This window comes from Stenotrophomonas maltophilia (assembly GCF_039555535.1).
GTDB lineage: Bacteria > Pseudomonadota > Gammaproteobacteria > Xanthomonadales > Xanthomonadaceae > Stenotrophomonas > Stenotrophomonas maltophilia_Q.
Window position 1 is genome coordinate 1,283,916 of record NZ_CP154630.1, and the last position, 112,496, is coordinate 1,396,411.

The 112,496-nt window shown below is 67.2% G+C and carries 106 protein-coding genes (2 of these 106 cut by a window edge); 52 read left to right on the forward strand and 54 right to left on the reverse strand.

Features of this window, described 5'->3' with window-relative positions:
* The 5 genes from AASM09_RS05960 to AASM09_RS05980 all read left to right on the forward strand — a co-directional run.
* Positions 1–446, forward strand: partial view of a redoxin family protein gene (locus tag AASM09_RS05960; RefSeq protein WP_049430005.1) — the 3' portion only. The gene continues 100 nt to the left of window position 1, outside the view; only the last 446 of its 546 coding nucleotides appear in the window; the start codon falls outside the window, past its left edge; the stop codon is at positions 444–446.
* A gap of 57 nt (positions 447–503) precedes the next feature.
* Positions 504–1,244 (forward strand): response regulator, encoded by a 741-nt coding sequence (locus tag AASM09_RS05965; protein WP_049430004.1) that lies wholly within the window; start codon positions 504–506, stop codon positions 1,242–1,244.
* The gene (locus tag AASM09_RS05970) at positions 1,241–2,554 is read left to right on the forward strand and encodes a sensor histidine kinase (RefSeq protein ID WP_049430003.1); all 1,314 of its coding nucleotides are present in this window, start codon (positions 1,241–1,243) and stop codon (positions 2,552–2,554) included. The genes AASM09_RS05965 and AASM09_RS05970 overlap by 4 nt, the downstream gene beginning before the upstream one ends.
* A gap of 105 nt (positions 2,555–2,659) precedes the next feature.
* On the forward strand, positions 2,660–3,673 hold the full coding sequence (locus AASM09_RS05975) for a hypothetical protein (RefSeq protein WP_049430002.1): 1,014 nt from the start codon (positions 2,660–2,662) through the stop codon (positions 3,671–3,673).
* 78 nt (positions 3,674–3,751) lie between these two features.
* Positions 3,752–5,011, forward strand: coding sequence for an MFS transporter (locus AASM09_RS05980; protein ID WP_049430001.1), 1,260 nt, complete (start codon positions 3,752–3,754; stop codon positions 5,009–5,011).
* 4 nt (positions 5,012–5,015) lie between these two features.
* Here the strand turns inward: AASM09_RS05980 and AASM09_RS05985 are convergent, their stop codons facing one another.
* Positions 5,016–5,963 carry a nucleoside hydrolase gene (locus AASM09_RS05985; protein WP_049430000.1) on the reverse strand — a complete coding sequence of 316 codons (948 nt, stop codon included), beginning with the start codon at positions 5,961–5,963 and terminating at the stop codon, positions 5,016–5,018.
* Positions 5,964–6,115: 152 nt separating this feature from the next.
* On the opposite strand from AASM09_RS05985, the gene AASM09_RS05990 reads away from it, so the two are divergent.
* Complete coding sequence (locus AASM09_RS05990; protein WP_049429999.1) at positions 6,116–6,436, forward strand: hypothetical protein; 321 nt, start codon at positions 6,116–6,118, stop codon at positions 6,434–6,436.
* Between the two features lie 97 nt (positions 6,437–6,533).
* Here the strand turns inward: AASM09_RS05990 and AASM09_RS05995 are convergent, their stop codons facing one another.
* The 13 genes from AASM09_RS05995 to AASM09_RS06055 form a co-directional block, all read right to left on the reverse strand.
* Positions 6,534–7,253: a GntR family transcriptional regulator gene (locus AASM09_RS05995; protein ID WP_049429998.1), complete on the reverse strand. Its 720-nt coding sequence runs from the start codon at positions 7,251–7,253 to the stop codon at positions 6,534–6,536.
* Positions 7,254–7,309: 56 nt separating this feature from the next.
* Positions 7,310–8,677, reverse strand: coding sequence for an SLC13 family permease (locus tag AASM09_RS06000; protein WP_049429997.1), 1,368 nt, complete (start codon positions 8,675–8,677; stop codon positions 7,310–7,312).
* A gap of 104 nt (positions 8,678–8,781) precedes the next feature.
* Positions 8,782–9,702 (reverse strand): malonate decarboxylase subunit epsilon, encoded by a 921-nt coding sequence (gene mdcH, locus AASM09_RS06005; protein ID WP_049429996.1) that lies wholly within the window; start codon positions 9,700–9,702, stop codon positions 8,782–8,784.
* Positions 9,699–10,556 (reverse strand): triphosphoribosyl-dephospho-CoA synthase MdcB, encoded by an 858-nt coding sequence (gene mdcB, locus AASM09_RS06010; RefSeq protein WP_049429995.1) that lies wholly within the window; start codon positions 10,554–10,556, stop codon positions 9,699–9,701. The genes mdcH and mdcB overlap by 4 nt, the downstream gene beginning before the upstream one ends.
* Positions 10,553–11,194, reverse strand: coding sequence for a malonate decarboxylase holo-[acyl-carrier-protein] synthase (mdcG, locus tag AASM09_RS06015; RefSeq protein ID WP_049430052.1), 642 nt, complete (start codon positions 11,192–11,194; stop codon positions 10,553–10,555). Before mdcG ends, mdcB begins: the two co-directional genes overlap by 4 nt.
* Positions 11,187–11,897, reverse strand: coding sequence for a biotin-independent malonate decarboxylase subunit gamma (mdcE, locus tag AASM09_RS06020; RefSeq protein WP_049429994.1), 711 nt, complete (start codon positions 11,895–11,897; stop codon positions 11,187–11,189). Before mdcE ends, mdcG begins: the two co-directional genes overlap by 8 nt.
* A complete protein-coding gene (locus AASM09_RS06025) occupies positions 11,894–12,802 on the reverse strand; it encodes a biotin-independent malonate decarboxylase subunit beta (protein ID WP_049429993.1) in 909 nt (302 codons plus the stop codon). The genes mdcE and AASM09_RS06025 overlap by 4 nt, the downstream gene beginning before the upstream one ends.
* The gene (mdcC, locus tag AASM09_RS06030; protein WP_049429992.1) at positions 12,799–13,119 is read right to left on the reverse strand and encodes a malonate decarboxylase acyl carrier protein; all 321 of its coding nucleotides are present in this window, start codon (positions 13,117–13,119) and stop codon (positions 12,799–12,801) included. The genes AASM09_RS06025 and mdcC overlap by 4 nt, the downstream gene beginning before the upstream one ends.
* A gap of 10 nt (positions 13,120–13,129) precedes the next feature.
* Entirely contained in the window at positions 13,130–14,773 is a 1,644-nt protein-coding gene (mdcA, locus tag AASM09_RS06035) for a malonate decarboxylase subunit alpha (RefSeq protein ID WP_049429991.1), read from the reverse strand.
* Positions 14,774–14,956: 183 nt separating this feature from the next.
* Positions 14,957–17,149, reverse strand: coding sequence for a TonB-dependent siderophore receptor (locus AASM09_RS06040; RefSeq protein ID WP_049429990.1), 2,193 nt, complete (start codon positions 17,147–17,149; stop codon positions 14,957–14,959).
* 325 nt (positions 17,150–17,474) lie between these two features.
* A complete protein-coding gene (gene mqo, locus AASM09_RS06045; RefSeq protein ID WP_100443782.1) occupies positions 17,475–19,175 on the reverse strand; it encodes a malate dehydrogenase (quinone) in 1,701 nt (566 codons plus the stop codon).
* A 194-nt stretch (positions 19,176–19,369) separates the two neighbouring features.
* Positions 19,370–19,816, reverse strand: coding sequence for a GNAT family N-acetyltransferase (locus tag AASM09_RS06050; RefSeq protein ID WP_049429988.1), 447 nt, complete (start codon positions 19,814–19,816; stop codon positions 19,370–19,372).
* Between the two features lie 171 nt (positions 19,817–19,987).
* A complete protein-coding gene (locus tag AASM09_RS06055; RefSeq protein ID WP_005412604.1) occupies positions 19,988–20,893 on the reverse strand; it encodes a LysR family transcriptional regulator ArgP in 906 nt (301 codons plus the stop codon).
* Between the two features lie 140 nt (positions 20,894–21,033).
* On the opposite strand from AASM09_RS06055, the gene AASM09_RS06060 reads away from it, so the two are divergent.
* Together AASM09_RS06060 and AASM09_RS06065 are read left to right on the forward strand one after the other, a co-directional pair.
* Complete coding sequence (locus AASM09_RS06060) at positions 21,034–21,669, forward strand: LysE/ArgO family amino acid transporter (protein WP_025873889.1); 636 nt, start codon at positions 21,034–21,036, stop codon at positions 21,667–21,669.
* Between the two features lie 165 nt (positions 21,670–21,834).
* Positions 21,835–23,802: an alpha/beta hydrolase family protein gene (locus AASM09_RS06065; protein ID WP_049429987.1), complete on the forward strand. Its 1,968-nt coding sequence runs from the start codon at positions 21,835–21,837 to the stop codon at positions 23,800–23,802.
* Between the two features lie 55 nt (positions 23,803–23,857).
* Here AASM09_RS06065 and AASM09_RS06070 read toward each other — a convergent pair whose 3' ends face one another.
* The 3 genes from AASM09_RS06070 to AASM09_RS06080 form a co-directional block, all read right to left on the reverse strand.
* Positions 23,858–25,612 carry a peptide MFS transporter gene (locus AASM09_RS06070; RefSeq protein WP_343368866.1) on the reverse strand — a complete coding sequence of 585 codons (1,755 nt, stop codon included), beginning with the start codon at positions 25,610–25,612 and terminating at the stop codon, positions 23,858–23,860.
* A gap of 79 nt (positions 25,613–25,691) precedes the next feature.
* A complete protein-coding gene (locus AASM09_RS06075; protein WP_049429985.1) occupies positions 25,692–26,840 on the reverse strand; it encodes a DUF1624 domain-containing protein in 1,149 nt (382 codons plus the stop codon).
* A 56-nt stretch (positions 26,841–26,896) separates the two neighbouring features.
* Positions 26,897–27,412, reverse strand: a complete 516-nt coding sequence (locus AASM09_RS06080) for a hypothetical protein (protein ID WP_049429984.1) — start codon at positions 27,410–27,412, stop codon at positions 26,897–26,899.
* A 327-nt stretch (positions 27,413–27,739) separates the two neighbouring features.
* Between AASM09_RS06080 and AASM09_RS06085 the strand changes: the two genes are divergently transcribed.
* The 3 genes from AASM09_RS06085 to AASM09_RS06095 all read left to right on the forward strand — a co-directional run bounded on the left by AASM09_RS06085 (position 27,740) and on the right by AASM09_RS06095 (position 33,387).
* Positions 27,740–29,704 (forward strand): OPT family oligopeptide transporter, encoded by a 1,965-nt coding sequence (locus tag AASM09_RS06085; protein WP_100443783.1) that lies wholly within the window; start codon positions 27,740–27,742, stop codon positions 29,702–29,704.
* Positions 29,705–29,936: 232 nt separating this feature from the next.
* On the forward strand, positions 29,937–32,015 hold the full coding sequence (locus AASM09_RS06090; protein ID WP_049429983.1) for an alpha/beta hydrolase family protein: 2,079 nt from the start codon (positions 29,937–29,939) through the stop codon (positions 32,013–32,015).
* Between the two features lie 127 nt (positions 32,016–32,142).
* A complete protein-coding gene (locus AASM09_RS06095) occupies positions 32,143–33,387 on the forward strand; it encodes a DUF819 domain-containing protein (RefSeq protein WP_100443784.1) in 1,245 nt (414 codons plus the stop codon).
* Positions 33,388–33,530: 143 nt separating this feature from the next.
* On the opposite strand, the gene AASM09_RS06100 is transcribed toward AASM09_RS06095, so the two are convergent.
* Genes AASM09_RS06100 through AASM09_RS06120 form a run of 5 tightly spaced genes read right to left on the reverse strand, consistent with a single transcriptional unit; the run spans position 33,531 to position 36,554 of the window.
* Complete coding sequence (locus tag AASM09_RS06100) at positions 33,531–34,013, reverse strand: hypothetical protein (RefSeq protein WP_049429981.1); 483 nt, start codon at positions 34,011–34,013, stop codon at positions 33,531–33,533.
* Between the two features lie 46 nt (positions 34,014–34,059).
* Positions 34,060–34,320 (reverse strand): cell division topological specificity factor MinE, encoded by a 261-nt coding sequence (minE, locus tag AASM09_RS06105; protein ID WP_005408532.1) that lies wholly within the window; start codon positions 34,318–34,320, stop codon positions 34,060–34,062.
* A gap of 2 nt (positions 34,321–34,322) precedes the next feature.
* The gene (minD, locus tag AASM09_RS06110; protein ID WP_005408533.1) at positions 34,323–35,132 is read right to left on the reverse strand and encodes a septum site-determining protein MinD; all 810 of its coding nucleotides are present in this window, start codon (positions 35,130–35,132) and stop codon (positions 34,323–34,325) included.
* 37 nt (positions 35,133–35,169) lie between these two features.
* On the reverse strand, positions 35,170–36,012 hold the full coding sequence (gene minC, locus AASM09_RS06115; protein ID WP_049429980.1) for a septum site-determining protein MinC: 843 nt from the start codon (positions 36,010–36,012) through the stop codon (positions 35,170–35,172).
* Positions 35,958–36,554 carry a GNAT family N-acetyltransferase gene (locus AASM09_RS06120; RefSeq protein WP_049429979.1) on the reverse strand — a complete coding sequence of 199 codons (597 nt, stop codon included), beginning with the start codon at positions 36,552–36,554 and terminating at the stop codon, positions 35,958–35,960. The genes minC and AASM09_RS06120 overlap by 55 nt, the downstream gene beginning before the upstream one ends.
* A 151-nt stretch (positions 36,555–36,705) precedes the next feature.
* Between AASM09_RS06120 and AASM09_RS06125 the strand changes: the two genes are divergently transcribed.
* The 4 genes from AASM09_RS06125 to AASM09_RS06140 all read left to right on the forward strand — a co-directional run bounded on the left by AASM09_RS06125 (position 36,706) and on the right by AASM09_RS06140 (position 40,327).
* Positions 36,706–37,902, forward strand: a complete 1,197-nt coding sequence (locus AASM09_RS06125; protein ID WP_100443785.1) for a sensor histidine kinase — start codon at positions 36,706–36,708, stop codon at positions 37,900–37,902.
* A complete protein-coding gene (locus AASM09_RS06130; protein ID WP_005408537.1) occupies positions 37,902–38,543 on the forward strand; it encodes a response regulator in 642 nt (213 codons plus the stop codon). Before AASM09_RS06125 ends, AASM09_RS06130 begins: the two co-directional genes overlap by 1 nt.
* 234 nt (positions 38,544–38,777) lie before the next feature.
* Positions 38,778–39,851: an SRPBCC family protein gene (locus AASM09_RS06135; protein WP_049429977.1), complete on the forward strand. Its 1,074-nt coding sequence runs from the start codon at positions 38,778–38,780 to the stop codon at positions 39,849–39,851.
* Between the two features lie 104 nt (positions 39,852–39,955).
* Positions 39,956–40,327, forward strand: coding sequence for a DUF423 domain-containing protein (locus AASM09_RS06140; protein WP_019659313.1), 372 nt, complete (start codon positions 39,956–39,958; stop codon positions 40,325–40,327).
* 559 nt (positions 40,328–40,886) lie between these two features.
* Here AASM09_RS06140 and AASM09_RS06145 read toward each other — a convergent pair.
* From AASM09_RS06145 to AASM09_RS06155, 3 genes are all read right to left on the reverse strand, one after another.
* Entirely contained in the window at positions 40,887–42,536 is a 1,650-nt protein-coding gene (locus AASM09_RS06145) for a phosphoethanolamine transferase (RefSeq protein ID WP_049429976.1), read from the reverse strand.
* Positions 42,533–43,285, reverse strand: a complete 753-nt coding sequence (locus tag AASM09_RS06150) for a phosphatase PAP2 family protein (protein WP_049429975.1) — start codon at positions 43,283–43,285, stop codon at positions 42,533–42,535. Before AASM09_RS06150 ends, AASM09_RS06145 begins: the two co-directional genes overlap by 4 nt.
* Positions 43,286–43,396: 111 nt before the next feature.
* Positions 43,397–45,100, reverse strand: coding sequence for an ArnT family glycosyltransferase (locus tag AASM09_RS06155; protein ID WP_049429974.1), 1,704 nt, complete (start codon positions 45,098–45,100; stop codon positions 43,397–43,399).
* Positions 45,101–45,231: 131 nt separating this feature from the next.
* On the opposite strand from AASM09_RS06155, the gene AASM09_RS06160 reads away from it, so the two are divergent.
* Together AASM09_RS06160 and AASM09_RS06165 are read left to right on the forward strand one after the other, a co-directional pair.
* On the forward strand, positions 45,232–45,945 hold the full coding sequence (locus AASM09_RS06160; RefSeq protein ID WP_049429973.1) for a response regulator transcription factor: 714 nt from the start codon (positions 45,232–45,234) through the stop codon (positions 45,943–45,945).
* Positions 45,932–47,218 (forward strand): sensor histidine kinase, encoded by a 1,287-nt coding sequence (locus tag AASM09_RS06165; RefSeq protein WP_049429972.1) that lies wholly within the window; start codon positions 45,932–45,934, stop codon positions 47,216–47,218. The genes AASM09_RS06160 and AASM09_RS06165 overlap by 14 nt, the downstream gene beginning before the upstream one ends.
* Before the next feature lie 86 nt (positions 47,219–47,304).
* Here the strand turns inward: AASM09_RS06165 and AASM09_RS06170 are convergent, their stop codons facing one another.
* Positions 47,305–47,694 carry a VOC family protein gene (locus tag AASM09_RS06170; RefSeq protein ID WP_049429971.1) on the reverse strand — a complete coding sequence of 130 codons (390 nt, stop codon included), beginning with the start codon at positions 47,692–47,694 and terminating at the stop codon, positions 47,305–47,307.
* A 127-nt stretch (positions 47,695–47,821) separates the two neighbouring features.
* On the opposite strand from AASM09_RS06170, the gene AASM09_RS06175 reads away from it, so the two are divergent.
* Together AASM09_RS06175 and AASM09_RS06180 are read left to right on the forward strand one after the other, a co-directional pair.
* Positions 47,822–49,072, forward strand: coding sequence for a DUF819 domain-containing protein (locus AASM09_RS06175; protein ID WP_049429970.1), 1,251 nt, complete (start codon positions 47,822–47,824; stop codon positions 49,070–49,072).
* A gap of 184 nt (positions 49,073–49,256) precedes the next feature.
* Positions 49,257–50,387, forward strand: a complete 1,131-nt coding sequence (locus AASM09_RS06180; RefSeq protein ID WP_049429969.1) for a DUF3103 family protein — start codon at positions 49,257–49,259, stop codon at positions 50,385–50,387.
* A gap of 715 nt (positions 50,388–51,102) precedes the next feature.
* On the opposite strand, the gene AASM09_RS06185 is transcribed toward AASM09_RS06180, so the two are convergent.
* Positions 51,103–51,327, reverse strand: a complete 225-nt coding sequence (locus AASM09_RS06185) for a YbdD/YjiX family protein (protein WP_005410613.1) — start codon at positions 51,325–51,327, stop codon at positions 51,103–51,105.
* On the reverse strand, positions 51,327–53,408 hold the full coding sequence (locus AASM09_RS06190; RefSeq protein ID WP_049427667.1) for a carbon starvation CstA family protein: 2,082 nt from the start codon (positions 53,406–53,408) through the stop codon (positions 51,327–51,329). Before AASM09_RS06190 ends, AASM09_RS06185 begins: the two co-directional genes overlap by 1 nt.
* Positions 53,409–53,623: 215 nt before the next feature.
* Here AASM09_RS06190 and AASM09_RS06195 point away from each other — a divergent pair, with 215 nt between their 5' ends.
* A complete protein-coding gene (locus tag AASM09_RS06195) occupies positions 53,624–54,475 on the forward strand; it encodes a pirin family protein (protein WP_049427670.1) in 852 nt (283 codons plus the stop codon).
* 119 nt (positions 54,476–54,594) lie between these two features.
* Here the strand turns inward: AASM09_RS06195 and AASM09_RS06200 are convergent, their stop codons facing one another.
* The 4 genes from AASM09_RS06200 to AASM09_RS06215 form a co-directional block, all read right to left on the reverse strand.
* A complete protein-coding gene (locus AASM09_RS06200; RefSeq protein WP_343368873.1) occupies positions 54,595–55,053 on the reverse strand; it encodes a hypothetical protein in 459 nt (152 codons plus the stop codon).
* A 196-nt stretch (positions 55,054–55,249) separates the two neighbouring features.
* Positions 55,250–55,969: an aquaporin Z gene (gene aqpZ / locus AASM09_RS06205; protein ID WP_006462519.1), complete on the reverse strand. Its 720-nt coding sequence runs from the start codon at positions 55,967–55,969 to the stop codon at positions 55,250–55,252.
* Positions 55,970–56,089: 120 nt separating this feature from the next.
* Complete coding sequence (locus AASM09_RS06210) at positions 56,090–56,953, reverse strand: pirin family protein (RefSeq protein WP_049427674.1); 864 nt, start codon at positions 56,951–56,953, stop codon at positions 56,090–56,092.
* A 640-nt stretch (positions 56,954–57,593) separates the two neighbouring features.
* Positions 57,594–59,657, reverse strand: coding sequence for a 3-hydroxyacyl-CoA dehydrogenase NAD-binding domain-containing protein (locus AASM09_RS06215; protein WP_049429927.1), 2,064 nt, complete (start codon positions 59,655–59,657; stop codon positions 57,594–57,596).
* A 235-nt stretch (positions 59,658–59,892) separates the two neighbouring features.
* On the opposite strand from AASM09_RS06215, the gene rpoE reads away from it, so the two are divergent.
* From rpoE to recO, 9 genes are all read left to right on the forward strand, one after another.
* The gene (gene rpoE / locus AASM09_RS06220) at positions 59,893–60,513 is read left to right on the forward strand and encodes an RNA polymerase sigma factor RpoE (RefSeq protein ID WP_005410606.1); all 621 of its coding nucleotides are present in this window, start codon (positions 59,893–59,895) and stop codon (positions 60,511–60,513) included.
* On the forward strand, positions 60,510–61,391 hold the full coding sequence (locus AASM09_RS06225; protein ID WP_049429926.1) for an RseA family anti-sigma factor: 882 nt from the start codon (positions 60,510–60,512) through the stop codon (positions 61,389–61,391). Before rpoE ends, AASM09_RS06225 begins: the two co-directional genes overlap by 4 nt.
* Positions 61,392–61,465: 74 nt before the next feature.
* Positions 61,466–63,001 (forward strand): DegQ family serine endoprotease, encoded by a 1,536-nt coding sequence (locus tag AASM09_RS06230; RefSeq protein WP_049429925.1) that lies wholly within the window; start codon positions 61,466–61,468, stop codon positions 62,999–63,001.
* A gap of 181 nt (positions 63,002–63,182) precedes the next feature.
* A complete protein-coding gene (gene lepA, locus AASM09_RS06235) occupies positions 63,183–64,976 on the forward strand; it encodes a translation elongation factor 4 (RefSeq protein ID WP_005410603.1) in 1,794 nt (597 codons plus the stop codon).
* A 54-nt stretch (positions 64,977–65,030) separates the two neighbouring features.
* Complete coding sequence (lepB, locus tag AASM09_RS06240; protein ID WP_049429924.1) at positions 65,031–65,825, forward strand: signal peptidase I; 795 nt, start codon at positions 65,031–65,033, stop codon at positions 65,823–65,825.
* Between the two features lie 52 nt (positions 65,826–65,877).
* Positions 65,878–66,261, forward strand: a complete 384-nt coding sequence (locus tag AASM09_RS06245; RefSeq protein WP_005410601.1) for a DUF4845 domain-containing protein — start codon at positions 65,878–65,880, stop codon at positions 66,259–66,261.
* Positions 66,251–66,931: a ribonuclease III gene (gene rnc, locus AASM09_RS06250; protein WP_049429923.1), complete on the forward strand. Its 681-nt coding sequence runs from the start codon at positions 66,251–66,253 to the stop codon at positions 66,929–66,931. The genes AASM09_RS06245 and rnc overlap by 11 nt, the downstream gene beginning before the upstream one ends.
* On the forward strand, positions 66,928–67,824 hold the full coding sequence (gene era, locus AASM09_RS06255; RefSeq protein WP_005410599.1) for a GTPase Era: 897 nt from the start codon (positions 66,928–66,930) through the stop codon (positions 67,822–67,824). The genes rnc and era overlap by 4 nt, the downstream gene beginning before the upstream one ends.
* Before the next feature lie 18 nt (positions 67,825–67,842).
* On the forward strand, positions 67,843–68,562 hold the full coding sequence (gene recO, locus AASM09_RS06260) for a DNA repair protein RecO (protein WP_049429921.1): 720 nt from the start codon (positions 67,843–67,845) through the stop codon (positions 68,560–68,562).
* 543 nt (positions 68,563–69,105) lie between these two features.
* Here recO and AASM09_RS06265 read toward each other — a convergent pair.
* Positions 69,106–69,834, reverse strand: coding sequence for a response regulator (locus AASM09_RS06265; RefSeq protein WP_049430541.1), 729 nt, complete (start codon positions 69,832–69,834; stop codon positions 69,106–69,108).
* Between the two features lie 127 nt (positions 69,835–69,961).
* Between AASM09_RS06265 and rlmD the strand changes: the two genes are divergently transcribed.
* The 9 genes from rlmD to AASM09_RS06310 all read left to right on the forward strand — a co-directional run bounded on the left by rlmD (position 69,962) and on the right by AASM09_RS06310 (position 77,287).
* Entirely contained in the window at positions 69,962–71,296 is a 1,335-nt protein-coding gene (gene rlmD / locus AASM09_RS06270) for a 23S rRNA (uracil(1939)-C(5))-methyltransferase RlmD (RefSeq protein WP_049430536.1), read from the forward strand.
* Between the two features lie 33 nt (positions 71,297–71,329).
* Positions 71,330–71,815, forward strand: coding sequence for a CYTH domain-containing protein (locus AASM09_RS06275; RefSeq protein ID WP_049430540.1), 486 nt, complete (start codon positions 71,330–71,332; stop codon positions 71,813–71,815).
* Positions 71,816–71,927: 112 nt separating this feature from the next.
* Positions 71,928–72,623 (forward strand): DsbA family oxidoreductase, encoded by a 696-nt coding sequence (locus AASM09_RS06280; RefSeq protein WP_049430534.1) that lies wholly within the window; start codon positions 71,928–71,930, stop codon positions 72,621–72,623.
* A 160-nt stretch (positions 72,624–72,783) separates the two neighbouring features.
* Complete coding sequence (gene nagZ, locus AASM09_RS06285) at positions 72,784–73,791, forward strand: beta-N-acetylhexosaminidase (RefSeq protein WP_049430531.1); 1,008 nt, start codon at positions 72,784–72,786, stop codon at positions 73,789–73,791.
* Positions 73,791–74,345: a hypoxanthine-guanine phosphoribosyltransferase gene (locus AASM09_RS06290; RefSeq protein ID WP_005410592.1), complete on the forward strand. Its 555-nt coding sequence runs from the start codon at positions 73,791–73,793 to the stop codon at positions 74,343–74,345. Before nagZ ends, AASM09_RS06290 begins: the two co-directional genes overlap by 1 nt.
* A gap of 81 nt (positions 74,346–74,426) precedes the next feature.
* A complete protein-coding gene (locus AASM09_RS06295) occupies positions 74,427–75,173 on the forward strand; it encodes an S-methyl-5'-thioinosine phosphorylase (protein ID WP_049430529.1) in 747 nt (248 codons plus the stop codon).
* Between the two features lie 88 nt (positions 75,174–75,261).
* On the forward strand, positions 75,262–75,468 hold the full coding sequence (locus tag AASM09_RS06300; protein ID WP_005410590.1) for a cold-shock protein: 207 nt from the start codon (positions 75,262–75,264) through the stop codon (positions 75,466–75,468).
* A 103-nt stretch (positions 75,469–75,571) separates the two neighbouring features.
* Positions 75,572–76,837, forward strand: coding sequence for an FAD-dependent oxidoreductase (locus AASM09_RS06305; RefSeq protein ID WP_049430527.1), 1,266 nt, complete (start codon positions 75,572–75,574; stop codon positions 76,835–76,837).
* A gap of 180 nt (positions 76,838–77,017) precedes the next feature.
* A complete protein-coding gene (locus AASM09_RS06310) occupies positions 77,018–77,287 on the forward strand; it encodes a hypothetical protein (RefSeq protein ID WP_049430539.1) in 270 nt (89 codons plus the stop codon).
* 1 nt (position 77,288) lies between these two features.
* Here AASM09_RS06310 and pdeM read toward each other — a convergent pair whose 3' ends face one another.
* Genes pdeM through AASM09_RS06330 form a run of 4 tightly spaced genes read right to left on the reverse strand, consistent with a single transcriptional unit; the run spans position 77,289 to position 82,978 of the window.
* On the reverse strand, positions 77,289–77,930 hold the full coding sequence (pdeM, locus tag AASM09_RS06315; RefSeq protein ID WP_049430526.1) for a ligase-associated DNA damage response endonuclease PdeM: 642 nt from the start codon (positions 77,928–77,930) through the stop codon (positions 77,289–77,291).
* On the reverse strand, positions 77,920–80,379 hold the full coding sequence (locus AASM09_RS06320) for a ligase-associated DNA damage response DEXH box helicase (RefSeq protein ID WP_049430523.1): 2,460 nt from the start codon (positions 80,377–80,379) through the stop codon (positions 77,920–77,922). The genes pdeM and AASM09_RS06320 overlap by 11 nt, the downstream gene beginning before the upstream one ends.
* Entirely contained in the window at positions 80,376–81,983 is a 1,608-nt protein-coding gene (locus tag AASM09_RS06325) for an ATP-dependent DNA ligase (RefSeq protein WP_049430521.1), read from the reverse strand. Before AASM09_RS06325 ends, AASM09_RS06320 begins: the two co-directional genes overlap by 4 nt.
* Positions 81,980–82,978 (reverse strand): ligase-associated DNA damage response exonuclease, encoded by a 999-nt coding sequence (locus AASM09_RS06330; RefSeq protein ID WP_343368878.1) that lies wholly within the window; start codon positions 82,976–82,978, stop codon positions 81,980–81,982. The genes AASM09_RS06325 and AASM09_RS06330 overlap by 4 nt, the downstream gene beginning before the upstream one ends.
* A 113-nt stretch (positions 82,979–83,091) precedes the next feature.
* Here AASM09_RS06330 and AASM09_RS06335 point away from each other — a divergent pair, with 113 nt between their 5' ends.
* Positions 83,092–84,729: an acyl-CoA dehydrogenase family protein gene (locus tag AASM09_RS06335; RefSeq protein ID WP_049430517.1), complete on the forward strand. Its 1,638-nt coding sequence runs from the start codon at positions 83,092–83,094 to the stop codon at positions 84,727–84,729.
* A gap of 311 nt (positions 84,730–85,040) precedes the next feature.
* Here the strand turns inward: AASM09_RS06335 and AASM09_RS06340 are convergent, their stop codons facing one another.
* The 3 genes from AASM09_RS06340 to AASM09_RS06350 all read right to left on the reverse strand — a co-directional run bounded on the left by AASM09_RS06340 (position 85,041) and on the right by AASM09_RS06350 (position 87,250).
* Positions 85,041–85,451 (reverse strand): hypothetical protein, encoded by a 411-nt coding sequence (locus AASM09_RS06340; RefSeq protein ID WP_006461120.1) that lies wholly within the window; start codon positions 85,449–85,451, stop codon positions 85,041–85,043.
* A gap of 157 nt (positions 85,452–85,608) precedes the next feature.
* Positions 85,609–85,950: a hypothetical protein gene (locus AASM09_RS06345; RefSeq protein WP_005410581.1), complete on the reverse strand. Its 342-nt coding sequence runs from the start codon at positions 85,948–85,950 to the stop codon at positions 85,609–85,611.
* A 124-nt stretch (positions 85,951–86,074) separates the two neighbouring features.
* Complete coding sequence (locus AASM09_RS06350) at positions 86,075–87,250, reverse strand: thiolase family protein (protein ID WP_049430515.1); 1,176 nt, start codon at positions 87,248–87,250, stop codon at positions 86,075–86,077.
* A 183-nt stretch (positions 87,251–87,433) separates the two neighbouring features.
* On the opposite strand from AASM09_RS06350, the gene AASM09_RS06355 reads away from it, so the two are divergent.
* Positions 87,434–90,280, forward strand: a complete 2,847-nt coding sequence (locus AASM09_RS06355) for an autotransporter serine protease (protein ID WP_049430513.1) — start codon at positions 87,434–87,436, stop codon at positions 90,278–90,280.
* 45 nt (positions 90,281–90,325) lie between these two features.
* Here AASM09_RS06355 and AASM09_RS06360 read toward each other — a convergent pair whose 3' ends face one another.
* Positions 90,326–91,423 (reverse strand): Glu/Leu/Phe/Val dehydrogenase dimerization domain-containing protein, encoded by a 1,098-nt coding sequence (locus AASM09_RS06360; RefSeq protein WP_049430511.1) that lies wholly within the window; start codon positions 91,421–91,423, stop codon positions 90,326–90,328.
* A gap of 277 nt (positions 91,424–91,700) precedes the next feature.
* Here AASM09_RS06360 and AASM09_RS06365 point away from each other — a divergent pair, with 277 nt between their 5' ends.
* Complete coding sequence (locus tag AASM09_RS06365) at positions 91,701–92,777, forward strand: HDOD domain-containing protein (protein WP_049430509.1); 1,077 nt, start codon at positions 91,701–91,703, stop codon at positions 92,775–92,777.
* A 3-nt stretch (positions 92,778–92,780) separates the two neighbouring features.
* Here the strand turns inward: AASM09_RS06365 and AASM09_RS06370 are convergent, their stop codons facing one another.
* The 3 genes from AASM09_RS06370 to AASM09_RS06380 all read right to left on the reverse strand — a co-directional run bounded on the left by AASM09_RS06370 (position 92,781) and on the right by AASM09_RS06380 (position 95,745).
* Complete coding sequence (locus AASM09_RS06370; RefSeq protein WP_049430507.1) at positions 92,781–94,370, reverse strand: phospholipase D family protein; 1,590 nt, start codon at positions 94,368–94,370, stop codon at positions 92,781–92,783.
* 128 nt (positions 94,371–94,498) lie between these two features.
* Positions 94,499–95,197 carry an RNA pseudouridine synthase gene (locus tag AASM09_RS06375; protein ID WP_049430505.1) on the reverse strand — a complete coding sequence of 233 codons (699 nt, stop codon included), beginning with the start codon at positions 95,195–95,197 and terminating at the stop codon, positions 94,499–94,501.
* Positions 95,198–95,244: 47 nt separating this feature from the next.
* Positions 95,245–95,745 (reverse strand): M48 metallopeptidase family protein, encoded by a 501-nt coding sequence (locus tag AASM09_RS06380; protein WP_049430504.1) that lies wholly within the window; start codon positions 95,743–95,745, stop codon positions 95,245–95,247.
* 62 nt (positions 95,746–95,807) lie between these two features.
* Between AASM09_RS06380 and AASM09_RS06385 the strand changes: the two genes are divergently transcribed.
* Positions 95,808–96,365 (forward strand): DUF2058 domain-containing protein, encoded by a 558-nt coding sequence (locus AASM09_RS06385; protein ID WP_049430503.1) that lies wholly within the window; start codon positions 95,808–95,810, stop codon positions 96,363–96,365.
* Between the two features lie 171 nt (positions 96,366–96,536).
* Positions 96,537–96,803: a DksA/TraR family C4-type zinc finger protein gene (locus tag AASM09_RS06390; RefSeq protein ID WP_049430538.1), complete on the forward strand. Its 267-nt coding sequence runs from the start codon at positions 96,537–96,539 to the stop codon at positions 96,801–96,803.
* Between the two features lie 519 nt (positions 96,804–97,322).
* Here AASM09_RS06390 and AASM09_RS06395 read toward each other — a convergent pair.
* Both AASM09_RS06395 and AASM09_RS06400 read right to left on the reverse strand, forming a co-directional pair.
* Positions 97,323–97,916, reverse strand: coding sequence for a mechanosensitive ion channel domain-containing protein (locus tag AASM09_RS06395; protein WP_100443786.1), 594 nt, complete (start codon positions 97,914–97,916; stop codon positions 97,323–97,325).
* Positions 97,917–97,952: 36 nt separating this feature from the next.
* Positions 97,953–98,132 carry a hypothetical protein gene (locus AASM09_RS06400; protein WP_049426785.1) on the reverse strand — a complete coding sequence of 60 codons (180 nt, stop codon included), beginning with the start codon at positions 98,130–98,132 and terminating at the stop codon, positions 97,953–97,955.
* A gap of 126 nt (positions 98,133–98,258) precedes the next feature.
* Between AASM09_RS06400 and AASM09_RS06405 the strand changes: the two genes are divergently transcribed.
* From AASM09_RS06405 to AASM09_RS06415, 3 genes are read left to right on the forward strand one after another with little or no spacing between them, the layout of a single operon-like run.
* Complete coding sequence (locus AASM09_RS06405) at positions 98,259–98,837, forward strand: RNA polymerase sigma factor (RefSeq protein ID WP_012511790.1); 579 nt, start codon at positions 98,259–98,261, stop codon at positions 98,835–98,837.
* A complete protein-coding gene (locus AASM09_RS06410) occupies positions 98,834–99,367 on the forward strand; it encodes a hypothetical protein (protein WP_049426786.1) in 534 nt (177 codons plus the stop codon). The genes AASM09_RS06405 and AASM09_RS06410 overlap by 4 nt, the downstream gene beginning before the upstream one ends.
* A 10-nt stretch (positions 99,368–99,377) precedes the next feature.
* Positions 99,378–100,259 carry a DUF4097 family beta strand repeat-containing protein gene (locus tag AASM09_RS06415; protein WP_049426787.1) on the forward strand — a complete coding sequence of 294 codons (882 nt, stop codon included), beginning with the start codon at positions 99,378–99,380 and terminating at the stop codon, positions 100,257–100,259.
* 49 nt (positions 100,260–100,308) lie between these two features.
* On the opposite strand, the gene AASM09_RS06420 is transcribed toward AASM09_RS06415, so the two are convergent.
* The 3 genes from AASM09_RS06420 to AASM09_RS06430 form a co-directional block, all read right to left on the reverse strand.
* Complete coding sequence (locus AASM09_RS06420; RefSeq protein ID WP_005410566.1) at positions 100,309–100,491, reverse strand: hypothetical protein; 183 nt, start codon at positions 100,489–100,491, stop codon at positions 100,309–100,311.
* Positions 100,492–100,502: 11 nt separating this feature from the next.
* The gene (locus AASM09_RS06425; RefSeq protein WP_008268341.1) at positions 100,503–100,754 is read right to left on the reverse strand and encodes a YkgJ family cysteine cluster protein; all 252 of its coding nucleotides are present in this window, start codon (positions 100,752–100,754) and stop codon (positions 100,503–100,505) included.
* A 271-nt stretch (positions 100,755–101,025) separates the two neighbouring features.
* Entirely contained in the window at positions 101,026–102,387 is a 1,362-nt protein-coding gene (locus AASM09_RS06430) for an Hsp70 family protein (protein WP_049426788.1), read from the reverse strand.
* A gap of 182 nt (positions 102,388–102,569) precedes the next feature.
* On the opposite strand from AASM09_RS06430, the gene AASM09_RS06435 reads away from it, so the two are divergent.
* Complete coding sequence (locus AASM09_RS06435) at positions 102,570–102,905, forward strand: zinc ribbon domain-containing protein YjdM (RefSeq protein WP_049426789.1); 336 nt, start codon at positions 102,570–102,572, stop codon at positions 102,903–102,905.
* 6 nt (positions 102,906–102,911) lie between these two features.
* On the opposite strand, the gene AASM09_RS06440 is transcribed toward AASM09_RS06435, so the two are convergent.
* Complete coding sequence (locus AASM09_RS06440) at positions 102,912–104,063, reverse strand: transglutaminase-like domain-containing protein (RefSeq protein ID WP_049426790.1); 1,152 nt, start codon at positions 104,061–104,063, stop codon at positions 102,912–102,914.
* A 240-nt stretch (positions 104,064–104,303) separates the two neighbouring features.
* On the opposite strand from AASM09_RS06440, the gene AASM09_RS06445 reads away from it, so the two are divergent.
* The 4 genes from AASM09_RS06445 (at position 104,304) to AASM09_RS06460 (ending at position 107,168) form a co-directional block, all read left to right on the forward strand.
* Positions 104,304–104,906 (forward strand): HD domain-containing protein, encoded by a 603-nt coding sequence (locus AASM09_RS06445; RefSeq protein ID WP_049426791.1) that lies wholly within the window; start codon positions 104,304–104,306, stop codon positions 104,904–104,906.
* Positions 104,907–104,955: 49 nt separating this feature from the next.
* Positions 104,956–105,129: an oxidoreductase-like domain-containing protein gene (locus tag AASM09_RS06450; RefSeq protein WP_049402330.1), complete on the forward strand. Its 174-nt coding sequence runs from the start codon at positions 104,956–104,958 to the stop codon at positions 105,127–105,129.
* Positions 105,126–105,743 carry a DUF998 domain-containing protein gene (locus tag AASM09_RS06455; RefSeq protein ID WP_049426793.1) on the forward strand — a complete coding sequence of 206 codons (618 nt, stop codon included), beginning with the start codon at positions 105,126–105,128 and terminating at the stop codon, positions 105,741–105,743. Before AASM09_RS06450 ends, AASM09_RS06455 begins: the two co-directional genes overlap by 4 nt.
* Positions 105,744–105,821: 78 nt before the next feature.
* The gene (locus tag AASM09_RS06460) at positions 105,822–107,168 is read left to right on the forward strand and encodes a virulence factor family protein (protein ID WP_275539616.1); all 1,347 of its coding nucleotides are present in this window, start codon (positions 105,822–105,824) and stop codon (positions 107,166–107,168) included.
* Positions 107,169–107,248: 80 nt separating this feature from the next.
* Here AASM09_RS06460 and mprF read toward each other — a convergent pair whose 3' ends face one another.
* Entirely contained in the window at positions 107,249–109,813 is a 2,565-nt protein-coding gene (gene mprF / locus AASM09_RS06465) for a bifunctional lysylphosphatidylglycerol flippase/synthetase MprF (protein WP_049426795.1), read from the reverse strand.
* 192 nt (positions 109,814–110,005) lie between these two features.
* Here mprF and AASM09_RS06470 point away from each other — a divergent pair, with 192 nt between their 5' ends.
* Positions 110,006–110,353 (forward strand): RidA family protein, encoded by a 348-nt coding sequence (locus tag AASM09_RS06470; RefSeq protein WP_049426796.1) that lies wholly within the window; start codon positions 110,006–110,008, stop codon positions 110,351–110,353.
* A gap of 157 nt (positions 110,354–110,510) precedes the next feature.
* Here the strand turns inward: AASM09_RS06470 and rnfB are convergent, their stop codons facing one another.
* From rnfB to metG, 3 genes are all read right to left on the reverse strand, one after another.
* A complete protein-coding gene (gene rnfB, locus AASM09_RS06475; protein ID WP_053091925.1) occupies positions 110,511–110,924 on the reverse strand; it encodes an Rnf electron transport complex subunit RnfB in 414 nt (137 codons plus the stop codon).
* A gap of 24 nt (positions 110,925–110,948) precedes the next feature.
* A complete protein-coding gene (locus AASM09_RS06480) occupies positions 110,949–111,539 on the reverse strand; it encodes an HAD family hydrolase (protein WP_049426797.1) in 591 nt (196 codons plus the stop codon).
* Between the two features lie 76 nt (positions 111,540–111,615).
* A protein-coding gene (gene metG, locus AASM09_RS06485; RefSeq protein WP_049426798.1) for a methionine--tRNA ligase crosses the window boundary here: on the reverse strand, positions 111,616–112,496 show its 3' end. It continues 1,201 nt past the right edge of the window; only the last 881 of its 2,082 coding nucleotides appear in the window; its start codon lies beyond the right edge, outside the window; it ends in the stop codon at positions 111,616–111,618.

Here is a 112,496-nt window from a genome sequence, read left to right on the forward strand (position 1 = left end):
CGCTCGCTGCAGCACCGATGGCGGGGTTCGACGGTGGCGGACCCTGGCACAACAGCCCACCGCTCACACTGAAGCAGTTGCAGGGGCAGGTGGTGCTGGTCGAGTTCTGGACCTACACCTGCAGCAACTGCCTCAACGTGGCGCCCTACGTCCACCAGTGGCATACGCGATACGCGCCGCAGGGCCTGAAGGTGATCGGCGTGCACACGCCGGAATTTGCCTATGAAGGGCTGCCCAGCAACGTGCGCAGGGCCATCACACGGTTGGATATCACCTGGCCGGTGGTGCAGGACAACCAGTACCGGATCTGGAATGCCTGGGGCAACCGCTTCTGGCCGGCGCTGTACCTGCTCGACCGGCAGGGGCGGGTGGTCTACCGCCATTACGGCGAGGGCGACTACGCACGTACCGAAAGCGAGATCCAGCGCCTGCTGCCCAGCCCCTGAGCCGCGCTACCATGGCCGCGCAGCGCGGCCCTGACCGCCGTCTTCATCGAGAACGCAATGAACCACGTACCGCACATCCTGGTCGTCGACGATGACAGCGAGATCCGCCAGATGCTGGCCGACTACCTGCAACGCAGCGGCCTGCGTGTCAGCCAGGCCGATGGCGGCCGTGCGATGCGCGCGCTGATGGATACCCACGCGGTGGATCTGGTGGTGCTGGACGTGATGATGCCCGGCGAGGACGGGCTGAGCCTGTGCCGCAACCTGCGTGCCGGCAAGCATCGCGCGGTGCCGGTGGTGCTGCTGACCGCCCGCGACGATGAAACCGACCGCATCATCGGCCTTGAAATGGGCGCCGATGACTACGTGACCAAGCCGTTCTCCTCACGCGAACTACTGGCGCGCATCAATGCGGTGATCCGACGCACGCAGATGCTGCCGCCGAACCTGCAGGTGAGCGAAGCCGGCCGCCAGTTGGCCTTCGGCGACTGGCGCCTGGATACCACCGCCCGCCACCTGCTGGATGCGCAGGACACCGCCTATCCGCTCAGCGGTGCGGAATTCCGCCTGCTGCGCGTGTTTCTCGACCACGCCAACCGCGTGCTCAGCCGCGACCAGCTGCTCAGCCTTACCCAGGGCCGTGATGCAGAACTGTTCGATCGTTCCATCGATCTGCTGGTCAGCCGCGTGCGCCAGCGCCTGGGCGATGACGCGCGTGAGCCCACCTACATCAAGACCGTGCGCAGCGAAGGCTACGTGTTCAGCGTGCCGGTGCAGTTGCTGGGGCCGGACGAATGAATATCACCGCACGCCGCCCACGCTGGCCGCGCACGCTGTCGGCGCGGCTGCTGCTGGTGCTGCTGGGCGGACTGGCGCTGGCCCACGCACTGTCGTTCGGCCTGCTGTTCTTCGAACGCGACCAGTCCACCCGCAGCATGATGCTGCGCAACCTCGACGAGGATGTGGCCGTGAGCGTCGCGTTGCTGGAACACCTGCCCGCAGACCAGCGCGCGGCCTGGGTGCCGCGGCTGGAGCGGCGCACCTACCGTTACCTGCTGCGCCCGGTTGCGGCCGGACCCGGGCTGCAGACCGATCGCGCACGCCAGGTCACCACGGTCATCGATGACAGCCTGCAGCACCGCTATCCGTTGCAGGCGCGCCAGGTGGCTCGCCTGCCGGAGCGGTTCGAGGTGGAACTGCGCCTGCACGACGGCACCCCCGTGACCATTGAAGTCACGCCGTCGGGGCTGCCGCTGGCGCGTTGGTTGCCCGCCGTGCTGCTGGTGCAGCTGGCGCTGCTGCTGGTGTGCGCGTGGCTGGCGGTGCGCCTGGCCATGCGGCCGCTGCAGCAGCTCTCGCATGCGGTGGAGCATCTGCAGCCGGGCAAGGACGGGCCGGCACTGCCTGAAGATGGCCCTGCGGAAGTGGGCGGCGCGGCGGCCGCGCTCAACGCACTGCAGGCACGCATTCGTGGCCATGTCAGTGAGCGCCTGCAGATCCTGGCCGCGATCTCGCATGACCTGCAGACCCCCATCACGCGCATGAAGCTGCGGGTGGAGGCCCTGCCTGAAGACAGCACCCAGCAGCGGCTGCTGGCCGACCTCGACCACCTGGGGCAACTGGTGCGTGAGGGCGTGGCCTATGCGCGCAGCAGCCACGTCGCCAGTGGCGAGCCAGTGGCGATGGACCTGGGCGCATTCCTGGCCAGTGTGGTCGGCGACTACGAGGACATGGGCAAGCCGGTCAGTGGCGGTGCGCCCGCTGGACTGGTCGTGCAGACCTGGCCGCAGCCGCTGCGACGGGTGGTCGGCAATCTGGTCGACAACGCACTCCGCTACGCCGGTGCCGCCGAGATCGAGGCCGGCCGTGATGACGCCGGCAGAGTGTGGATCTGCATTTCCGACCGTGGCCCTGGCATTCCCGAGGACCAGCTGCAGGCAGTGCTGGCGCCGTTCCACCGGCTGGAAAGCTCACGCAATCGCGATACCGGCGGCACTGGCTTGGGCCTGGCCATCGCGGTGCAGCTGGCGCAGTCGCTGGGCGGCTCGCTGCGGTTGCACAACCGCGAGGGTGGCGGCCTGCGGGCGGAGCTGCAGCTGCCGGGGTAACTGGCGGGACCAGAGCATCCACACATAACGCGGATCCATGGCAATCCTGCACGGCTCCGGGATCGGCGATCATCTGCAGGGAGTGTCGAAATCAGGAAACACGCAATGCAGGGAACGCAGCATTCAATCCGGCGTCCGCGCCACGTCGCGCTGCTGGCAGGTCTACTCGTGCTGGCGGCCTGCCAGCGCACACCGGATGCACCAATCGAGGCACCCGTAGCGGGCACAACCCTTGCCGCCCCGGCCACCGCAACAGACCTCTCTCCGTTGCTGGATGCGCTGCCGACCTGTGCGCTGGACGGCTGGTATATCGACCCTCAGGCCGATCGCCCGGTCCATCCCTGGCTGGCCGCGAACGCGCCGAAACCCTGCAAGGTGGACGAGGAAAACGAGATCGCCACGTTCTGCATGCGTGGGCAATGGAAGGGATTGCCGGTGGAGGAGGTGATCCTGCCGACGATGACGCTCGTTTCGTTCCGCGGGGCGAAGATCGGCCTGCCGTTGGAGACCGCGCGCGTGATCGTTCACCAGCGCTTCGGCCGGGACTTTCCGGGTGGTACGGCTTACGAGCAGGGCCGGGAGCCGAAGCTGATGGCCGATCCCGAGGATGCACAGCGCTCGTGGCTGCTGTGCAGCACACCGGAACCGGGAGACGACCTGGGCAGCCAGGCAGGCGTGAGCTATTCGGGCATGAACCTGCCCTACGACCACAACGGGTGCAGCTATCGCTACAGCCCGGTCGATTTCTGCGATGCGCAGCACGTGGCGCGCATCGAGGAAGCCCTCAGGAACGAGACACCCAACTTCAACCAGCACTACCTGCTGGTGCAGGTCGATGATCGCCCCGAGTTCTTCCAGCGCTCGGTGGTACTGATCGACACCCGTACCGGACGCGCCACGCCATTGCCGATCGATGCTTTCACCGGGCCGGCGGGGAAGGGCGGAGACGCTACCCGCTATGGGACCCTGGACACGGGCGTGGACCAGCAGCAGTTCTGCCTGGATGGCGCGTTGCTTGTCTATCGCGCGTTTGAGGAGGGGCGGTTCTGCTTCGGCTTTGACGGTGAGCGCTTCACCGGGCATGAAACCCAGTACATGCAGCCGATGGATGGCCGATGACCGGCATTTCACCCCGGCCGTGACACCCTGCCTGGCACCTGCACCCACGGGAACGAGGCTGTTGAAGGCGAACACGCAATGACCGCGGCGCGGCAGCGCTCGATGTGGGTGGCCGGCCTGTCCACGGTAGTGGAGTGGTACGACTTCACCCTGTACCTGTACTTCGCCACGGTGCTGTCGCGGGTGTTCTTCGGCGGTGGCGAGCAGGCGCTGCTGGTGACACTGGCCGGCTTTGCGGTGTCCTACCTGATGCGCCCGCTGGGCGCGCTGTGTTTTGGCCATCTGGGCGATCGGCTCGGCCGGCGCTGGATGCTGCTGGCGTCGATGGCGTTGATGGCAGCGGCGATGCTGGCTACCGCGCTGCTGCCGACCGCCGCCACCGCCGGCGCCACCGCCGGCGTGCTGCTGCTGGTGCTGCGCTGCGTGATGGCGTTTTCGGTGGGCGGCGAATACACCGGCGTGGTGGCCTACCTGCTGGAAAGCGCACCCGTGCGGCGACGAGGCCTGGTGACCTCGCTGGCATCGGCCGCCAGTGAAGTGGGCGCGCTGCTGGCGGTGGCGATTTCCGCGCTCACGGTCGCGCTGCTGCCCGCCGCGCAGCTGGACAGCTGGGGGTGGCGCATTCCGTTCTTCGTCGGTGCCGCGCTGGCGCTGGTGATCCTGGTCGCGCGCTCGGGCATGCACGAATCGCCCGAGTTCGAGCGCCAGCGGCGCGAGGGCAGCATTCCCGCCACGCCGTTGCGGCATGTGCTGCGCAACCATCCGGCAGCAGTGGCGCGCACCTTCGCGATCTCGGCGCTGGGTTCGATCACCTACTACGTGGGCATCACCTACGTGCCGGCATTCCTGCATGCGCAGGGCCACGACGAAGGCGACGCGCTCTGGTTGTCGACGATTGCGGCGGTGGCGGTGATTGCGATCACCCCGCTGTGCGGCGCCTTGTCCGACCGCGTGGGGCGCCGGCCGATGCTGCTGGGCCTGACGTTGCTGGCGGCGCTGCTGCCGCTGTCGCTGTTTGCGTGGATGGCGCAGGCTTCGGTGTGGGGCATCGCGCTGGCCGCGGTGCTGCTGGCCTGCGTGGCCGGTGGTGTAAGTGCGGTCGCGGCCCCGGCCACGGCCGAGCAGTTCCCGGGCGAAGGCCGGGTCAGCGGGTTGGCACTGGGCGTGACCATGGCCACCGCGGTGTTCGGCGGCGCGACACCGTGGCTGGCGCAATGGTGGGTGGAACGCAGCGGCTGGGCGGCGGCGCCGGGCGCGATGATCGCGCTGGTGGCGGTGCTGGTGCTGCCGGTGCTGTGGACCCTGCCCGAGACCGTCCCGGGCAGGGCCAGACGCTAGCCGATCAGACCTTCAGGGTCTGCTCGATGTCGGCCAGTACCGCGGCCGCATCCACGCCGATGGCGACGGACTGCAGCACGTGGCCATCCCACACGCTGGGGCCGAAGCCCATGCCTTCCGGCTTCGGAATGGTCATGCCACGGGCAACGCCGTCGGTGGCCACGCGCACGCTGGCACGTTCGAACTGGAACAGCTCCGGGCGGGTCAGCGCGATGCAGGCGCAGCAGTCGTGCACGACCATGCCCTTGTGGCCAGCCTGCAGGTAGAAGTCCACGTAGTCCTGCGACAGCGCACGCACCAGCTCGGCGTCGGTACCGCCGAGGGCGGCCAGCTTGTCCAGGCCGTCGCGGTCCATTTCCACGCGGGTGGTCACGTCCAGGCCGATCGCGGTGACCGGCCAATCGGTGGTGAACACCACATCGGCCGCTTCGGCATCGCCCCAGATGTTGGCCTCGGCGGCCGGGGTGATGTTGCCGTTGACGTGGAAGGCGCCGCCCATGATCACCACGCCACGTACAAGCCCGGCGATGTCCGGCGCCTGCTGCAGGGCCAGGGCCAGGTTGGTCATGCGGCCCACGGCGACCAGGGTCACTTCGCCCGGATGGGCGCGGACCAGGTCGATGATCAGCTGCGCGGCGGAGCGCGCATCAGCGGCCACGTCCAGGCTGGCCGGCACCGGGTGGTTGCCCAGGCCGTTGTGGCCGTGGATGTGCACCGGCCAGGCTTCCGGGGTGGCTTCCGGCTGCAGCGGGCCTGCGGCGCCGCGTGCGACCGGGGCGGCAAAGCCCCAGGCCTGCTTCAGGTACAGCGCGTTGTGCGTGGTCGACTCCACCGAGGCGTTGCCGAAGGTGGTGGTGACGCCGATCAGGTCGATCTGCGGGTGCTTGTGCAGGTACAGCAGGGCCAGGGCGTCGTCGACGCCCGGGTCGGTATCGAAAATGACTTTCAGCATGTTGTTGTTCTTCTTCTTCCGTGTGGTGCGGGGGGCGCCGGCGGCCCGGAGACAGGCCGGCGCGCCCTACATTGTCCCATCTTCATGACAGGCAGGGCCAATGCCGGCGCGGCGGGCCATAATGCCCCCAGGTCCTGGCACGGAACTGCCGCATGCTGATCGTTGCCCTTCTGCTGGTCCTGCTGGTGCTGGGCCTGAACGTGGTAGCCACCGTGGTCATCATCAGGCGCGACGGGCTTTCGGCGGGCGGCCGGACGGTGCAGCTGTTGCTGGTCTGGTTGTTGCCGCTGGTGGGCGCAATCCTGTGCATGGCGGTAGCCACCGCCGATGGCTCGGGAAGCCGCGGGGAGGGGGGCGCAAGCTACGACAGCTCCGGTGGGTATTCCGGTGACAACTACAGCCATCACAGCCACGGCAGCTCCGACTGCAGCAGTGATGGGGGGAGTAGTGACAGCGGCAGCTGCGGCGATTGAAGCCCGGCGCCCGGCTGTAGCGCCGAACCATGCTCGGCGGCTTCTACTGCTCGCGTCGGGTGCCAGCCGAGCATGGCTCGGCTCTACAGAAGCCTGCTCAGCCGCCGCCCTCGGTCGGCAACGGCGCTGGCACGTTCAACAGGCCTCCCGCGGCCACATAGGCGGCCAGCGCCTGGCCCTGGCTGAGCAGGTGGCGCTCCATGGTGCGTTCGGCCGCGGCGGCATCGCGCTTGCGGAAGCATTCCATCAGTTCGCGGTGCTCGGCCAGCGACTGCGCGGTACGGCCCGGGGTCAGCAACTGGCGGCCACGGTGCATCTTCAGGATGCGGTGCAGGTCGTGGGTGATGCGGATCAGCCACGGGTTGCCGGCATAGTGCTGCACGGTTTCGTGGATGAGGTAGTTGTTGCGGTAGTACTCGGCGATATTGCCCTCGGCCGCAGCCGTTTCCATCGCCGAATGCAGGTCTTCCAGCCGCTGTACCCCAGCATGATCGATATGCCTGACCGCTTCATGCGCGCAGCGGCCTTCCAGCATCGCCATCACCGGGAACAGCTGGTTGAGATCTTCCAGCGTAAGCCGGGTGACCCGCGCGCCACGACCGGCATCGATCTGCACCAGGCCTTCGGCGGCCAGCAGCTTCAGCGCTTCGCGCAGCGGCGTGCGGCTGATGCCCAGTTCCTCGCACAGCGCGGGCTCGTCAATCCACTCGCCCGGCGGCAGCCGGTAATCGTAGATGTGCTCGCGCACGTGTTCGGCCACCTCTTCATACAAAGGGGCGCGCTTCTTCGGGGACCGTGGAGCAGGGGCAATGGCCATGCGCAGAGTGTAACGCCAGGTCGCGCCGGCCAGCGGCCGGCACGACCGGGTAGCGGCTACATCCAGCCCGGTACCACGAACACCAGCCAGGCCAGCAGCGGCCCCAGCGCGACCACCAGCCCGCTGTAGACCAGGAAACGACGGAACAGGGTTTCGCGCTCTTCCTTCGCTGCCGATGCCACCACCAGGGCGCCATTGGTCGAGAACGGGCTGACATCGACGATGGTGGACGACACTGCCAGTGCACAGATCACGCCGGCCGCGCTGAGGTGGCCCTGCATCAGGAACGGCACCGCCAACGGAATCGTGGCGCCCAGTACTGCGGCCGATGAAGCGAATGCAGAGACGATGCCGCCGACGTAGCAGACCAGCAGCGCACCGAGCAGCGGGATTCCGATGTCGGACACGCCGTTGCCGATGAAATCCACCGCGCCGGCATGTTCCAGCACGCCGATGTAGGTCACCACGCCGCAGATCAGCAGCACGGTGGACCAGCTGATGCCATCGACCGCGCCCTTCTGGCTCTGCGGTGACAGCAGCGCCAGCGCCACCGCCACGGTGATCGAGACCAGGCCAACGTTGAGGTTGTAGATCAGCGCAGCAACGCCCAGGCCCAGCAGGCCGATCAAGGTGAACAGCCGCTCGCGGGTCAGGTTCACTGCATCCAGCGCCGCCGGATCATTGGACAGGGTGCCCCCGCCAGCGGCAACCAGCGCGCCGTGGCCTTCGATGGCGAACTGGCGTGACGATGCCTGCGGGCCGCCGACCATTGCCAGTTCGGCAGTGCCGATCGTTCCGGCCGCGGTGATCGAGCCACGCCGCAGCAGGGCAATACCGCCGAACGCGAAGAAGCAGATCGTGGCCATCATGAAGTTGAAGCCCAGGCTGCTCAGGAACACCGCCATCTCAGTCACTTCCAGCCCGGCTTTCTGCACCACGCCGTTGGTGATGCTGCCGTACACGCTGATCGGCGAGAAGCCGCCGGCCTGCGCACCGTGGATCACCAGCAGGCCCATCATCAGCGGGTTGATGTTGTATTGCTTGGCAAAGCGCAGCGCGACCGGCCCGATGATCGCCACCGCGGCGGGACCGAGTGCGCCGAAGGCAGTGAGGACCGCGGTGATGACGAACATCACCCACGGAATGGCCACGATATGGCCACGTACCGCTTTCACCGCCCAGTGCACCAGCAGGTCGATGGTGCCGTTCTTCTGCGCGATGGCGAACAGGTAGGTGATACCGACCAGGGTCAGGAACAGATCGCCGGGGAATCCGGCCAGGACCTCCTTGCCCCCCATGTCGACCCACAGCCCGCCGATGATGAAGGCCAGCGCGAAGGCGACAGCACCCATGTTGATCGGCATCGCGGTGGCGACGATGAACATGATCACCAGGCCGATGATCGTTGCGATTTGTGGACTCATGCGCCCTCCCAGACACGTGACTCACTTACAGCGCGGATGGAGACCCGCCATCCCGGGGTAAGGCGACGTACTGCGTGTTGCGTGATACGTACTGCTCGAACCCGTTACTGCAGCCGTTCCAGCGCGCTGCGGACCCATGCCGCGGCGCCGTCCAGGCTCTGGAACTCTTCCACCGCGCGCACTTCACAGCACGGATAGTCGGACGCGACCATGCGCGCCAATGCGTTGCCCGGGCCCAGCTGCAGGAACACCCGCGCGCCGCGCTCGAAGGCCTGGCGCATCACCTGCGCCCATTCGATGGTCTGGGCCAGCTGTGCCGACAGGGTGTGCACCGCTGCGGCGCGATCACGTACCGGTCGTGCATCGATACCGGCCAGCAGCGGCAGGCGCGGGGCCTGCAGCGCGGAGGCATCAAGGGCCGCAGCGAACGGTGCGACCGCCGCTGCCAGCAGCGGTGTGTGCGCCGGAACGTGCACCGGCAGCGGGCGGATGTCCGCCCCCTGTGCACGCGCTGCATCGGCAAGGCCCTGCAGCGAGGCGGGCCTGCCGCCGACGATGAAATGATCCTGGCCGTTGGCGATGGCCACGTATGCGCCCTGCGCATCGCAGAGTGCCTGCAGGCTGCGGCGGTCCAGGCCGAGCACCGCCTGCAGGCCTGCATCGGCGGGACTGGCGCTATCCATCAACTGCGCGCGCCGAGCTGCGAGGGCCAGGCAGGTGGCGGCATCAACGCTGCTGGCGATCGCATGCGCGGCCAGTTCACCGATGCTGTAGCCGGCCACCAGCACCGGTGCTGGCACCGCCTCGCGAAGTCCCAGCCAGTGCGCGAGGCTGGCTGCACACAGCAGGGGCTGCGCGAGTGCATTGTCGAAGCGCGATTCGTCAGCGGCCGCCGCGAACACGTCGCGTCCAAGCAGTGTGCTGGCAGCCTCAAGTACGTTGCTCGCGGCAGGCAGCTCGCGCACGCGCTCGAACATCGCGGCGTGCTGCGCGCCTTGTCCGGGGCAGAGCAGGGCAAGGCTCATACGCCCTCCTGTTGCAGCAGGAACCAGCTGCAGGCCAGCAGATCAGCACTGCCACCGGGGCTCAGGCGGCGTGCGACGAAGCGCTCACCGATGCCGTGAAGGCGTGCCTGCCAACCGACTGCGAAGGCACCGCCGCTTTCCAGAAAGCCACGTGCCTCCTGCTGGGCCCAGTGCAGGCCTTCGGCGCCGCCACGGTGCAGCAGGTTGAGGTCATCGATCTGCGCGACCAGCTGCATCAGGGTCTGGCATAGCGCCGCATCGTGCGTCAGGCCTTCCTCCAGTGCATGACGCAGCGTGGGCATCGCCAGCTCGCGCAGCACCGGGTAGCCGGCCGCCGCCTGCTCGCGTACGCCCGGCACGCGGTGGCGCATACGTGCCCGCTGGCCCGGGCTGCTGGCATCCAGTGGCGCGCTGGCGAAGTCGGCTGCCCAGTGCGGCACGGCCAGGCACACCTGTGCAGCCGAACCCGCATGGCCGTGCAGTTGGCGGTAGCGTGCCGATGCAGCGACCAGCAGGCCCAGGCTGAAGATTGCACCACGATGGGTATTGATGCCGCCGGTGGCCCGCAGCATCGCGGCCTCGGCGGCCAGCCCATGCATGCGCAGGACCGCGTAGGGCGCATCGTCGACGCCAGCATGGGCGATCGCGGTGAAGTAGTGGCGCAGGGCAAACAGGCTGCGCAGGAAGGTGCCGGCGTCCATGTCGTCATGGCTGCCGGTATCAAAGGGGGTGACCAGCCCAGGCTTGGGTGTGCAGGCCAGTTCGGCGTGCAGGCTGGCGATGGCCAGGCGGCCCAGTCGCGCGCTGTCCACGCGGGGGCGACAGGGCCGCTCGGCGTGGACGACGGCGTTCATGCGGCCACCCCGTTGGCGATGAACAAGCGATCGCGGGCTTCCAGCGCAGCACCATCCACACGCTTGACCAGTACCTCGCGGCTGCATCCGGCGTACTCGCGCCAGTTCACCGCGCCACCGTCGGCCAGGCACAGCTCGCCATCGACGCGGCGCGCGTGCGTGCGTTCCCAGTCCTGCAGGCGCTCGACCAGGGCATCGGCCTGGCCTGCGGCCCTTATCTGCCACAACAGATCGATGTCCGAGCGCGGATGCACATACGGCAAACCGCTCAGATGCTGCCAGGCGAATGCACCGAACACGCGTGCCGGTGCCAGCCGCTGCATCGCCTGCAGTGCGCTTCGCCAGTCGTCGGGTACGCCGCTGGCAACGACCTCGTCCAGCGCGGGCGGTGGCTGCAGTCGACGTGCCTCGTGCGGAGCCACGCGCAGCGCCAGCCGCAGCTTGCCCTCGCTCGGCGGCAGCGGCACCCCCAGGCGCAGGCGCGGGTCGGGGTCATCCGCGGCGCGGCGCGCCACCATTGCAGGCAGGCCCTGCGCGAACCACGCCGCCAGGCGGGGTTCCTGCGCAGCCACGTCGGCGCGCCAGTCGGCGTGGGCCGACAACCAGGCCAGGGTGTGGCGGGCGGGCTGCTCAGGCATCGCCGCGGGCCACCGCATCGGCAACATCCGCCGCCAGTGCACGACCGCCGCGCTGTGCAGCCAGCGCGGCGCGCGCATCGCCGTCGCTGGGTGTGCGCAGCGCCTGCAGCAGGTGCTGCGCACGATCGCCATCCCACAGCGATTCCACCGCACCCATCGCCACGTAGTTGGCCACACCCGGTGCGAACACCGGTGAGCTCTGGCTGAGCGCCTGCAGTTTTTCCAGCGGCTGCTTGGTCACTCGCGCCATCGCACGTATGTCCATCACGCGTACCTGTGCATCGGGCAGGGCATGGATGTGGTCGGCCATCAGGCCGAAGGACAGGAATCCGCCGCTTACCGATTCGCCGTACACCAGGGTGACCAGGCGCGCGCCACGGCGGCGGGCCAGGTCGAGGGTTTGAGCCAGGTGCGCGAAGTAGCCATTGATGCCCAGCAGTTCATCGCGACGGGCCAGGCGCTGGCCGGCGGTGTCGACCAGCATCACGATCGGCCGTTGCGGGTGGGTGGCGGTGCTGGCCAGCACGGTCCCGGCCAGCGCCAGCGCGTGGTCGACGCCGACCTCGATGCGGTCGGTGGTGCCGATCACGGTCACCTCGCCATCCTCGGTGGTGGCCGTGCCGGTCAGTACCGAGTCGTGGATGTCGATGTGGTGGCCGCGCGGGAAGAGTGCATCGAGCAGGGACTGCAGCGGTGCGCTCATGGCAGCCTCCGGTCGGCGGTGGCGGCAAGGAAGGCGTCGGTGTCCAGTAGAGGCAGTCGTTCGGGCTCGGCGATGCCCTGCCAGGCCCAGATTTCCAGCCCATCACGGCAATCGCCCCAGGCCTGCACGCGGGCTTTCAATGCCGCATGGCGTTTCTGCAGCGCGGCCAGTGCAGCCTCGGTATCGGTGCTGGCGGCATCGGGCTGCAGCGCATCGCCTGCGGCCTGTGCGAAGGCTTCGATGGCGTCGGGTACCAGCACCTGCGCCTGGTCGATCAAATAGCGGTGCTTGCCACCGGTCACGCGCCAGACCAGCGCGCGGTCACGCGAGTCGAATTCCTCCACGCCGCGTACGGTCTCGATCACTTCCGGCCCGGACAGCGACAGCCGGCCTTCCTCGGACATGATCACCGTGGTGCAGCAGCGGGCGACGATGCCCATGCCGCCGAATGCGCCGTTGCCGCTGCCGATCAGCGCGACGACCGGTACGCCGGCCGCGCGTGCGCCAAAGGTCGCACGCATGATTTCGGAGATCGCGATCAGCCCGGCATTGGCTTCATGCAGGCGCACGCCACCGGTATCGAGTAGCAGCAGCACGCCATCGGGGCGGGTTTCCGCCGCGCGACGCAGCAATCCGGTCAGCTTGGCACCGTGTACTTCGCCCACGCCACCGCCCATGAACTGCCCCTGCTGCGCGGCCAGCAGTACGCGCTTGCCGCGCAGCGTGGCTTCGCCCACCACGACGCCATCGTCGAACGCGGCCGGCTGGTCCAGCTGGGCCAGGTGCGGGCTCATCGTCCTCCGCGCCGGGCCAAGGAATTCGCGGAACGAACCGGCGTCGACCAGTCCGGCGATGCGCTCGCGCGCATCGGCTTCGTAATAGCTGTGGCGCTGTACGTGGCTCATGGCGTGCCCCCGGCCAGCAGGGTTTCCACGGCCTGGTCCAGGCGCAGGCTGACTACCGCCGGGGTCGCACCGGCATCGTTGATGGATACGCGCACGTCGCGCAGCGGATGGCGCTGGGCGAAATCGGCGATCACCGCCTGCCAGATGGTGCCGAAGCCCTGCGCGGCGGTGATGATGCGCACGGTCATTGCGCCGTCCAGATCATCCGGTTCCAGCAGGATTTCCAGGTTGCCCGAGGCCAGCACGCCCACCAGCACCGCATCGCGCGGGAAGTGCACAGCCGTGCGGCCGTCGAATCGATAGTCGAGGGTTTCCATGCTCTTTCCCTTACCAGTTGCGGAAGCGCTTGGGCGGGTCGTACAGGCCGCCGGACCAGCGCACCAGGTCCTTCACCGAGCGCGCGGCCAGCAGGTCGCGGCTGGCATCGCGCGGCGAAATGTCCAGATCTTCCGGGCGGCGGATCACGCCACGGTCGCGCAGGTTTTCCACCATCGCGCGGTCGCGGCCAAGGCCGACGGCGGTGTAGCCGGATACGCCGCGGATCGCCTGTTCGCGTTCTTCCGGCGTGCGGCACAGCAGCAGGTTGGCGATGCCTTCCTCGGTCAGTACGTGGCTGACGTCGTCGCCGTAGATCATTACCGGCGGCAGCGGCATCTGTGCGCGCTCGGCCAGTTCCCAGGCGTCAAGACGTTCAACGAAGGCCGGTGCCATGTGCTCGCGGAAGGTTTCCACCATCTGCACCACCAGCTTGCGCCCGCGCGGCATTTCGCCAGGGCGGGCGGCCTGCTGGCCGGCCTTGGTCCAGGCATCGCTGGCGTGGCGGCGACCGCGTGCATCCGAGCCCATGTTCGGCGCGCCGCCAAAGCCGGCGATGCGGTCGCGGGTGGCGGTGGAGCTGTTGCCCTGCAGGTCGATCTGCAGGGTGGAGCCGATGAACATGTCGCAGGCGTACAGGCCGGCAGTCTGCGAGAACGCGCGGTTGGAACGCATCGAGCCATCGGCGCCGGTGAAGAACACATCGCCACGGGCAGCGATGTACTTCTCCATGCCCAGTTCCGAACCGAACGAGTGCACCGACTTCACGAACCCGGATTCAATGGCCGGAATCAGCGCCGGATGCGGGTTCAGTGCCCAGTGCTGGCAGATTTTTCCCTTCAGGCCGAGTGACTCGGCGTAGGTGGGCAGCAGCAGTTCGATCGCGGCGGTGTCGAAGCCGATGCCATGGTTCAGGCGGTTCACGCCGTACTCGGCGTAGATGCCCTTGATCGCCATCATCGCCATCAACACCTGGATCTCGGAAATCTGCGCCGGATCGCGGGTGAACAACGGCTCGATATGGTTCGGCTTCGGTGCCTGCACCACGAAGTTGACCCAGTCGGCGGGTATATCGACGCGGGGCAGGGTGTCGACGATCTCGTTGACCTGGGCGATGACGATGCCGCCCCGGAACGCAGTGGCTTCGACGATCACCGGGGTGTCCTCGGTGTTCGGGCCGGTGTAGAGGTTGCCGTGGCGGTCGGCGGCCTGCGCCGCCACCAGGGCCACGCGCGGGGTCAGGTCGATGAAGTACCGGCCGAACAGCTCCAGGTAGGTGTGGATGGCGCCGATCTGGATGCGCCCTTCGGCCACCAGGTTGGCCAGCCGCACCGACTGCGGACCGGAGAAGGAGAAATCGAGCCTGGAGGCGACGCCGCGCTCGAACACATCCAGGTGCGAGGGCAGCGACAGCACCGACTGCACCATGTGCAGGTCGTGCACCCGTGCCGGGTCGAGGCCGGCCAGCACCTGGGCCAGGAAGTCGGCCTGCTTCTGGTTGTTGCCCTCCAGACAGACCTTGTCACCCGGCTCCAGCAGCGCGTGCAGCAGTTCGCGCACGTCGTCGGCCGCGACCTGGTGCCCGCGCGCCCACGGCACGGCACGTTCCAGGCGCGCCTGGCGGCTGCGTTCCAACGTATCCCAGCTCGGGTTCATCGACCGGCGTCCGATTGGCGTTGTAATAATTACGGCATAATTACGACGTGGGGTATGGCATGCCGACCAACGGTCGGCGCCCGCCCAAAGGAAAGGCCCGCACGGAGGCGGGCCCTTTCTTGCTGCCTTGGGGTCAGAGCCCTTTCCTGCGGAAAGGTATCCGACCCCGGGCATGCGCTTGGCTCAGAACTTCCAGCGCAGGCTGGCCGACACGAATCGCGGCTCGCCGAAGTTGTTGTAGTCCAGGTTGGCCCAGTAGGTCTTGTCCAGCGCATTGCGCACGCTCAGCGTCGCCGTCCAGTTGTCGCTGATGCGGTAGTTGGCGTTGAACTGCACCAGCGAGTACGCCGGCTGGTTGACCGTGACCGTGCCGCCCAGCGGGTAGGCGATGTTGTAGCCCTGCACCTTGCTCTGCCACTGCAGGCCGCCGCCAACGCTCAGGCGTTCCAGCGCGCCGCGCAGCTGCAGCTGGGTGTTGAGCTGCAACAGATCCTTCGGCGGATTGGCGTACAGCAGGTCGGTAGCCGCGCGGGTGACCTTGACGTGGGTGTAGCCGGCATTGACCGTCCAGCCCGGCAGGATCTCGCCGTTGACGTCCATCTCCCAGCCGCGCGCCTTGGTGCCGTTGACGCCGACGTAGGCGGAGGTGCCATCGCTGAGCGAACCCTCCGGCACGCCCATGTCGCGCACCGCGTAGTTGTCCTGCTTGGCCTCGAACACGGCGGCATTGGCGGTCAGGCGGCCATCCAGCCACTGGGTCTTGATGCCTGCTTCCAGGTTCGAGCCCTGCACCGGTGCCAGCAGGTTCTCGTTGCGGTCCTTGAAGTTCTGCGGGTTGAAGATCTCGGTGTAGCTGGCATAGGCCGACACGTTCGGGGTGATGTCGTAGACCAGGCCCACGTAGGGGGTGACTTCATCGCTCACCTTGTACGCACCGCTGGTGCCGGTGTAGGCGCCTGCGGCGTTGTACGAGCGGCTGAGGGTTTCCCAGCGGCTCAGGCGCGCACCGGCAATCAGCGACAGCGGATCGGCCAGGCGCAGGCGGGTGGCCAGGTAGACGCCACTCTGCGTGGTCTTGGCCACGCGGCGTGCGCCGGTGCGACGGTAGGTCACTTCGGAGATGTCGCCGTTCCAGCTGTACACATTGGGGATGTAGTAGCAGCGCTCGCTGCCACAGCGCGCCCAGTCGGTCGGGTAGTTCAGCGCCAGGGTGTTGGTGGTGCCTTCCAGGTCCGACCACTGTGCGCCGAGGGTCACGTCGTGATCACGGCCGAACAGATCGAAACTGCCGGCCAGGTAGGCATCGACATTACGGCGGGTGTCCTTGGAATCACCGGCGGCCGCGCGCAGGAAGATGCCCGAGCCGGTCACCGGGTCCGGGTTGCCGGTGCCGTACAGGCGCACGTTCTGTACGTTGCCACGGGTGTAGGCGGTGTTGATCTTCAGCAGCCAGTTGTCACCGAAGCGCTGTTCGAGGTTGGCGAACGCGGTGTTGCTCTCGCGCTTCCAGTAGCTCCACTTCGGCGACAGGTTGGTCGAACGCGGCAGGTGGGCGAAGTTGCCCTGGTTGTCGAAGAACGGCACGGTGCCCCAGGTCGAGCCGGTCGGGTTGTTGTCCTGGCTCTGGTAACCGAGGGTGATCGTCGTGCTGTCGGTGACGTCGCCCTCCAGCACCGCCATGCCGGCCATCTTGTTCTCGTCGTAGCGGTCGTAATACAGGCCACGATCGGTATAGGCGGTGACCACGCGGCTGCGGAAACGGCCGTCATCGGTCAGCGGTGCGGTCACGTCCGCCTCCATGCGCCGATAGTCCCAGCTGCCGGCGCTGACCGCGAACGAGGCATCGAACTCCTTGCCCGGGCGCTTGCGCAGCAGGTTCACCGTGGCCGACGGCACGCCGGCGCCACTGAGCAGGCCGTTGGCGCCGCGGATCACTTCGATGCGGTCGTAGAAGGCGGTGTCGTATTCCTGGTTGGTCGAACCGCTGTAGGTCGGGATGCCGTCGACCTGGAAGTCAGTGATGGCGAAGCCGCGTGCGTAGTACAGCGGGCGCTGGGTGTCATAGAAGGACACGCTGACGCCGGTGACGTTGCGCATCACGTCGTTGATGCTGAACAGCGATTCGTCCTGCAGGCGCTTCAGGCTGATCGCAGTGGCCGACTGCGGGGTTTCCTGCAGCGTGATCGGCAGGCGGGTGGTGCTGGATGGCGGAGCGGACTGCTCGGCATGGACGCTGACCCGGTCCAGGGTCTTGGCATCGGCGGCGCCATCGGCCGCAGCGAACGCACTGGGTGCGGCCAGCAGGGACAGCGACGAAAGCAGGGCAGCCGGCAGCAGCGCGCGGCGGGGCAGGCGGTTGGGCAGGGTCGGAAACATGGTGGGCTCGAAGCTCGGAAGCGGGGGAAGGGCGGCAACAGTCGTCAAGCACCCGGGGCGGCGGCTTCGGGCACATCAGGTCCATCTGGGAGGGGCGCGGTCACTGCGCAGGGTGCAAATGTAAATACTTCTTAACAACATTACAATTCGCGTTATTGTGCGCAGGGTTCCCGGCACGGGGCATCGCTTTCTGTAGAGCCGAGCCATGCTCGGCTGCTTTTTGCCGGAGCCGAGCATGGGCTCGGCTCTACAGGCGGTGGCCCGCCCAAACGCAAACGGCCACCCGAAGGTGGCCGTCCGTCTGCATCTCAAGGAACGCGCAGGCTTACAGTGCCTGCAGTTCCTCATTGGCGTTGCGCTTTTCCTTGGCCGGCGTCGGAACCGGGGCCGGAACTGCGGCCGGTGCAGGCGCTGCCGCGTTGCCATCCACCGGTACTTCAAGGTAGGGCAGGTGCAGGGTCTGGCTGGTCAGTGTGCGGATCTCGTTCACCAGCGCCGCGCTGTCGTTGAGCTTGCGCCCGTACGACGGCACGATCTCGCGCAGGCGGGTCTCCCAGCCGGCCTTCATCTGGTCCGGGAAGGCCTTGGCCATCAGGTCCAGCATGATCGGCGGCGAGGTCGACGCACCCGGCGAAGCGCCGAGCAGGGCGGCGAGGGTGTGGTCCTTGTCGGTCACGATCTCGGTACCGAACTGCAGCACCGCGCCCTTCAGCGGATCGCGCTTGATGATCTGCACGCGCTGGCCGGCGGTGATCAGCTTCCAGTCACCCGGCTTGGCATTGGGGAAGTACTTGATCAGCTCGGCCTGGCGGTCGGCATCGTTCAGGCGTGCCTGGCCCATCAGGTACTGCACCAGGTCCAGGTTGTCCTTGCCCACTTCCAGCATCGGGCCGACGTTGTTGTGGGTGACCGAGGAATACAGATCCCACCACGAGCCGTGCTTGAGGAACTTGGTGCTGTACAGCGCGAACGGCCCGAACAGCACCACCGGCTTGCCGTCCAGCTTGCGCGCATCCAGGTGCGGCACCGACATCGGCGGCGAACCGGTCTCGGCCATGCCGTAGGCCTTCACGCCATGGCGCGAGGTCACGTCCTGGCCCTGGAAGGCGAGGAACTGGCCACCGACCGGGAAGCCGGCGTAGTCCTTCGATTCCGGAATGCCCGACATCTGCAGCAGCTTGAGCGCGGCGCCACCGGCACCGATGAACACGAAGCGGGCGTGGGTGGTGGACTCGGTGCCGGCCTTGAGGTCCTTCACCGTCACGTTCCAGCTCTTGTCGGTGTTCTGCCGCAGCGCGCTCACTTCATGGTTCAGATGCAGGCTGAAGTTCGGGCTGCGCTGCAGGCCGGTGGTCAGCTGGCGGGTGATCACGCCGAAGTTGACGTCGGTGCCCAGCGGCATCCAGGTCGCGGCGACCTTCTGCTTCGGGTCACGGCCTTCCATCAGCAGCGGTGCCCATTGCTTGATCTGGGCCGGATCCTCGGAGTACTGCATGCCGTAGAACAGCGGGTTCTTCACCAGGGCCTGCTGGCGCTTGTGCAGGTAGGCGATGTTGTCATCGCCCCAGACGAAGCTCATGTGCGGGGTCGGGTTGATGAAGTCGCTGGGCTGGCTCAGCCGGCCTTCCTTGACCTGGTGCGACCAGAACTGGCGCGAGACCTCGAACGATTCGGCGATGCCGACCGCGCGCTTGGTCTCGATGCTGCCGTCGGGCAGTTCCGGGGTGTAGTTCAGTTCGGCGAAGGCCGAGTGGCCGGTGCCGGCGTTGTTCCAGCCGTCGGAGCTTTCACCGGCGACGCCGTCGAGGCGTTCGTAGACCTGGATGTTCCAGTCCGGCTGCAGTTCCTGCAGGTAGGTGGCCAGGGTGATGCTCATGATGCCGGCGCCGACCAGCACAACGTCGACGGGCTTGTCGTTGCTGGCGGCGGGCACCGAGCGCTGGGTCAGCGGCCAGTACAGGAACAGCGCGGCGGCCAGCAACAGCAGCACGAGCAGGGCGAGCAGGGCCTTGCCAAATTTCTTCATGGGGGCGGGATCGTTGGCGGAGGGGAGGAGGTCAGGATGCGCATGAAGCAGGGAAAGGGCGTGAAGAAACAACGCCTTGCAGCATCCAGACGCGATTCTAACCGGTTCCGGTCCTTTTTTGATGCAACGCAGCATCCGGCGCTTCGCGCCATCCTCACCCGGTAGCGCCGGGCGATGCCTGGCGGCGCCGTCAATCAAACCAACTCAAGAATCTCGTCACCGGCCTCGTCGATGTCTCCGGTCGGGCGCCAGCCCAGGCGCCGATAGAAGCCGTGCGAGCGCGATCGCGGGTCGGCCGAGCAGGCCAGGAACAGGCGCCGGTGGCCGGCGTCGCGGGTCAGGCTGACCACCTCCTGCAGCAGCTGGCGGCCGATGCCACGGCCTTCGTAATCCGGCAGCAGGGCCAGCACCAGCACTTCACCGCTGTCGCGGTCGGCGAAGCAGTAGCCGGCCATGCGCTCGCCGTCCCAGGCGATGCGGCCGATGAAATCGCCACCGGAGATGCCTTCGGCCCATGTCTGCGCGGTGATGCCCAGCTCCGCCAGCTGCAAGGCACTGAAGGCGTTTTCGCGGGTACGCCCACGCAGGTCGATGCAGGCGGCAGCGTCTTCAGGGCGCGCATCGCGGACGAATACAGGCATGCAGGGCTTCCTTGCAGTGATCGGCCGGCCAGTATCCGCATCACGCATGGACCTGGTGTGTAGGGCGCATGGAGATTGGATGGAGAAAAAGGGGACGGAGGGGATTAAGTCGTTTAAGGCCCAAACGTCATACAGGGCAAAGACGAATTAATCCCCTCCGTCCCCTTTTTCTCAGCGCTTGCGCCGGATCAGCGCGGAGGACGCGTCCAGCACCGCGCGGGTCAGCAGCGCCATGGTCTGCACGTCGCCTTTCCAGTGCTGCCAGTACAGCGGTACGTCTTCCCACGCGCGCTGGCGCACATAGACCAGGCGTCCAGCATCCAGGTGCCGCTTGACCAGCGGCAGGGGGTTCATGGTCCAACCCATGCCGCCCAGGTTGGCCTGCACGAAAGCGCGGGTGGACGGGATCCACCAGGTCGGCGCGGTGCTGGGCAGATCGTCGCCGGCCATGCGCCGGGCAAAGCGCGACTGCATGTCGTCCTTGCGGTTGAACACCAGCACCGGGGCCTGTGCCAACGCCTGCGCGGTCACGCCCTTGGCGAAGTGGCGCTCGCGGAACTCGGGCGTACAGGTCGCTGCGTAGCGGATGCTGCCCAGCGCGTGGATCTGGCAACCCTGCACCGGCTCGTCCAGCGTCGTCACCGCGCCCAGCACCGTGCCCTGGCGCAGCAGTTCGACGGTGTGGTCCTGGTCCTCCACGCGCAGGTCCAGGGTGGTGCCGGTGGTCTGCGCGAACTGGTAGGCCGCCTGCGGGAACCAGGTTTCCAGGCTGTCGTGGTTCACCGCCACCGGGATGCTGGCCTGTGGCAGATCCTCGTCGGCCAGGCCCATCCGGTGCAGTGCATCATGCTCGAGCAGGGCGGTCTGCTCGGCCAGCTGCACCAGCAGCTGGCCTTCGGCAGTCGCGGTTGCCGGGGTGCCACGTTTGACCAGCAGGCGGCCGATGCGGTCTTCCAGTGCCTTGACCCGCTGCGAAATGGCCGAGGGGGTGACATTGAGCGACTGCGCGGCACGGTCGAAGCTGCCTTCGCGGATCACCGCCGCCAGGGCCCGAAGCTGGGCATGGTCGATGCGCATGGAGATTAAGCTCCGCTAATGTTGGTTTAGTAAGTTTAGCTCGTCTTTTCTATGTTGCGGCGCGACAATGGCGCCCGTTCCGGTGCTGTCCGCCTTCGCGAGGCACCGCTCCCCCCAAGCAAGACAAGGTAGTGAATCCCATGTTCTCGGTCATCTCCGCCAGCACCGGCCTTGGTGCCTGGTTCTCTGGTGCAGCCACCGGCATCGGCCTGTTCGCCGTGGTCGGTGCCCAGAGCGCCTTCATCCTGCGCCAGGGCATCCTGCGCAAGCACATCGTGCCGGTGGTCGCCACCTGTGCGGCCATCGATGCGATCTTCATCTTCGCCAGCGTGGCCGGTCTGCGCACGCTGACCACGGCGCTGCCGTGGCTGACCACCGCCGTCCTCTGGACCGGCGTGGCCTTCCTGGCCTGGTATGCGATGAAGTCCGCACGCCGTGCGATTGCTGGTGGCGGCGGCATGGGCGAGGCCGACAGCGACGATGGCAGCCGCCGTGCGGTGCTGATGGCGGCGGTCGGCTTCTCGCTGATCAACCCGCACTTCTGGCTGGACATGATGGTGATCGGCTCCATCGCCGAGAACTTCGGCAATGCGCGCATGGCCTTCGCCGCCGGCGTGGTCACGGCCAGCTGCCTGTGGCTGACCGCGCAGGGCCTGGGCGCGCGCCTGCTGGCGCCGTTGTTCACCAAGCCCAGCACCTGGCGTGTGCTGGACGGCACGATCGCGGTGATCCTCAGCATCCTGGCTCTCACGTTGGCGGTGCGCGGGGTCCATTGACCCGGCGCACGCCCCCCGAACCCACGTCCTGACTCTCTCTCCAAGGTAGTGGTAACGACGGCACCGGCAACGGTGCCGTCGTTTTTTGTGGGCCACTGGCGGTCCGGTCGGCAGCCTGCCTAGAATCGGCCAGCCGGGACAAGGGGTCCAGGCAGGGGGAGAAGGATGCACAAGCGCTGGCTGGCCGCCATCATCGTGGCGGGATTGTGGTGTGGAACCGCTGCTGCGATCGATCTGGGCGCCTATGTGCGAGCGGACAAGTTCGGCGATGTCGTGCTGTCTCCCGGAGGCGACTATCTCGCCGCGACCGTACCTGCGGACGGCTTCACCGCTGTGATCATCCTCCGTACGGACGACAACACGCCGGTGGGCAACCTGCGCCCACCCCTCAATTCGCATGTCTTCAACATGCACTGGGTCAACAACGATCAGGTGATGTTCGGTCTGGCGCAGAAGTTCGGCACCCGCGATGCGCCCTGGGCCACCGGCGAGCTGCTGACACTGGATGCGCGCACCGGGCGACCGGAACTACTGGTGGGCTACCGCGATCTTGGCCTGCGCGTGCGGCCCAAGTACCGGACGTCGGCTGCTGCGTTCCTCAGTGACGCGCTGCCCGGCGATGATGCCCACGTGGTCATCGCGGTAGGCGGATCGCGGCTGGATGCCAACGGCTATGCGGCCCAGCTGGAACTGGCAAGCGGCAAGCAGCGGCTGCTGGCCCGCGCGCCCATGCCGGGTGCCTCCTATGTGGTGGATGCCCGAGGCGACGTGCGCTTTGTACAGGGCGCCGGAACCGACAATGTCCATCGGCTCTACCACCGCAACGGTGGTGATTGGGTGCTGGTCAATGATGAGAAACGCAGTGGCCGCAGCGAGGCGTCGCTGGGCTTTTCCGCCGACGGCCAGCTGGCCTACCTGCTCAGCGAGCAGGCCAGCGGCCCCGATGCCATCGTCAGCTGGAACCCGGCCACGCAGGAGCGCAAGGTCGTGCTGCGCGACGAGGTCGTCGATCCGGCGCGACTGATCCACCGCCCGGGCAGCACCGTGCCGGTCGGCGCTCTGTTCCTGGGGAACACGCCGCATACCCGGTTCTTCGACGAGAGCTCCGAGGAGGCGCGGTTGTACCGGAGCCTGGAAGCGGCCTTCCCCGGGCGTGCAGTGTTCATCACCTCCAGTACCCGCGACGGTCGCCGCCTGCTGGTGGAAACCGGGTCCGGCTCCAATCCGGGCGAGTTCTACCTGTACGACCGCGACCGCAACCAGGCGCGCTTCCTGATGGCGCGCAGCGAATGGATTGACCCGCAGACCACGGCGTCGGTGCGGCCGGTCCTGCTGAAGGCGCGCGATGGGTTGGAGCTCCATGGATTCCTGACAGTCCCACATGGCAGTACCGGCCGCGATCTGCCGATGGTGGTGGTGCCGCATGGCGGGCCGATCGGGATATTCGACAACGGTGGTTTCGATCACGAGAACCAGCTGCTGGCCGCCGCCGGCTACGCCGTGCTGCAGATCAATTTCCGCGGCTCGGGCAACTATGGCCGTGCCCACAGCCGGGCAGCACAGCAACAGTGGGGGCGCGCGATGCAGGACGACGTGACTGACGCCACGCGCTGGGCGATCAGCGAAGGCATCGCCGATCCCAAGCGCATCTGCATCTACGGCGCCAGCTACGGCGCCTATTCGGCGATGATGGGCGCCGCGCGCGAGCCGGGGCTGTACCAGTGCGCGGCCGGCTATGTGGGCGTCTACGACCTGCCGCTGATGTTTACTGACGGCGACATCCAGGACCGCGATTCCGGAATGAGCTACCTGCGCGAGTGGCTGGGTGATCCGGCCACACTGGCCGCGGTCTCGCCGGTCAACCTGGCCGAGCGGATCAAGGTGCCGGTGTTCCTGGCAGCCGGTGGTCAAGACAAGCGTGCTCCGATCCAGCACACCGAGCGCATGGAAGCTGCGCTCAAGCGTGCCGGTACGCCGGTGGAAAGCCTGTACTACAAGACCGAAGGGCACGGCTTCTATACCGAGGCCCATCGCAGCGAGTACTACGGCAAGCTGCTGGCGTTCCTGTCGCGCAGCCTCGGTGGCAAGACCGCCACGACTGTGGCTGCGGACGGCAAGGGCAAGGCGCCGTAACGCAAAGGGCGGCGGATGGTTCATCCGCCGCCCCGGTTCCTGCCTCTGCGTGGGCTTACTTCACCCCGTGCATCATCTTCTTCAGCAGCGGAGCGGCGATGAAGGCGGCCAGCGCGCAGCCGAGGCCGATCCACATCAGCAGCCAGAACAGGTGCGCATAGGCACCAGCCGCGGCGACCATGTCCAGCGATTCGCCTTCCGGCACCTCGATCGCGGCCAGCTTGCCGAACAGTGCGGCCAGCGTTTCCGAGAATGCAGTGGCCAGGAACCAGGTGCCCATCATCAGGCTCATCACCCGCGGCACCGCCAACTGGGTCACCGCCGACAGGCCGACCGGCGACAGGCACATTTCACCGCTGGCCAGCAGGAAGTAGGCCAGCACCAGCCACCACACGCTGGCCATCTCGCCGGTGGCGCCAACCTGCTGTGCAGCCAGTGCCAGTGGGACGAATGAAAGCGCGCCGATCACCAGGCCCCAGGCCGACTTCACCGGCTTGCCCGGCTCCCAGCCACGGCGGTCCATCCAGGTCCACAGTGCGGCGAAGGCCGGGGCCAGCAGCACCAGGAACAGGCCGCCGAGATAGGTGAGCGAGCCGGCGGTCTGCGGAATCACCAGGCAGTCGCGCACCAGCAGCACCAGCATCAGTACGACGATGGCGGCGAAGAAGGTGCGCGGCGCCGACGACCCCGGACGGCGCTCGGACAACCGCGCGCTGACCACGAAGCCGAGCGGTGCCAGCAGCAGCGAGATGATCGACCACGGCAGCGGCGTGCCACCGGTGATCACCAGCGACGGCACGATGTCCTTGGTCAGCAGGCGGTCGGTGAAGGTCACCCACGAGCCATAGGACTGCTCGTACATCGTGAAGAACACCAGCGCCATGAAGATCAGCACCATCAGCGCGATCATCTGCTGGCGCTGCACCGGCGTGCACTTCGTGCCGGTGAACCAGGCGAACCAGACCAGCACGCCGCCCAGCACCACCAGCATCAGCATCAGCGCCAGGCTGATTTCGCCGCCCAGCGCGAACGCGCCGTTGCCGGCCGCCCACATCAGCCACGCCACTGGCAGTACACCGAGCACCGCGCACAGATAAATGAGCCATTCGCGCGGCAGTCCCAGCACCTTCTGCTTCAGCGCGGCCGGCTGTGGCGGTTCGGCATGGCCCTGCAGGTACTTCTGGCCCCACAGGAACATCGCCAGGCCGGCCAGCATGCCGATGCCGGCGGCGCCGAAGCCGTATTTCCAGCCATAGGCCTCGCCAAGGAAGCCGCACACCAGCGAGGAGAACAATGCGCCGAGGCTGATGCCGGCGTAGAACAGCGAGAAACCCGAATCGCGGCGCGGGTCGTCCTTGGCGTACAGCTTGCCGACGATGGTGGAGATGTTCGGCTTCAGGAAGCCCACGCCCATGATGATCAGCGCCAGCGACAGGTAGGTCACCGCCAGCGCGGAGGTATCGCGCACCACTTCGCCGTTGACCCGGTAGGCCGCGTGGCCCTCGAAGGCCATGCCCAGATGGCCGAGCACCAGCAGGATGCCGCCGAACAGCACCGCCCGGCGCATGCCCAGCCAGCGGTCGGCCAGCATGCCGCCGAACACCGGGATGCAGTACACCAGGCCACCGTAGGCGCCAAGCAGGTCCAGGCCGGCCTTGTCGCCGAACAGGTGGTACTTGGTCAGGTACAGCAGCAGCAGCGCCTTCATGCCGTAGAAGGAGAAGCGCTCCCACATCTCGGTGAAGAAGCAGACGTAGACACCCTTGGGATGGCCCAGGAAATCGTCGGAAGCGATAGCGGTGGAATTCATCGCGGAATTATAGGCCTGTGGCCCGATCCGCTTTCAGTGGATCCACGCCATGCGTGGATTGCCGGACTGGTCTGGGCGATCACAGGTATCGCAACCACGGCAGATCGCGCCTTCGCGCTTTGAACCGCGCGAAGGCCCGCGTCGGCGGGTACAGCACCACCGCCAGCGCACAGGCCACCAGCAGCAGGCCGGCCACCGAATCCAGTGCGTACAGGTCACCGTGCGTCGGTCCCCAGATCGCCAGCGCGGCCAGGTACAGCCCCTTCAGCACATACAGGTGCAGCAGGTAGAAGAACATCGGCGCGGCGCCAATATCTGCCAGCAGGCGCAGCGCACGCGCCAGAGGTGGCCATTCGTACAGGCGCAGCAGCAACAGGCCCACGCCCAGGGTCAGCAGCAGGAACTGCAATGACGGCGGATACTTGGTGATGTTGAGGATGCTCAGCCAGGTGCGCAGCGTCGTGGTCTGGTACTGCCACGGTGCATCCCCGTACTGGTTGGCGAATCGCAGCAGTGCGAACAGGGCCAGCGCGCCGATGCCTGCCCACAGCAGCCAGCGCTGGCGCTGCTCTGGCGCGCGCTCGCGACCGAACCACGGCCCCATCAGGTAGCCCAGTGCGATCACCCCGATCCACGGCAGCAGCTGATAGGACGTGCGCAGGCGCAGCGCACCGGCCTCGATCCAGTCGCGCTGGTGCAGCACTTTCCACAGCACCGGCAGCAGGCCATTGCCTTGCACCCGTAAGCCGTCGAACAGGTTGTGCCCGGCCACCACCGCGATTGCCAGCACCAGCAGGGCCGGGCGTGGCAGCCAAAGCAGCCCGGCCAGCGCGATCATGCTCAGCCCGATGGCCCAGATCACCTGCAGGTACAGCGTGTCCGGCGGCAGCTGGAAGGTCCAGGCGAAATTCACCAGGGTCAGTTCCAGCACGACCAGGAACAGCCCGCGCTTGAGCAGGAAGGCTGCGGTGGCCCGGCGCGGATCCGCCTGGCGCTGCCCGTACAGCCAGGCCGACAGGCCGGTCAACAGGACGAACACGGGCGCACACAGGTGCGCCAGCAGACGGCAGGTGAACAGCGCAGGGGAGACCGTCGCCGCGTCCATCGGGTCGCTTACCTGGTGCTGCAGGAAGAAGGTCTCGCGCACGTGGTCGAGCAACATCAACAGCATCACGGTGCCGCGCAGCTGGTCGATGGAGGCCAGGCGGAGGGAGGGGGAAGGGACCACGTGGGATGCTCGACCGGCGTGACAGGATATAACATAACGTTCTGCCGCGTAGCCCGTCAGGGTTGGCAGACAGCTGCGCTCCAACCCGTCCGCTTGTCGTACCTGATGGGGATCACCCGAGTCGATCCGTCAGGCGCAGCTTTCAGGCAGAACTTCGCCGTGTAGCCCCTGATTGGGCCATTGGTGGGAGCGTTGAGGTAGACCTCATACAAGGTTGCAGGAATCAATGGCTGTGGAGAGGTGCGCAGCGTGGCCGAGGCTGGCAGATCACCGTAGACGATGCACTGGCCCGGCGCCAAAGGCTCTGCGGGAGTCAGGTCGTACATGAACGACCATGCCTTCACCGTGTCGTGGTGATAGACCATCACCGCTTGCAGGATACGGGGCGATCGGACCCATTCCAGTGCCCGCGGAGGCAGGCCGAAACAAGGTATTCCTTCCCGATCCTCGATCACCGCGGTGCCAAACCCGCTGTAGGCGTTGACGTTGCCTATACCCAGCAGCAGGCACAGCATCGCGCCCGCTGCAACGAGGAAGGCTCGCATCATCGTGATCAATGGTGCGTCTGCCATGCGGTCTCCTTGCCGACGATGTGTTGGTGGCAGTGCACGGTGTTGGATTCCGGGAATCGACTCAAGCAGGCGCTGAGCCGCAAACCCCATCGCCTGGCACGCATCGCCCGGTGGGCCGGGGGCGTCGGGGGATTGGGGTCAAGGGACCCCCGCTCCGACAAACCGGTGCACTGTGCACAACTTGGTCAAACACGACACATCTGAAGGGGCCAAGGGCCTGCTGGGGCGCAGTGCTGGGCGAGGGCTTGCCAGCCGGTACCAACCGCACTGGACTTGCCGCCCCCTGAACGCTAGCGTGGCAGGGATTTTTTGCCAGCAGGGGCTTCCATGAACCACGACGCTGCGCCCAAGCAGCTCACCTTCCGCGCAGTGGCCCTGGCCATCGTGCTGGCGGTGGTGCTGTCGGCCGCAAACGCCTACCTCGGTCTGTTCGCAGGCCTGACCATCGCCACCGCCATTCCCGCCGCGGTGATTTCCATGGGCGTGCTGCGCCTGCTGGGCGGTGGCTCCATCCTTGAAAACAACATCGTGCAGACCGGTGCCTCGGCCGGCTCGTCGATCGCCGCGGGTGTGATCTTTACGATTCCGGCGCTGGTGATCATGGGCTACTGGCCGGACTTCAAGTACTGGTGGGTGCTGGGCATCGCCGGCCTGGGCGGCCTGCTGGGCGTGCTGTTCTCGGTGCCTCTGCGCCGTTCGATGATCGTCGAAGACCCGCTGCCGTTCCCGGAAGGCAAGGCCGCGGCCGAAGTGCTCAAGGCCGGTGAGAACCCGGGCCCGGGCCTGAAGATCCTCGGCCTGTCGGCGGTGATCGGTGCGTTCGTGAAGCTGGCCGCGGAAAGCGGCATGCGCCTGATCCCGGACGCCTGGGCCACCTCGGCCTATGTCGGCAGCTCCAAGGTCACCGCCTTCATCGGCACCAACCTGTCGCCGGCGCTGCTGGGCGTGGGCTACATCGTCGGCCTCAACGTCGGCATCGTGGTGGTGTCCGGCTCGATCCTGACCTGGCACATCGCCATCCCGATCTACCAGGCGTTCTTCATGAACACCGATCCGGCATTGGCCGCGTCGGTTGCCGCAGCGTCCTCCACCGAAGCCGCGTTCGCCATCTGGGGCGCGAAGATGCGTTACCTGGGCGTTGGCGCCATGCTGATCGGTGGCATCTGGACCCTGATCTCGCTGCGCAAGTCGCTGCTGAACGGCGTCAAGAGTGGCTTCGCCGCTGCCCGCAAGAGCGGTGGCCCGGTGCTGGCGCACACCGAGCGCGACCTGCCGATGAAGTGGATGCTGGTCGCCCTGGTGGCCTTCGTGCTGCCGCTGCTGGCCCTGTACCAGGCCATCGTCGGCCAGTGGCACGTGTCGATCCCGATGACCCTCATCATGATCGTCGCCGGCTTCCTGTTCGTGTCGGTCTCGGCCTACCTGGCCGGCCTGATCGGTTCGTCCAACAACCCGGTTTCGGGCATCACCATCTCCACCATCCTGTTCGCCTCGGCCGTGCTGGTCGTGCTGCTCGGTGCCGATGGCCTGAAGCCGGTCGGTGCTGGCGGTGCGCCGCTGGGTGCGGTGGCCGCGATCATGATCGGTGCGGTGGTGTGCTGCGCCGCCGCGGTCGGCGGTGACAACCTGCAGGACCTCAAGGCCGGCTACATCGTCGGTGCCACCCCGTGGAAGCAGCAGCTGATGCTGGGCATCGGTGCGTTCTCGTGCGCGCTGATCATGGCCCCGGTGCTGAACCTGCTGGCCACCGCCTACGGCATCGGCGTGAAGTCCGAGCTGCATCCGAACGCGCTGGCTGCGCCGCAGGCCAACCTGATGGCCTCGGTGGCCAAGGGCCTGTTCGGTGGCGAACTGCCGTGGACCTTCATCGGCATCGGTGCCGTGGTCGGCGCCGCCATCATCGCCTTCGACAGCTGGCTGAAGGCGCGCAACGCCCGCTTCCGCGTGCCGGTGCTGGCCGCCGCCATCGGTATCTACCTGCCGCTGGAGCTGATGGTGCCGATCTTCCTTGGTGGCCTGATCGCCTACCTGGTCGAGCGCTTCCACAAGGTGCGTGCCGATGACGAGGAAGGCCGCGACCGCGTGCACAAGCCAGGCGTGCTGTTCGCCGCCGGCCTGATCACCGGCGAGGCGCTGATGGGCATCGCCATCGCGATTCCGATCGTGGTCAGCAGCCGCGCCGACGTGCTGGCCGTGCCGTTCCACCTGCCGGGCGCACAGTGGATCGGCCTGGCCGTGCTGTTCCTGGTCGGCTGGCTGATCTACCGCACCGGCAAGCGCGCAGTCGCGTAAGCAATGCGGTCGGATCCCTTCCCGCAGGAAGGGCTCTGACCCCGCGCTGACAGCGTCTGGGGTCAGAGCCGATTCCGCCGGAATCGGATCCGACCCCGGTGTCCCCGCAAACCCCGCCCCGGCGGGGTTTGCTGTTTCTGGCGGCTGCCCGCCCGCAGCCATGACCGATGGCCTTGGCAGCCCCGGCCGCACGGGCCTAACATCGGTTTTTTGCCGTCCTGCGGAGACCCCGATGAAACTGCGTCATGCCCTGCTGCCACTGAGCCTGCTGGCCGCCCTGCCCAGCGTTGCCGCTGCCCGTGGCCTGGAAGTCCGCGACATGGTGGCCATGGACCGCGTCTCCGCGCCGGTACTGACCGCTGACGGCGGCACCGTGGTGTTCGCCAAGCGCAGCGTCGACGCCAACCTGAAGGCCTCCACCGCGCTGTTCGCACGCAACCTGCGCACCCGCGATGCGGCGCCGCCGAAGCAGATCACCCCGGCTGGCTGGAGCGTCAATTCTGCTTCGCTGTCGGCCGATGGCCAGACCGTGTACTTCCTCAGCGCCAAGAACGGCAGCCAGCAGCTGTACGCGCAGCCGATCAGCGGCGGTGCTCCGCGCCAGCTGACCGACTTCCCGGTGGACGTGGACAGCTACCACGTGTCGCCGCAGGACGACCGCGTGCTGTTCAGCGCCGGCGTGTTCCAGGCCTGCGCCTCGGACCTGGCCTGCACCGAAAAGAAGCTGAAGGATGTAGCCGGCGCCAAGGCCAGCGGCAAGGTCTTCGATTCGCTGTTCGTGCGCCACTGGGATACCTGGAACGACGGCCGCCGCAACACCCTGTTCGTGGCGCCGCTGCCGGCAGCCAAAGCCGGCGCGGTCAAGGGCGCTTCGGCGCTGAGCGCGACCATCGATGGCGACGCGCCGTCCAAGCCGTTCGGTGGCAATGACGATTTCGCGTGGTCGCCGGATGGTGCCAGCGTGGTGGCCAGCATCCGCGTGGCCGGCAAGCAGGAGCCGTGGTCGACCAACTTCGACCTGTACCGCTTCGACGCTGCGGGCAAGCAGGCACCGGTCAACCTGACCGCGTCCAACCCGGCCTGGGATGCCGGCCCGGTGTTCAGCGCCGACGGCAAGACCCTGTTCTACCGTGCGATGAAGCGCCCGGGCTTCGAAGCCGACCGCTTCGGCCTGATGGCGATGGACCTGGCCAGCGGCAAGACCCGCGAGATCGCCCCGCAGTGGGATCGTTCGGCCGGTGGCATCGCCCTGTCCGCCGACGGCGCCAGCATCTACACCACCGCCGATGACCTTGGCGAGCACCCGCTGTTCCAGATCGACGTGGCCAGCGGCAAGGCTACCAGGCTGATCGGCGACGGCAGCGTGACCTCGGTCGACGTGGCCGGCACCAGCGTGGCCATCACCCGCAACAGCCTGAAGAGCAACGACCAGGTGCTGGTCGGCCTGCTCCCGGCCGCGGGCCAGCCGATCGGCGAGCTGCGCGCGCTGACCCCAGCCGCTGGCGACGTACTGAAGGACGTGTCCTTCGGCGACTACGAGCAGTTCGAGTTCAAGGGCTGGAACAACGACACCGTGCACGGCTACGTGGTCAAGCCGCACAACTACCAGGAAGGCAAGTCCTACCCGGTCGCATTCCTGATCCACGGCGGTCCGCAGGGCAGTTTCGGCAACGGCTGGAGCTATCGCTGGAACCCGCAGACCTACGCGGGCCAGGGCTACGCGGTGGTGATGATCGACTTCCACGGTTCCACTGGCTACGGCCAGGCCTTCACCGATGCGATCAGCCAGCACTGGGGCGACCGCCCGCTGGAAGACCTGCAGAAGGGCTGGGACGCGGCGCTGAAGAAGTATTCCTTCCTCAACGGTGAAAAGGCCTGTGCGCTGGGCGCCAGCTACGGCGGCTTCATGGTCAACTGGATCGCCGGCAACTGGAACAGCCCGTTCAAGTGCCTGGTCAACCATGACGGCGTGTTCGACCAGCGCATGATGGGTTACGCCACCGAAGAACTGTGGTTCACCGAGTGGGAGCAGGGCGGTACGCCGTACCAGAAGGCGGCGAACTATGAGAAGTTCAACCCGGTCAACCACGTGGCCGACTGGAAGAAGCCGATCCTGGTGATCCACGGCCAGCAGGACTTCCGCATTCCGGTCGAGCAGGGCCTGGCTGCGTTCACCGCTGCCCAGCGCCAGGGCATCGAATCGAAGTTCCTGTACTTCCCGGATGAGAACCACTGGGTGCTGAAGCCGAACAACAGCATCCTGTGGCACGACACCGTCAATGCCTGGCTGAAGCAGCACATCGGCGAATAAGCCGGTCCAGCGCCGCCCCCCGGGGCGGCGCTCTGCTTGTTGTAGAGCCGAGCCATGCTCGGCTGCTCTGTGCCTCCTTTCCCGCCAACAGCAGCCGAGCATGGCTCGGCTCTACATGAGCGCATGCATGCCTTCGACTGCTCTGATCCAGAACGACATCGTCGTCTTTGGTTTGATCGCCGCCACGCTCGGCGCCGTGTTCTGGACCGCCTCCCGTGAGCAGGGCCTGTGGAAGCGCTTCTACACCTTCGTGCCGGCGCTGCTGCTGTGCTACCTGATTCCCGGCATCTACAACACCGTCGGCCTGATCGACGGGCAGAACACCAGGCTCTACAACCCGATCGCGCGCGACATCCTGCTGCCGGCGGCGCTGATCCTGCTCACCCTGGCGGTGGACATCAAGGGCATCCTGCGGCTCGGCCCGAAGCTGGTGCTGATGTACCTGGGCGCTTCGGCCAGCATCATGCTCGGCGCGGTAGTGGCTTTCCTGCTGATGCGCGCCGTACATCCGGAAACCGTGGCCGGTGACACCTGGGCCGGCATGGCCGCGTTGGCGGGCAGCTGGATCGGTGGCGGCGCCAACATGCTGGCGATGCGCGAAGTGTTCGACGTCAACGCCACCACGTTCGGCCAGTTCGCGGTGGTCGACGTGGGTGTCGGCTACGTGTGGATGGCCGCTCTGATCTTCCTGGCCGGGCGTACCGCGAAGATCGATGCACGCAGCGGCGCAGATACCTCGGCCATCGATGAGCTGAAGGAGCGCATCGCGCGCTTCCAGGCTGAGCATGAACGCATTCCCAGCCTCACCGACCTGATGTTGATCGTGGCGGTGGCCTTTGGCGGTGTCGGGCTGGCCCACGCCATTGGCGCGCCGCTGGCGGCGTGGTTCAAGGCCAATGTCAGCTGGGCTGCGCAGTTCAGCCTGGATGCGCCGTTCGTGTGGGTGGTGGTGCTGTCGACCACGTTGGGCCTCAGCCTCAGTTTCACCCGTGCACGCAATCTCGAGGGCGCGGGTGCATCGCGCCTGGGCTCGCTGCTGCTGTACTTCCTGATCGCCTGCATCGGCATGCAGATGGATCTGCTGGCGCTGCTGGACCGTCCGTGGCTGTTCCTGCTGGGCATCATCTGGATCAGCGTGCACATCGTGCTGCTGTGGTGCCTGGGCAAGCTGCTGAAAGTGCCGTTCTTCTACTTCGCCATCGGCTCGCAATCGAACATCGGTGGGCCAGCCTCGGCACCGGTGGTGGCCGCGGCGTTCCATCCGGCGCTGGCGCCGGTGGGCGTGCTGCTGGGCACGATGGGCTACGCCACCGGCACCTATCTGGCCTACATCGTCGGCATCACCCTGCGCGCGCTGGCCGGGCAGGGTTGATCCTGTAGAGCCGAGCCCAAGCTCGGCTGCTCTTCGTCGTCACCTGCACGAATGCAAAAGCAGCCGAGCATGGGCTCGGCTCTACAGTAGATCCACGCCATGCGTGGATGGTGCGGACCACGGTCCGCACCCACCAGCGGCGGTTACGCCGCCTGCAGCAACCCGCGTTCGATCAACCAGGCTCTGGCGTCTTCGGCATCCTGCTCGAACCACGCCCGGGTAGACCCCAGCCGATACGTATACCCCCAGGCATCCATGTCGGCCATCAGCCGCGCACTGCCGACACCCGGCAACCGCCCGGCCAGCACGATCTGCAGGTAGCAGGTGGCATCTTCCTCGGCCACCGAGTCGGTGGCGTCGGTGTGCACCTGCGCGCGCCGCTCCGGCGGCAATACGATCAGGTGGCAGGCTTCGTGCAGCATCGAGTGCACGGGGGTGTCATCGCGCACATAGACATTGCTGGCGATGATGCCCGCCTCGGGCTCGCCCCAGTAGCTGCCGGGAATCGGTTCGCCGGCCGCCACGTGGTGCAGCAGCAGGCCATGCGCGGCGAGCAGGCACTGCGCGTCGGTGAAGGCGATGTCGCCCACGCAGGTGATGTCCTCGGCGGTCGTCGTATCGGTCATGCAGGTCACGCAGCCCCGCCCATGCAGGCACGGGCGGGGCGGGGCATCAGGGTTTGTCCGGGCCTTCAGGCAGCGCCACGGAGATGTCCAGCACATCGTGCTGGCCATCCTTCACCAGGTCGACCTTCACTGCATCGACGTCGATGTTCACGTACTTCTTGATCACTTCCAGCAGCTCGCGCTGCAGCAGCGGCAGGTAGTCCGGGCCACCGCGGTGGCTGCGTTCCTGCGCGATGATGATCTGCAGGCGGTTCTTTGCGGTTTCGGCGGTGGTCTTCTTCGCTTTGAGGAAATCGAACAGGCCCATGCTTACCCTCCGAACAGCTTGCTGAAGAAGCCCTTCTTCTCGACGCTGGTGAAGCGCATCGGGCGATCTTCGCCGAGGATGCGCGCGACGGCGTCGTCATACGCCTGGCCGGCGGCGGATTCGACATCCAGGATGACCGGCTCGCCCTTGTTGGAGGCATTGAGCACGTCGCCCGATTCCGGAATCACGCCGATGGCCTTCAGGCCAAGGACTTCCTCGACGTCGGCGATGCTGAGCATCTCGCCGGTTTCCACGCGCAGCGGGGTGTAGCGGGTCAGCAGCAGGAACGCGGGCACGTTCTGCCCGGATTCGGCCTTGTGGGTCTTCGAGTCCAGCAGGCCGATGATGCGGTCGGAGTCGCGCACCGAGGACACTTCCGGGTTCACCACCACCACGGCGCGGTCGGCGAAATACATCGCCAGGAACGCACCCTTCTCGATGCCGGCCGGCGAGTCGCAGATGATGTAGTCGAAGCCATCGGCGGCCAGGTCCTTCAGTACCTTGCCCACGCCTTCCTGGGTCAGTGCATCCTTGTCGCGGGTCTGCGAGGCGGCCAGCACGTACAGGTTGTCGAAGCGCTTGTCCTTGATCAGGGCCTGCTTGAGGGTGGCTTCGCCGTGCACGACGTTGACGAAGTCGTACACCACGCGGCGTTCGCAGCCCATGATCAGGTCGAGGTTGCGCAGGCCGACGTCGAAGTCGATCACCGCCACCTTCTTGCCGCGCCGCGCCAGGCCACAGGCCAGGCTTGCGCTGGAAGTGGTCTTGCCCACGCCGCCCTTGCCGGAGGTGACTACGATGATTTCAGCCAAAGGACTTCTCCTGGTTCTGCATTAGTTTGGGGCTGCGTCAGTCCAGCGCAGCGATCTTGATCTGGTCCTGTTCCAGCCACACCTGCACGGCCTTGCCGCGCAGGTTGTCCGGTACATCGTCCAGTACCTTGTAGTGGCCTGCAATGGCCACCAGTTCCGCATGGAAATCACGGCAGAAGATGCGTGCCGCGGTGTTGCCCTGGGCCCCTGCCAGCGCGCGGCCGCGCAGGGTGCCGTAGATATGGATGCTGCCATCGGCGATGACCTCGGCGCCGGCGCCGACGGTGGCCATCACGGTCAGGTCGCAGTTCTCCGCGTACAGCTGCTGGCCCGAACGCACGTTGCCCAGCTGCATGCGGCCCGGTTGCGGTGCGGCTGCATCGGCGACCTTGGCCACCGGTGCGGCCGGGGCCGGCTTCGGCTCGGCACGAACGGCGCGGCGCGGTTCCGGCGCGGGCGGCGGGGCCGGTTCGGCCTCAACACGCTCGTACTGGGCGCGGAACTTGGCCAGCAGCGGCAGGCCGAGCTGCTGCGAGAGCAGGTCGACCGCGCTGGTGCCATAGGCCAGCGCCACCGGCAGCACGCCGGCGCTGCGCAGGCCATCGACCAGCGCCTGCGCGGTGGCCACGTCCGGCACCTGGCTCAGGCCGCCGAAATCGAGGATCACCGCCGCGCGGCCGAACAGCTTCGGCGCGCGGGTCACGCGCTCGCGCATTTCCTGCACGAGGCGTTCGACATCAAGGGTACGGATGCGCAGGTTGGCGATGCCCACCTGGCCGATCTTCAGTTCACCGGCCTGTTCGTAATCGAAATTCACCGCCACGCTCAGGTCCCCGTCGGCCGCTGTGCCTGCGCCGGCAGTTGCCGGGCGCGTGTCCATGCCACATCCGGCAGCTTGCCGCCGTAGGTCTCCTGGACCCACGGGTAGCTGCACAGTTCCTTGGCCAGCATGCTGGCACGCACATCGACCTGGGCCATGGTGTTCTGGCCCAGCTCGCGGAAGCCGAAGCTGCCGTGGAAGAGCAGGGCGGCATCGGCGCCATGGTCGAGGAAGACTTCGCAGGTCATCTGCGGGTAGCGCAGCTCGGCAAAGCTCTGCGCGTCGGCATAGAACGCACGGCCGACGCCACCGCCGCGGCGGCGGCTGGCGACCACGATGCGGTCGATGTAGAAGAACGGGGTGTCCAGATGCTGCTTGAACCAGGCGAAGTTGCTGCTGTCGTGCTGGCTGTCGCTGCCGAAGCCGATCAGGAAGCCGGCCAGGTTGCCGTCGCGCTCGGCGACGCGGAAATACTCAGCGGTTTCATAGAACAGGCGCAGGCGGGCCGCATCCAGGGGAAGGATGGCCAGGCCAGCGTTGTTGTTCAAAGCCAGGACGGAATCGAGCTCGTGCTCGCGCACGTCGCGGATGACAATCGACATTGTGACTCCGTGGGGTAACGCGGTTGGTCCATCAAGGGACCCTGCGCACGATTATTGCATGCCCGGGGTGGGCTGCGGCATGAACAGGCGACCGCGGAGGCATGACTTCCGTGGGAGTGCGTGACGCAGGCCGGCCCCGTAGAGTGCTGGCATGTTGGGAGTCCTCAGCCATACCCGCGTCCTCCGCCTGGCCGGCCTGTTCACCTGGGTCATGGTCGGCCTGCCCCTGGCGTACTCGCAGTTCGAGAACCTGCACAGCCGCAGCGACATGGGCGGCTGGGCGATCCTGCTGTTCGTCGCCTACCTGTCCTTCGGTACGGCCTACTACTGGTTGACCCGCATCCTGCGCAGCGACAGCCACACCAGCTGGCTGGACCGCGGCCTGCTGTTGTTGCTGACAGCCTCGGCGCTGGGGGTCAGCTTCCTCAGCGGTTCGGGCCTGGGCAGCATCCTGATGATGGTGGCCGCCGGGGTCATTCCGTGGATGTTGTCGGTACGGCTGGGGGTGCTGTGGCTGCTGGTCAGCCAGTTGGCGGTCGCTCCGGTCTATTACATGCTGCTGCGCTTCCCGCTGTTCGAAGCGGTGATGCAGTCGCTGCTGTACGGCGGCTTCTCCATGTTCATCTTCGTGACCAGCCTGGTGGCGCGGCAGCAGACCGAGGCCCGCGACGAACAGCGTCGGCTCAATTCAGAGCTGCGTGCCACCCGCGCCCTGCTGGCCGAGAGTGCCCGCGTCAACGAGCGCACCCGTATCTCGCGCGAGCTGCATGACCTGCTGGGCCATCAACTGACCGCGCTGACCCTGAACCTGGAAGTGGCCGGGCACCTGGCCGAAGGGCAGGCGCTGGAGCATGTGAAGCGCTCCCACGCCCTGGCCAAACTGCTGCTGGGCAACGTGCGCGAGGTGGTCAGCCAGCTGCGCGAGACCGGCGCGATCGATCTGGCCGCGGCGCTGCGCCCGCTGACCGAGAACGTGCCTTCGCTGGACATCCAGCTGGACATCGAGGATCCGCTGAACGTGGAGGACCCGCAGCGGGCCCACGTGCTGCTGCGCTGCACCCAGGAGATCATCACCAACGCGGTGCGCCACGCCGGTGCCCGCCACCTGTGGATCAAGGTGTACCGTGAAGCCCCGGACCGTGTGGTGGTGGAGGCCCGCGACGACGGTGTCGGCGCGGACATGGTCAACGTGGGCAATGGCTTGCGCGGCATGCGCGAGCGCCTGCAACAATGTGGCGGCCAGCTGCAGATCGAGACCCGTCCCGGCGAAGGCTTCCGCCTGCGGGCGACGGTGCCGGCAACGGTGCTGGTGGCCACCCTTACCAAGGTTCCTGAAGGAGTACGTTGATGATTCGCGTCTGCCTGGTTGATGACCAAACCCTGGTGCGGCAGGGAATCCGCTCCCTGCTGGCACTCGACGATGGCATCGAGGTGGTGGCCGAGGCCGGCGATGGCCGGCAGGCGGTGGAGCTGATCCCGCAGGTGCGCCCTGACGTGGTCCTGATGGACATGCGCATGCCGGTGATGTCCGGACTGGAAGCGCTGCAGGTGCTGTCGCGGCAGGAACAGCTGCCGCCGACCATCATCCTCACCACCTTCGACGACGATCAGCTGGTGCTGGCCGGCCTCAAGGCCGGTGCCAAGGGCTACCTGCTCAAGGATGTGACCCTGGCACAGCTGGTTGGTGCCATCCGTACCGTGGCCGAAGGCGGTTCGCTGGTGCAGCCGGCGGTCACCCAGCGCCTGTTGTCGGGCCTGGAGCACATGCGCAACGAGTTCGTCAGCCTGGACCGCCCGGACCCGCTGACCGACCGCGAGACCGAGATCCTGCGGCTGATGGCCAGCGGTTTCTCCAACAAGGAGATCGCCAACTCGCTGGGCGTAGCGGAGGGAACCATCAAGAACCACGTGTCCAACATCCTCTCCAAGCTGGGTGTGCGCGACCGTACGCGCGCGGTACTGAAGGCGTTCGAACTCCAGCTGGTCTGAGGAAAACCGTTTCGGTACAAAGACTTGGGCGGTAGCTGGGGGTTCCGGCCAAGGTTGCCCCCTACTTGCCGGGTAGCGGTATGCGTTACCCTTCGAATTCTTTGTCCATACAAATACGCAGCCGGCAGGGAAACCGGTGCGCCAATCCCGATAAACAATGCCCGCGAAGCCTGCTAGGATTGGCGCTTCGCTTCAATCAACCCGGCCGTGGGATCGGCCCCGGAGACTCTCTGAATGACCCGTATTATCGAGTTCCTGATCGCCTTGGGGATCGTGGCTGGCCTGTTCGTCATCATTGGCGTATGTCTGCCGGGCGAGCGTCACATCACCGAAAGCATCGAGACCAACCGCAAGATGACGATCGTGTACGACACGGTCAGCAGCCTGCGCCGCTTCAAGGACTGGAACCCGCTGGTACTGCGCGATCCCGCCGTTGAACTGAAGCTGTCCGGCCCGGCCTCCGGCAAGGGCGCCACCCTCGACTTCACCTCCAAGGATCTGGGCACCGGTTCCTGGAAGATCACCGACGCCGAAGAGAACAAGCGCGTTGCGATCGCCATCGAAGACGGCACCAAGGGTCACGACAAGGTCACCACCTTCACCCTGGAGCCGACCGGCAAGGGCGGCCGTAACGTCAAGATCACCCAGGACTACTCGGTGAAGTACGGCTTCGACCTGTTCGGCCGTTACGCCGGCCTGTATGTCAGCCGCCAGATCGGCGACGACATCAAGATGGGTCTGTCGCGCATGGCCAACATGCTCGCCAGCGTGCCGAACGTCGACTACCGCACCCCGGAAGCGCCGCTGACCGATCTGGCCATCGTCGATGTGCCGGCCGAGGACCTGCTGGTCGTCAACGCCGGTAACGTGGATCGCGGTCAGGACACGATCACCAAGTCCATCAAGGACAACCAGGAATGGATCAAGCGCGTGATGGAGGCCAATGGCCTTGAAGCCGCCGGTCCGTTCCGCATCATCACCACCGACTTCGGTCAGGAGAAGTACGCCTTCGACATCGCCCAGCCGGTGAAGAAGAAGGGTGCCGAAGGCGCTGCTGCTGAAGCCCTGACCGTCAAGATCGACGGTGGCGCTCCGGTCAAGTACGTGCACGTCGCTCCGCACCGCTCGGCACATGCGGCCTACACCGGCCACATGGCGGGTCTGGACGTGGCCCGCAACGGCCTGCGCGCCTGGGCTGTGACGGCGGGCAACGAAGTGATCGACCGTCCGTATGAATCCTGGAAGGACGGCATCGACAAGTCGTTCACCCCGGAAGGTACCTACGACATCTACTGGGCCGTCAAGTAAGCCTCGGCTGACCCATGTAATGTTGGACACGAAAACGCGCCGCTCACTGCGGCGCGTTTTTTTTCATCTGGCGCCCGGCAAGGGGCGCTGCGCAAGGAGCCCTCATGTTCAACCTGGAACGTCGCGCACGTAAGCCTTCCCTGCTGGCCTGTCTCGGCGCGCTGCTGGCGGCCGCCTCGATCGGCCTGTCCGCCTACGCATCGCACGGTGTGGCCGACCCGCTGGCGCAGCAGCATCTGAACATGGCGGCGCTGTACGCGTTCGCACATGGTGCGGTGCTGGTGGCGCTCGGGCCGCGCGCGCAGGGCGCGATCGCGCATCTGGCGCTGTACGTGCTGCTGCTGGGCGTGCTGCTGTTCTCCGGCAGCCTGGTGGGTGGCGCGCTGTGGCAGTGGCCGACGCGGATGGCACCGATCGGTGGCACCAGCATGATGGCCGGATGGGTGTTGCTGGCGATCAATGCGTTGAGGCGGTAACGGTAGCAGGGCCTTTGCTTCGATCCATGACAATGCGATCGTGAGGGTTCACGGGCGTTACTTTTCCTTTCGCGCGAAAAGAAAAGCAACCAAAGGAAACGCGCCGCCGGCCGCGAGCCGGTGCTGCGCACCGGTCCCCTGTGCTCCTGTGCCCGTCGAAGGACGGTGCGGAGAGCAGCCGAGCATGGCTCGGCGCTAGAGAATCGCAGGCACCTCTTCGCCCTCGCCGGACCTGCGGTGCTCGGCTCGCTTGAGGGCGGACCCAACAGCCGCGCGCTGATCCGTTGCAGGGTCTCGGAGTGAAGCGACCCGCTCTTGCCTTTGTTCTGTTGTTCCATCCCGGGGCGGACGCGCGCGGAAACTCTCCGTGGCCGGGCGGGTGGGTTGCGCAGGTGCGTAAGCGCCACGGATGGCGCGCCCGGGCCTACAAGGACGTATTTACGGCGTCCCCTGCCACCGGCCCCCCCCCGCCATCCCACGGAATGCACGCTGTTGCTGTTGTCGTTGCGTCGGCCGTTGCCTCTGCAGGTGCAGGGCTGCAAGCCCTGCCAAACAAGCCTCAACTCTCGCAGTTGGCGAACAGGTCGCGGTCGCGCTCGTACAGCGAGGTCTTCACCTGCATCAGGCCCAGCACCGACGGGAACAAATTGTCATGGTCGGTATAGGCCGCCGACCGCTTGCGCACGCACTGCAGGTCCAGCCCGCGGCTGCTGGCGAAGCCCGGCGAGAACCACATCGTCATCGGAACGCGGGTCTGCTCGGCCGGGGCGATCGCATACGGCACGCCGTGCAGGAACAGGCCCTTCTCGCCCAGCGATTCGCCATGGTCGGACAGGTAGATCATCGCCGTGTCGTAATCCTCCATGCCCTGCAGCGTGCCGATGGTCTTGGTCAGGAAATGATCGGTGTACAGCACGGCATTGTCGTAGCTGTTGGTGATCTCTTCGCGCGAGCAGCGGCCGATGTCACGGGTGTCGCAGGTTGGCTTGAAGCGGGCGAAGGCGGCCGGGTAGCGCTCGAAATACGCGGGGCCGTGGTTGCCAAGCTGATGCAGCACCACCACCCGGTCGCCGGGTTTGGCCCGCACCTGGGTGGCCAGGTCCTGCAGCAGGATCTCGTCCATGCAGCGGCCATCGGCACACAGCCCCGGTGTGGTCGCATCGGACAGCGACTGGAACTCCAGGCCTTCGCACACACCCTTGCAGCCGGACTGGTTGTCACGCCACAGCGGTGCGATGCCTGCACGGTTCAGTACGTGCAGCAGCGACTGGTGCGCGCGTATTTTCTTTTCGTCGTAGTCGTGGCGCCCCCACGGCGAGAACAGGCACGGCAGCGACACTTCGGTGCTGGTGCCGCAGGAGTGCATGTCGGGGAAGTTGATCACCGGTGCCTGGGCCAGTTCCGGGGTGGTGTTGCGGCCACCGTTGAGTCCCCAGTTCTGCGCACGCACGGTCTCGCCCATGACGATCACCAGCAGGCGCGGCTTGCTGGCAGGTGCACGCGGGGTGGCCTTGGCATCGGTGCCGATCGGCAGCTTCGGCGCGCGCTGCACCGGGTTGTCGCCACGCAGTGCACGCGGCAGGCCCAGCAGCACGTTGGCCGGGGTGGCGAGGTAACGCACTTCACGCTGGTTGCGCATCAGCGCGGAGACATCCTGGAACGAGATCAGCGCACCGCCAACGGCGGTCACCGCTGCCACGACCAGGAAGCCGAGGCGCCACAGCAGGCTGCGGCCCCAGCTGCGGCGGCGCAGCTGCACGCGCCACAGCACGATCATCGGCAGGATGGCCAGCAGCAGCACCGGCCACAGCAGCGACATGGTCATCAGCTCGCGGCTTTCCTTGGGGTCGGTCGCCAGTACGTTGCGCAGCATGTCCGCATCCAGGTAGATGTGGTAGCGGCTCATGTAGTGCGCAGCGAACGCTGTCACCAGCAGCAACAGGCTGATCACCACCTTGGCATTCCAGCGCCAGACCAGGATGCCCAGCAGTACGCCGTGTGCACCCAGCAGCAACAGCAGCAGCGAAAGCCCGTAGCGCAGGCTGCCCGGATGGCTGGCCATTGCGCTGTGCCAGAACAGGCCGTTGCCGGCCACCGCGAAGAACAGACTGGTCAGCGCGATCAGTGCTTCGGTGGAAAGCTGCGGCCGCCAGTGGCGAAGACCCGCAAGGGCGGGGAGGCGGGCGGGGCGTTGGACCGATGCACTCATGCGTTTGCCTCCTGGCGGTTGGGACGGTCCAGCTGACGGCGGATCAGAACATACAGGCCCAGCGAAAGCAGCCAACATATCAACGCAGTGGCAACGTCATGCGAAAGGAAATGGGCGCCCCGCAGCTGCTGGCTGATGCCGAATACCAGGCCGGTGCCGAGGCCGATCCACAGCCCGGCCCAGCGCCAGGAGGGGCGCCACAGCAACGCGAAGAAATACAGGCAGAGCCACGCGTAGCCTGCGCTGGCATGCCCCGCCGGGAAGCAGGCCTGCGCGGCCATGCCTGCGGGGCGCGCCGTGAAAAGCCCGATGAAAGGCTGGTGGCCGCCGTAGCGGAGCAGGTCCCACGGGCATTCCATCGGTACCAGCGACTTCAGCAGGGAGATCACGCCGGTGCCCAGAGCCATGGCAATCACGACATAAAGCAGCGCCCATTGCAGGGTGCGATCACGTCCTTTGCGCCAGTGGTGGAAGCACAGCAGGATCACGACCAGCGCCGCTGCCGTGCTCAGCCATTTGCCGGCCTTGTGCACGACGCTGCGGGTGATCCAGGCGTCCTGCAACGCCCAATGGCCGCCTTCAAGGCGGAACAGATGATCGGCCACCCATTGATCGCCGCCGAAGCCCATCAGCAGCGTAAACAAGGGCAGACCGATTGCGACAGGCAGCCAGAGGTGAATTACGGCAAATCGAGACGCCAGTGGCGATGTCGCAAGCGGCGCTACCGAATCAAGTGGACGGACGGGCATGCTGGGAAGGGGCGGTTCGGGAATCCGCGGTCATGCTCGTCACCTGGATGTCGGAGAAGGGTCGGACGCTCGTTCGTGCCGGGTTAATGTTCGTCCTGCACGTGTCAACGTTCAGTCTTCTTCGGCGGTCGATCCTGTCCGCTCGGCGTGGCATTCCGGGTTCCAAGCGGTACCGGGAAGCAGTTGCCAACGGTTCCTGTTGGCAACACCGATGTCGATCACCTTGGCCGGATCCACGCAGGGGCTCATCGCGTCGTCCAGCACCAGCAGCCAGCGCTTGTCTGGCGCCTCGGCCAGCCACGGGCCGGCGTCATGCCATTGCTCGGCCCAGGGGCGCTTGAAGCCGAACTCGCGTACCGGGCGGTCGGCCTGCAGCAGGTTCTGTTCGCGCCAGGCCACCAGCGCCAGTTCGGCGTCTGGTCCGATCCGCGCGCCGACCCGGCGCATCAGCGCCGACGCCGAGGCGTAGGGGTCCAGCGCCGGGATCAGCACCAGGCCGTAGAGCATCCACAGCATGCCGTGGGTCAGCAGCACCAGCGTTGCCGCGCGGCGTACCCGCAGCCACACGATCAGCGTGGCCAGGGCAATGGCAAAGGTGAGCAGGCCATCCCCCAGCACGGGCAGCAGGGTGTCGGGCATCGCCCGGCGTTCCAGCTGGGCCACCGCCCACGGGTGTTCGGTCATCAGCATCACGCCCAGCGTGCCGGTGGCCAGCATCAGCACCACGCTGTAGCCGAACAGATAGCGGCGCACGCACAGGCGGCGCAACAGGCCGGGCAGCAGCGGTGCCACGGCCAGCGCCATGGCCGGCAGCATCGGCAGCAGGTACACCTCACGCTTGCCTGGGCTGGCGCTGAAGAACACCAGCACCAGCACGGCCCAGCCCAGCAGCAGCCACTGGCGGCGGTCGCCTCGGCGGATACGGCGCCACCAGGGCTTGAACAGCATCGGCAGCAGCAGGCTGCCCGGCAGCCACAGGGTCAGGATCACCTGCAGGTAGTACCAGGCGGGCTGCCGGTGGTGCCAGGCATTGGCGTAACGGGTACCGGTCTGCTTGAACAACAGCTCATGCGCGTAGGCCTGCAGTTCGGCCGTGGGCGTGTGCAGCAGGGCCCAGCCCAGCGGCGCCAGCCACACACCGACACCCAGCAGGAAGGCGGGGATCAGCCACAGCAGGGTGGCCGGATGCGGGCCTTCCACCGTGTACCCCCGGCGACGCTGGTACAGCCACCAGCCAAACCAGGGCAGCACCATCAGCAGCGGCAGGAAGCCCACGCCCTTGGTCACGGTACCCACGCCGGCGGCAAAGCCGGCCAGCCACAGGGCGGGCAGATTGCGGCGTTCGCACAGGTGGCGCATCAGGCCCCACAGGGCCACGGTGGTCATGCCCACCAGCACCATGTCGATCTGCGCGCGCTTGGCCATCAGCCCGAACTGCAGGGTGCAGAACAGCGCCGCCAGGGCGTAGATGGAATGCCGTGGCGACCACAGCCGCCGTGCCAGGTCCGACACCAGCCACAGGCTGAGCAGGGCGCCCAGCAACGACGGCAGCAGGAACGACCACTGCCAGCTGCCGACGATCTCGTAGGCGGCCGCCTGCAGCCACATGAAGACCGGCGGCTTCTCCGCATACAGCTCCACGCCGCGGTGCGGCAGCAGCCATTGCCCGCTCTCGACCATGGTCCTCGCCGCCAGCACGAAGCGTGGCTCGTCCGGCGGCTGCGGTTGCCGAAGGCCGATCCCCGCTGCCAGCGCAGCAATGATCAGCAGCCACAACAGGGGCAGGCGCCAACGGCGGGGCAGGGCTACGGGCACGGCAGGCTCCGGGAGCAAAACGGCCATTCTGAGGTGGCAGGGGTGGGAAAAGCGTCAGAGCGGCGCCGGGGCGACCGCATTCCGACATGTGCGGCGCTACCATGGTACGAACTTCCGTGGATGTTTCGTGCATGCGTCTGTTGGTGATCGAGGACAACCGCCAGCTGGTGGCCAACCTGTTCGACTATTTCGAGTCGCGCGGGCACGTGCTCGACGTGGCGCCGGATGGCATTACCGGACTGCACCTGGCCGGAAGCCATCCATATGACGCGGTCATCCTGGACTGGATGCTGCCGCGCATGGAGGGCCCGGAGGTGCTGCGCCGGCTGCGCACCGAGCATGCATCGGAAGTGCCGGTGATCATGCTGACCGCGCGTGACGAGCTGCCGGACAAGATTGCCGGCTTCCGTGCCGGCGCCGACGACTACCTGACCAAGCCGTTCGCGCTGCCGGAACTGGAGGTGCGGCTGGAAGCGCTGCTGCTGCGCGCGCAGGGACGCAACCCGCGCAGGCGCCTGCAGGTGGGCGACCTGGTGCTGGATCTGGCCACCCTGGAAGCCCAGCGCGGCAACCAGGTGCTGCACCTGTACCCGGCCTGCCGCAAACTGCTGGAGGTGTTGATGCGCGCCAGCCCGGGCGCGGTCACCCGCCAGCAGCTGGAATTCGCCCTGTGGGGCGACGAACCGCCGGATGGCGATCTGCTGCGTTCGCATGTCTACGAACTGCGCCGCAGCGTCGATGGTCCGTTCGCCGAGAAACTGATCCATACCCTGCCGCGGGTGGGCTACCGGCTGGCGGTGACCACCGCCAGCGATGCGAGCAAGGATGGCGATGAAGGCGCGTAAGCCGGGGCCGCTGTACCGGCGCGTGGTGTGGTGGTTGCTGGGCTATCTGGCGCTGCTGTCGATCGCGGTGTTCAGCGTCGGCAACTATGTGCATGAACATGCCGAGCATGCCGCCTGGCGCGCACTGCTCAATTCCGAACTGGACAGCATCGTCGAGCACGTCGAGCACGAGCCGCATTACCGCTGGCAGGATTCGGACACGCTCAGCCTGTACCGCTTCGATGCGGTCAACCTGCCCCAGGGCCTGCGCACATTGCATCCGGGGCTGCATGACGGCGTGATGGTCAAGGGGCGTGAGACGGCGGTGATGGTGCGCGAAACCGAGTCGATGGGCCGGGTCGCGCTGGTTCTGGACATCTCCGACTTCCATGACCTGGAACAGTTCGCCACGCGCTGGGTGATGCTGGCCGGGGTGATCATGATCTTCGTCACCGTGCTGATGGCGTCGTTCGGTATGGAGCGCATGGTGCGTCCGTTGAGCCTGCTGGCGCAGCACATCGCCGCGCTGCGGCCGGGCGTTCAGGGCCAGCGCATCGAGGTCGATCCGCGTGGCAGCTCGGAGCTGCACACCATCGCCGATGCGCTGAACGACTATCTGGACCGCAACGAGCAGTTCGTCGAACGCGAGCGGGTCTTCATCAGCACCGCCAGCCATGAACTGCGCACGCCGATCGCGGTGATGACCGGCGCTGCCGAGCTGGCGCTGGAGCAGCCGGGGCTGCCCGAGCGTGCACGTCAGCAGATGCAGCGCGTGCTGCGCACCGCGCAGAGCGTGGAGCAGCTGATCGAACTGTTGCTGGTGCTGGCCCGTGATCCGGCGCGCCTGGCCGCGCGCGCCGAGCGCATCGCGCTGGACCAGCTGTTGCCGGAAATCGTTGACGACCATCGTCACCTGCTCGGCGACAAGGACCTGAGCATCGGCATCCAGGCTGCGCCGGTGGACATCGTCGCGCCGCTGGCCGTTGTGCAGGCGGCGATCGGCAACCTGCTGCGCAATGCCATCGAGAACAGTGGGCGCGGCCATATCGAACTGCGGCTGAGTTCGTCGGCGGTGTTGACCCTGCAGGATCCGGGGCATGGCATGAGCCCGGAGGAGATTGCGGCGATCCACGCGCGCATGGCCCGTGGTGAACGCGCGGACCGTGGCGGCGGCATCGGCCTGGATCTGATCGCACGACTGTGTGAACACCTGGGCTGGACCCTGCAGCTGCATCCCTGTGACCCGCGCGGAACGCGCGCCACGCTCGATTTCAGCGCCTCACGTCCGGCCTGAACCGGCCGTCCTGCGGGATGCCAACCTCGGTTGGCATGCCGTCCATCGACCAAGGTCGACGCCTACCCAAGCAATGGCTGTCCGCATCAACGCCCGTTTGGCCGCGCCACGTGCTGGTCGATCAGGATCACATTGCCATCAGGATCGGTCAGCTGCAGATAGCCGGTGCCCTGCCCATCAGGGTCGGTGCGCACCGCCAGTTCGATGCCCTTCGCATCCAGCTCCGCCTGCAGCTCGCGCACGTCCTGGAAGTGGGGCAGTTCCTGCTTGTGCTGGTCCCAGCCCGGGTTGAAGGTGAGCAGGTTGCCTTCGAACATGCCCTGGAACAGGCCGATGACAATGCCGTTGTTGCGCATCACCAGCCAGTTCTGCGCCGGCTCGCCGCCGGTCACCGAGAAGCCCAGTGCTTCGTAGAAGGTGCGGGAGGCCGACAGGTCCCGGACCGAGAGGCTGACGGAGAAGGCGCCGAGCTGCATGGGAGAGCTTCCGGCAAAGGGCAGCCGGCACTGCAGCATGACCCGGCGTGAAGACAATGTTAATCTGCGGATGCGCCGCTTTATGCGGCGCTTTTTTTTCCCGCTCTTTCGATCGACAGAGGATCCCATGCCGACCGAACCCGCTACTGCCCTGATCAGCAACGACATCGTTGGCCTGGGCCTGATTGCCGCCACCCTGGCCCTGATCTTCTGGGCTGCCAGTGGCCCGACCCCTCTGCTGAAGAAGATCTTCGCCTGGGTGCCGGCGCTGCTGCTGTGCTACTTCATCCCCGCCATCTACAACACCGCCGGTGTCATCGATGGCCACAACACCTCGCTGTACAACCCGGTTGCACGCGACGTGCTGCTGCCGGCCGCGCTGGTGCTGCTGACCCTGTCGATCGACCTGAAAGGGGTCATCAAGCTCGGGCCGAAGCTGCTGCTCGTGTTCTGCGCCGGTACCGCCGGCATCATGCTCGGCGCCATCGTCTCGTTCCAGCTGATGAAGCTGATCCACCCGGAAACCGTGGCCGGTGATACCTGGGCCGGCATGGCCGCATTGGCAGGCAGCTGGATCGGTGGCGGCGCCAACATGGTCGCCATGCGCGAGGTGTTCGGCACCGATGCCACCACCTTCGGCCAGTTCGCGGTGGTCGACGTGGCCTGCGCCAGCCTCTGGATGGCCATCCTGTTGTTCCTGGCCAACCGCGCACAGCAGATCGACACCCGCAACGGTGCCGATACCCGTGCCATCGACGAGATGAAGGCGCGCATCAGTGCCTACGAGGCGCAGAACGCACGCATTCCGAGCATGACCGACCTGATGGTGATCGTCGGCGTGGCACTGGGCGGTGTCGGCCTGGCCCACGCCATCGCTGCGCCGCTGTCCGGCTGGTTCAAGGCCAACGTCAGCTGGGCCAGTCAGTTCAGCCTGGACAGCCAGTTCGTGTGGGTGATCCTGCTGTCCACCGCGATGGGCCTGGGCCTGAGCTTCACCCGCGCGCGGCGGCTGGAAGCGGCCGGTGCGTCGCGGCTGGGCACAGTGTTCCTGTACTTCCTGATCGCCTGCATCGGCATGCAGATGAACCTGCTGTCGCTGCTGGATCGGCCGTGGCTGTTCCTGCTCGGCGCGATCTGGATGGCCACGCACGTGCTGGTGCTGTGGGTGGTGGCCAAGCTGCTGCGCGCGCCGTTGTTCTTCTTTGCCATCGGTTCGCAGGGCAACATCGGTGCGGCGGCGTCGGCACCGGTGGTGGCGGCGGCGTTCCACCCGACGCTGGCGCCGGTGGGCGTGCTGCTCGGCACGGTGGGCTATGCCACCGGCACCGGGCTGGCCTATGTCACTGGCTTGATCCTGAAGTGGATGGCCAACGGCTGAGTCCGGGCCTCCGTGGGATCGCATTCCCGTATGGAGCCGAGCCCATGCTCGGCTCTTTTTTTGCCGGCCGCAGGTGGAACTGTGCAGTACATACCGGCACGCATGGTGTCAGCGTCGTAGCGTAGGCAGCACCTGTCGCTCATCCGCAGCGACGTTGCCGGGGGCTGGAATGACGCAACGACAGATGATTCGCGGGGTTGCAGTACTGGCGCTGCTGCTGGCCAGTGCGGGGGCAACTGCACAAGGTGCTGCAACTGCGCGTGGCGCCCAGGTTCAGGCCGTGACCGAGGCGAGCGCGCGCGAGGTGGCTTCGCTGATCACGCAACCGGGCTTTGCCGAGATCGTGCGCGGCACGCTGGTGGCATCGCCCGAGCAGGCCGTGGCCCTGGATGCGGTGATGGAGCGCTTTGACCCGGATGTTCGTACCCGGGCCAGTGCCGCCTTGGCCAGCAACGATCAACGGTTGCGCCAGGCCAAGGGATTGTCGGAGCAGGGTGAGGGCCTGCTGCAGCTGCGCGCCTATGTTCCTGAGGGCCAGTCGCTGGCGGACACCGCTCCGCAACAGCTGTGGGTGGCCAGCCTGCCGCGCGGCAATGACCGGGACTGGACCACCTTGACCGCCTACGACGCGCAGGGCCGCGCGCATGTGCTGGATGCGAAGCGTGCGCCGTCATTTCCGGTGCTGATCGTCGATATCGATACCCGCCGTTCGGTGCAGGAGGGCATGGCGCTGGTCAACGCCGGGTTGCGCGCACGGGGCCTGCAGTCACCCGAGCGCATCCAGCTGTCGGCCGATGGCGCGCGCGCGTCGCTGGATATCACCCGTCTCGACCGCATCCGCCTGGCCGATGACCAGGAGCCGTGGGCATTGGGCGCGGCCGAGGTGTTCGCAGTGGTGTCCGGGCTGCAGGTCGGCAAGGCCGAGCCGGAAATGGCTACGGTCGACATGCCCTACCTGGACTATGACAAGACCGACTACACCCCCCGGCAGGCGCTGATCCTGTGGGGCAACTACCGCTTCAACGCGGCCAATGTCCAGCTGTTCGAGGATGACGGCGACACCAACTACCAGGACCTGTTGGTGGCGCTGAGCAACGGTGTGAAGGCGGCACTGGGCGTGTTTGCGCCGGAGTATTCGGTGATCGCCGATATCGCAGGTGCGATTCTGAAGGCGATGCCAACGTCGTGGTTCTCCAACGACATCGATTACGTGGACAGCTTCTACCTGGTACAGCGTGGCCAGGCGTACACCGATCGCATGGGCGCGGCGAACAACGCCAGGGTCACGCTGACGCCGATCACACTGGTGGAGTAGGCCAGCAGGGCTTGCAGCCCTGCACCCGCTCAGTGCAACGGCAACAGCAACGGCTACAGCGGGCATTCCGTGGGATGGCGGGGTGGGTCCGGCTGCGGGGGACGCCGTAAATACGTCCATGTAGGCTCGGTCGCGCCATCCATGGCGCTCACGCCCCCGCAACCGGACCCACCCCGCCTTCGACAGGTTCACGCGGCTGTGGGTAACGGCGACTGCTGGCACGCGTGGCTTTGGATAGGTGTCGACCTTGGTCGACACGATTTTTCTGTCAGATATCGATAAACAGAATGGGGTCAGATCCGTTTTCCTTCGGAAAATGGATCTGACCCCGCATGTGTGTCGCCGTCACCGGCAATCTGTCGAAGGTGGGGCGGTGTGGGCTTGCAGGACCGTTGGCGCCATGGGCCCGAGGCATGCCTCGGGCGGGTTGGGCAGGATGCCCAACCCCGGTATTGCCGTGTGCGCAGGACAGCGCACACGAGCAAGGCGCCATCGAGCCCCCATGGGTGAGGGCGCTTTGCTTGCGAAGCACTGCTTCGCAAGCGCCCGAACGCACAGCCGCCAGTGGCTGGGCCGGCCTGGGGGTTTACGGCGTGTCCTGCAAGCCCACACCGCCCCGCCAAACCCACAGAAAGCCAGAGCAGACGCTCCCGCAGTTGCAGTTGCTCCGGCCTCTGCGGGCGCCGGGCTGCAAGCCCGGCACCCACCCAGAACCTCAACAGCAGCGACCGCCGTTGCGTCCGCCGTAGCGCGCTTCCTGGCGCTCGCGGAAGAACGTCTTGTAGTCCATCGGCTCCTGGTCCGGATGCTTCTCCAGCATGTGCCGGACGTAGTTGTCGTAATCAGGAATGCCACAGCACAGCCGTGCGGTCTGCACCAGGCGCCGCCAGATGCGGCGGTGCGCCTGGTACTGGCCGGCGGGAACCAGTTGCGTGCTCATCACAGGTCCACCATTTCATGCGGCTTCAGCGCCACGTACGGGGTCTCGCGGTCGCTGCGCTGCGGGTTGCGGCGTGCCGCCAGGATGGTCTTGATTGAATACACCAGCACTGCGCCCACCACCAGCAGGAACAGCGCGGTCAGGCCGGTGTTGACGTAAGCGTTGACCACGATCTGCTTCATCTGCGCCACCGACTTGGCCGGTGCGGTGATGGTGTCGCTGGCGAGGGCGGCCTGGAACTTGTGTGCCTGCGCCAGGAAGCCCTGTGCCGGGTTGCTGTCGAAGATCTTGATGAAGCCGGCGTAGGTGGTGCAGATCAGCAGCCAGATCGCTGGCACCGCCGTCACCCACGCATAGCGGTCACGCTTCATCTTGAACAGCACCACCGTGCCCAGCATCAGCGCGATACCGGCCAGCATCTGGTTGGAGATGCCGAACAGCGGCCACAGCGTCTGGATGCCACCGAACGGATCGACCACGCCGGTGTAGAGCAGGTAGCCCCACAGCGCCACGCAGCCGGCGGTACCGATGATGTTGGCGGTCCACGACTCGGTCTTCTTCAGCGCCGGCACGAAGTTGCCCAGCAGGTCCTGCAGCATGAAGCGACCGGCACGGGTGCCAGCGTCGACTGCAGTGAGGATGAACAACGCTTCGAACAGGATCGCGAAGTGGTACCAGAACGCCATCATCGCGTCGCTGCCACTGGGAATCGCTTCGTGCAGGATCTGCGCGATGCCCACCGCCAGTGTCGGTGCGCCCCCTGCGCGATGCAGGATGGTCGGTTCACCAATCGCCGCCGCAGTCGCGGTCAGCTGTTCGGGGGTGATGGTGAAGCCCCAGGTGTTGGTGATGTAGTGCGCCGCCGATGCAGCATCGGCACCGATCACTGCCGCCGGGCTGTTCATCGCGAAGTAGATGCCCGGATCGATGATCGAGGCCGCGACCAGTGCCATCACCGCCACGAACGATTCCATCAGCATGCCGCCGTAGCCGATGTAGCGCATGTGTGCTTCATTGGCCAGCAGCTTCGGCGTGGTGCCCGAGGAGATCAGCGCGTGGAAGCCGGACACCGCACCGCAGGCAATGGTGATGAACAGGAACGGGAACATGCCGCCCTTCCACACCGGGCCATCACCGCTGGCGGCGAACTGGGTCAGCGCCGGCATCTTCAGTTCCGGCATCACCACCAGGATGCCGATGGCCAGCGCGATGATGGTGCCGATCTTGAGGAAGGTCGACAGGTAGTCGCGCGGTGCCAGCAGCAGCCACACCGGCAGCACCGAGGCGACGAAGCCGTAGCCGATCAGCATCCAGGTGATCTGGGTGCCGGTGAAGGTGAACGCAGGGCCCCACACCGGATCGGCGGCGACCTTGCCGCCGTACCAGATCGCGGCCAGCAGCAGGATCAGGCCGACCACGGAGATCTCGCCGATCTTGCCGGGGCGGATGTAGCGCATGTACACGCCCATCAGGATCGCGATGGGCATCGTCGCGATCACCGTGAACATGCCCCACGGGCTTTCGGCCAATGCCTTGACCACCACCATCGCCAGCACTGCCAGGATGATGATCATGATCAGGAACGCGCCGAACAACGCGATCGTTCCAGGCACCTGGCCCATTTCCTCGCGCACCAGATCACCCAGCGAACGACCGTTGCGGCGGCTGGACAGGAACAGGACCATGAAGTCCTGCACCGCGCCGGCCAGCACCACGCCCACCACCAGCCACAGCAGGCCGGGCAGGTAGCCCATCTGCGCGGCCAGCACCGGGCCGACCAGCGGGCCGGCACCGGCAATGGCGGCGAAATGGTGGCCGAACAGCACGTGCTTGTTGGTCGGCACGTAGTCCAGGCCATCGTTGTTGATCACCGCCGGGGTGGCCCGGGTCGGGTCCAGCTGCATCACCTTGTTGGCGATGAACAGGCTGTAGAAGCGGTAGGCCACCAGGTACAGCGAAACCGCGGCGACGACGATCCACAACGCATTGATGTGTTCGCCGCGGCGCAGGGCCACGGTGCCCAGACAGAAGGCGCCGAGCAGGGCGAGGGCCGCCCAGCCTATTTTGGAAAACCCTTTCATGAGGTGCTCTCTCCCGGAAAGACAGTCAAAGAGTCCCGCGTGCCCTCGGCAGGGTCAATTGGCACAGGACGAATCGGCGGTAGTACTTTGGTCGTACGCTTGTTGTGCTGACGTGCAGCGAACATCAGGGATGGAACAATCGGTTGCGGCGCCGTCCATTGGCACGCAGCCGTGTGGCGTCCATCTTCAGTGGCATCCATCCAACAGGAGTCGCCATGAGCTTTCCCGAACCGGCCCGCGTGCTGCGGACCATCCGTGGCATGCCCACCTCCGACGGTGCCGGCGTGCGCCTGACCCGCGTCATCGGCGGCCCCACGCTGCCGGACCTGGATCCGTTCCTGCTGCTCGACGAATTCGGCACGGACCGTGCCGAGGACTACATCGCCGGCTTCCCGGAGCATCCGCATCGTGGTTTCGAGACCGTCACCTACATGCTCGACGGGCGCATGCGGCATCGCGACAACCACGGCAACGAGGGCCTGCTGACCCCGGGCAGCGTGCAATGGATGACCGCAGGCCGCGGCCTGGTGCATTCGGAAATGCCCGAGCAGGAAAGCGGGCAGATGCGCGGCTTCCAGCTGTGGGTGAACCTGCCGGCGAAGGAGAAGATGACGGATCCGAAGTACCAGGAATTCGCCCCTGAGCGGATTCCGGTGGTGCATCCGGAAGCGGGCGTGGACGTAAAGGTCATTGCCGGCACCGTGGATGGCACGCAGGGCCCGATCGTGCAGCCGGCCACCGATCCGCTGTACCTGGACATCACGCTGGCGCCGGATCGCGCCTGGACCTATGCCTTGCCGGAAGGGCACAACGCGTTTGCGTATGTGTTCGAAGGTGCGGTGACGGTGGGTGAGCAGGATGCGGCGCGCGACGTCGCCCGACAGGAACTGGCGGTGCTGGGCGGTGGCGAGCAGCTGCATCTGTCGGCAGGCAGCGAGGGTGCGCGGCTGATCCTCGTGGCCGGTCGTCCGCTGCGCGAACCGGTGATGCGCCATGGCCCGTTCGTGATGAACACGCGGCAGGAACTGATGCAGGCCTTCGTCGATTTCCAGGAAGGCAAGTTCTGAGGGATTGCGCCGGGCATGGCCCGGCGAAAGAAGCCGGTAACGCCGCCGGGCCATGCCCGGCGGACGTCCCGCGCGTCGGATCCTGCGGGGATGCTGCCAGGCAGTCATCCCCGCCATCGTCAGTTCCCGGTAGCCACGGCCGACGGGGTCAGGCTCATGCCCTGCGCCAGCTGCTGCAGCGAGCCCAGTTCCTGCGCGCTGTCCGGATACAGCGAAATCTGCGCGTAACGTCCTTTGTCGAGCTTGACCACGCTGATGCGGCGCTCGGCATAGCCGGGCGGCTGCTGGCCTCCCAGGTCGGGCTGGTACCAGTACAGCGATTCACCGCCGAAACTGCCCTTTTCCTGGCGCAGCGAGCGGTTCAATGGAAGGTTGGGATCGCGCGTACTGAGCATCAGGCTCAATACCTCGCGGCCATCGCCGGTGCTGGCGCGGCAGACCAGGAAATCGGCCTGTGCCTGCTGTTGCCACTGCAGGCCGCTGCTGGCCGGCAATGAAGGACATTCGGTAGGAGCCTGCGCGGCGGCCTGGGCCGCAGCGAACAGCAGGCTCGACAACACTACAGGCGCGAACTTCATGCATCCCCCAAGGTGGTGTGTCGTTGGCTCCGCCGGATGGACCGGCAGCCTTGGCATCCCATCCCCGGATGCCACCCCGGCCGGCATGTGCACGGACGGTCAACTCAACCTTAACGGAACGTGAGCGATCGCACAAATTGCGGTTACAAGCGTAACCATTGCGGCCGAAGATCGGCCGCAATGGTCCGCACAGGCCTCAGCGGTCGTTGCCGATCCACTTGTAGATGATGCCGCCGATCGCGCCGCCCAGCAGCGGAGCGACCCAGAACAGCCACAGCTGGCTGACCGCACCGCTGCCGGCGAAGAAGGCCACGGCGGTGGAGCGGGCCGGGTTCACCGAGGTATTGGTGACCGGGATGCTGATCAGGTGGATCAGGGTCAGCGACAGGCCGATCGCCAGCGGCGCGAAGCCAGCCGGTGCCTTGCCATGGGTGGAGCCCATGATCACGATCAGGAACACGGCGGTCAGCACCACTTCGCACAGGAAGGCCGCGGCCACGCTGTAACCGCCGGGCGACAGCGCGCCATAACCATTGCTGGCGAACGCACCGGCCTGGCTGCCATCGATGGCGAAGCCGCTGGCCCCGGAGGCGATCTGCAGCAGGATGAAGCCGGCCAGCAGGCCGCCAGCCACCTGGGCGATGATGTACGGCACGAGGTCCTTGGTCGGGAAGCGGCCGCCGGCCCACAGGCCGACGCTGACCGCCGGATTGAAGTGCGCGCCGGAGATATGGCCGAACGCATAGGCGCCGGTCACCACGGTCAGGCCGAAGGCCAGGGCGACGCCGAGGAACCCGATACCCAGCGGATTGCCATCACCGCCGAACTTGGCGGCCAGCACCGCACTGCCGCAGCCACCCAGAACCAGCCAGAACGTGCCGAGGAATTCGGCGGACAAGCGTTTACCCATGCTCATGTGTTGCACTCCTTTGACGGTGAAAGTGTGATTTATGTCACATTTCAGTGATCAGCGGGTGACTGTAGCGTCAACGCCGGGTGCAGGGATACACCCTCGGATGTGTGCAACACGCGATGTTCAGTACTGCGGCAGCGGGATGAATTCCTTGTCGTCGCCCGGAATGGTGCCGAAGCGGCCGGCCTCCCAATCGTGCTTGGCCTGCTCGATACGCTCCTTCGAGCTGGATACGAAGTTCCACCACAGATGACGCGGGCCATCCAGCGGCTCGCCGCCGAACAGCATGGCCTTCACCGGCGTCTTCGCGCGCAGGCGGCCACGTGCGCCGGCTTCCGGAATCACCAGGTGCTGTGCGGGGATGTCCACGCCATCCAGCTGCGCCTCGCCCTCGAGGATGTACAACGCGCGTTCGCGATGGCCGTCGTCGATGTCGATCTCCGCATCCGGGTCGAGATCGATCGCCACGTTGAGGGTGTCGGCGAACACCTTCACCGGCGATTCCTCGCCATAGGCGCGGCCGGCGATCACGCGCAGCCAGGCACCGTTGCGGCGCTGCTCGGGCAGGGTGGCCGCCGCGTGGTGGTAGAACGCCGGTTCGATTTCCTCGTGCGACTTCGGCAGCGCCACCCAGGTCTGCATGCCGTGGATCGGGTTGTCATGGTCGCGGTCCGGTTGCGGCGTGCGCTCGGAATGAGCGATGCCGCGGCCGGCGGTCATCCAGTTGACGTCACCGGGACGGATCACCTGGTCCGAGCCGAGCGTATCGCGGTGTCCGATCGCACCCGACCACAGGTAGGTCACGGTGGCCAGGCCGATATGCGGATGGGGGCGCACGTCGATGGCGGTGCCGGGGTGCATGAGTGCCGGGCCCATCTGGTCGACGAACACGAACGAGCCGATGCTGCGGGCCTGCAGGGTGGGAACGGCGCGACGGACTTCGAGGCCGCCGATGTCGTGCACGCGCGGGGCGATGATGGTGGTCATGCGGGCGTTCTCGCTGGCAGGGATCAGGGGGGCAGCATCGCATGCAGCTGTGACGGGCACATGCCCCGTATGGGTAACAGGTTGTTCCAGCCAACGGCGCAGCCCCTCGTGGCTGGCTGCTTGGTCGCTGAAGGCAGAAGCAAAAGCAGAAGCAGAAGCAGAAGCCGCGCTTGGCCGGGCGGGTGGGTGGCGCAGGGGACGCTGCAAGTACGTCCATGTAAGCTCGATCGCCGCATCCATGCGGCTCACGCCCCTGCGCCACCCACCCGCCCGGCCTCTGACAGTTTCCGTGTGCGTCCAGCCACGGAGAAGAAAAAAGAAAATCAAAATCAAACGCCGGTCGCTTCGCTCCTGGTGGCAACCAAGGTAGCCACCCACCAGTTCGCAGTAGCCATCAACCAGATTCGGGGTTCACCGACCGTCACCGGGAAGCTGTCAGGGGCGGGGCGGTGTCGGGGTGCGGGGTGTCCGCGGCATGGATGCCGCGGCCAAGCCCCCAAGGACGGGTTTACGGCGTCCCCGCACCCCGACACCGCCCCGCCCAACAAACAGAAAAGCCAGAGCCGCTTTGGCTCTGGCTTCTGCTGTGGAACTTGACGTTGCCTCTGCGGGTGCCGGGCCGCAGGCCCGGCCGATAAACTCACACCACCGGTTCGCGCAGGGCGGGGTTGTCCCAGCCCGGGCGCGGGGCGAAACGGTCACCGTGGCGCTGCTGCAGCGCCTTCAACCGCTCGACGATCGCATCGGCACCCACCGCACGGATGTGCTGGATCGGACCGCCACGGAACGGTGCAAAGCCGGTACCGAAGATCACGCCCGCATCCAGCAGGTCCGCATCGGCCACCACGCCTTCGTGCAGGCACGCCACGGCTTCGTTCAACAGCGGCAGGATCAGGCGGTCTTCCAGATCGGCCGGGGCCTGGTAATCGCTGGCCACGTCCGGCTTCTTCGGCTTGCCGTTTTCCCAGGTGTAGATGCCCTGGCCATCCTTCTTGCCACGCTTGTCCGGCTCCACCGTCTGCAAGGCCGCCGGAATCTGCAGGCCGAGGAACGGCGCCAGTTCACGGCCCACGCCCGCCGCCACGTCCAGGCCCACGGTGTCGATCAGTTCGATCGGGCCCATCGGCATGCCGAACTTCACGGCGGCCTTGTCGATCACGGGGCCTGGAATGCCTTCGGCGTACGCGGTGGCTGCTTCCAGCATGTACGGGAACAGCACGCGGTTGACCAGGAAGCCCGGGCTGCCGGCCACCGGTACCGGAAACTTGCCCAGCGCCTTGCAGAACGCGGCGAGGCGTCGCTCGGTCTCCGGCGCCATGCCGTCGTGATGGATGATCTCCACCAGCGGCATCTGCGCCACCGGGTTGAAGTAGTGCAGGCCGGCGAACTGCGCCGGGCGCTGGATGTGGTCGCGCAGCTCCACCAGCGGGATCGACGAGGTGTTGGTGGTCAGCAGCGCGTCCAGCTTCATCTTCGGTTCCAGCGTCTGGTACAGCGCGCGCTTGGCTTCCGGATTCTCGATGATCGCTTCGATCACCAGGTCGGCTTCGGCCACCCCGTTGCCTTCCAGGTCGGCACGCAGGCGTGCGGCCACGGCGGGGCGCTTGCTCTCGTCGCGCACCTTCTTGGCGAACAGCGCCTGCGCGCGTTCCATGGCAGGTTCGATGAAGCGCTGCTCGCGGTCCTGCAGCGTCACCTCGAAGCCCTTGTAAGCGGCCCATGCGGCGATGTCGCCACCCATCACGCCGGCGCCGACCACGTGCACATGGCGGATGCCGGAATCACCGCCGCCCAGACCCTTCAGGCGCTCGGTCAGGAAGAAAATGCGGATCAGGTTGCGCGCGGTCGGCGTGCTGGCCAACTTCACCACCGCACGGCGTTCGGCGTCCAGGCGGGCCTGGATCGGCTTGCCGCCGCTGCGCTGCCAGGTGCTGATCAGCGCATACGGCGCCGGATACTGGTCCTTCTTCGCCTTGCGCGCGACCTGCTTGACCATCTGCGGCGCCAGCAGGGTGCGGGCCAGCCAGGTGTTGGTCGCCCACGCCGTGGCGCGCTGCTTGAACGGGCGGGTGGTGCCGGACAGGGCCAGCGCCACGGCGGTATCGAGCACCACTGCCGGTGCCACCACCTTGTCGACCAGGCCGATGCCACGCGCGGCCGAGGCCGACAGGGTGCGGCCGGTCAGCATCATGTCCATCGCCGCCGGGGCGCCCACCAGCTGCGGCAGGCGCGCGCTTCCGCCCCAGCCGGGGAAGATGCCGAGCTGGGTTTCCGGCAGCCCGATGCGGGTGCTGCTGTCATTGGAAGCCACGCGGTAGCGGCAGGCCAGTGCCAGCTCGGTGCCGCCGCCCAGGCAGTGGCCGTGGATGGCCGCCACGGTCGGGCAGGGCAGCTCGGCCAACTTCTGGTAGGTGGCCTGGCCGCGGCGGATGGCATCGTTGACGGTGCCGCGACGATCGAATTCCTGGAACTCCTTCAGATCCGCGCCGGCAATGAACCCGGCCTTCTTCAACGACTGGATCACCACGCCCTTGGGTGGGTCCAGTGCGATGCGTTCCAGCAGGTCCCCCAGTTCCAGCAGCACGTCCTGCGACATCGCATTGACGCTGCTGTCCTGACGATCCAGGGAGAGAACCACCACGCCGTCGTCGCGGATCTCGGGGTGCCAGTGGCTGAAGCGGAGACCATCGAAGCCTGAGAGCATGGACGTTCCATCCGGTTGTGTATGGAGAAGCGGCTATGATCCAGAGGTTGTTTCCCCCGCGTCAAATCCCAATAGCAGGGGAGTGGCGACCCCGGATCCATGGCCGTGGACCGGGACGCTAACGGAACGGTGGTTAAAAGCTGGTGCGGCGCCAGGTGATCGGCGACTGAACTTTTCCCGGGATTGGCAGTCTCATTGCCCGACGTCGGTTGGGCTGACAGGAGTGCGGCCCCTCATGGCCGATGTTGATACACCTCAGGAGCTGGACCTGGAGCTGGTCCGGCGCGTGCAGCACGGCGAGAGCGCCGCGTTCGATGTCCTGGTGCGCAAGTACCAGCATCGCGTGGTGGCCTTGGTCGGTCGCTACATCGCCGACTGGAGCGAATGTCAGGACGTCGCCCAGGACACTTTCATCCGTGCCTACCGCGCGATCGGAAGTTTCCGTGGCGATGCCCAGTTCTCAACCTGGTTGCATCGAATCGCCGTGAATACCGCCAAAAACTACCTGGCTTCACACAATCGACGGCCACCGACCGATGACATCGACATCGGCGATGCCGAACAGTTCGACAGCGGTACGCGCCTGCGCGACACCGACACGCCCGAACGCGAGTTGATGCGCCAGGAGCTGGAACAGACGGTGATGAAGGCCGTCAACGCGCTGCCGGAAGAGCTCCGGTCGGCGATCACCCTGCGCGAGGTGGAAGGCCTGAGCTACGAGGAAATCGCGCAGAAAATGGGGTGCCCGATCGGCACCGTGCGTTCACGGATCTTCCGGGCGCGCGAGGCGATCGACACCGAACTCCGGCCGCTGTTGGACATCGGCAGCGCCACCCGTGAGAAGAGCCGCGTATGACCAGTAATCCGTTCAACGAATCGCAGAACCATCAATCGCCCGCCGGGCAGCGCCTGGACCAGCGCCATCGCGAGCAGCTGTCGGCCCTGGTCGATGGCGAGCTGGGCGCTGATGAAGCGCGCTTCCTGCTGCGCCGGATGGAGCATGACCCCGAACTGGCCGGCTGCCAGGAGCGCTGGCAGCTGCTGGGCGATGTGATGCGCGGGCAGGCGTCGGCACTGGCGCCTGCCGGGTTCAGTGCCGCCGTGGCTGCCGCCATCGCCGCCGAGCCTTCGCCGCAGGCCGAGCCGCGCCGTCAAGTGCGTCGCAGTGGCTGGCGGGCTTGGGGCGGTGGTGCCGCACTGGCCGCTTCGGTGGCGGCGGTGGCGCTGTTCATGGGCGGTGAGAAGCTGAAGGAAGCCACCCCGGGCGAGCCGCTGGCACCGCAGGTGATCGCCAGCCAGGCAGAGCTTCCGGCCGCACCGACCGATCCTGCCCCGATGACCGAGGCCTCTGCAGACACTGCGGCGATGGCCGTGGCGGCGGCTCCCGCCCTGGCGATGGCCGCTGCCAGTCGCCGCCAGGACAGCCGCCGCGCCAGTGCCACCCGCAGCCAGCAGGCCGCGCGTGCCGCCCAGCGCGAGGACGTGCCACAGCGCGCGGTGGCTGCTGCGCAGGCGCCGCTGATCCCGACCGTACCGGCCAGTGCCGGCCGCGACATGCCGTTTGGTGAGGTCAGTGGGCTGCAGGCCCGGCCGTGGCCGCGTTCCAGCCTGGCGCCTGCCGCCGGCGGCGCGCTCAATGCCAGTTTCCCGGCCCATACCGGTGGCGCCGCGTTCTACCCGTTCGAGCCGCGCCTGCAGGACGACCTGCCGGTGCCGCCGCGCCCGCGCGACTGAGCCGGGCGCCTTCACGCCCCGCCATCGGCGGGGCCCGTATTCCTCTTTCCATCCGATCCGGAGGTTGCCGTCCGATGACTCCCCGACTCCGCACGCAGGCCATGGGCCTGCTGGCCCTGACCCTGCCGCTGATGGCCTGCGCGCAGGCCCCGGCTCCGGCCGCCCCGACCCAGGCTGCGCCGGCCGCCGCGCCGAGGGTACCGGCGCAGCCGCTGGTCAGCGGCCTGCCCGATTTCACCAACCTTGTTGAACAGGTCGGGCCGGGTGTGGTCAACGTCGACACGACCATCGTCCGCAACAACCGTCAGGCTTCGCGGGGCCCGATGGGCGGTGACGACGACATGCCGGAGTTCTTCCGCCGCTTCTTTGGCCCGGACTTCCCGATGCCGGGGCAGGGACCAGGTGGGCAGGACGGCGGCCCCAGCATCAAGGGCCGTGGCATGGGCTCGGGCTTCATCATTTCGCCCGATGGCTACGTGCTGACCAACTACCACGTGGTGGCCGATGCCAGTGACGTGAAGGTCAAGCTGGGCGATAGCCGTGAGTTCAACGCCAAGGTGGTGGGCAGCGACCAGCAGTACGACGTGGCGCTGCTGAAGATCGATGGCAAGAACCTGCCGACCGTGCGCGTGGGCGATTCCAACACGCTGAAGCCGGGTCAGTGGGTTGTCGCGATCGGCTCGCCGTTCGGCCTCGACCATTCCGTCACCGCCGGCATCGTCAGCGCACTGGGCCGCAGCACCGGCGGTGCCGACCAGCGCTACGTGCCTTTCATCCAGACCGACGTGGCGATCAACCAGGGCAATTCCGGTGGTCCGTTGCTGAACACCCGCGGTGAGGTGGTCGGCATCAATTCGCAGATCTTCTCCGCCTCCGGCGGCTACATGGGCATCAGCTTCGCGATCCCGATCGACCTGGCGATGAGCGCGGTCGAGCAGATCAAGAAGAGTGGCAAGGTCACCCGCGGCCAGCTCGGCGCGGTGGTCGAACCGATCGATGCGCTGAAGGCGCAGGGCCTGGGCCTGCCGGACAGCCGTGGTGCGCTGGTCAACCAGATCGTGCCGGGCAGTGCCGCGGAGAAGGCCGGTGTGCAGATCGGCGACGTGGTGCGTTCGGTCAATGGCAGTCCGGTCAACAGCTGGTCCGACCTGCCGCCGCTGATCGGCGCGATGGCGCCGGGCAGCCGGGTCACCCTGGGCGTGATCCGCGACGGCAAGCAGCGCGATCTCAGCGCCACCCTTACGGCGCTGAACGAAGACGGGCAGGGCAATGTTCGTGCGGCCGCTGCCGCCAAGCCCGATGCGGCACCGCAGGCCGGCGCCAATGCCCTGCTGGGTCTGGACGTGAGCGACCTGACCGCGCCGCAGCGCAAGCAGCTCGGCCTGGATGGCAACGAAGGCGTGCGCATCACCGGGGTCAAGGGCCAGGCAGCGCGTGATGCCGGCCTGTCTCCGGGCATGGTGATCCTGCAGGTCGGCCGCACCCCGGTTGGCAGCATGGAGGCCCTGAACCGGGCGCTGTCCAGCTACAAGAAGGACGATGTGGTGATGCTGCTGGTGCGCACAGGCAACGGCAACAGCGCCTTCGTGGCGGTGAAGGCCGGCCAGTAAGGCTCGCCCGGGGCCGCCCACGCGGCCCTTGTTCGTCCCCCGAAGCCCCGCCCTGGCGGGGCTTCGGCCGTTCCGGGCCCGCCCCGATGAGACCGCTTTCGCGGCGGGGCGCCGGGCATGCGATAATCGACCGTTACCCTGACGACGCCGCGCGCCGCCGCCACCTATGTCTTCTGATTCGATGCGGAACATCCGCAACTTCTCCATCATCGCCCATGTCGACCACGGCAAGTCCACGCTGGCCGACCGCATCATCCAGCTTTGTGGTGGCCTGCAGGCCCGCGAGATGGAAGCGCAGGTGCTCGACTCCAACCCGATCGAACGCGAGCGTGGCATCACGATCAAGGCGCAGTCGGTGTCGCTGCCGTACCTGGCCAAGGACGGGCAGACCTACCACCTGAACTTCATCGACACCCCCGGCCACGTCGACTTCTCCTATGAAGTCAGCCGTTCGCTGGCCGCCTGCGAAGGCGCGCTGCTGGTGGTCGATGCGGCCCAGGGCGTGGAAGCGCAGTCGGTGGCCAACTGCTACACCGCGGTGGAGCAGGGCCTGGAAGTGGTGCCGGTGATCAACAAGATCGACCTGCCGACCGCCGACATCGAGCGTGCCAAGGCCGAGATCGAGGCCGTGATCGGCATCGACGCCTCCGATGCCGTGCCGGTCAGCGCCAAGACCGGCCTGAACGTGCAGGACGTGCTGGAAGCGATCGTGCATCGCATCCCGCCGCCGACGCCGCGCGACACCGAGAAGCTGCAGGCGCTGATCATCGACTCGTGGTTCGACAACTACCTGGGCGTAGTCTCGCTGGTGCGCGTGATGCAGGGCGAGATCAAGGCCGGTGACAAGCTGCAGGTGATGTCCACCGGCCGCAACCACCAGGTCGACAACGTCGGCGTGTTCACGCCGAAGCGGAAAGTGCTGCCGGCGCTGCGTGCCGGTGAAGTGGGTTGGGTCACCGCCAGCATCAAGGACGTGCACGGTGCGCCGGTCGGCGACACCCTGACCCTGGCCGGCGACCCCGCACCGAAGCCGCTGCCCGGCTTCCAGGAAATGCAGCCGCGCGTGTTCGCCGGCCTGTTCCCGGTCGACGCCGAGGACTACCCGGACCTTCGCGAAGCGCTGGACAAGCTGCGCCTGAACGATGCCGCGCTGCGCTTCGAGCCGGAAAGTTCCGAGGCGATGGGCTTCGGCTTCCGCTGCGGCTTCCTGGGCATGCTGCACATGGAAATCGTGCAGGAGCGCCTGGAGCGCGAATACAACCTGGACCTGATCAGCACCGCGCCGACGGTGGTGTATGAAGTCCTGAAGACCGATGGCTCGATCATCAACATGGACAACCCGGCCAAGCTGCCGCCGGTGAACCAGGTCGAGGAGATCCGCGAGCCGATCATCCGTGCCAACGTGCTCACCCCCGAGGAGTACATCGGCAACATCATCAAGCTGTGCGAAGAAAAGCGCGGCAGCCAGATCGGCATCAACTACCTGGGCAGCCAGGTGCAGATCAGCTATGAGCTGCCGATGGCCGAGGTGGTGCTGGACTTCTTTGACAAGCTGAAGTCGGTCAGCCGTGGCTATGCCTCGCTGGACTACCACTTCGTGCGCTTCGACGCCGGCCCGTTCGTGCGCGTGGATGTGTTGATCAACGGCGACAAGGTCGATGCGCTGTCGCTGATCGTGCACCGCAGCCATGCCGACCGCCGTGGCCGGGAGCTGTGCGAGAAGATGAAGGACCTGATCCCGCGCCAGATGTTCGACGTCGCCATCCAGGCCGCCGTCGGCTCGCAGATCATCGCCCGTACCACGGTCAAGGCCATGCGCAAGAACGTGCTGGCCAAGTGCTATGGTGGCGACGTTTCGCGCAAGAAGAAGCTTCTGGAAAAGCAGAAGGAAGGCAAGAAGCGCATGAAGCAGGTCGGTCGTGTGGAGATCCCGCAGGAAGCGTTCCTGGCCGTGCTGCAGATGGACAACAAGTAATCCCGCACCGGCCCTGCGGGGCCGGTCGTCCGGTGACGTTGCAAAGGACCCTGAATGAAACTGTTTGAGATCCTCCTGGTCGTGCTGACCCTGGCCTCGGGCCTGATCCTGCTTGCGGACAAGCTGTACCTCGCCAAGCGTCGCGCCCAGCGCGCCGGCCTGCTCGACTCCGAGCCGGTGCTGGTGGATTACTCGCGTGCGTTCTTCCCGGTGCTGGCGATCGTGCTGATCGTGCGCAGCTTCATTGCCGAACCGTACAAGATCCCGTCCAGCTCGATGATGCCGAACCTGCTGATCGGCGATTTCATCCTGGTCAACAAGTTCTCTTACGGCCTGCGCCTGCCGATCAGCAACACCAAGATCGTGCCGTTCGGCGAGCCTTCGCGTGGCGACGTGGTGGTGTTCCACTTCCCCGGCCACAGCGACAACGACCCGGCCAAGGGCGAGAACTTCATCAAGCGCGTGATCGGCGTGCCGGGTGACACCGTGGTCTTCGAAGGCGACGGCGTGACCCTCAATGGCGAGCCGCTGAAGTACGACAACAAGGGCATCTACGCCGGCCACAAGGGCCAGGGCGAAGGCGCCAACCTCCTGGTCGAGCACCTGCCGGGCCGCACCCACACGGTGCTGGAGACCGACTACCCGCGTGGCCAGGGCCAGTGGACCGTGCCGGCCGGCAAGTACCTGGTGATGGGCGACAACCGCGACAACAGCGACGACGGCCGTTTCTGGGGCCTGTTGCCGGAAGAGAACCTGCGCGGCAAGGCCTTCCTGATCTGGCTGAACTGCCAGGGCTGGTTCTGCAAGGATGGCTTCGAGCCGTCGCGGATCGGCTCGAGCATCAACTGACCGGGCATCAACCGAGTACCTTCACATCCAGCGCGTATCTGGGGAGAACGCAATGAAGACGATGAACACGCAGCGTGGCATGACCCTGACCTCGTTCCTGACGGTCCTGATCGTGGTGGGTTTCTTCCTCTACATCGGCATGAAGCTGTTCCCGATGTACCAGGAGTACTACGCCGTGCGCTCGGCGATGAAGAGCCTGGCCAACGAGCCGGGCGTGGGCAGCATGGAGCCGTCGCGCATCCAGGACCTGTTCTTCAAGCGCCTGTACATCAACTACTCGGACAATGTGAAGCCGGCCAACGTGAAGTTCGACCGTCGCGACAATGGCTGGACCCTCAAGGTCAACTACGAAGTGCGTCGCCAGCTGATCGGCAACCTCGATGTGGTTGGCAAATTCGATTCTTCCCAGGACCTGACACGAAGCGGTGCCCAGTAAATTCATCCAACGCGGCGACCTCATCGGTCATCCCTTCGGCGATCCGGCCCTGCTCAAGCAGGCGCTGACCCATCGCAGTGCCGGTGCGCCGCACAACGAGCGTCTGGAGTTCCTCGGTGACAGCATCGTCAACATGATGGCGGCCGAGGCGCTGTACCGACGCTGGCCCAAGGCCGACGAAGGGGCGATGACCCGTGCCCGTGCCGAGCTGGTGCGTGAAGGCGCGCTGGCGGTGATCGCGCGCACCCTGCAGCTGGGCGAGCGGCTGACCCTGGGCCCGGGCGAAATGAAGTCCGGCGGCCATCGCCGCGACTCGATCCTGGCCGACGCGGTGGAAGCCGTGGTGGCTGCGATCTACCTGGATGCCGGCTTCGAGGCCTGCCGGGCGGTGGTACTGCCCTGGTTCAGCGCTTCGATCGAGGCGCTGCCGGCCTCCGGCCGCCCCGAGAAGGACCCCAAGACCCGCCTGCAGGAATGGCTGCAGGCCCGACAAAAGGCGTTGCCGCAGTATGAACTGGTGTCAGAATCCGGTGACGACCACGCCAAGCACTTCCGGGTACGCTGCAACGTAGCCGACCCGGCCGCCAGCACCGAGGGCGAAGGCGCCTCGCGGCGGCTTGCCGAACAACAGGCGGCTGCGGCCGTCCTAGAACAACTGGATTCCAAGTGAGCGAACAAACTCCCCATCATTGCGGCAGCGTGGCCGTCATCGGCCGCCCGAACGTGGGCAAGTCGACCTTGACCAATGCCCTGGTCGGCGCCAAGGTCAGCATCGTTTCCAACCGCCCGCAGACCACGCGCCATCGCCTGCTGGGTATCGCCACCTATCCGGAAGGCCAGCTCGTGCTGGTCGACACCCCCGGCCTGCACAAGGTGCAGAAGCGGGCGATGAACCGGGTGATGAACCGTGCCGCGCGCGGCTCGCTGGAGGGTGTCGATGCCGGCCTGCTGGTGATCGAGGCCGGTCGCTGGGATGAAGAAGACAGCTTGGCCTTCAATGTGCTGCGCGATGCCGGCATTCCGGTGGTGCTGGTGGTCAACAAGATCGACCGTCTGAAGGAAAAAGGCGCGCTGCTGCCGTTCCTGCAGCAGGTGACCGAGGGCCGTGATTTCGCTGCCGTGCATCCGATCTCGGCGCAGAAGCGCAACGGCCTGGAAGCACTGGTGCGCGACGTACTGAAGCTGCTGCCGGAAGCGCCGCCGATGTTTGGCGAGGACGAGATCACCGACCGCAGCCAGCGTTTCCTGGCCGGCGAACTGGTACGTGAGCAGCTGATGCGCCAGCTCGGCGAAGAGCTGCCGTACGCCACCACCGTTGAGATCGAACGCTTCACCGAGGACGGCAACCTGTTGCGCATCGGTGCGGTGATCTGGGTCGAGCGCGAAGGCCAGAAGGCGATCGTAATCGGCAAGGGCGGCGCCCGCCTCAAGGAGATCGGTGCCAAGTCCCGCCTGCAGATGGAGCGTCTGTTCGGGGCCAAGGTGTTCCTTGAGACCTGGGTGCGCGTGCGCGAAGGCTGGTCCGATGACGAGGCCGCGCTGAAGGCCTTCGGTTACGAGTAAGTCATTGCGGTCGCTTCGATGATGATCGAGGACGACACCGGCTTCGTGCTGCATGCACGGGCCTACCGCGAGACCAGCCTGCTGGTTGAGCTGTTGAGCGCGCAGCATGGCCGCATCGGCCTGCTCGCGCGTGGTGTTTCAACCGCGAAGGGGCAGGTGCTGCGTGCCGCCCTGCAGCCGCTGCAGTGGATCCGTTTCAGTGCCCAGCAGCGCGGTGAACTGGCCCAGCTGCGTGGCGCCGAGGCGCTGGATGCCGCACCGCGGCTGGTCGGCCAGGCGATGCTGGCCGGCTTCTACCTGAGTGAACTGACCCTGCGCTTGGCCCCTCGCCAGGACCCGTTGCCTGAGTTGTATCTGGCCTATGGCGAAGCGCGCGCGCGGTTGGCGGTGGGTGCCGGCCTGGCCTGGACCCTGCGTCGCTTCGAGCGCGAACTGCTGGCCGCACTGGGCCTGGGCTTCGAACTGGACAGTTCGAGCGACGGCCAGCCGATCGACCCGGCGGCACGTTACGAACTGGACCCGCAGGAAGGGCCGCAACGACTGCTCAGCGAGCGCGGCGGCGAGCGCCGCGCCGCCGCCACCGGCTCGGCATTGCTGGCGTTGGCGGCCGACGAGGAGCCCGATGCGGCCGACCTGGCCAGCCTGCGCCTGCCGATGCGGCGGGTGCTGGCCCATCATCTGGGGGCCAAGGGCCTGAAGTCCTGGGAACTGCTGGAGCAGCTGGCTCCCCGGCGGTAGGGGGTGTTCGGCAGGGCTTGCAGCCCTGCACCTGCCGAAGCCGAAGCCGAAGCCGAAGCAACAGCAAAAGCTGGCTATCCGTGGGTAGGCGGGGTAGGTCCGGTTGAGGGGGACGCTGCAAGTACGTCCATGTAAGCTCGGTCGCCGCATCCATGCGGCTCACGCCCCCTCAACCGGACCCACCCCGCCTTCGACAGTTTTCCGCGAGTTGTCGGAATGGCACGGGGTCGGATCCGTTTTCCACAGGAAAATGGATCCGACCCCAGATTGATCTCGATATCTGACAGAAATTCATCCACGCATGGCGTGGATCTACCAGCCGTCACCGGAAATCTGTCGGGGGTGGGGCGGTGTGGGTGGGCAGGACCGTTGGCGCCATGGATGGCGCCATCGAGCCCCCAGGGATGGGTTTACGGCGTGTCCTGCCCACCCACACCGGCCCGCCCAACAAGCAGAAGGCCAGAGCCGCTCTGGCTCTGGCCTTTGGTGTTGCTCTGGCTTGAAGCCTCTGCAGGTGCAGGGCGCAGCCCTGCCGACCAACCCTCAATGCAGGAGCGCTGCCACCGCGGCGCGGAACCCGTCCTGGGCCTGCCCGGACTCCGGCGCATGATGCAGCTGCCGCACCGCGCGGCCCAGCCGTGCCGCGCCGACGAAGCCACAACTGGCCTGCAACCGGTGCAGCTGGCTGCGCAGCTGGCGCTCGTCGTGCTGGTCCACGGCCTGCTCGACCGCGTCGCGCACGCCCGGCAACTCGGCCAGGAACAGCTCACGCAGTGCGATCAGGTGCTTGCGCTCGCCATTGAGCGCAGCCAGTGCCGCAGTCTCGTCCCAGTCCTGCACCTGCAGCTCGACCGCTGCCGGGGCCTGAGCAACGAAGATCCCCGCCGGGCTGTTCACCAGCGCGCGCCGCACCGCCTTCAGCAGCTGGTCGCGGCCCAACGGCTTGACCAGCGTGTCGCTGAAGCCGGCTTCACGCAGGCGTGCATGGATGGAGGTATCGCCGTCGGCGGTATGCGCCAAAGCTGGAGTATCGGGGTGCGAACGGCGCAGTTCACGCAGCAGTTGCGCGCCGTTGCCGTCAGGCAGGTTGACGTCGATCAGCCACAGGTCATGCGCGCCGGGCTCGGCGCTGGCCAGCGCACTGGCCAATGAATCTGCGGTGTCCACGTCCGCCGGTAACGTTTCCAACGCCGCTTTGAAAAAACCGCGGCTGATGATGTCGTCCTCGACAAGCAGGAAGCGGGGCCGGCTGGCCCGCGGGGTCATCTGCATCAGGGCTGCCTCCATGTCAGCTGCTGCAATCATCAAGCACGGCGGCGGCGGGCGCAAGCGGGTCCGGACCCTGCCAGTCAGGATCTGCGACAATGTGCCCCCATTTTTGCCCGCAGCCTGTTGCCACGTGGCCCGATCCCGCTCCCGCATCGACCGTACCCCGTTCCAGACCGAGATCCTCGACCTCAGCCATGATGGTCGCGGCGTCGCCCGCCGTGAAGGCGAGGGTGGCAAGGTCACCTTCGTCAGCGGCGCCCTGCCGGGGGAGGTGGTGATGGCCGAACAGACCGCCCGCAGCCGCCATTTCGACGAGGCACGCACCGTGGAGGTGCTGCAGGCCTCGCCGCAGCGCGTGACCCCGAAGTGCCCGCACTTCGGTACCTGCGCCGGCTGCGTGCTGCAGCATCTGGACGAAGACCAGCAGATCGTCGCCAAGCAGCGCGTGCTGATGGACAACCTGGAACGCATCGGTCATGTGAAGCCGGGCGCCGTGCTGCCGCCGCTGGTGGGTGACAGCTGGGGCTACCGTCGCAAAGGCCGGTTCTCGGTGCGCCGGGTCGAAAAGAAGGACAAGACCCTGGTCGGCTTCCGTGAACAGGATCCGCGCTTCGTCGCCGACCTCAGCCAGTGCCTGACCGTGATCCCCGAGATCGGCACCAAGGTCGAGGCGCTGTCCACCTTCATCGAGTCGCTCGATGGCAAGCGTGACATCCCGCAGATCGAGTTCATCGCCGGCGATCAGGCCGTGGTGCTGACCGTGCGCCACCTGCAGCCGCTCAGCGAGGCCGACCGCGCCGCCTGGGCTGCCTTTGGCCAGCAGCATGGTTTCGTGATCTACCTGCAGTCCGGCGGCGTGGACACCGTGCAGCCGCTGGACGGGCAGGGCGTGCCGCTGTCGTTCCGGCTGGCGCCGTGGGATGTGGAACTGGCGTTCCGCCCGCTGGACTTCATCCAGGTCAACGCCAAGCTCAACGAGAAGATGATCGCCCACGCCCTGGACCTGCTGGAACCAGGTGAGGACGAGCGCGTGCTGGACCTGTTCTGCGGCCTGGGCAACTTCACCCTGCCGCTGGCCCGCCGCGTGCGCGAAGTGGTCGGCGTGGAAGGCGATGCCGGCCTGGTCGCGCGTGCACGTGAGAACGCCGAGCGCAATGGCCTGGCCAACGCGCAGTTCTTCAGTGCCGACCTGACCCAGGACCAGCGCAGCACCGCGTGGATGCGCCAGGGCTTCGACAAGCTGCTGCTGGACCCGCCGCGCTCGGGCGCGATCGAAGTGCTGCAGCAGCTGCCGCTGAAGCAGTTCAAGCGCATCGTCTATGTCAGCTGCCATCCGGGCTCGCTGGCGCGCGATGCCGGCTATCTGGTCAACGAGCAGGGCTTCACCCTGGTCAGTGCCGGCGCCATGGACATGTTCCCGCACACCGCACATGTGGAAAGCATCGCGGTGTTCGAGAAGCGCTGACCGGCTGTCATGCCCATCGCGCATAATGGCGCGATGGGCATCGAAATCGAACGCAAATTCCTGGTCAGCAGTGACGGCTGGCGCACCGCCGCGCACCGGGTGATCCCGATGGCGCAGGGCTACATCAACGACATGGGCGCGCTCGATCGCGGCACCCAGAACGCATCGGTGCGGGTGCGCATCGAAGGCGATCACGCCGCGCTGAACCTGAAGTCGCGCACCATCGGCCACACCCGCCAGGAGTTCGACTACCCGATCCCGGTGGACGATGCGCGTGCATTGCTCGCGCTGTGTGTCGGCGGCCTGATCGACAAGCGCCGGTATCTGGTCGAACACGCCGGCCTGACCTGGGAAGTGGATGAGTTCCTGGGCGACAACGCCGGCCTGGTGGTGGCCGAGGTCGAGCTGGACAGCGCTGACCAGGTCATCGACCTGCCGGACTGGGTGGGCGCGGAAGTGACCGACGAAGCCCGCTACTACAATGTCGCGCTCGCCAGCCACCCCTATTCACAGTGGTGAACCCTGAAAAGGGGACGGAGGGGGTTAAGTCGTCTTTACCCCGCCTGTGCGGAAAGCGACTTAATCCCCTCCGTCCCCTTTATTCGGCGGGAGCGGGCCCCATGTCGGTGGTATGAGAATCGACATCTACTCCGATGTGGTCTGTCCCTGGTGCTGGATCGGCAAGCATCGTTTCCAGCAGGGCGTACAGTTGCTGGGCGCCGACGCGCCTGAGCTCGACGTCCATTGGCAGCCGTTCCAGCTGGATCCGGACGCGGACGCCACACCGGTACCGCTGCGCGAGGCCTACGTGCGCAAGTTCGGCGGCGCTGAACGTACCGAGCAGATCCTCAGCCAGACCCAGACCACCGCGCGCGCCGAAGGCCTGCCGATGGACTTCAGCCAGGGCCAGGTGCGGGTGACCACGCTGCCGGCGCACCGGGTGCTGTGGCTGGCCGGGCAGCACGACGTGCAGGACGCAGTGGGCGAGGCGCTGTTCCGCGCCCACTTCGAGCTTGGCCAGAACCTGGCGGACAGCGCGGTGCTGATCAAGGCCGGTGTGGCGGGCGGCCTGGACGGCGGCGAAATCGCGCAGATGCTGGCCTCCGACCGCGGCCTGGCCGAGGTCGAAGCCAAGCTGGCGGAGGCGCATGCGCTGGGCATCTCCTCGGTGCCGACCTTCGTCATCGATGGAAAGTGGGCCATTTCCGGGGCGCAGCCCCCCGAGGCCTTCGCCAACGCCCTGCGCCAGATTGCCGCCGAACAAGGCGCCCCGGCCACCCCGGCTGGCGACGACGAGGCCTGCGGCCCGGACGGCTGCAAGGTCTGAGCAGATCGGGGTCAGGGCCCCTGCGGGGATCCGGCCCCTGGGTCGGATCCCCGCAGGGGCTCTGACCCCACACTCCCCTTTTTCTGACCACTGCGCCTGTCGGCCGGTTCTGCGACAATGCGGCACTGCGCCATGCGGGCGCGCGTTGTGGAGATAGACCATGCTGCTGATCGGCGTTGCCGGCACCGAACTGACCGCCCAGGAACGTGACTGGCTGCAGCACGATGCCGTGGCCGGGGTCGTGCTGTTCAAGCGCAACTTCGCCTCGCGCCAGCAGGTGACCGATCTGAGCGCGGCCATCCGCGCCGCCGCGCCGCGCCCGCAGCTGATCTGCGTGGACCAGGAAGGTGGCCGCGTACAGCGCTTCCGTGAGGGCTACAGCGATCTGCCGCCACTGCAGGACATTGGTGCGCTGTATGCCACCGACCCGCAGCAGGCCTTGGCATCGGCCGAACGGCACGCCTGGCTGATGGCCAGCGAAGTGCGCGCCAGCGGCGTGGACCTGAGCTTCGCGCCGGTGGTCGACCTTGGCCGTGGCAACCGTGCCATCGGCAACCGCGCCTTCAGTGAAGACCCGCAGGTGGTGGCCGCGTTCACCGCCGCCTACGTGCATGGCATGCATTCGGTCGGCATGGCCGCCACGCTCAAGCATTTCCCCGGCCACGGCACCGTGCTGGAAGACACCCACGTCGATACCGCGATCGACCCGCGCGCACTGGACGAGCTGCGCGCGCAGGACCTGGTGCCGTTCCAGGCCGGCATCGCCGCCGGTGCCGACGCGGTGATGATGGCACACGTGATCTACCCGCAGGTGGCGCCGGAACCGGCCGGTTACTCGCCGCGCTGGATCCAGGACATCCTGCGCGGCGAGCTCGGCTTCCGTGGCGTGGTGTTCTCCGACGACATCGGCATGGCCGCCTCGCACAGTGCCGGCGGCGTACCGGCGCGCGTGCACGCCCATCTGGACGCCGGTTGCGACGTGGTGCTGGTCTGCCACCCGGAGCTGGTTGATGAAGCCCTGCACGCGGTGCAGGGGCGCTCCCTCAATACCGCTGCGCTGCTGGGCCTGGTCGGCCGCGGCGCGCTTGGCTGGGATGGCCTGCTGGCCGATGCCCGCCATGGCGACACCCAAACCCGTCTGCTTGAAACCCTTGGAAGAACCGTCTGATGCCCAACCTCACCATTTCCCAGGCCCTGGCCCAGGCTGACCTGCTGGTCGACCGTCCCACCATCGACAAGGCCATCGCCGGCATCGCCGACGCCATCGCGCGCGATTACAAGGGCGAGGTGCCGCTGTTCCTGTCGATCATGCACGGTGCGCTGCCGTTCGCCGGCCAGCTGGCGCTGGAACTGGGCGCACGCGGGCAGGACGTGCAGTTCGATTACCTGCACGCCACCCGCTACCGTGGCGAAACCACCGGCGGCGATCTGGTCTGGAAGCACAAGCCGGCCACCTCGCTGTTCGGTCGCCGCGTGCTGCTGGTCGACGACATCCTGGACGAGGGCTACACCCTGCAGGGCGTGCGCACCTGGTGCCTGGAGCAGGGCGCAACCGACGTGCGCATCGCCGCGATGACGGTGAAGAAGCACGACCGCGCGCTGCCGGACGTGACCGCCGACTATGCCGGCATCGAACTGCCGGACCGCTACGTGTTCGGCTTCGGCATGGACGTCAACGAAACCCTGCGCTGCGTACCGGCCATCTACGCAATGAAGGAATAACGGCGCAGCCGCCCGCGGCGCGTCCTTTCCACCGCCGGCATCCTCGGGTGCCGGCGTTCGTCTTTTCATGGAGTGCTTCGAATGCAACAGATCGCCCTGGCCGTGATCGGCGGTACCGGTGTCTACAACCTGGCCAAGCTCGACGACGTGCAGACCCACGAGGTTGATACGCGCTTCGGCCGCCCGTCCGGCCCGGTACGCGTGGGCACGCTGCTGGGCCATCGCGTCGCGTTCCTGGCGCGGCATGGTGAAGGTCACTCGCTGCCGCCGCACAAGATCAACTACCGCGCCAACCTGGCCGCGCTGCAGCAGCTGGGCGCGCAGCGCGTGCTGGCGTTGAACACGGTCGGCGGCATCACCGAGCACTTTGGTCCGCGCGTGCTGGCCTGCCCGGACCAGATCATCGACTACACCTGGGGCCGCATCAGCACCATCTGTGAAGAAGAAGGCACCGACGTGGTCCACGTCGATTTCGGCCACCCCTACACGCCGATGCTGCGCAGCAAGATCCTGGCCGCAGCCAAAGTGACCGGTGTCACGGTCCACGACGGTGGCTGCTACGGCGCAACCCAGGGCCCGCGCCTGGAAACCATCGCTGAAATCGCCCGCATGCGTCGTGACGGCTGCGACCTGGTGGGCATGACCGGCATGCCCGAAGCCGCGCTGGCACGGGAGCTGGGCCTGGATTACGCCTGCCTGGCGATCATCGCCAACTGGGCCGCCGGTTGCGGTGATGGCGAGGAGATTACGATGGCCGAAGTGCTGGCCAACGTGCAGGCGGCCAGCAACGGACTTCCGGAACTGGTGGGCGAATTGGCGCGGGGGTGATTGTCTTCCCCGAGCAAGCTTTGCATACTCAGCTTGTGCGCGGGTTCAGCGTACACCACCCATTCATTGCATAAGGTCTCGCATCACCATGCCGAACGGTACCGTCAAGTGGTTCAACGACGCCAAGGGATTTGGCTTCATCTCGCCGGAGGATGGCAGCGCCGACGTGTTCGCGCACTTCTCCGCCATCAACTCCAAGGGCTTCCGCAGCCTGCAGGAAGGCCAGCGTGTCACCTATGACGTGACCCAGGGCCCGAAGGGTGCCCAGGCTTCGAACATCACGCCGGCCGAGTGATCCACTCGACAGTGCGTTGAAAACCCCGCTCCGGCGGGGTTTTTTTTGCGTGGCATGCCCGCGGCCCGTTCGCGATTCCACCCGCCTCGGGCACAATGCAGCCATGACGGAACGACTGCGTATCGCCGTGATCGGCTACGGCACCGCTGGACAGGCAGTGTCCATCCTGCTCACCCGTGATGGCCACGAGGTGGAGATCTTCGAACGCGTGCCCGCGCCGGGGCCGGTGGGCGCCGGCTTCCTGCTGCAGCCCAGCGGCCTGCAGGTGCTGTGGCAGATGGGGCTGCTGGATGCGGTACGCGCGCATGCCGCGCCGGTGCACCGCCTGTATGGCGACACGCCGTGCGAGCGCGCGGTGATGGACATGCGCTACGGCGGCCTGGATGCGCGCCTGCACGGATTCGGCATGCAGCGTGGGGCGCTGTTCTCGCTGCTGGATGATGCCCGTGGTGGGCTTGGCCTGCTGCATGCCGGTACCGCCATCACCGAGGTGGATGCTGTGCACGGGCGCCTGCGCGACAGTGAAGGGCGCGCGCACGGCCCGTTCGATCTGGTGGTGGCCGCCGATGGCGCCGCTTCTACGCTGCGCGGCACGATCGCCGGTGGTGCCGGACTGGATCGCGTGTACCCCTGGGGGGCGCTGTGGTGCCTGTTGCCGGCCGAAGACTGGCCACATGTGCAGGAGCTGCGGCAGCGCTACGTGGCCGCGCGCAAGATGATCGGCCTGCTGCCGGTCGGTACGCGCCCGGGCGATGACACGCCGCGCCTGAGCTTCTTCTGGAGCTTGCCACGTGCCGACTTCGAGCGCTGGCAGGCCGATGGCATGACGCCTTGGCTGGATGAGCTGCATGCACTGTGGCCGCAGGCCAGTGCGCGCTTTGCCCACCTGCGCGATGCCGGCCAGCTGGCACGTGCGGTCTATCGCGATGCAGTGATGACGCGCTGGCACCAGGGCCGCATGGTGCTGGCAGGTGATGCCGCGCACGCGATGAGCCCGCAGCTGGGGCAGGGCGTGAACATGGCGCTGCTCGATGCGTTGGCATTGCGCGATGCCGTTCGCACGCATGGCGGTGGTGCCGAAGCGTTGCAGGTGTACCAGGCGCAACGCAGGGCGCACGTTGCGGTGTACCAGCGTTGGAGCCGTTGGCTGACGCCGCTGTTCCAGTCAGACCGCGATGCCTGGGCGAAGGCGCGCGATGTGCTGCTGGGCCCGATGGGGCGCCTGCCCGGAGGCCGTGGCCACATGCTGCGCGTGCTCAGTGGCACACAGCAGGGCTGGTTCGGTTCGCTCGCGCTGGATCCTGACTTCATCGAGGCAATGGCCATGGTGGCGACGCCTCGCATCCGCACGAGCACCGCAAGTGCGTGAGGCGTGCCGTCACGTGAATTAACGGTTGCCTCACCGCAGATATGCGAGAAGTAGGTTGCACGCGACTGCGCGTCGCCCGTTTTCCTTTCCGTGATCAACATCGCGCGTGGCCCGGGCGGCGCTGCCGTTGTGGCCTGTTGCGGCCCGGACGTGCCGCCTGATGTTGAAGAGGAGGATGCCATGTTGTTCGCGGTCCAGGAGCTGGAATCGGAAATCTGCAAGCTGCGCGGTCTGCTGCAGATGCTGCACGAGGACCAGCCCGACGTACTGGAAGACGTGTTCGAGTTCCATGTCGGCAGCCTGATCAGCCATGCGTCACCGGAACACCACGCGCGCATCCGCACCTGCGCGCAGGAGATGCTGGCGACGGTTCAGGCCTTGCCGCGGCGGCGCGAGGATGACACGCCTGATTTCCAGTTGATGCCGCAGCTGGGCATCCGCCCAGCCTGAGTCAGGCGACCGGCAGTTCCACCAGGCTGCTTTCCACGCAGGCGATCATCTGTTCGCCGCGAGCGGGCACAGGCACGATTCCGGCAGTGAATGCGGAGAATGCCGGCAGGATCGTCGTCCGGTCACGCAACCAGAATGCGGGGAAGCGCCTTCGCAGGGGCGCCAGAGCGATCTGCGGGTGCAGATGTCCTGCGATCACGTGCAACGCTGCATCGGGCGCCGGCTCATGGCGAAGCAGGAACGGTGGCAGCTGTACGTCATCGTGGATCTGAACCTGCAGATGTGCATGCGGTAGCTGCCGGTCGTGGTTGCCGCGAATGACGTGCACGTCCAGCGATGCGTTGCGTTCGCGCCATCCCAGCCACTGCTGGTACCACGCGGCGCGATGCGCCGGTCCATGCAGGATGTCGCCCAGGATCCACAATTCGCGGCAGGCATGCAGGTCCAGAAGCCGCTGCAGGCGTTGCAGGTCTTCGCCGGTGCCGCCGCTGGGCAGCGCGATGCCGGCACGGCGGAACACATCGGCCTTGCCCAGGTGCAGGTCTGCGATCAGCAGTGCCTGCCGCGCGGGCCAGTACAGCGCACGCGCGCCAAGCAGAACCACGGACTCTCCGGCAAGCCGCAGCGGCAGTTCATCGGCCATGGCGGCGCTCCAGCTGCTGCGCCGCGCGTTGTACGCGTGTACGCCAGTCTTCGTTGCTGAACTGGCCGCGCAGGCGTTCGGCCCACAGCGGAAAGCCCAGTGGCGTGAGTGATGAAGGGCGCTGCACCGACAACCGTTGCGTGCCGATGCGCTCCAGTACCTGCTGCAGCCCCGGCAGGTCGAGGCTGTCGTACAGCACTTCACGTTCCGCCAGCGCCAGCAGCAGGTGATCCGGATCGTGTTCGCGCAGCACGTCGTACAGCAGGCCGGCGGACGCCTGCAGCTGGCGCAGTGACCGTGGCATGCCACCGGGAAGGCTGGGTACCAGCAGGCCCGCCACGCGCGCAATGCCGCGGAACTGGCGTCGCGCCAGTTCGCCCAGGTTCACCGCCGTGCGCAGGTCATCCAGCAACCGGTCGTTGCTGAACAACGCGCGCCATTGCCCCGTATCCAGATCGATGGTCTGCGCCGGCGCCAGCACCAGGCCGTGATCGTTCACCGCATAGCCGATGCTGTTGCGTTGCTGGCGGGTGCAGCGCAGCGCCAACAGTGCCGCCAACGCTTCGTGCACGTGGCGGCCGGCAAAGGGATAGACGAACAGGTACTGACCGTCGCGGCGCCTCACGTCTTCCAGCAGCAGATGATCCGCACCGGGCCGTGCTGACAGGCGTGCCTGCAATGCCAGCAGTGGCGCCAGCCAGCGCGATTCCGCGCTGTCATCGCAACCGGACAGTACCGCTTCCAGTTCGCGGCCGAGCGCCTTCGACAGCGGCAGCTGGCCCCCTTGCCAGCGCGGCACCGCACCGTCACCGCGTCCGCGCGCCAGCCGCACGAACGCAGTCATGTCGCGCAGCTGCACCAGTTCAAGCAGGCGTCCTGCGAACTGGAAGCGGTCGCCGCGACGCAGGCGGCTGGCGAACTGCTCCTCCACCGCGCCCAGGCCGCCCCCACGCAGGAACTGCACGCGCACGCTGCCATCGCTGCTGATGGTCCCGATCGACAACCGGTGCCGCAGCGCCTGCCGACGGTCGTGCATGCGGTAGCAGCCATCGGCGTCACGCACGACTTTGTGGAAATCGGGGTACTGGGCCAGGGCCTGGCCGCCTTGCACGATGAACGTCAGCACGGCCTGCCATGAGGCATCGCTGAGCGACGCGAAGGCATGCGTACGCCGCACCTGGGCCAGCAGCGCGTCACCGTCGAAGCCGCCGGCCAGTGCGCGGCTGACCGCATGTTGGGCCAGTACATCCAGCGACAGCGTCGGCGGCCTGCGTGCTTCGACCACGCCTTCGGCCAGTGCGCGGCGCACCGCGGCGTACTCGGCCAGCTCCAGCGCATGGCTGGGGATGCACAGGATGGCGCCGCGGGCGCCGGGGCGGTGGCGTGCACGCCCGGCACGCTGGCGCAGCCGTGCAACGCCCTTCGGGCTACCCAGCTGCAGCACCTGGTCGACCTCCGGGAAGTCGACGCCCAGGTCGAGGCTGGACGTGGCGACGACGCAACGCAGCCTGCCTGCGCGCAGGCCATCCTCCACCTGTTGGCGCAGTGCCGGGTCCAGCGAGCCGTGATGCAGTGCCAGCGTATCGGCGTCTTCTGGCCAGACCGCCGCCAATGCCTGGTGCCACAACTCGGCCTGGGCACGGGTATTGGTGAACAGCAGGCTGCTGCGCGCCTGCATCAGCGCATCCAGCACGCGCGACAGCTGTGCCAGCCCCAGGTGCCCGGCCCACGGGAAACGTTCGCCGGGTTCCGGCAGCAGGCTGCGCACGGTGATCGCGCGCGGGCGAACGCCCTGCACGATCGGTGCGTCCGGCTGGTCAGGCAGCAGCACGTCGCGGGCCTGGGGCAGATTGCCCAGGGTGGCCGACAGCCCCCATAGCTGCAACGAAGTTGCGGTATCGCGCAGCACCGCCAGGTTCAACTGCAGCAGCACCCCACGCTTGTTGCCCAACAGTTCGTGCCATTCGTCCACCACTACGCAGCGCAACTGGCGCATGCGGGGCAGCGTATCGGGATAGCTCAGCAGCAGCGCCAGCGATTCCGGCGTGGTCACCAGCACGTCGACGCGCCCCTCGCGTGCCTGTCGTCGCTCGCGGCTGCTGGCATCGCCGCTGCGCAGGCCGACCCGCCAGCCCAGTCCCAGTCCGTCGACCACCGCCTGCAGTGCGCGCGCGGTGTCGCTGGCCAGTGCGCGCAGCGGCGTCACCCAGAGCACCTGCAGTGGCCGCACTGCACTGGCGCGGCGAGGGGACGGCAGCGGATCGATCATCGCCTGCAGCAGCGGCCCACCGAACATCGCCAGTGTCTTGCCGCTGCCCGTAGGCGTATGCAGCAAGCCGGATTCGCCAGCGAGATAGTGACGCCACATCGCGCGCTGGAACGGCAGCGAACGCCAGCCGCGAGCGGCGAACCAGTCCTCCAGCCTGCGCAGCGCCTGGTTGCGGGTCATCGCGCCAGGGCCTGCAGGGCGGCGAGCTGGTCGGCCTCGCTGGCCGGCTTGTCGTGGCGCCAGCGCAGGATGCGTGGAAAGCGCACGGCGATGCCTGACTTGTGCCGTGAGCTGCGGTTGACCGCCTCGAAGCCCAGCTCGAACACCTGCTCGGCACGCACGCTGCGCACCGGGCCGAAGCGCTCGCGGGTATTGGCGCGGATCCAGCGGTCGAGCGCGAGGATCTCCTTGTCATCCAGGCCCGAGTAGGCCTTGGCGACCGGCACCAGCGTGTCGCCGTCCCAGACCCCGAAGGTGTAGTCGGTGTACAGCGTGCTGCGCCGCCCATGGCCGGCCTGTGCGTACAGCAGCACCGCATCGAGGGTGAGCGGATCGACCTTCCATTTCCACCAGTCACCGCGGCGGCGTCCGGACTGGTAGGGGGACGTGCGCCTTTTCAGCATCAACCCCTCCACGCCGCGTTCGCGTGCGACATCGCGCATCGCGGCGGCCTGCAGCCAGTCGTCCGCTGCGACGTCGGGGGAAATCTGGATCCGCGCATCATCCAGCGCACCGATGACCTCGGCGAGGTGGGCGCGCCGTTGCTGCAGCGGCAGCCCGCGCAGATCCTCGCCCTCGCGTCCCAGCAGGTCGTACGCCAGTACGCGCACCGGCGTATTGCGCAACGTCGCCGCGCCCGGCTTGCGGCGCTGGATGCGGGTCTGCAGCGCGGTGAACGCGCGCGGCAGGTTGCCGGCTTCGTCCCATGCCAGCAGCTCACCGTCCAGCACGCAGCCCTCCGGCAGCGCCAGCGCTGCGTGCTCGATCTCGGGGAAGCGGCCATCCAGTCGTTCCTCGCCGCGGGACCACAGCGCCACCTCGCCACGACGGCGCAGCAGCTGCAGGCGGATGCCGTCCCATTTCCACTCCAGCAGCCAGTCGTCGATGGGCCCGAGGCGCTCGGCAGGGTCGCCTTCGAGCGGCGAGGCGAGGAAGAACGGGTAGGGCTGCTGCCGGTCCGATGGCAGCTCGTCCGGCGACAGCAGCTCGGACAGCACACCCGGCGAGGGCACCCACTCGCCGAGCATGCGCTGGGCAATGCGTGCGATGTCCAGACCAGACCATTCGGCCAGCGCCTGCTGTACCAGACGTTGCGAAACACCCACCCGCAGGGCGCCTGTCAGCAGCTTGTTGAACACCAGTCGTTCGCTGGCCGGCAATTGTCGCCACCCCGCGAGCACGGCGGCCCGGCGTTCCTCCTCCGGCCGGTTGGCGACGGCCAGCAGGTGCTGTTCGATCCAGTCGGCCAGCGGGCGGTCGGGGGCAACCTGCGCCGGGTCATCCAGCAGCAGGGTCAACGTTTCGGCCAGGTCGCCCACCTGCGCATAGCTGTCCTCCACCAACCATGGCGGCAGGCCCGATTCCTCGCTCACCCACGCGCGCAGTTCGCCGCTGGCGGCGATCTTCCGGCGTGCGCCGCCCACCTTGCCGCCGCTGAGCAGGTACAGCGCCCACGCCGCGTCATGCGCGCGCGCCTGGCGGAAGTAGTCGACCAGCGCCGCACGCTTGTCCAGCGTGGCGGTGCTGCGGTCCAGGCGCTGGTAGAGCGCGGCGAAGCTCTTCATTCCTCGCTCCCGAAATCGGTGCGGAAGGCTTCAGCCGCCACGCCGCGCTCGCGCAGGAACGGAATCAACGCATCGGTATTGCCATGGTTGGCGATGACCCGCCGCGCGCCGGTCTGTTCGATGGTCTGCAGCAGCGCGGGCCAATCAGCGTGATCGGAAATGACGAAGCCACGGTCGACGTTGCGTCGCCGCCGATTGCCGCGCAGCTGCATCCAGCCCGAGGCGAAGCCGAGCTGATGGCGGCCGAAGCGGCGCATCCAGGGCGTGCCGGCCGCCGAAGGAGGGGCGAGGATCAGCTGGCCTGCGGCATCGGGTTGGCGCCCCTGCTCGGCAACGGTGAGCGTTTCCAGCATCGGAATGCTGGCCTGCCGGTACACCGCCACGCCATTGGCGATGGCGCCATGCAGCCAGGCCGGGCGATCGTCCAGTGGCAACAGCTCGGCCAGCACCCGCTGCGCCTTGCCGAGTGCATAGCACAGCAGGATCGCCGCTTCGCCACGTTGCTCGCATTCGCGGCGCCACGCCACGATTTCCGCAGCCACCGCAGGCGTGTCCGGCCAGCGGTAGATCGGCAGGGCGAACGTCGCTTCGGTGATGAACGTGTCGCAGGGCACCACTTCGAAGGGCGTGCAGGTCGGGTCCGGTTGGCGCTTGTAGTCGCCGGATGCCACCCAGACCTGTCCGCCATCGTCGATGCGCACCTGCGACGAGCCGAGCACATGACCGGCAGGATGCAGCGATACCTGCACCCGTCCCAGCCGGAAGGGCACGCCTTCGGCATGCACCTGCACCGGCACATCGCCCAGCCGCCAGCGCAGGATGGGCAGGCTGCCTTCGCTGCAGTGGTACTCGCCCATGCCCGGGCGCGCGTGGTCGCCGTGGCCATGGGTGATGACCGCGCGCGGAACCGGGCGCCACGGATCGATATGGAAATCGCCAGCTGCGCAGTACAGCCCTTCCGGGCGCAGCACCACCAGATCATCATTGCCTGCCATGCGGCCACTGTGGCGTGCGCCTCGTGCACGGGGTGAGAACCGGCCTGAACACGGGCTTGGCGGGGCATGCGGCACAATCGGACCGCATACCTCTTGCCGCCAGGATGGACCGGATGAGTGGACCCAGCTTCAGCAGCAGCGCGCCGTTTGAAACCCACGTGGTGCTGAACCAGCCGCCACCGTTCGCGGGCCGCCAGCTGTGGACCGACGACGTGGCGTTGATGGAGGCGGTGCAGCGCGAGGGGGCCGGAGCCTTTGCGCCACGCCTGGCCGTGTACGGGGCCCTGGCCGGCGACGAGTTGTACCGGCTTGGCTTCGACGCCAACCGTGATCGCCCGCGGCTGCGCACGCACGATGCGCAGGGCCATCGCATCGACACGGTGGAGTTCCACCCTGCGTACCACCAGCTGATGGCCGCCGCGAAGCAGCATGGCGTGGCGGGATTGTCCTGGCACGAGCCGCAGCCCGGCGCGCACGTGGCGCGTGCGGTACTGAGCTATCTGCACCACCAGGCCGAAGCCGGCACCAGTTGCCCCTTGACCATGACTCATGCGGCAGTGGCGGTGCTGCAGTCGCAGCCGCACCTGGCCGAATGGGCGCGCAAGGCCGCCACGCCGGTCTACGACCCGCGTGATGTTCCCGTGGCGGACAAGGCCGGCATCACGCTGGGCATGGGCATGACCGAGAAGCAGGGCGGTTCGGATGTACGTGCGAACAGCACGCGCGCCGAGCCGATCGATGGCGAACGCTATCGCCTGGTCGGCCACAAGTGGTTCTTCTCCGCGCCGATGTGCGATGGCTTCCTGGTGCTGGCGCAGGCGCCGGGCGGGCTGACCTGCCTGTTGATGCCGCGCCGGTTGGCCGACGGCGACCGCAACGCATTCCGGCTGATGCGGCTGAAGGACAAGCTGGGCGACTGGGCCAATGCGTCCAGCGAGGTCGAGTTCTGTGGCGCGCAGGCATGGCGTGTGGGCGAAGAAGGGCGTGGCGTGACGACCATCATCGGCATGGTGATGATGACCCGCCTGGACTGCATGCTGGGTGCGGCCGCGGAAATGCGCATGGCGCTGGTGCAGGCGCTGCATCATGCACGCCATCGGCGTACCTTCGGCAAGTTGCTGGTGGAGCATGCGCTGATGGCCAACGTGCTGGCCGATCTGGCGCTGGAGTCGGAAGCGGCAACCGTGTTGGCGATGCGCATCGCGCGGGCGGTGGATCGCGCCGGCGAGGATGCCAGCGAAGCCGCGTTGGCGCGGCTGGGGACTGCACTGGGCAAGTACTGGTTGTGCAAGCGCGCGCCGTCCTTCGTCAACGAAGCGCAGGAATGCCTGGGCGGTGCGGGTTACGTTGAGGAGTCGATGCTGCCGAGGCTGTACCGCCAGGCGCCGTTGAATTCGATCTGGGAAGGCAGCGGTAACATCCAGTGCCTGGACGTCCTGCGCGCGATGTCACGCGAGCCGGAAGCAATGGCGGCATTGCGCAGCGAGCTGGCCGCGGTGGCTGATCTCGATGCGCGTTATGCAGCTGCATTTCAGCGTTGGGCAGCGGCGCCAGCGCCTGAGGAATCGCAGGCGCGGCTGTTCTGCGAGCGCACTGCGCTGCTGCTGCAGGCGGCGCTGCTGCTGCGTGCGCGCAGTCCAATGGCGGAGGCGTTCGTGCGCAGCCGGTTGGACGGGGAGCACGGGCTGGCATTCGGGACGCTGCCGGCGGGATTGGATCTGTCGGTGATGCTGGCGCGCGCGCTGCCGTAGGGAGCGGCCAACGGCGGAGCCCCTCGTGGTGGGCGCTGATATCGGCGGTGGCCGCGCGAGTGGGTCGCGCAGGGGCCGCCGTGAATACGTCCTTGGGGGCTTGGCCGCGGCATCCATGCCGCGGACACCCCTGCGCAACCCACCCGCGTGGCCTTGGACGGTTTCCGTGCCGTGCACCACGGAATCAACAGAAAAAGCGGAGAGCGAAAAGCGAAAAGCCGCGGCAGTGCCGCGGCTTTTCCTGTGGCGCCGAGCCGATGCATGCTCGGCTGGCTGGTAGCGCCGGGTCATACCCGGCGAACGCGGAGGCCTCAGTGCTTGGCTTCTTCCTTGGCGGCGTTGGCCTTGGCGTCATTGGCGACATCACGGGCCTTGTCGGCGACCTTCTGCGCGGCGTTGGCGGTGGCGTCGCTGGCATGCGCAGCGGCGTCGGTAGCGGCGTCCTTGGCTTTGTCGGCGGCGTTGGCAGTGGCGTCTGCGGCCTTGTCCAGCGCCTGCTGGGTATCGGCGGCGGCCTGCTCGGAAGCGGCGGCAGTCTTGTCGGCGGCTTCGCGGGTGGCGGCAGCAGCCTTGTCGACGGCGTCGCGGGCGGCAGCGCCGGCGCTGTCAGCGGCCTGCTGCGCGTCCTGCTTGGCCTGTTCAGCTTCCGGGCCCTTGCAGGCGGCCAGGGCCAGCAGCAGGGAGGCGGCCAGCAGGGTGGTGGTGATCGGACGAATCTTCATGGCGGTCTCCGGCACTGCAATGGATGGGGACGCCAGCCTATTCATGCCGTTGTGAAGACCGGGTCGCGATGCAGGGGCTTGATCGCCGGCGTCCACGCAAAGAAAAAGCCGCTGGCGAACCAGCGGCTTTTCCAGAACAGCGTGAAGAAAGAAGTTATTACTTCTTGGCTTCTTCAGCAGCGTCCTTGGCCTTCTCAGCGGTGCCTTCAGCAGCCTTGGCAGCGTCAGCGGCAGCGCCGGCAGCAGCGTCGGTGGCAGCACCGGCGGTCTGGGCAGCGGCGTCGGTGGCAGCGTCAGCAGCGGTGGCGGCGGTGTCAGCGGCCTGCTGGGCAGCGTCGGCGGTCTGGGCGCCAGCAGCGGCGGCCTGGTCGGCAGCAGCCTGGGCTTCGGTGGCGGCTTCGTTGGCCGAAGCAGCGGCGTCCTGGGCAGCTTCCTGCTTCGAGCAGGCGGCCAGGGCCAGAGCCAGGGACATCGCGACCAGCAGCTTGTTGATGCTCATTGTGTAAATCCTCGTCGTTAGAATTAGGCAACGCGCATGCTGCGCGCCGACAACATGATGACAAGCCAATATTGGGTGTCAAGCGATCCCGCATTCATTTTTGCGAAATCATCGTTAAATCTTTTTAAATCAATTCGATGGCGATTGCCGTTGCTTCGCCGCCGCCGATGCAGAGGGTGGCAATGCCGCGCTTGCCACCACGCGTGCGCAGAGCGTTGACCAAGGTCACCACAAGACGTGCGCCGGAGGCACCGATGGGATGACCCAGTGCGCAGGCGCCGCCATTCACGTTGAGCTTGTCGTGCGGGATGCCCAGTTCGCGCATCGGGGCCATCGCCACCACAGCGAAGGCTTCGTTGATTTCGAACAGATCGACCTGGTCCAGCGTCCAGCCGGTCTTGTCCAGCAGCTTGTGCAGCGCGCCGATCGGGGCGGTGGTGAACCACTCCGGTTCCTGCGAGTGAGTGGCGTGGCCGACGATGCGGGCCAGCGGCGTGATGCCTCGCGCGGCAGCGTCCTCTTCGGTCAGCAGCACCACCGCGGCGGCGCCGTCGGAGATGCTGGAGGAACTGGCGGCGGTCACGCTGCCATCCTTCTTGAAGGCCGGACGCAGGGTCGGGATCTTGGCGATGTCGGAGCGCCCTGGCTGCTCGTCGGTAGCGACCTCGACCTCACCCTTGCGGGTGGCGACCTTCACCGCGACGATTTCATCGGCAAACGCACCATTGGCCTGGGCATCCTGCGCACGCTTGACCGACTCGATCGCATAGGCGTCCTGCTCTTCGCGGCTGAACTGGTACTTGTCCACCGCGCACTCGGCGAATTCGCCCATTGCCTTGCCGTCGTAGGCGTTGACCAGGCCATCGTGGGCCATGTGGTCGACCGCCTGGAAGTTGCCGAAACGGTTGCCGGTACGGGAGTTCGGCAGCATGTGCGGGGCGTTGGACATCGATTCCATGCCGCCGGCGACCACGATGCTGGCCGAGCCGGCCTTGATCAGATCATGGCCGAGCATGATGGTCTTCATGCCCGAGCCGCACACCTTGTTCAGCGTGGTGGCACCGGCCGACAGCGGAATGCCGGCGGCGATCGCCGCCTGGCGGGCGGGCGCCTGGCCGAGGTTGGCCGGCAGCACGCAGCCCATCAGGACTTCAGAAACGTCGCTGGCCGGGACACCCGATTGTTCCAGGGCGGCGGCGATGGCGGCCGCGCCGAGGGTCGGGGTCGGCACGCCGTTGAACTGGCCGAGGAAGGAGCCGATGGCGGTGCGCTTGGCGGCGGCGATGACGATGTTGGACATGGCAATCTCGTTGATGCGTAAGCAATGTTCGGAAAGGAGACCGGAGGCCGTTGGATGCGCCCCGGTTTCCCGGCAGACTGCGTGGGGGTCGGCCCAAGTATAGAGGGTCGGGGAGGGCTGCCGGTGTGCGGCGCCGAACGCCTGCCGGGATGAAGGCAGGCCAACGTTCACGGGAAGGAATCGATGGAACGCAAGATGATGGTGAGGTCTGTGCTTGCAACCGCGCTGGCGATGGCGCTGACGGCCTGTGGTGGAGGCGGCGGAGGCGGCAGCAACGTGCGTGTCGACCCGCCCCCGACCACGCCGACACCTCCGACCACGCCTCCCCCGACGACACCACCGCCGGCCAAGCCGCAGGAGCCGGCCTTTGATGCGCATCTTTCAGTCACCAACGCGCGTGCCGCACAGGCCGCCGGCCTGACCGGGCGGGGCGTGCGCATCGGCATCGTCGATTCGGGCGTGCAGCGCAATGCGGTGGCCTTGAATGGTCGCGTGCTGGCCAACTTCAATTACATCGATCCGGCCAGGAACAACCTGGGGGTTGATGACGTGGTCGGGCATGGCACCGCCGTGGCCAGCCTCGCTGCTGGTGCAGCAGTGGGAAGCTGGCCGGGCGGTATCGCGCCAGGGGCTCAGATCGTCTCGGCACGGATCATTTCCGACAAGCCGCCGACCGATGACGGCAGTGGCCAGGGCAATGCCTTCAGTGGGCCGCTGGGTGTGGCCCAGGTCCACCAGGACCTGATCAGCTACAACGTGAAGGTGATGAACAACTCGTGGGGTGGCCTGTACTGGACCGACCTGCCCACCACCGCGCAGGTGGCCGCCGAGTACCGGCCGTTCGTGATCAACCACGGCGGCCTGGTGGTGTTCGCCGCCGGCAATGACGGCCGCAGCGAGCCGAGCAGCCTGGCCGCGCTGCCCAGCCAGAAGGGTGTGGCAGGCACGCTTCCGGCAGCCGACCTGGAGCGCGGCTGGCTGGTGGCCACGGCGGTGGATCCGTATACGCCGGGCGCGCTGGCCAGCTATTCGAATGCCTGCGGCCAGGCGGCCCGCTACTGCCTGGCGGCGCCGGGCAGCGCGGTCTACCCGGATGCCAACGGTGGCAGCTACTACTGGAACTACGGTACGTCGTTCGCCGCGCCGCTGGTCTCCGGTGCGGCGGCGCTGGTCTGGCAGCGCTTCCCCTACTTCAACAACGATCTGGTGCGGCAGACCCTGCTGGGTACCGCCAAGGACATCGGCGCGCCCGGTGTGGATCCGGTGTTCGGCTATGGCCTGCTCGATATCGGTCGCGCGATCAATGGTCCCGGCCGCTTCGACTGGGGTGATGTGGCCACCAGTGTGGATGCGGGTTCGACCGGTTCGACGTGGAGCAACGACATCACCGGCAGCGGTGGCCTGGTCAAGCAGGGGGACGGCAAGCTGGTGCTGACCGGCAACAACGGTTACACCGGTGCCACCCGTGTCGAGCGCGGCATCCTGACGCTGCAGAACGGTGGCGTGATCCGTTCCAACGTGACGATCCTCGCCCAGCCCGACCCGGATTCCACCGGTCTGCAGTTCAACGGTGGCACGCCGCGGGTGATTGGCAACGTGGTCAACGGCGGCAGCGTGTTCCTCACCACCGGCAACACCACCGGCACCATCGAGGGCAACTACACCCAGCAGCCCGGCGCGCAGCTGATGATCGCGCTCGGTGCCAACGCGTTGCAGGTCACCGGCAACGCCACGATCAATGGTGGTGTGCGTGTGCATGGCTTCGTCTCCGGTTATGTGCCGCAGAACGGAACGCGCCAGGATCTCATCCACGCCGCGGGGGGCCTGAACGGCACCTTCAATACCCAAGCCACTTCCACCGGCCTGCAGGGGCTGACCCTGGTGTCACCCACGTATGGCTACGACAGCAACAACGCGTGGTTGAACGTGATCCAGGTCAGCGTCACCGCCGCGGCCAGCGGCCTGAGCGCATCTGCGCAGGGGGCCGCGCAGCGCCTGGAAGGCGCATTCGCAGTGCTCGACGGCAACACCGGCCTGCAGGGATCGCCCTTCGGTGCCGCGGCCGGTGCGCTGCAATGGGCCGGAGGGGGCCAGCAGGGCCTGGCCGACAGCCTGCAGAGCCTGTCCGGCCAGGCGCATGCGCGCGCCGAGGCCGCCACCTTCGACAGCATCGACATGTCGCGGCGTGCGATTGCCGAGCGCTTCGACCGCGTACAGTCCACCCCGCGCCTGCGGGGTACCTGGCAGAGCGCGTTGGGCGAGGCCGGGCAGGGCAGCTTTGCCGGCAACAGCGCAGACAGCCGTGGCTGGATGGCCGGACAGGATCTGCCGCTGGGCGGCAACGGCCTGATGGGCGTTGCCTTCGGCGAGACCCGCAGCAATGGTGGCAGCAGTTTCGGCGGTGATCGTGGGCGTGACCGCCAGGCGCAGGCACAGTTGTACGCTGGCTGGAGCCAGGGGCGAGGCTATGCGCTGGCCCAGTTCGGCAGTGGCCAGTTCACCCGCGCGCTGGATCGCCAGCTGCTGCTGGGTGCGGGCGTCTACGGTGTCTCGGCGCGTTACGGCGGGCGTTTCAGCAGCGCCAGCGTGGAAGGCGGATATCGGCTGGGCCGCGCAGGCGCTTCGTTGACGCCCTACCTCGGTGCAAGCACCACGCGTGTCGATACCGATGCGTTCAATGAGCTGGGCGGTTTCGGCTTCGGCCTGCGTGGTGATGCCACCCGGGTGCAGCGCAGCCAGATGCTGGCCGGCATCCGCGGCGAGCGTGGATGGGGGCGGTGGACCCTGCGCGGACACGCCGAGTGGCAGCAGCGGCTGGACGGCGGTGGCGCCGATTGGCAAGCCAGTTTTGTCGGCGTGGATGCATGGGCGCCGCTGGCAGGCTGGAATGCGCCGCGTAGCAGTGCGCTGATCGGCCTGGCGCTGGAATCGTGGTGGGGCCGCAATGGCCGCTTGAGCCTGGGCTTTGACCAGCGTATCGGTGGCGAGGGCGCGCGGCAGGCTGCGTTGCGCTACAGCACCGGGTTCTGAGGAATCGGTCGCGCCGGGAAGACTCCCGGCGCGACGTCTGCAGCCTCAGCCGCCGCGCAGGTTGCCCAGGCGTGGGGTGCTGCGGCCCAGCGGCATCTTCAGCTTGCCGATCGACAGGATGCGGCTTTCCGCAATGCGGTCGGCTGCGCGCTGCGGCGCGATGTTCTCGCGCTGCGACAGTTCGAAGATGCGGGTGAGGTTGTGGTAGATGCTGCGGATCAGGCGCATCGCACGTTCGCGGTTGTAGCCGTCGATTTCCAGCGACACGTTCATCACGCCGCCTGCGTTGACCGCGTAGTCCGGCGCGTAGAGGATGCCGCGCGCATGCAGTTCGTCGCCGATCTCCAGGCTCGACAGCTGGTTGTTGGCGGTGCCGCAGATGATCTTCGCCTTGATCCGCGGCAGGGTATCGGCGTTGATGGCGCCTTCCAGCGCGCACGGTGCGAACACGTCGGCGTTCACTTCGTGGATCTCGTCCGGCTTGACCGCCTCGGCACCGAAATCGCTGACTGCACGATCAACCAGCGCACTGTCCAGGTCGGTGACATACAGCTTGGCGCCGCGGTCACGCAGCAGTTTCACCAGTTCCATGCCGATGTGGCCCAGGCCCTGCACCGCGATGCTGGTCTTGCCCACTTCCTCATGGCCGAACTTGAAGCGCATCGACGCCATCAGTGCCTGCAGCGCACCGTAGGCCGTGAACGGCGCCGGATCGCCGGAGCCACCATGGACCTGGTGCACGCCGGTCACGAACTGGCTCTCCAGGTAGATGTTCTCCATGTCGTTGACGTCGGTGCCAACGTCCTCGGCGGTGATGTAGCGGCCGCTCAGCGAATCGACGTAGCGGCCGAAGGCGCGGAACAGCACTTCGGTTTTGTCCGTCTTCGGGTCGCCGATGATCACCGCCTTGCCGCCGCCCACGTTGAGGCCGGCCAGGGCATTCTTGTAGGTCATCGTCCGGCTCAGCCGCAGCACATCGGCCAGCGCCTCGTCGGTGCTGGCGTAAGGGCGCATGCGCACGCCGCCCAGGGCCGGGCCCAGAGTGGTGTTGTGGATGGCGATGATCGCCTTCAGGCCGGCATCGTGGTTGTGGCAGAACACCACTTGTTCGTGGCCGGTGGTGGCGAGGGTTTCGAATAGCATGGCGTCTCCGATGGCGCGAACGGCGGGGAACTGCAACGAACGGCCAGTGAACGGTAGGGTCCCAAAACAAAAAAAGCGACGTCGTCAGTGCAGGGGGACGGGTCGCGCGGCGCCATTCTAGTCCATTCCCCCGGCCGCTGCCGTCGACTTCGGCGGCCTTCCGGTTAAAGAAGATGAAAGTGCGGCCGATGCTGCGACGACGGCGGGTGGCCGGATTCGCGTGAAGAGGCAGGCGGTCAGTGACGGCAAGGGCACCACAACGACAGGGCGGGCGGCGATGACGCCGGCCTGGTGGCGATCGCTGCGCGCCTGGCTGGCGCGGTCGACCGGGGCGGCTCCGCTGCGCCTGGCGGCCGTATCGCGACAGGCCGTCGCTGCTGCCGCAGCCAGCCTGCAGGGCGAGGCCCTGCAGGCCGGTGAGATCGCCGCGCACCTGCAGCGCGGCCTGCACGCACTGGCCCTGTACCCACGGCTGGCCGGCGAGCCTGCCCCCGTCCAGGATCCGGCACTGGGCGAAGCGGTGGCGCGCGCGCTGCAGGACCGCGACTGGGCGACCCGGCAGTTGCCCCGGCGCCCGCAGCTGCTGCCGCAGCTGATCCAGACCGTCAACGACGATGCGGCTTCGGCGCGGGTGATGGCAGCCATCATCGGCCAGGACCCGGTGCTGACCGGCAACCTGCTGCGCATCGCCAACAGCCCGGCCTACAAGGTGCATGAGCGGCCGGTGGAAAGCCTGCAGCGGGCGGTGACCCTGGTCGGTACCGAAGGCGTGCGCCAGATCATCAGCGCGGTGCTGGTGCAGCCGGTGATGCAGGTGCAGTGCGACGTGTTCCCGCAGTTCAGCACGATCGTCTGGGAACACGCATTGCTGGCGTCGCGTGCAGCGGCCGATCACGCGCGCACGGTCACTTTCGGTGACGCCTTCGCCGCGCAGTGGCTGGGGCTGGTGCAGGGGCTGGGCTCTGCGCTGGTGATGCGCCAGCTGCTGCAGGAAGCGCAGGCGCGCGGTGAAACCGTAGAGCCGGCGCTGGCCCTGCAGCTGCTGCAGCAGTGGTCGTTGCCGCTGGCACAACGCGTGGCTGCAGCCTGGGAGCTGCCCGAGCCGGTGCACCAGGCACTGGCGCCGGAGGCCGATGGCCCACTGGCCGACAGCCTGCGTCTGGCCAGCGCCGCAGCGGCGGCCAGCCTGCTGTGCCGGCATGGACATGCCAGCCAGAGCCGCATGCTGGCCCTGCTCGAACAACTGCCGTCGGCGCCGCCGCATGCGCTGCGCTGGATCTGGCGGCGCCTGCACGGTCGCAGCGTGGAAACGCTGGACGAAGCCGGACAGGATCAGGGCGGTCCGGCACCGTGAGGGTTACAGCTGCGATTCCACCGGCAGCCAGCTGATCACCCGTGCGGTCCAGCGCTTGCCGAGGCTGGCACCGGGCTCGGTCTCCACCCAGTGCGGGGGCGGCTGCCGTTCCAGCCAGCGCAGCGCGTCGTTCTGTCCCAGGGCAAGCCACCAGCTGTACTCGGGGCTGGCCAGGCGCAGGTACTCGTCGCGCAGCTGCGCGCCCAGCACCGGGTCATCGAACAGCACGCCCATTTCGGTGTTCAGATAGGCCGAGCGCGGATCGAGATTGAACGAGCCGACGAAGCCACGGCGGTTGTCGACCACGAACGCCTTGGTGTGCAGGCTGGCGCCACTGCTGCCGAACAGGCTGGTATCGGGCCGGCCATGCGCCTTCAGTTCGTACAGCTTCACGCCGGCCTGCAGTAGCGGCACGCGGTAGCCCATGTAGCCGCCGTGCACGGCAGCCACGTCGTTGGCAGCCAGCGAATTGGTGACCACGCCAACCTGCGCGCCCCGTGCGGCCAGCGTCGAAAGCGCCTCGACGCCATCGTGGCCGGGCACGAAATAGGGTGAGATCAACAGTGCACTGCGGCGGGTGCTGCGCAGTTCCTCGCTGAGCGTGCTGACCAGCCAGCCGCGGCGATCATCGTCGCGGTGCTTCATCGGTGGATCGGATGCGATCTGCACGTCCGCGCTCCAGTGCAACGGTTCCGGACTGGGCCGTTGCCGCTGGCGTGATTCGGCCACGCGCTGCAGGTACGGCTGCGCCTTGGCATGCATCGCATCCAGGTCCGACTGCCGCACCAGCTGCCGCAGCTGTGCATCGGTGTAGGACGCCAGCGCGGAAATCGGGATGGCCGCGCCGCTGTTCCAGTAGTCGTCGAAGATCCGGTTGGCCTGCTGCACGGCCGGCCCGGCCACGACCAGGTCCAGATCCTGGAAGTTCACGTCGTCGCGCGCGCTGAAGTACTCCTCGCCGATGTTGCGGCCACCGACGATCGCAATGCGGCCATCGGCGATCCAGCTCTTGTTGTGCATGCGGTGGTTCACGCTGAAGGCGCGTTGCACCAGCTCCAGGGTGCGCGCGATGCCGCTGCGGTTGCGGAACGGGTTGTACAGACGCAGCTCGATGTTCGGATGCGCATCGAGCGCCATCATCAAGGCGTCCTTGTCCTTGGCGTTCATGTCGTCGAGCAGGATGCGCACGCGCACGCCGCGCTCTGCGGCGTCGTACAGCGCCTTGGCCATCAGGTGGCCGACCAGGTCGTCGTGCCAGATGTAGTACTGCAGGTCCAGGCTGCGGCCAGCCTGTGCGGTGATCATCGCGCGTGCGGCGAAGGCATCCATGCCATCACTGAGGAAAGCCACGCCGGACTGGCCGGGATGGGCCTCCTGCAATGGCACGATCTGCTGGTCGATGCGGGTCTGCGCCGGCTGCAGTGGCAGCACCAGCGAGGGTGTGCCCCGTGCCTGCGGGGTGAGATGGTCGGCCAGCAGCAGGCCGGACAGGACCAGCAGCAACAGCGCGGCGAGAATGATTGCAGCGATGCGCAGCAGGCGTCGCCAGAAGGGCTTGGACAGGCTCATGCCCCGATGGTAGATCCACGTCATGCGTGGAAGAAGATCTGCAGGATCAATCCGGGTCAGAGCCCTTGCCTGCGGCAAGGGATCCGACCCCGGCGGGCGTCACGGATGGGGGCGGACCCCTTTCCACGGGAAAGGGCTCTGACCCCGGAGCCTCAGAAGCGCTCGTCGCTGCCCAGGTAGCGCCACTGGCCCGGCGGCAGCGGCCCCAGCGCCACGCGGCCAATGCGCAGCCGACGCACCCCGGTTACCTGCAGCCCGGCGGTTGTCACCGCCGCACGCAGGCCCTTGGCGGTGAGCCCCTTGCCGGCGAACCGCAGCCGCTGTTCGCTCTGCCAGCTGACCTTGCCGCCGCCGGCCTCCTGCTGCAAACGCGCCATCAGCCATGGCCCACGCTCCGGGCCGCCCTCGGCCACTTCGATCAGGTATTCCTGCTCAGTGCGGCCCAGATTGCGCTGCAGATGCGCCAGCGTGGCCGGATCCTGGCTGACCACGACCAGGCCGCTATCAGCCGCAGGCAGTGATGCGGCCAGCTGCAGGCCGTGGAAATGCCGCTGCAGTGGACGGATATCGCTGGCGTCGAGTTCGCTGCGGCTGTCACTGCTGACCAGCGTGCACAGGGTTTCGGCGGCGACACCGGCCGGCTTGTTCAACAGCATGCTTACCCGTTCGGCCTTTTCATCGCTGGCCTGCTCCGCCACTACGATCACCGCGCTGTCATCGACCGGGCGCTGCGGTTGTTCCACCACCTCGCCGTTGACCGACACCCAGCCACCTTCAATGTAGCGCCGTGCTTCGCCGCGCGGGATGCCGAGCAGGGCGGACAGGTGTTTGTCGAGACGGATCGGTTCCATGGCGGGCAGGTCGGGCAGGGGGCGCGCAGTGTAGCTGCTGCGGCCGGTCAGCGCTGGCCGCGGTTGGCCAGCTCGGTCAGGTACAGGCGGGTATCGAATTCCAGCTGCAGGTAATCCGGTTCCATGTGCTGGCACAGCTGGTAGAAGGCCTTGTTGTGGTCGGCTTCCTTCAGGTGGGCCAGTTCGTGCACCACGATCATGCGCAGGAAGGCCGCCGGTGCCTGGCGGAACACGGTGGCGATGCGGATCTCGCGGCTGGCCTTGAGGCGGCCACCGTGCACGCGGGAAATGGCGGTATGGGTGCCCAGGGCGTGCTTGATCACTTCCAGCGTGTTGTCGTAGCAGACCTTGTTGAGCGGCACCGACTTGCGCAGGTAGCGGTCCTTCAGCTCCTGGGTGTAGTCGTACAGCTGGCGGTCGCTGCGCACCTCGTGCGGGTCGGGGTAGCGCTGCTGCAGCCAAGGGCCGAGCTTGCCCTGCGCCAGCAGGTCGCTGACCTGGGCGACCAGGGGTTCAGGATAGCCGGTGAGGTACTTCAGGACTGCCATGCAGGGGCGGCGGGGCGTCGGTAGAATGGGGCATCCAAGATTACACGCGGTACGCATCGACCATGGCAAAGCCCAACGCGCTGCAGGAACAATTGCTCAAGGCCGGCCTGGCCAAGAAGTCGCAGGCCAGCGCTGCCGCGAGCGCGCAGGCCAAGGCCCGCCAGGGCAAGGCCGAATCGACCTCGGGCGAGGTCCAGCGCGAGGCTGAACGCGCCCGCGCCGAGAAGGTCGAGCGCGACCGCGCGCTGGCCGCCGAGCGTAACGCCCAGGCCCGCCAGGCTGAACAGAAGGCCCAGGCCCGGCAGATCATCAGTGCCCACGCCGTGCCCCACAAGGGCGACGATGAGTACCGGTTCAGTGACGGCGCCGCGATCCGCACCCTGCTGATCGACCCCAAGCTGCGCAAGGCGCTGTCGGTCGGTGTGCTCGTCATCGTTGCCCACGGCGACGGCTACGCCCTGCTGCCGCGCGCTGCGGCAGAGAAGGTGCGTGAACGCGCGCCGGAAGCGATCATCGTCGATCACGGCCAGCCGGGCTCGACCGCCGAGATCTCCACCGGCAATGCCGAGGACGATGCCTACTACGCGCAGTTCCAGGTGCCGGACGACCTGGTCTGGTAAGCAAAAAAGGGGACGGAGGGGATTAAGTCGCAATCGGCTTGATCGAACCCATTCGCGTTCTGTTTGGCATCCTGAAGAGCAGCCGAGCATGGCTCGGCTCTACACGAAGGCCTGTCTTTTTGCCGGGGTGTATCGTCTCCATATCAGGCGACACACCTGCGGAGGATGGCCATGGCCACCGGTTGGGCGGGAGACGGCGCGGTCCAGGACCAGATTGACGCCACCGTCGACGATGCGATCGCCCGCGCACGGCGCCAGCTGCGCGAGGGCCCCGGTCTGGAACACTGTGAGGAATGCGACGCGCCGATTCCGTTGGCGCGGCGCCGGGCTGTACCCGGTGTTCGGCTCTGCGTGGCGTGCCAGCAGGCGCACGACGACGAAGAGCAGGCGCACAGTGGCTACAACCGGCGCGGCAGCAAGGACAGCCAGCTGAGGTAAAGGGGGTTTTTATTGCAGGGCTGCGCCCTGCACCTGCCGAAGCCAGAGCTAGAGCCAGAGCAACGTCAAAAGCCTGCATTCCGTGGGATGGCGGGGCGGTGTGGGTGGTCAGGACACGCCGTAAACCCATCCATGGGGGCTCGATGGCGCCATCCATGGCGCCAACGGTCCTGCCCACCCAAACCGCCCCGCCTCTGACAGATTCCGTGCGCTGTTGGCGGGTGCCGACCGTTAGTCGGCACATCTGTCAGATATCGAATGAATTCATTCGTGCCGACCAACGGTCGGCACACACCAAAGCAGAACGCCGTTCCGACAGTTCGCGGAAAACTGTCGAAGGCGGGGTGGGTCCGGTTGAGGGGGCGTGAGCCGCATGGATGCGGCGACCGAGCTTACATGGACGTACTTGCAGCGTCCCCCTCAACCGGACCCACCCCGCCAACCCACGGAATGCCCGCCTTTGACGTTGACGTTGCTTCGGCAGGTGCAGGGCGCAGCCCTGCAAAGAAAAACCCACCCTCAGCCGTCGCCCTGGATGCCGCCCGGTGCCTGTGCCGGGTCGCGCCAGCGGCGCACCGTGCGCTGGAAGAACAGGTTGTTCGGCAGCTGCAGCACCGTGCCTTCGTGGCCGTCGCCGGTCTCCTGCAGCGTGGTGTAGATCAGGTTCACGTCGATCACCCGGCCCTTCAGGCCCGGCTTCTCGCCGTTCTCCAGCACTTCGATGTAGTCATGCAGGCGGAACGGGCGGGTGGTGAAGATCAGCAGCGTGCAGAAGATGTTGGAGAGCACGCTCCAGGCCGCGAAGAAGGCCACTGCGCCCACGGCCGCGAAGCCGGTGAACGCGGTCCACAGTACCGAAGGCGATGCGCCGAGCAGGCTGAGGATGTACAGCAGGGCGCTGAAATAGACCACGAAACTGCTGATCCGGCGTGCGCCCATCGCCATCTCCGGCGGGAGCGTGTAGTGCTCGGCGAAGCGGCGGATCAAGCGCCGTGCCAGCACTCGCAGCAGCCACGCGGCCAGCAGGGTGAGCAGGATCTTCCCGGCGATACCGGCGTCGTGGAGCCAAGGGTAGGTCCAGGCCGGCAGGTGATCCTTCAGCGACAACATCATGGGGGCGACGACAGGTGGCAATAACGGCCTTCGATGTTACCCGGCGCGTGCAGCGGATTCGACCGCTGGGGTCCAGGCCAGGCAGACCAGCTCCTGGCGGTGCTGCTGCAGGCAGGCGCGGCCGTTGTCTGGACGCAGCTGCAAGGACAGGCCCAATGCCTGCAGCAGTACGCAGGCGGCGATCACCAGCAGGGCGGCGCAGGATGGGCTGGACATGGCAGAACTCCTGGACGGCAAATTCGCGAAGGACCTTCCATGGATGCAGCAGCCGTCGAAAAGGTTGCATGGCATCGGCCGTCGATCAGCTCTAAACCTTTTTCCGGGTCGCGGCATCCAAGGGATATGCTCGACACCACCATGCCCGCGCCGCCTGCCGCCAACGACGCCGTCGACGAACCCGCTCTGGTGCGGGCGGCGGCCGCGGGCGATACCGCTGCCTATGAACTGCTGTACCGGCGTCACGCGCCGCGTGTATTCGCTGTCCTGTGGCGGTTGTGTGGCGGCCAGCAGGCACGTGCCGAGGATGCGCTGCAGGAAGCGTTCCTGCAGGCGTGGAAGGCGCTGCCGGGGTTCCGGTTCGAAAGCAGCTTGTCCACCTGGCTGCATCGGTTGGGCGTCAACGCCGCGCTGATGGAACTGCGCGGGCGTGCTGCCGGGCAGGACCACGACAGCCTCGACGAAGTGGACGGGGGGTTGCAGGAACTGGCGGTACACGACCGCTGTGCCGGCACCGAACGCGACCTCGAACGGGCGCTGTCGACACTGCCGCCACGGGCACGTGCGGTACTGGTACTGCACGACATCGAAGGCTGGAAACACCAGGAAATCGCCGAACAGCTGCAGATGGCCGTCGGCAGTTCCAAGGCACAGTTGCATCGTGCGCGCGGCCTGTTGCGCGCACGGCTGGGAGACATGACATGAATACACACGACCACGATTCCGACCACGATCTACTGGCACGGCTGCGCGCGCTGCCAAGCGAGCGCGACGTACCCACCGATGGCTGGGCACGCCTTTCGGCCCAGCTGCCGCCGCGTGAGCCGCAGGCGGCACCTGCGCCGGGCGACAACGTGGTGGCCCTGCCGAACCGTTCGCGTCGGCGTTGGTGGTTGCCGGTGGGTGCGGTGTTGGCGGCCAGCCTGGCGGTCTACGCCGTGGCGCCGTGGCGCCATGCGCAGCCAGAGGTGCCGGTACCTTCAGCACTGCAGCTGCAGGCTGCGGCGATGACCGAGCAGTACCAGCAGGCCGTGGCCGCGCTGCCCGATGGACGGGCGCCGGAATGGCAGCCGGCCCTGCATGAACTGGATGAAAGCGCGGCGCAGATCCGTGCCGCCCTGGCGCAGGACCCGCGTGCGCCGCACCTGCTTGGCCAGCTCAAGCGTACCTACACGCTGCGGCTGGAACTGACCCGGCAGGCGGCCTATGCCGCCGAGTCCGGCTTGACGACCTGAGGAGACCCCCATGACCCGAACCCTGATTTCCTGCTGTGTCGCGCTGCTGCTGGCCCCTGCCGTGGCGCTGGCCGATACCCGCATCGACGAGCGCCATACCCTGGCCGCGGGCGGTCGCATCGAGCTGAGCAACGTCGCCGGCAAGGTGACCGTGCGTGGCTGGGACCGCAATGACGTGCAGCTGACCGGCACGCTCAGCGACGGCCTGCAGCTGCGCCAGGAGAAAAGCGCCAATCGCGTTCGCTGGGAGATCGAATACCCGCGCCGCAACAACAACGGTGGGGCCACGCTGGTGCTGAACGTGCCGCGCTCGGTGGAACTGTTGCTGAGCACGGTCAGCGCCAGCCAGGACATCAGCGGCATCGACGTGCGACGGCTGCAGGCCGACACGGTCAGCGGCAGCCTGAGCGCGGCTGGCCGCAGTGGCGACAGCAAGCTCAACACGGTCAGTGGCAGCGTCAGCGCACGCCTGCAGACGCCGAAGCTGGATGTGAACACCGTCAGTGGCCGGATCGAGGCCGGCGGCGGTGTGTCCGGTGATATCGGTGCGCAGACGGTGTCCGGACGGGTCGAGGTCGACGCCGGGCGCGTGCAGCGGTTGGCGGTGGAAACCGTCTCGGGCAGCATCGACCTGGCAGCAGCCGGATTGGCTCCCGGCGGCCGCATCAATGTCGAATCGGTCAGTGCCTCGGTCACGCTGAGCCTGCCGCGCACGGTGTCGGCACAGCTGTCGGTGAACAGCTTCAGCGGCTCGATCAACAGCGATGCCGGTCAGGTGGAGCGGCCGCGCTATGGGCCGGGCAGCCATCTCGATACACGTCTGGGCGGCGGTGATGGAGACATCCGCATCCAGTCGCATTCGGGCAGTGTGCGGGTGCGGCTGGACCGCTGAGCACGGTCCGGCAGGCCGCGGCGGCAGCGCCGCCGCGGTCGGAGCTGGCTCAGCTGGCTTTCTTCAGCGCCCAGGTGGTGCCGAGGACTTCGATCTTGCCACCGGCCTTGCGGAACGCTGCCAGGTCCGAAGCGATCGAATCGCTGCTGACCACGGTGCTGGCGGCCGCGCCCTTGCGTTCGCTGCGGATGCTGTTGCTGGCCTTCGCGGGGGTCTTTGCCTTGCGGGGCATGGTTGCTCCTGTCAGGTGGAAGGGGAGGAAAGCGCCCAGGCATCGGCCTGGCGCAGGTAGTCCTGCCGCTCGCGGCGGCAGTCATCGCCGCCCATCGAAAACTGGCGGCAGATCGCCGGGCGCTGCGAATAGATCGTGCAGCGCAGGTGATAGGGATCGATCGCCGCGCACCAGCCTTCCTCGTTGCGCGCCATCACGGCACGGCCGTGCGCGTCGCGCGAGAGGAACTGGCCGGGCACGTGGTCGCCGGGCTGCAGCAGCACGGGCAACCGGCAACAGACCGCGTCACAACGGCGGCAGTCGATGGGTGCAGGTGCTGCGTCAGGTTGTAAGGCCTCAGGGGCCTGGCGGGTGCCCAAAGCGGGTCTCGATGGCGGCTCCGGTAGTACGCGGACCATGAACGAGCCAGGAAGGCATGGCCGCTAGGCCCGCAGGGCGGGCCAGGCTGCACCGTGGACACACACCGGCGTGGCCGGTGGAAGGTGCAGCTGGGATCTAGCCGACCAAGAGTAACTTAGACCGCGTAACGTTTTGTTAATCCTGGCTGGCTGCCGCCAGTGCCAGACCCTGGACCACGCCCAGCGAGGGCTCGCCCTGGACCATGCGGGCGCCCGGGAAGGCCTCGGCCACGGCCTGGCGCAGGTAGCCTGCACGGGACATGCCGCCGGTCAGGAACACCGCATCCGGATCGCCACCGATGTCGCTGCGGACCTGGGCCAGCAGTTCGCGGATCTGCTCAAGGTAGCCATGGGCGGCGGCGGCCAGGCCGTCGGCGCTGCTGTCGGCATGCAGATCGCGGGCGATGTAGTCCAGCGTGCTGCGGTGCTCGCTGGCAGCGCTCAGGGCGATCTTGGCGCGTTCGACATCGCGGTACAGGCGGGCGGTATTGCCGGTGTCCTGCAGCGCCTGCAGGCGGTCGCCCCACGGTGCGTCCACATGGTCGTACTTGTGCAGGCGGAACTCGCGCTGGCGGGTCATGTCCTGCACAGTGGCCGCTTCCACATAGTGGTGGGCCGGCACGCGGGTGATGCCGCGGCCGAACAGCGGCATGTAGCTGGACAGGCTCAGCGCCAGGTCGATGTCGGTACCGCCGCGGGCGATACCCCAGGCACGGTGGATGCGCGGGGCATCGTCCCCGCCGACTTCGGCATGCGCGATATCGGTGGTTCCGCCGCCGATGTCGACGATCACCGCCTGGTGCCGCTCGCGGCTTTCGGCGTGGTAGTGCATGGCCGCCGCGGCGGGTTCTTCGAGGAAATCGATCTGGTCGAAGCCGGCCTGGGTGGCGGCCTCGCGCAGGATGTCCAGCGCCTGGTCGTTGCCGGCCGCGCCGATCGAGCTGCGGAACTGCACCGGGCGCCCGAGCAGGGCCGAGCGCAGCGGTTGGCCGAGCTGGGCGCTGGCGGTCAGGCGGATGTGTTCGAGGATGTGCGCGGCGATGCCGGTGATGGTCTGCTTGGCGCGTGGGTGCAGGTTGTAGCCGAGCATCGACTTCGGGCTCTGCACCAGGTTGCCTTCGTGTTCCTCGAAATAGGCTTCCAGCGCTTCGTCGCCGTAGACCGCGTTCTGCAGCAGGTCGCTGGCGCTGCGTTCCTGGCCGGCGCGGGCCTCCATCCATTCACGGCGCAGGGCGCGCAGGGCTTCACGGCGCAGCGCCTGCGGCGTGCGTTCCTGGCCGGCGGCACGGGCTGCACGCGCGGCGCTGTCGATCATCTGCTGCAGCTGGTGTTCCTGGCCGTCATCGAGCTGGAAGTCGTCCGGGTCGGGCACCACGCCAGGGAAGTACACGCTGGTGCGGAACTGCTCGGCGTCGCCGAAACGGATCGGCAGCAGCTTCCCCTCATGCACGATGGCGGCGGCGGAGTTGCTGGTACCGAAGTCGATGCCGAGGCGCATGGGGAGTTCCGGGGGCGATCAGGGGCCGCGCACTCTGCTGCAGTTCGCGACCGACTGCAAGTTCCAGCGTCATGGCTGCTCCAGCTGCGGCCATGGCGGCGGCCGGGCATCTGCCAGGGAACTGGGGCCCCGGACCGGGCGGTTACAATGGCCGCTGTTGATTCACTTTGAGGTACTTGCCGATGTCGTCCGTTCCCGCCTGCCCGCAGTGCACCCTGGAAAACACCTATGCCGATGGCGCGCTGTGGATCTGCGCCGATTGCGGTTTCGAATGGACCGCCGAGGAAAGCGCCGGTTCGACCCTGATCGTGCGTGACAGCAACGGCAATACCCTGCAGGCCGGGGACACCGTCACCGTGATCAAGGACCTGAAGGTGAAGGGGTCTTCGATCCCGCTCAAGCAGGGCACCGTGATCCGCAACATCCGCCTGGTCGAAGATGATGCCGAGCACATCGAAGGCAACTCGGACAAGATCAAGGGCCTGGTCCTGAAGACCTGCTTCCTCAAGAAGGCCTGATCGGTCTCAGCGCCTGGCCTGCTGCTGCGCGCGCCAGCGGGCCAGGCTGTCCAGCTTGGCCTGGTAGCGTGCCTGCTCCGGTGCACCGCCCAGAAGCTGCGCGCGGGTCAGTTCACGGTCGGCGCGCTCGAGCTGGCCGGACAGGAAATACACGCGCGCCAGTCCGAAGTGGAACTGGTGCGCGGTGTCATAGAGGCGCACGGCCTGCCGGTAGTAGCGGATGGCTTCGGCCAGCCTTCCGGCCTGCTCGGCCTGCGTGCCCAGCATGTACTGCGCGAACGGGTCCTCACGCTGCACCGACTTCAGGCGTCGCTCCAGGGCCTTGGCCTGTGCCTCCAGCCCAAGCTGCCGATACAGCGCGCTGGCATTGGTCAGCGCTGCATCCTGGCGGCCGTCCAGGCGCAGGGCGCGGTCCAGTGCCTGCCGCGCCGCATCGGTGTCGCCCTCGCGGTTGTCGAGCACGCCCAGGTTGTTCCAGACCGAGGGGAACGCGCGGTCCTGCACGACCGAGGCATCGAAGAACGCGCGGGCGCCGACGAGGTCTCCTTCGGCCATGCGTTCGGCACCACGATTGTTGTAGAAGTGGGCCAGTGCACGCGCGCGGCTGACCGGCTGCGGGCCGTGGCGGTCGTAGAGCACGTTGCGATCGAGGTCGACCGTGGCGTAACGCCCCGCGATCTCCACGCCTGCGTTGACGTGGCCCACGCTGTAGACCACGCCGGCGTCCTGGTCCTGGTACCAGGACACGACCTGGCCGACTTCCTGCACGCGGGCCTGGATGCCAGCCTCACGCGCCAGTGCCACGAACATGAGCGTGAAGGCGAGGCAGTTGGCGCGGCGCTGCTGCCAGACTTCGCCCACGGTGTAGGTCGCGTTCGCGTCGTACTGCAGGTCCAGCCCCTGGCGGCCGAAGATCATTTCCACCAGGGCCTGCAGCCGCTGTTCGCGCGATGAACTGCGGTCCATCACCTGCGCCTGCAGCATCGCGCGCATTGCAGGAGGAATCGCGAAGACCTGTTCCGGCGAGGGAATCTCCACCGGGGTGATGCTTCCGATGGGCGGGATTGCATCGGTGCGCGGGTGGTCCTGTGCGCAGAGTGGCGCGGCCATCAAGGCGGCCAGGGCCAGGACGAAGATGCGGGCGGCAGGGCGGTACATGACAGTTCCCGGCAGCGGCGGGCGCTCCCGCCTGCAGCGAGTGTAGACCCGGCGGCGCCGCGCCGCAGTGACCGTTGGTCGGCGCGTGGCCGGCACGGCGTTTCATCCACAACCGATGTGGACCAGCGCTCGACAAAGCTGTGGACAACCGCGTCCAGGCCTCACCGGGCAAGCGTTGTGAGCGCGTGGTGAAAAAACAACCAGCTTGCCGCAGGGCAGCGCAGGCGCGATGATCCGGGCATGGATTTCTCTCCGCTGACGCTGGCTCCAGCGCAGTGGCAGGCGCTGCAGGACAGCTACGCAACGCCGCCCCGCGCCTACCACCACTTCGGACACGTACGCGCGGTGCTGCAGCACTGCCAGGACGTGGCTGACGGCCCGGGCTGGCAGGGGCCCGCCGAGGTGTACCTGGCCGTGCTCTACCACGACGCGATCTATGTGGCGGGGCGCAAGGACAACGAAGTGCGTTCGGCGGCGCTGGCCCTGCAGGCGATCGCACGGGACCCGGAACTGGCCGGCGTCGACGCCGCGCGGGTCGAGCAGTTGATCCTGCTGACCGCCCACCATGGCGATCTGGGCCCAGACGACGTTGATGCCGAGGCGGCCCTGTTCCTGGACTGCGACATGGCGATCCTGGCCGCACCCGAGCCGGTGTTCGCCGCTTACGATCGTGGCGTGGCCGAAGAGTACAAGGGGGTCGTGCCGGGCTTCCTGTACCGCGCCGGGCGTCGCCGTTTCCTGCAGGGGCTGCTGCGTGCGCCGCGCATCTTCCTCAGCGACTTCTTCCACCAGCGCCTGGACGCGGCCGCGCGGGAAAACCTGCGCCGGCAGCTGGCCCGCTGAGCCGGCCCGGTACACTGGGGCCTGCTTCCACCGATTGCCGCTTCCGACTGTGTCCGTCCCTGATCCCGATCCCCGCCCGCTGCCCCCCGAAGAGCCCGGTCCCAACGAGTGCTGTGGCAGCGGTTGTCCGCTGTGCGTGCTGGATCTGTATGCCGATGAGCTGCAGCGCTATCGCAAGGCGCTGGCCGAATGGAAGGCACGGCATCCGGAGGCAACGCCATGAGCCGCGCACGCCCGGCGGCAGTGCTGGCACTGGTGGCGTTGCTGCTGTTCGTCGCCACCGCGCTGTGGACCCAGTTCGCACGCAGCGATCTGGACTGGGTGCGGGCCACGCTCAGCCTCTACCTGCACGGGCCGTGGGGGTTGGCGCTGCGCGCTGCATACTGCCTGCTGGCGTTGGCCATCGCGGTTCTCGGCATTGCGCTGTATCGCGGCAGCATCGGCCCTCGGCGCAGTGCGGCGGCGCCGCTGTTGTTCACTGTCTCTGCACTGGGGCTGGCGACGGTCGCCATCGGTGACAGCTGGTTGCCTGAAGCGACTCCGCTGCTTGCACCGTTCATCCATGGGGTGGCGGCCAACACCGCGTTCCTGTGTGCCAGCGTGGGCATGCTGCTGCAGGCCTGGTACCTGCGCCGTGAACCGGGCTGGCAATCCGCCGCCGGCCTGCTCTGGGGCTGGGCCTGGCTGGCGTTCGTACTGCTGTGGCTGCACGTGTTGTGGCGCGCCGGCCCGCCGCGCGGGCTGGGCCAGAAGGCGGTGATCGTCGTGATCGTGGGCTGGCTGTTGTACCTGGCCCTGGCGCTGTACCGGCGCAGCCGCCGTACCGCGGCCCACTGAATCCCCAACGGCCTGCGCCGGTACGTGCCGTGCACGCGGCGGCGGCGTATCGTGTGCGCATTCCATCGGGGATGCGATATGAAGCGTGCAGGGCTGGGCAGGGCAATGGGTGTGGTTCTGGCGCTGGCAGCGCTGCCGGCAATGGCGGCGGCCAACGTGCAGCAGTTCAGCCATGGGCGGTTCGAGCAGATTCCGGTACACATGCCGGCCGGTACGCCGCAGCGGGTGGTGATCTGGTTCCATGAACCCACCGCCGGTGGTGATACCAGCCGCCTTCCGATCGAGGCCCTGCGTGCCGATGGCGCGATGGTCGCTGCGGTGGACATCGCGCACCTGCGCAGCGTGCTCAAGCGCGAGGGTGATCCGACCTGTTCGTTCGGTTCCGGCGACGTCGAGAACTTCTCGCGCTGGTTGCAGGCCTCCCTGCATCTGCCCGGCTACCACCTGCCGCTGGTCGGTGGTGATGGCGAAGGCGCCGAGATGGCCTACACGCTGGCCGCACAGGCCGACACCCAAGTGTTCGCTGGCCTGCTGACCACCGGCTTCTGCCCGGAGCACAGCCACGAGCGCATGGTCTGCGGCGACGGTGTGAAGCACAACAAGCTGCAGCCTGCCGAGTTGAATTTCCCGTGGCTGAGCGCCGCCGGCGACCATGGCTGCAAGGTTGGCGAGGCCAGCCGCTTCGTGCAGCAGGTGGCGATGGCACGCGAGTTCAAGCGCACCGCACGCGGCGATGCTTCACCGGGCCTGGTGGCGGCGGCGCGGGTGATGGGCGCGCAGGTGGGCGTCAGCCTGGCACCGCCTCCGGCCGCGCTGAAGGGCCTGCCCGTGGTGGAGGTGCCTGCCGCCGGTAATGGCGACACGCTGGCCGTGTTCGTTTCCGGCGATGGCGGCTGGGCCGGCCTGGACAAGGACGTGGCATCGTCGCTCAACGAGCATGGCGTGGCCGTGGTCGGCATCGACTCGCTGCGCTACTTCTGGAGCGAGCGCACGCCGAAGGGCTTCGCCACTGACCTGCAGAAGATCATCGATCACTACCGCCAGCAGTGGCATCGCGACAAGGTGATGCTGATTGGTTTCTCGCAGGGCGCCGACGTGCTGCCGGCCACCGTCAACCAGCTTGATGCCGGCACCCGTGACGCGCTGGACCGTATCGTGCTGCTGTCGGTGGGCAGGAAGGCTGACTTCGAATTCCATGTCAGCAACTGGCTGGGGGGGGGCGGCGACGGCCTGCCGATCGCGCCGGAAGTGGCGAAGCTGCCGGCGGCGAAGACCCTCTGCGTGTATGGCGACAAGGATGACGACGCGCTGTGCCCCGGCCTGCCGGCCAACGACGGCGTGCAGAAGGTGAAGCTGCCGGGCGACCATCACTTCAATGGTGATTACGACCGCCTGGCCGAAGTGATCCTCAAGGGCGGCGCGTAAAGCGGAGGGCGTGCGAACCAACGGTTCGCACCCACCAGAGCGAGCCGGTTGCGCCGGGCCATGCCCGGCGGGTCGGGGCGTCAGTTCCGCCTCGGGTCCAGCGAGATCAGCCGCGTGGCATCCAGCAGCGCCGCCGGCAGGTGCATGCCGCCCGGCGCAGCCAGATAGCGCGGTCGCCACTGCGGGTCGAACTTCGACTTGAAGCGGCGCAGGCCACTGAATCCATAGAAGCGTTCGCCATGCCGCGCCAGCAGGCCGGCCAGCCGGTTCCAGCGCCCAGCCAGGCGGTGCTGGGCCAGCCCGGACAGGGGCGCCATGCCCAGCGAGAAACGCGCATAGCCCTGTGCACGACCCCACAGGAACAGCTCGATGAACAGGAAGTCCATCGTGCCCTTCGGGGCCTCGTTGACGTGGCGCATGAGGTCCACCGACAGCTCGGCACCGGCCGGTGCCTGCCACAGGTTGGCGAATGCCACGATCTGGCCCTCGGCTTCGACCAGTGCCACCGGGAAGCGCGCCAGGTAATCCGGATCGTAGCTGCCCAGCGAGAAACCCTTCTCGTCGCCGGCCTTGTCTTCCAGCCACGCGTTGGAGATCGCGTGCAGGCGCGGAAGCAGGCTGGGAACCTCTTCCACCGGTGCCACGCGGAACGACAGGCCGCCGCGCTTGCCGCGGTTCCAGGCCTGGCGCAGGTCGGCGCGTTCGCGGCCTTCCAGGCCGAAGTCGTGCAATGGCACGATCGCTTCCTCGCCCAGCTTGACCAGGCCCAGGCCCAGGTCGAGATAGGTCTGCCAGTAGGTCTCGCCGATCTGGTAGAACACGGGGCGCAGGCCGAGCCGGTCGGCTTCCTCGCGGAAGCGCCAGATCAGCGCGCGCGCGACCTCGGGCGGGCCGACCGGATCGCCCATCGCGATCAGCGATCCGCCGTAGCGCTGCATCATCACGAAGCCCTGCTTCGCGTCATCGCGCAGCACCGCCTTGTCGGCGGTCAGCACCAGGCAGGCCTGGGTGTCGGTGGCACCGGCCAGGACCGGGGCCAGTGACTGCAACGTGGATTCGTCGGCCGGTGGCAGCGGGCTGCGGGTGCTGTGCAGCAGCCGGGCCAGCCCGAACATCACCAGTGCGATGGCCACCACCAGCAGCGCACGCAGTGCGCGCGGTGCGTTGCCGGATATCGCAAACTGCCACCACAGCTCGTTCTGGTATTCGACATGGCTGTAGGTGAAGAACAACAGCCAGGTGACTGCCACCAGTACCAGGCCGAGGTTGCGCAGCCATGGCCACGACCAGGCTTCATCCAGCAGCGCGCCCTGGCGATAGAACTCGCGGCGTGCGGCCCACAGCGCCATCGCCACCAGCAGCGCGGACACCGCGATCAACGGTTGGCCACCGCGCAGCCACAGCGGCAATGGGGTGATCACGCACACGGCCATCGCCAGCATCCATGCGGCATGGCTGCGCCGGGCCAGGCCCTGGCCGATCAGCAACAGGGCGACGCCGCTGAGGCTGCCGATCAGATGGGACGTCTCCAGGATCGGCAGTGATGCGTTGACCAGGTGGCGGCGCGGCGTGGGCAACGTGCCGTCGATGACCAGTGCAGCACCGATGCTGAACACTGCCAGCGCGATGATCTGCGGAAGCCACGGCCGCAATGCGTTCCAGCCGGCACGGGTTGCACCGGCACTGGCCTGCAGCGGTTGCCGCAGCGCCGGAGCCAGCGCGAGCAGGGTTGCCAACAGCAGCGGCAGCACGTAGTAAGTGACGCGGTAGATCAACGCCGCAGCCAGCACCGCAGCCGGTGCGACCTGTGGCAGCAGCTTCAGCAGGCTCCATTCGAACACGCCGAGTCCGGCGGGCACGGTCGAAACCAGTCCGGCCAGCACCGCGACCAGGTACAGGCCAACGAAGCCGGGCAGGCCGGTCGGCGTCGAGTCCGGCAGCAGTACGTAGAACGCGGCGCTGGCCAGCACCAGTTCGATCACGCTGAGCACGGTGACGCCGATCATGGTGCGGCGGTCGGGCAGCCACAGCGCATGGCCGAACACGCTGAACTGACGCCCATCGCGGCCGACCAGCAGCAGGGTGGCCGCATAGGCCAGCAGCGCGACGATGCCGACCACGCGCACCGCATCCGGGTCCAGTGGCAGTGCAAGTGCCGCGGCCGCCGGTTCCATGCACAGCGCCACGCTGATCAGCAGCCAGGCGCCGAATACGAAGCCGAGCGTGCTCATCAGCACGACCTGGCCGATCTGCGCCAGGTCCAGGCCGGCGGTGCGGTAGCCGCGCAGGCGCACCGCACCGCCGGTGAGCGCGGCAAAGCCCACGGTCTGGCCGAGCGTGTGCGCCAGGAACGCCGTAATGCCGATGCGCGCCGGATGCACGTGGATACCGCTGCGGCGCAGGCCGATGGCATCAAAACCGATCAGGCAGGCATAGCTGGCCAGGCCCAGCACGACAGTAAGCGCGATCTGCGTGCCACTGAGCTGGTGGAAGGCATGGCGGATGGCGCGGTAGCCGTTCTCATCGAACTCGTTGGCCAGGCCGTGCAGCGCCAGCGCAAGGATCAGCAGCGGGACAACGATGGTGAGGACCCGCTTCCATGCCGGGGTGGAGGGAGCGGTGGCGGGAGCGGTGGTTTCGGTCATCGGCGCAAGCGTGCGTCAGGGAGGGCGAGGGTGGTGTCAATGCAGCCGTGGCGCATCGTGCGCCTGTCGCTGGCATTTGACCAGCGCCGCTGTCGGAAGCCGGTAGTGAGCGTGCGTGGACGGCTGCCCTGCACCCATCGTTGACCGGTTTGGAGGACAATGCAGGCCTGATCACCCGCAGGAGCCACGCCCATGATGGAGCGTTACGACGTCGGACCGCGCATGTCCGAAATGACCGTGTACAACAAGGTCGCCTACCTCTCCGGCCAGATTCCGGAAGACACCAGCCAGGACATCACCGGGCAGACCCGGCAGGTGCTGGCGGAGATCGACAAGCTGCTGGCGCTGGTGGCCAGTGATCGCCAGCATGTGCTGCGCGCCGAAGTGTTCCTGGCCGACATGGCCGACTTCGACGGCATGAACAAGGCATGGGATGAGTGGGTGGTGGAGGGTGCGACCCCGGCGCGCGCCACGGTCGAGGCCAAGCTGGCCCACGCCGAGTGGAAGGTCGAGATCGTAGTGACGGCGGCAGTGCCGTAACGGCAGGGTCACCTCCCAGCAGTGGAGGAGGGGGTAGAGTCGACTGTTGGTCGACTGTCGCGCGCAGCGCGGGGTTTTGCGCCGCCGGAACGAAGAGCAGTCGACTAACAGTCGACTCTACCCCGCCGCTCCGCCGCTCCGCCGGTTGGTCCGGTGGCTACGCTGGTACCAGCTCGATGCAGTCCACCGGGCAAGGCGGGATGCACAGCTCGCAGCCGGTGCACAGGTCGGCGATCACCGTGTGCATATACTTGGCGCCGCCGACGATGGCGTCCACCGGGCAGGCCTGGATGCACTTGGTGCAACCGATGCAGTCGGCTTCCACGATCAACGCCACCTGCGGCGCCTTGTGCTCGCCGCGCGAGCGATCGAATGGAATCGCCGGTATGCCCAACACCTGGGCCAGCGCGCGTGCACCGGCATCGCCACCCGGTGGGCAGCGGTCCACGCCTGCCTCGCCACGCGCCATCGCCTGCGCATACGGGCGGCAACCGTCGTAGCCGCATTGCCCGCATTGGGTCTGTGGCAGCAGGCGGTCGAGGCGTTCGGTCAGGGGCGGGATCAGGCTCATGCGTGGCGAAGGCTGCGCGTTGGGTTACTTCAGGGGTTTGCCGCGGAACCAGCGCTCGTGGGCCAGCGCCAGCATCGGCTTGTCTTCGGAACTGTCACCGTAGGCATGGATGCGCACGTAGCGCGACAGATCGAACTGGCGACGGATGTGCTCGACCTTGCGTGGGCCGCAGTCGCCACCGGCATAGCGACCGGTCAGGCGGCCGTCCTGGCTTTCCAGCCGGTTGCAGATCAACTGCAGGCCCAGCTGCTCGCACCACGGCCGCAGGTACAGGTCCAGCGAGCCGGACACGATGACCACGGTGTGCTGCTGTTCCTTGTGCCAGCGGATCTGCTCCAGCATTTCCGGGCGCACCACGTCGGGCAGGAATTCGCGCGAGAAGCCGGCGGCCAGGGTGGCGATGTCGTCACTGTGGCGGTCGCTGAAGGTCAGGCGGGTGACGCGCGCGCGGATGCGTTCGGCCGAGATCAGCTTCAGCTTGTACGCGAGCAGCCACGGGCCGACCTTCCACCACGCCTGCGCCAGTTGTTCGGCGGTGGCCACGCGGCGCAGGAAACGGCCGTAGGTATCGCAGGTGGTCACGGTGTGGTCGAAGTCGAACAGCGCCAGTTCCATTCCGTTGCCTCCCATCGCGTTGCCCCGTGGCCGGTGCCGCCGGCGGGCGCGGCCGCAACCACGCCCGCTGCAGGCTTCAGCGGACCGGCATGCCCGGCTGTGCGCCGCTGTCGGCGTCCAGCAGCGCCAGCGCGCCACCGTCGAAACCGGCCGACAGGATCATGCCTTCGCTCAGGCCGAAGCGCATCTTGCGCGGGGCCAGGTTGGCGATGAACACCACGCTGCGGCCGACCAGCTTCTCCGGCTCGCCGTAGCTGCCACGGATGCCGGAGAAGATCTGGCGCTTGCCCAGTTCACCGGCATCCAGTTCGAAGCGCAGCAGCTTGTCCGAACCGTCCACGAACTCGCAGACCAGCACCTTGCCGATGCGCAGGTCGAGCTTGGCGAAATCGTCGATGCCGATGTAGGTCGGGGCGTCGGCGCCCTTGGCTTCTTCCTTGGCCGGTGCCGGTGCGGCCGGCTTGACCGCTTCGGTCTTGGCGGCGGGGGCGGCGGCAGCGGCCGGCTGCAGGGTGTCCTTGGAGGCGTCGATCATGGCGTCAATCTTCTTCGGGTCGATACGGGTGAACAGCGGGGTGTAGTCGGTGATGCGGTGGCCCAGCAGCGGCTGCGCCAGTTCGGTCCAGTCGTTCACCGGCGCGGCCAGGAAGGCCTCGGCCTGCGCGGCGGTGGCCGGCAGCACCGGTTTCAGCGCGGTGACCAGCACGCGGAACAGATTCAGGCCCTGACTGCACACCGCTTGCAGCTGCGCGTCGGCGCCTTCCTGCTTGGCGATCACCCACGGCTTGACGTCGTCGATGTAGCGGTTGGCTTCGTCGGCCAGGGTCATGGTCAGGCGGATCGCTGCAGCCGGGTCATTGCGCTCGTAGGCTTCACGGATCGGCGCCAGACCGTCGACGAAGCGCTGGTACTGCGCCGCATCGGGGAGCTGCGCGGCCAGCTGGCCGTCGAAGCGCT

Coding starts and splice junctions, on each gene's coding strand:
- AASM09_RS05965 (WP_049430004.1), top strand. CDS start 504: ATGAACCACGTACCGCACATCCTGGTCGTCGACGATGACAGCGAGATC.
- AASM09_RS05970 (WP_049430003.1), top strand. CDS start 1,241: ATGAATATCACCGCACGCCGCCCACGCTGGCCGCGCACGCTGTCGGCG.
- AASM09_RS05975 (WP_049430002.1), top strand. CDS start 2,660: ATGCAGGGAACGCAGCATTCAATCCGGCGTCCGCGCCACGTCGCGCTG.
- AASM09_RS05980 (WP_049430001.1), top strand. CDS start 3,752: ATGACCGCGGCGCGGCAGCGCTCGATGTGGGTGGCCGGCCTGTCCACG.
- AASM09_RS05985 (WP_049430000.1), bottom strand. CDS start 5,963: ATGCTGAAAGTCATTTTCGATACCGACCCGGGCGTCGACGACGCCCTG.
- AASM09_RS05990 (WP_049429999.1), top strand. CDS start 6,116: ATGCTGATCGTTGCCCTTCTGCTGGTCCTGCTGGTGCTGGGCCTGAAC.
- AASM09_RS05995 (WP_049429998.1), bottom strand. CDS start 7,253: ATGGCCATTGCCCCTGCTCCACGGTCCCCGAAGAAGCGCGCCCCTTTG.
- AASM09_RS06000 (WP_049429997.1), bottom strand. CDS start 8,677: ATGAGTCCACAAATCGCAACGATCATCGGCCTGGTGATCATGTTCATC.
- mdcH (WP_049429996.1), bottom strand. CDS start 9,702: ATGAGCCTTGCCCTGCTCTGCCCCGGACAAGGCGCGCAGCACGCCGCG.
- mdcB (WP_049429995.1), bottom strand. CDS start 10,556: ATGAACGCCGTCGTCCACGCCGAGCGGCCCTGTCGCCCCCGCGTGGAC.
- mdcG (WP_049430052.1), bottom strand. CDS start 11,194: ATGCCTGAGCAGCCCGCCCGCCACACCCTGGCCTGGTTGTCGGCCCAC.
- mdcE (WP_049429994.1), bottom strand. CDS start 11,897: ATGAGCGCACCGCTGCAGTCCCTGCTCGATGCACTCTTCCCGCGCGGC.
- AASM09_RS06025 (WP_049429993.1), bottom strand. CDS start 12,802: ATGAGCCACGTACAGCGCCACAGCTATTACGAAGCCGATGCGCGCGAG.
- mdcC (WP_049429992.1), bottom strand. CDS start 13,119: ATGGAAACCCTCGACTATCGATTCGACGGCCGCACGGCTGTGCACTTC.
- mdcA (WP_049429991.1), bottom strand. CDS start 14,773: ATGAACCCGAGCTGGGATACGTTGGAACGCAGCCGCCAGGCGCGCCTG.
- AASM09_RS06040 (WP_049429990.1), bottom strand. CDS start 17,149: ATGTTTCCGACCCTGCCCAACCGCCTGCCCCGCCGCGCGCTGCTGCCG.
- mqo (WP_100443782.1), bottom strand. CDS start 19,175: ATGAAGAAATTTGGCAAGGCCCTGCTCGCCCTGCTCGTGCTGCTGTTG.
- AASM09_RS06050 (WP_049429988.1), bottom strand. CDS start 19,816: ATGCCTGTATTCGTCCGCGATGCGCGCCCTGAAGACGCTGCCGCCTGC.
- AASM09_RS06055 (WP_005412604.1), bottom strand. CDS start 20,893: ATGCGCATCGACCATGCCCAGCTTCGGGCCCTGGCGGCGGTGATCCGC.
- AASM09_RS06060 (WP_025873889.1), top strand. CDS start 21,034: ATGTTCTCGGTCATCTCCGCCAGCACCGGCCTTGGTGCCTGGTTCTCT.
- AASM09_RS06065 (WP_049429987.1), top strand. CDS start 21,835: ATGCACAAGCGCTGGCTGGCCGCCATCATCGTGGCGGGATTGTGGTGT.
- AASM09_RS06070 (WP_343368866.1), bottom strand. CDS start 25,612: ATGAATTCCACCGCTATCGCTTCCGACGATTTCCTGGGCCATCCCAAG.
- AASM09_RS06080 (WP_049429984.1), bottom strand. CDS start 27,412: ATGGCAGACGCACCATTGATCACGATGATGCGAGCCTTCCTCGTTGCA.
- AASM09_RS06085 (WP_100443783.1), top strand. CDS start 27,740: ATGAACCACGACGCTGCGCCCAAGCAGCTCACCTTCCGCGCAGTGGCC.
- AASM09_RS06090 (WP_049429983.1), top strand. CDS start 29,937: ATGAAACTGCGTCATGCCCTGCTGCCACTGAGCCTGCTGGCCGCCCTG.
- AASM09_RS06095 (WP_100443784.1), top strand. CDS start 32,143: ATGCCTTCGACTGCTCTGATCCAGAACGACATCGTCGTCTTTGGTTTG.
- AASM09_RS06100 (WP_049429981.1), bottom strand. CDS start 34,013: ATGACCGATACGACGACCGCCGAGGACATCACCTGCGTGGGCGACATC.
- minE (WP_005408532.1), bottom strand. CDS start 34,320: ATGGGCCTGTTCGATTTCCTCAAAGCGAAGAAGACCACCGCCGAAACC.
- minC (WP_049429980.1), bottom strand. CDS start 36,012: ATGGACACGCGCCCGGCAACTGCCGGCGCAGGCACAGCGGCCGACGGG.
- AASM09_RS06120 (WP_049429979.1), bottom strand. CDS start 36,554: ATGTCGATTGTCATCCGCGACGTGCGCGAGCACGAGCTCGATTCCGTC.
- AASM09_RS06125 (WP_100443785.1), top strand. CDS start 36,706: ATGTTGGGAGTCCTCAGCCATACCCGCGTCCTCCGCCTGGCCGGCCTG.
- AASM09_RS06130 (WP_005408537.1), top strand. CDS start 37,902: ATGATTCGCGTCTGCCTGGTTGATGACCAAACCCTGGTGCGGCAGGGA.
- AASM09_RS06135 (WP_049429977.1), top strand. CDS start 38,778: ATGACCCGTATTATCGAGTTCCTGATCGCCTTGGGGATCGTGGCTGGC.
- AASM09_RS06140 (WP_019659313.1), top strand. CDS start 39,956: ATGTTCAACCTGGAACGTCGCGCACGTAAGCCTTCCCTGCTGGCCTGT.
- AASM09_RS06145 (WP_049429976.1), bottom strand. CDS start 42,536: ATGAGTGCATCGGTCCAACGCCCCGCCCGCCTCCCCGCCCTTGCGGGT.
- AASM09_RS06150 (WP_049429975.1), bottom strand. CDS start 43,285: ATGCCCGTCCGTCCACTTGATTCGGTAGCGCCGCTTGCGACATCGCCA.
- AASM09_RS06160 (WP_049429973.1), top strand. CDS start 45,232: ATGCGTCTGTTGGTGATCGAGGACAACCGCCAGCTGGTGGCCAACCTG.
- AASM09_RS06165 (WP_049429972.1), top strand. CDS start 45,932: ATGAAGGCGCGTAAGCCGGGGCCGCTGTACCGGCGCGTGGTGTGGTGG.
- AASM09_RS06170 (WP_049429971.1), bottom strand. CDS start 47,694: ATGCAGCTCGGCGCCTTCTCCGTCAGCCTCTCGGTCCGGGACCTGTCG.
- AASM09_RS06175 (WP_049429970.1), top strand. CDS start 47,822: ATGCCGACCGAACCCGCTACTGCCCTGATCAGCAACGACATCGTTGGC.
- AASM09_RS06180 (WP_049429969.1), top strand. CDS start 49,257: ATGATTCGCGGGGTTGCAGTACTGGCGCTGCTGCTGGCCAGTGCGGGG.
- AASM09_RS06185 (WP_005410613.1), bottom strand. CDS start 51,327: ATGAGCACGCAACTGGTTCCCGCCGGCCAGTACCAGGCGCACCGCCGC.
- AASM09_RS06190 (WP_049427667.1), bottom strand. CDS start 53,408: ATGAAAGGGTTTTCCAAAATAGGCTGGGCGGCCCTCGCCCTGCTCGGC.
- AASM09_RS06195 (WP_049427670.1), top strand. CDS start 53,624: ATGAGCTTTCCCGAACCGGCCCGCGTGCTGCGGACCATCCGTGGCATG.
- AASM09_RS06200 (WP_343368873.1), bottom strand. CDS start 55,053: ATGAAGTTCGCGCCTGTAGTGTTGTCGAGCCTGCTGTTCGCTGCGGCC.
- aqpZ (WP_006462519.1), bottom strand. CDS start 55,969: ATGAGCATGGGTAAACGCTTGTCCGCCGAATTCCTCGGCACGTTCTGG.
- AASM09_RS06210 (WP_049427674.1), bottom strand. CDS start 56,953: ATGACCACCATCATCGCCCCGCGCGTGCACGACATCGGCGGCCTCGAA.
- AASM09_RS06215 (WP_049429927.1), bottom strand. CDS start 59,657: ATGCTCTCAGGCTTCGATGGTCTCCGCTTCAGCCACTGGCACCCCGAG.
- rpoE (WP_005410606.1), top strand. CDS start 59,893: ATGGCCGATGTTGATACACCTCAGGAGCTGGACCTGGAGCTGGTCCGG.
- AASM09_RS06225 (WP_049429926.1), top strand. CDS start 60,510: ATGACCAGTAATCCGTTCAACGAATCGCAGAACCATCAATCGCCCGCC.
- AASM09_RS06230 (WP_049429925.1), top strand. CDS start 61,466: ATGACTCCCCGACTCCGCACGCAGGCCATGGGCCTGCTGGCCCTGACC.
- lepA (WP_005410603.1), top strand. CDS start 63,183: ATGCGGAACATCCGCAACTTCTCCATCATCGCCCATGTCGACCACGGC.
- lepB (WP_049429924.1), top strand. CDS start 65,031: ATGAAACTGTTTGAGATCCTCCTGGTCGTGCTGACCCTGGCCTCGGGC.
- AASM09_RS06245 (WP_005410601.1), top strand. CDS start 65,878: ATGAAGACGATGAACACGCAGCGTGGCATGACCCTGACCTCGTTCCTG.
- recO (WP_049429921.1), top strand. CDS start 67,843: ATGATGATCGAGGACGACACCGGCTTCGTGCTGCATGCACGGGCCTAC.
- AASM09_RS06265 (WP_049430541.1), bottom strand. CDS start 69,834: ATGCAGATGACCCCGCGGGCCAGCCGGCCCCGCTTCCTGCTTGTCGAG.
- AASM09_RS06275 (WP_049430540.1), top strand. CDS start 71,330: ATGGGCATCGAAATCGAACGCAAATTCCTGGTCAGCAGTGACGGCTGG.
- AASM09_RS06280 (WP_049430534.1), top strand. CDS start 71,928: ATGAGAATCGACATCTACTCCGATGTGGTCTGTCCCTGGTGCTGGATC.
- nagZ (WP_049430531.1), top strand. CDS start 72,784: ATGCTGCTGATCGGCGTTGCCGGCACCGAACTGACCGCCCAGGAACGT.
- AASM09_RS06290 (WP_005410592.1), top strand. CDS start 73,791: ATGCCCAACCTCACCATTTCCCAGGCCCTGGCCCAGGCTGACCTGCTG.
- AASM09_RS06295 (WP_049430529.1), top strand. CDS start 74,427: ATGCAACAGATCGCCCTGGCCGTGATCGGCGGTACCGGTGTCTACAAC.
- AASM09_RS06300 (WP_005410590.1), top strand. CDS start 75,262: ATGCCGAACGGTACCGTCAAGTGGTTCAACGACGCCAAGGGATTTGGC.
- AASM09_RS06305 (WP_049430527.1), top strand. CDS start 75,572: ATGACGGAACGACTGCGTATCGCCGTGATCGGCTACGGCACCGCTGGA.
- AASM09_RS06310 (WP_049430539.1), top strand. CDS start 77,018: ATGTTGTTCGCGGTCCAGGAGCTGGAATCGGAAATCTGCAAGCTGCGC.
- pdeM (WP_049430526.1), bottom strand. CDS start 77,930: ATGGCCGATGAACTGCCGCTGCGGCTTGCCGGAGAGTCCGTGGTTCTG.
- AASM09_RS06320 (WP_049430523.1), bottom strand. CDS start 80,379: ATGACCCGCAACCAGGCGCTGCGCAGGCTGGAGGACTGGTTCGCCGCT.
- AASM09_RS06325 (WP_049430521.1), bottom strand. CDS start 81,983: ATGAAGAGCTTCGCCGCGCTCTACCAGCGCCTGGACCGCAGCACCGCC.
- AASM09_RS06330 (WP_343368878.1), bottom strand. CDS start 82,978: ATGGCAGGCAATGATGATCTGGTGGTGCTGCGCCCGGAAGGGCTGTAC.
- AASM09_RS06335 (WP_049430517.1), top strand. CDS start 83,092: ATGAGTGGACCCAGCTTCAGCAGCAGCGCGCCGTTTGAAACCCACGTG.
- AASM09_RS06340 (WP_006461120.1), bottom strand. CDS start 85,451: ATGAAGATTCGTCCGATCACCACCACCCTGCTGGCCGCCTCCCTGCTG.
- AASM09_RS06345 (WP_005410581.1), bottom strand. CDS start 85,950: ATGAGCATCAACAAGCTGCTGGTCGCGATGTCCCTGGCTCTGGCCCTG.
- AASM09_RS06350 (WP_049430515.1), bottom strand. CDS start 87,250: ATGTCCAACATCGTCATCGCCGCCGCCAAGCGCACCGCCATCGGCTCC.
- AASM09_RS06355 (WP_049430513.1), top strand. CDS start 87,434: ATGGAACGCAAGATGATGGTGAGGTCTGTGCTTGCAACCGCGCTGGCG.
- AASM09_RS06360 (WP_049430511.1), bottom strand. CDS start 91,423: ATGCTATTCGAAACCCTCGCCACCACCGGCCACGAACAAGTGGTGTTC.
- AASM09_RS06365 (WP_049430509.1), top strand. CDS start 91,701: ATGACGCCGGCCTGGTGGCGATCGCTGCGCGCCTGGCTGGCGCGGTCG.
- AASM09_RS06370 (WP_049430507.1), bottom strand. CDS start 94,370: ATGACGTGGATCTACCATCGGGGCATGAGCCTGTCCAAGCCCTTCTGG.
- AASM09_RS06375 (WP_049430505.1), bottom strand. CDS start 95,197: ATGGAACCGATCCGTCTCGACAAACACCTGTCCGCCCTGCTCGGCATC.
- AASM09_RS06380 (WP_049430504.1), bottom strand. CDS start 95,745: ATGGCAGTCCTGAAGTACCTCACCGGCTATCCTGAACCCCTGGTCGCC.
- AASM09_RS06385 (WP_049430503.1), top strand. CDS start 95,808: ATGGCAAAGCCCAACGCGCTGCAGGAACAATTGCTCAAGGCCGGCCTG.
- AASM09_RS06390 (WP_049430538.1), top strand. CDS start 96,537: ATGGCCACCGGTTGGGCGGGAGACGGCGCGGTCCAGGACCAGATTGAC.
- AASM09_RS06395 (WP_100443786.1), bottom strand. CDS start 97,916: ATGATGTTGTCGCTGAAGGATCACCTGCCGGCCTGGACCTACCCTTGG.
- AASM09_RS06400 (WP_049426785.1), bottom strand. CDS start 98,132: ATGTCCAGCCCATCCTGCGCCGCCCTGCTGGTGATCGCCGCCTGCGTA.
- AASM09_RS06405 (WP_012511790.1), top strand. CDS start 98,259: ATGCTCGACACCACCATGCCCGCGCCGCCTGCCGCCAACGACGCCGTC.
- AASM09_RS06410 (WP_049426786.1), top strand. CDS start 98,834: ATGAATACACACGACCACGATTCCGACCACGATCTACTGGCACGGCTG.
- AASM09_RS06415 (WP_049426787.1), top strand. CDS start 99,378: ATGACCCGAACCCTGATTTCCTGCTGTGTCGCGCTGCTGCTGGCCCCT.
- AASM09_RS06420 (WP_005410566.1), bottom strand. CDS start 100,491: ATGCCCCGCAAGGCAAAGACCCCCGCGAAGGCCAGCAACAGCATCCGC.
- AASM09_RS06430 (WP_049426788.1), bottom strand. CDS start 102,387: ATGCGCCTCGGCATCGACTTCGGTACCAGCAACTCCGCCGCCGCCATC.
- AASM09_RS06435 (WP_049426789.1), top strand. CDS start 102,570: ATGTCGTCCGTTCCCGCCTGCCCGCAGTGCACCCTGGAAAACACCTAT.
- AASM09_RS06440 (WP_049426790.1), bottom strand. CDS start 104,063: ATGTACCGCCCTGCCGCCCGCATCTTCGTCCTGGCCCTGGCCGCCTTG.
- AASM09_RS06445 (WP_049426791.1), top strand. CDS start 104,304: ATGGATTTCTCTCCGCTGACGCTGGCTCCAGCGCAGTGGCAGGCGCTG.
- AASM09_RS06455 (WP_049426793.1), top strand. CDS start 105,126: ATGAGCCGCGCACGCCCGGCGGCAGTGCTGGCACTGGTGGCGTTGCTG.
- AASM09_RS06460 (WP_275539616.1), top strand. CDS start 105,822: ATGAAGCGTGCAGGGCTGGGCAGGGCAATGGGTGTGGTTCTGGCGCTG.
- mprF (WP_049426795.1), bottom strand. CDS start 109,813: ATGACCGAAACCACCGCTCCCGCCACCGCTCCCTCCACCCCGGCATGG.
- AASM09_RS06470 (WP_049426796.1), top strand. CDS start 110,006: ATGATGGAGCGTTACGACGTCGGACCGCGCATGTCCGAAATGACCGTG.
- rnfB (WP_053091925.1), bottom strand. CDS start 110,924: ATGAGCCTGATCCCGCCCCTGACCGAACGCCTCGACCGCCTGCTGCCA.
- AASM09_RS06480 (WP_049426797.1), bottom strand. CDS start 111,539: ATGGAACTGGCGCTGTTCGACTTCGACCACACCGTGACCACCTGCGAT.